A 112,579-nucleotide genomic window follows, 5' to 3' on the forward strand; every position below is an offset into this window, starting at 1 on the left:
TCTGTCGCAGCACGCCGACGGTGGCGCGCAGTTCCAGTAGGGCGGAGGAGGTGGTGCCGACGAGGTCGGTGAGGATCTTGCGGGCCTGTTCGGGGTGGGTGGCGGCGAGGTGGGCGGCGGTGCCGGCCTGGGCGTGGGCGACGGCCATGTGGTGGGCGACGGCGTCGTGGAGTTCACGGGCGATGCGCATGCGCTCCTCGGTCACTCTGAGGCGGGCCTCCTCCTCGCGGGTGCGCTCGGCGTGTGCGGCACGGGCTTGGGCCGAGGCGAGGTAGGCGCGGCGGAAGCGGCTCAGGGTGCCCAGCGACAGGGGGAGCAGGAGCCACAGGATCGTGCCGAGGGAGCGCAGCATGAAGTTGTCGCCGAGCGGTGCGCCGGACAGGGAGGTGGCCACCAGCACGGCGGCGGTGGGGTAGGAGTAGAGCGCGGTGGTGCGGGAGTCGGTGAGGGTGCCGAGCCAGTACAGGGCGGCCATGACGGGGGCCAGGAGCAGGGGGCTGGGCAGGTAGCCCAGGGCGGTCAGGACCGCCGCGGCCGCTGTGGTGGCCGCCAGCGCCGTGCGCGGGTGCCTGCGGGCTTGGAGCAGGGTCGCACCGCAGAACAGGGCGAGGATCCGGGCGAGCCAGGGGTTGCTCGGCAGTGAGGCGTTTCCCGTGTTGATGTCGGCGCCCAGCAGCATGCAGGCGCACAGCGCCACCGCCAGCACCACCTCCGCCGTCCGGGGGTGGTGCTGCGCATAGCGTTCGAGGTGGCTCGTCATAGTGGTTCTTCCGGGTGCGGGTGCCTTGCTCCATGGTCGCTGATCGCCAGGAGGCGGCGCGAGGCTGGTCGAGCGCGTGTCACGACTGGCCCCGCGGGCGGTCATGGCGTGCGGAACGTTCCTTGAACCTGCTCGCACCGATGTGTCCGAGGTCTGCTCTGTGCCGTGACCTGCTCGGAATTCCGTGCTCATCCGACCTCATTGGCGAATGTGCCGGTGTTGAGGGCTGGTTGTGCGAGTGGGCGGCTTGTTTTTTCTGATCATTTCCGTAGAGCTTCGAGTGCGGCCGTTGCCATTCCGGATTCGCCTCGTGCGTTGGGGTGAACGGAGGCGGCGGCGTTTTGCGTGATGGGGGGTTCGATCCACCGGGTGTCACGGTTGTCACAGGCCGTGTAGTTCTTCGAGGGGGTGGCGGTGTCGATGTAGCGGACGTTTGCTGCTTTGGCCTGCTGGCGCAGCATGGTGTTGAGGCTGTCTTCCACGTGGTGGAGGTAGGCGGTGTCGTCGGGCGAGAGTCCGAAGGAGCGGGTGCAGGCGTTCGTGGTGCCCGAAGGCAAGATGGTGGGGTACCCGATGACGAGAATCCGGGCCCGGGGGGCCTTGCGGTGGATGTCCTTCAAGGCGTGTGCGATGTCCGGCGCGATGGCATTGATGCGCTGTTGGAGCTGGTCGGTTCCGCCGAGGTTGTATCGGCGTTTACAGGCGTCGGGCAGGGCGAAATGGCCGATTCCGATGGCGTAGTCGGCGGCGTCCATGGTGATGCATTCCTTGAGGATCGAGGTGAATTCGATGTCGTTGCCGCCGATTCCCAAGGTGACCAGGCGGGTCCGGGACGAGAGGGGGAGTTCCTGCGGCGGGTTGGTTCCGTGGGAGGTGTGCTGGGAACTGGTGAGGTCGTCGACGGTGGCGCCGCTGCAGCTCATGTCGACGAAGCGGGTGCCGGTCAGGCCGAGTCCTCCGGCTATGTCGGAGGGGTAGTTTGCGTCGGAGCGCTGGCATCCGGGCGGCTGTGCCGTCTGGCCGGGCACGTCGGGTGCCGCGGTGTAGGAGTCGCCGAGCGCGACGTAGGGCCCTTTCGAGGATGCGGCGTCTGCGGGCTTCGCGGAGGCCCCGGCATGGTCCTGATCTGTGCAGGCGACGCCTGCCCCCACCAGGGCAGCGGTCAGGGCGAGGGCGTACGCGATGACGGTGGTACGGCACATGGCTGCTCCGGGGCTGGCTGACAGGAACGTGCGTGCCTGCGGCAGGTACGGGTGACCGCCGGACCTTCGAAGAGGTGGCGTGCGTCGGGGTGGGACGAAAGGCCGCCGGTGCGGATCCGGGCTTACGACGGTGGAGGCCACGACATCACCGCGAGCACGGATGTCCGGCGAGTGCAGGCGGCCCGGGAACGTGTCCCGGGCCGCCTGCGTGCGGGGGCGAGGCCGCTCACGCGCGGGTTCGCACGAGCGCGGGGGGGCTTGCTTACACGCGGGCCCGCACCTGCCCGTCCGGGGCGGGGGCGCCGTCGTGGTCCTGGTCACCGCTCGCGTGCGGGGTGAGGGCTTCGCCTTCGATGTCGACGTGGGGCAGGAAGCGGTCCAGCCACTTCGGCAGCCACCATGCCTTCTCGCCGATCAGGGCGAGGACGGCGGGCACGATGGCCATGCGGACGACGAAGGCGTCCAGGAGTACCGCGGCGGCCAGGCCGAACCCGATCATCTTGATCATCGAGCCCTTCTCCTCGATGAACCCGGAGAAGACCGCGATCATGATCAGTGCGGCGGCGACCACCACGCGGGCGCTGTGGCGGAATCCGGAGACCACCGCGTGGCGGGCGTCCTCGCCGTGGGCGTACGCCTCCCGCATCCGGGAGAGCAGAAACACCTCGTAGTCCATGGCCAGGCCGAAGACGATGCCCACCATGAAGATCGGCATGAGGCTCATGATCGGTCCGGTCTGCTGGACGCCGAACAGGGACGCGGCGTGTCCTTGCTGGAAGACGAGGACGACCAGGCCGATCGCGGCCAGCACGGACAAGACGAAGCCGAGGGCCGCCTTGATCGGCACGAGCACGGACCGGAAGACCACCAGCAGCAGGACGAACGCCAGGCCGACGACGACGGCGAGGTAGGGCACCAGCGCGGACTGGACCTTGGCCGCGACGTCGATGTTCAGCGCGGTGGTGCCGGTGACGTAGAAGGCCGCGGAGGTGCCCGACTCGATCGCCGGGCGGTGGTCGCGGATGGTCTTCACCAGGGTCTTGGTCTTGGCGTCGGTGGGGCTGGTGGAGGGGGTGGCGGAGAAGATCGCCGTGTCGCTGGTCTTGTCGAAGCTGGGCGGGGAGACCGAGACGATGCCCTTGGAGTCGCCGATGCGCTGGCTGATCTGGTTGACGGCGGTCTTGGCGTCGGGCGCCTTCTTGGCGTCCACGACGATGGTCAGGGGGCCGTTGAAGCCGGGGCCGAAGCCCTGGGCGAGGTCGTCGTAGGCGCGGCGCTGGGTGGTGCTCTTGGACAGGGCCTCGTCACCGGGCATGCCCAGGTGTAGTGAGGAGACCGGCAGGGCGAGCGCGCCGAGGCCCACGACGCTGGCGACCAGCACCGTCACCGGGCGGCGCAGGACGAAGCGTGCCCAGCGGGTGCCCAGGTTGTCCCGCCCGGCCGCCTTTGCCTCCTCGCGCTGCGGGCCGGTGGCGTCGGGGCCGGCCTTGGGGCGGGACCGGGGCCGCCTGCCGGGCATCAGCGTGCTGGTGCGCCGGTTGTCTGGTGTGTGGTCCTGCTGCTTGGCGGCCTTGCGGACCTTGCGGGCCAGGACCGCGTTCGGCCAGAATCCCAGCAGCATCGGGACGACGGTGAGGGCGACCAGGACGGCGACGGCGACCGCGCCCGCGGCGGCCAGTCCCATCTTCGTCAGTGTCGGGATGCCCACGACCGACAGGCCCGCCAGGGCGATCACCACGGTGAGCCCGGCGAAGACGACGGCCGATCCGGCGGTCCCCACAGCCATGCCGGCCGCCTCCTGCGGGGCGCGGCCGCGGGCCCGCTCCTCCCGGTAGCGGGAGATGACGAAGAGGGCGTAGTCGATGCCGACCGCCAGGCCCAGCATCATGCCCAGGGTGAGGGTGTCGGAGGTCAGCCCCAGCGGGTGGCCCAGCAGCAGGATCGCGAACAGGCTCGCCGCCGCGCCGATGATCGCGGTCAGCAGCGGCATGCCAGCAGCGGTGAGTGACCCGAAGGTGACCAGCAGGACCACGGCCGCCACCGCGATCCCGATCACCTCGGAGACACCGCTGGGCCCGTCGCCGCCATCGGTCGCGGAGCCGCCCATCTCGACGGTCAGACCGTCGTGGCGCCCCTGGTCGGCGGCCTTGTCCAGCGCCTGGCGGCTGGCGTCCGTGACATCGGAGTCCGCCACCTTGTAGGTGACCACCGCGTACGCCGTGGAACCGTCCTTGCTGACCGCCTGCGACGCGAACGGGTCCGCGACGCCAACCACCTGCGGGCCGCCGGCCAGTGCGTGCACGGTGTCCTCCACCGCCGCCCGGTTGGCGGCCGCGGTCACTTTCTGCCCGTGCGGGGCGACGAAGACCACCTGGGCCGACGCCCCGTCCGCCGCCGCACCGGGGAAGCGCTGTTGGATGAGGTCGTACGCCTTCTGGGACTCGATCCCCGGCATCGACAGGTCGCCGTCGGACGTCCCCTGCGCGTTGAGGCCGCCGATCGCCACGGCGGCCAGCACCGCCACCCAGATGAGGGCGAACCAGCCTCGCCGCCGGAAGGCCAACCTGCCTAGTCGATACAGAAACGACGCCATCGGGACACTCCAGATCCACTCGTGATTACTTCACCAGCGTGGCCCGGAGGCCCCCTCCGCGTCGTCCTGCCGCTACGGGCATTGCCGGGTACCGAAACGGCAGTACAGGTACTGCCGCAGCAGTAGATGAGGACGCCGCCGACCGGCCGCAGGAACCCGCCGATTACACGCCTTCTCGCACCCGCCATGCCGCGGGATTACCGCAGGGCCCTGGAAACGGCCACGGCCGCCGCCGGCTCGGCGGAGCGACTTCCACCACAGCTTCTTGTCGTCGATCCCGGGTCCCCTTCAAGAAGGCGTGACTGATCATGTGCTCGTCGCAGGCGACTTTCCCGAGAGGTTCTACAGCCTCGCCGTCCCAGCCCGGCTGGCCTTCCCGCTACTGCACTAAGCATCGAGCGGAAAACTCCCTGGTTTGTCCGCCGCTCGATCCGTCGCTGAGGACGACTCCGTGCAGCCCCGCGGGGTTAGGCTCCCGTCCGATTTCATGGTCGACTCCCCGTCGGGCACTACCGCTGAGCGAGGTTCCCCCGGATTCCAGCCGTCCATTCGGTCCCGCCACTCGACGCGTCGCAGGGTGAACGCTAAACGGCCACAGAACAGTGCCGTGGCACCAATGACTGCGCCGGTGACGTACTCCTGGCGAGCCCTTCCGTGCGCTGCCTTCGCCAGCACGGGACTCATCACCGCCGTGAAGCCGGCAACTGCGAGCAGGGCACCCGCCACCACGGCACGCACCATCTCCCTTGTGGTTGCGCCCCGCTCGGTCGGCTTACGTCCTGTCCGCACCGCTGGATCTCCTCCCGTCCCGGCGCATCCCCGCCATTTCGCGCGGTTCGGGGCGAGAGTCGCGGTAGCGACGACCTTGCATCAGTCGCAGGTGACCGCCCATTGACCGCGTGGTCTGCCTCAAGCCCGGCAGCACGAATCGAGGCATAGCACCGATCGCGGGGCCAGCCCTTGCGGAGGGAGCCCACATAGACCCGATCACGCCGTACCCGACCAGGGTCACTGAGCGCGCCATCACTCGTCGTCGTGCGGTTACGGGCACTTCTCCGTACTGAATCCGCAGTAGAAGGAGCTGGAGATGCCGCGGCGTAGTACCCACGCGGCGTGCGGGCCCGGCCCCCAGCCCGGCATCACTGTCAACCCCGCCGCCGTAGGCAATGGCCGAGGTCGGCATCGACATCTCCGCACCAGCAGCGGCGGGCCCGGACCAGCGGGGTGGCCGACGAGCTGGTTCCGGTGGCCGGCCGGGGGCCTGCGTGGCCGTTCGTGCGTGCGGCCGAGGAGGCCGGTGCGGGGTTGCGGGAGCCGACGGAACGGACCCGACGCCGACTGGTCGACGCGCTGGAGGACGCGGCCGAGCACGACGAGAATTCGCCGCCGCACTGGCAGCGGGCCCGGTGAACACTGCGGCCGACACTCCGTATTCGTCTTCGACGGTGAGTGTCAGCAACCGCTGACCTGATCGGGCCAACGGCAAGGCCGCCCCGTGCCGGTGGGCACGGGGCGGCCTTCTGCGGTCGCAGTTGGGGAGTCAGGTGTTGGCCAACTGGTTGGACAGGTCCAGGGCGGACGTGGCGTAGGCGAGGGCTTGGCACAGGCCGGTGACCTCGTAGAGGGTGGGGCGGATGAGGTCGGGCCAGTCGTCGGGGGCGGCGGGCCAGCGGGCGAGCAGCACTTCGGTGGTGGCGAGGCCGAGGTGGGCGTGGACGGTCCAGCCTGCGGGGGAGGCGGGTTCCCAGCTCAGGCGGATGCGGCCGAGGGGGAGGGTGGTGGCGGGTGTGGGGAGCCAGGCGACGTCGAGGGGGCCGTCGGGGAGGCCGGAGACGCGGCGGACGAGTGCGCCGCCGGTGCCGGTCGGCATCGGCTGCAGGGCGAGGGTGCGCAGCGGCTGGACATCGGAAGGGTGGGGTGGGGCGGGGATGTGTTCCTCCGGGTGGTTGGGGGTCAGGCCCAGGACAGGCGGTCGCTGACCGCGGTCGGGAGGTAGCCCTCCTGTCCGTCCTCGACGAGGTACACCAGTCCGTCGTTGATGACGAGGTTTGTGCCGAGGAAGTGGGCGAAGGGGAAGTCGGGGTTGACGGCGATGCGGACCCGCAGGTTGGGGTCGAGGTTCTGGAGGTGCTGGAGCAGGTAGCCGACGGTCAGGTCTTGGGGCACGGGAACCTCCGCGAAGCTGGATACGGGGCGGGGACGAAGTGGTGCGGTGGAGCGTCAGCGCATGTTGAAGCCGAGCGTGTCGCGCAGCAGCGGGCTTGCCGGTATCTGGTGGGTGGCGAGGTGGCGGTGGCGGGATTCGTTGACGTAGCACTTGCCGGGTTGCTGCATCTGCCAGTTCCCGCAGGAGCAGATGGCCTGGGTGTCGGCGCGGCCGGGCAGTCGGGGTGGAGCGGCTTGCCGGAGCTGGTGTGCTTGTGCTCGGGTGGGCACGGCGTGCGGTCGGCGTGGTGGTTGGTCAGCGGGGCGCGGAAGGCCACGGAAGTCCCCGGTCGGGAGAGCGCCGGTCGGCTCGGTGCGCGGATCGACCGGGTAGCGAACGATGGTCAGGCGGCCAGCAGGAACAGGCGCTCGGTGATCGGCGTGCTCTCGTCGGCCACCGTGACCAGGCCCTTGTGGAGCAGGCGGAGCAGGGACCGGGCGGTGTCGACGTGGCGGGTGCCCATGGCGTGGCTGATCTCGGGGAGGCAGGCTCCGTCGGGCAGGGCGGCGAGGAGGGCGACGATGTCGCTGTCGCGGGCGAGGGACTGCTCGTAGGAGTAATCCCAGGTGTGCACCAGGCCGTTGACGGTGACGACCAGGCTGAGCACGAACCCGGTGCTGTGCACCGGGCTGGTGGCCGCCAGGGCGAGGCCGAAGACGGTGACAGCGGGACCGCAGAACCGGTGTGTGGCGTGTGAGAGCAAGGGCGACTCCTTTGTGCGAGCAGCAGTTGGTAGGAGGCGGTCCCGCCGGGGCCGGGCCGCCGATGATTCAGCGGTCCACGTGGCTGATCAGCGCTTCGAGGAAGGCGGCGACGGCACGGCTCGGGACATCCGGGCCGAACTCCTGCACCCAGGGCTCCGCGTCGTCCTCGGCGGGGGTGGCACGGACGGTCCAGACGATGCCGCGCATCCAGGCGGCGGTGTCCTCCGGCAGCCAGCCGACGTAGATCCGCCCGTCCGGGCTGGTGCAGTGGACGTTGGCCTGCGGGGTGTCGACGATCGCCCAGCCGCGCTCGCTGAGCAGGCTGAGCACCGGTTCCGCGCTGCCGTCGCCGGCCAAGGACGGGTGTTGCGCGACGACGGGGCTCAACAGGGCGGGCAGGTTGCTTGCGGTGGTGTCCAAAACGGGGTGGTCCCTTCGTTGACCTGTGGTTTTCGCGACATCCATACGTTGGCATGGGGTGTGCCGACGTACGTAGTCCTTTCCGGAGGGGGCGCGTCTGCCGTGGGCGAACTGCACCCGGAGACGGGAGAACAGGCCGCCCGGGAATGGATCGGCGCTGCCGGTTGTCGTAACTGGGTTGCGGCGCACGGCCGTACGAGTCCGGAGGGGGAAGCGCATGGTGGAGCGGGGCGGCAGACACTGGGACGGGGCCGGGCTGGAGCGCAAGATCCGCAGCGGTGGGCGGCCGTGGACGGTCGGCGACATCGTGATGGTCGACGACGGCCAGTGGGCCGTGGACCTCGCCGAACCGGCAGACCCCGAAGCGGACGCGGTGGTGGAGCGCCGGGCCGCCGACGGGCGGCGCGTGGAGATGACGGTGGAGGAGCTGGCCCGCGCGATCGACGCCCGGTTCGAGGACACCCGCCGCGACGGCACGACCGACTGAGCCTCAACCCTCCTTCGTGGATGCGGCGGCGGCGCGCGCCGCCGCGTTCTGGTCGGCGATGTCCGCGGCGAGCCGCAGCACGGTGCCGGCGGCGGGGTGTCCGAGCGGAGCTGCGCTGATGACCTGGCGGATGAGCCGGAAGGCGGCGTGCGGGCTCCATTCGAGCTGGCTGTCGGGGTAGGGCTGGTGCCCGTTGTCCATCCCGGTGAGGCCGTTGCGGACCCGACGGAGCGTGGTGACGTTCACCGTGGGCCGCCGGGTGGTGCGGGCGGCCTCGATGGTGTCGTCGAGGAGTTGGCACAGCGCTGGGTATGCGGGAGTCCACGAGGCGGGGCGTTCGGTGGGCATGGTGAGGTCCTCTTGGTGGTTGTGGTGTCGTCGGACAGTGCACAGGACACGGTGGTGTGGCGGGGAGGTGGACCGCCGGGGGGATCGTCGGGCTGTGTTTCTTCGCGGGCGTCAAGGCGGTGGACCGGCGCCGACAGGGCCCGGCTCTGCGCCTGGTCTGTAGGAGACCGCAGCGCAGCGGCCGTGTGCGTGACCGAGATGCCGGTCGTCTGCTCTGAACCGTGCTGGCGATGTCTTTGAGCCGTTCAGGGGTTACCGGCGGGGCCTGTTGGCGGCCGCTACCGGTCCGACGGGGGCCGAAGCCGAGGGCTGGCCGGGCGGCGGGCCCGGCGTCCGGGGGGCCTGTACGGAGCGGGCGACCGCGGCTTGGGCCAGGCGGATCGCCGGGGCACGGTCGGGGGGCCGGGTGGCTTCGCGGGCGTCGATGATGGAGCCGATGGCTTGCAGGCGGGCTTGGCTTTCGGCCTGGGCGATCCGCAGGTCCACGGCCGCCCGGGTGATCCGTTCCGTGTCGTAGGAGGCCGGCATCCGGCCGGGGCTGGTCATGGCGTGCAGGCGGTCCTGATGTACGACGGCCGCGTTGGACGAGACGACGAGGGTGGAGCGGATATGCATCGCTGAGCGGAGCAGCGGGTCCTGGACCGGGCGTTGGAGGGCGAGAGTCTCCAGCGCGTCGATGGGGCGGTCCCAGGCTTTCTCGATCATCGCGGTGGCCTGGTCGAAGACCGTGGCGTCGGACACGGGTGAACTCCTCTTCTTCGCAGAAGACTTGGGTCAGCGGCGCGGCCCTGGCGCTTGTGGGCGTTGCGGGGCGGAGGGCTGGCGGGGTGTCGGTATGACGGGTTGGGAGGGCCCGGTGGGCAATGCGAGGGTGGAGCGGGTGCGGGCGGCCTGGGTGCGGCGGACGTCCGGCGGTGTCGGGGCGAGCGGCTTGACCGCTGTTGCGGTGGCCTGGGGTGGGAGATGCCGTAGGTCGTCGCCGGTGCGGATGACGGGGGTCGGGTCGGTCAGGGCGGTGTTCATCGCTGCTACCAGCCCTTGGGGGGTGAAGGAGGAGGCGGTGGCGTACCAGCGATTGCCCGGTGGCCCGGTGGCCCGGCCAGCATGAGCCAGCGCCGTTGGTGTCCGGTCATCTCGGCGGTGTGGTCGTGATGGGGGCGGCGCAGGTGGACTTCGGCCAGGCCGTCCGGGGAGTGGAAGGAGACGTCGGTGCTGTCGTGGCGGTTCCATCCTGCTGCTGTCAGGGGGGTGCCGAGGTCGAGTGCTGAGAGGTTGCTGCTGCCGTAGTGGAGGTAGGAGTTGGGGCCGCCGGTGTAGGCGGCGGCGAGCGCAGTGGTGAAGTCCGCGACGATCTCGGTGGGGGCGTTGTTCTGGAAGGTGACAGCCAGCGCGGCATCGTGTAGGGGTCGGAGCATGCCGTGATCCTCCAGCGGGCGTCGTCCTCGTCTTCGGACGGATACCTGAGACGCACAGTCCGGTCCGGCGCATGAACGCGGACATTGCCCCGCTCGTCGTGGGTCAGGTTCCAGCCCTGGTCGAGCAGGGGCTGCAGGGCCAGGTCGCGGGAGGGGGTGGATCCGGCGAGGTAGCGGGGGGGGTGACGAGGTACTCGGCCCACGGATCGATCGGGGGGTAGGACACGGGGTGCTCCTCAAGCGGTCAGCGGCGCCGGAAGGGCACGGGCGGGGTGGGGCCGGGCAGGGGTGTGTCGGCGGCTGGCGCGGGGATGGCCGGAGGGGTGTGCGGGGTGCGGGCGAGTGCGGCGGACTTGAGTCGGTCGGAGTCCGGTTCGGGGATAGGCGTGGTGGTGAGGTAGGGGAGCTTCCGCTGGGGGATGCTGGAGCGGATGCGCTGGACGGGTTCGGTGCTGCTGAACGCCCGGGCGGTCTGGGTGAGGAGATACAGGGGGGTGCAGCTGGTGAAGTCGGCGTGCCACCGCTCGCCGTTGACTCCGTCGACGCGGGCGTACATCGTCCACATCGCCCTGCGTTCGCCCGCGAGTTCGGCGTGGTCGGGGACGTCATAGTCGCGCCGGCTGAAGTAGGCGTGGCCGTCGGGGGAATACCGGGAGATGTCCATCTCGGTGTGGTCGGTGCGCCAGCCGTGCTCGGCCAGAACGTCGTCGGGGAGGGCGATCTCCTGGTCGGGCCCGAAGTCCCACGGGTGGGCGTGGTCGGCAGCCAGGCACGTCGCGAGCGCGTCGGTGAAGGCGGCGGTGATCTCGGTGGGGGTGTAGCGGCTGAAGGTCGCGGTCCAGGCGGGTAGGCCGAGTGGCTCGTGGTAGCGGGTGATCTTCCACCCGCCGTCGCGGCTGTGGGGCAGGTAGGCGACGTGGACGTCGTGGCGGGGGCTGGTGAAGCACAGCCCGCCGTCGGTGATGGCTTTGCCCCAGCCGCGGGTGTCGTCCAGGGGGTCGTGGATGGCGGCGGTGTCGCCGATCCCGGCCAGGTACACGGGTCCGACGAGAACCAGCTGGTCGGGGCGCTGGTCGTCGGGCTGCGGGGTGCTCATGAAGACGTGCTCCCAGGTGAGGAGGGGCCCGCGCGCCGGCGTGCGCGGCGCGCAGGGGCTGGATCGATGGGACGGTGGTTCTGGTTCTGGTTCTGGTTCTGGGCATGGCGGTCACCTGTTGCGGGCGGGGGCGGACTGGGCGGTGATGGTGGCCGGCACTCGCGGTTGCGGTGCGGGGGCGTGGCTGAACAGGCCGCTCGGCGCGGTGGGGCTGCGGCGCAGGGCCGCCGCGGTGCGTATGCCGTCCGGGCGGGCCGGGAGGGCGCTGCGGGTGCGGATCACGGCCGGAGTGGGAGTGGCGGCGGGCAGGGCGGCGGCGGTGGGAGCGGTCCAGTGTTCGACGGCGGCGTAGACCGGGCCGAGGGCGCGGCCGGCGGCGGTGAGGGTGTAGGGGTCGCCGTGCCGGGGGCCGGTGCGGGTGACCAGTCCGTCGGCGGTAAGGCGGACCAGGCGCTGGTGGGTGTAGGGGTCGTCCAGCCCGACCACCTCGCCGATGCGGACGACGCGCAGGGGGCCGGCGTCCAGTGCCTGGATCACGGCGGTGGTGTGGCGCAGGTTCAGCCGGCGCACGGCGTCCTCGACGCGCTCGGCAACGGCCACACCGCCCGGCAAAAGCTGGAGATGGTCGTGGGACCAGTTGGCCAGCGCCTGGTGGACCGGGGCCAGCGACGTGCTGAACTCGCTGAGCTGGTACGGGGCTCGGAAGTCTGCGCCGCGGGTTACGAGCCGGTTGGCGTGCATCTGGGCCAGTCGCTTGCCGACGAGCTGCTCGCTGACGAAGGGCAGTTGGCGGGCGATCTCCCGTACCTGCATCGGCTGGCGTGCCTGGGCCAGGGTCTGCACGACCCAGGTGGTCCACTTCGGTGCGATCAGGGACAGCGCGTCCTCGATGCGCTGGGCGCGGTCGACGCCGGTCTGCGAGGAACTGGGCTGGGTGAGGGTGGACATGACGGACTCCAAGGGGATGAAGAAGCCTGGGGGAAGGGGGATGGTTCAGCGGGCGCGTTCGGCGCGGAGCTGTTGGAGGATGGTGCCGAGGCGGCGGTTGCTGATGTGGACGCCGCGGTCGCGCAGGGCCAGGCGCAGCGCGTCGCGGGTCAGGCGCGGCAGGCAGGCGGCGGCCTGCCGGGCGGTCTCCATCACGTCCTGGTCTTCGACACCACCGCTGGGCGGCCGGGACAGCGGGAGGCGGGCGGCAGCGGGCTGGTCCAGCAGCAGCCGGACGTCCAGCGGGTCCCACAGCGCTTCGGCCTGCGTCTGCTCCTGCTGCTCCACGTGCATGAGTTCCGCGATGTAGGGGCGCAGACGGTCGTCCCGAGGGCTTCCATCGGCGACGGCTTTCTGAACGGTGGTGCGCAGGGCGCGGCGCGTTGCGCGGCCCTGCTCGGCGGTCTGCTCCAGATCGGTCAGGCGGCGCAGCACGATCGGCAGGACGGGATCCGTCGAGCGGTGGTGGGCGACCTGCTCCTGTAGGTGCTCCAGCGGGCGGCCGTACCGGTGCTCGATCAGGCGGCGGGCGTGGAGAGCCGTGGTGGGCATGGGTGTTTCCTTCGTTCTGGTCAGCGGGAGCGGATCGGGTTCGTGTGACCGGCGGAGCCGGCAGGAGGTGGTTGTGCCGGGGGCGAGGGGAGGGCTTTCGGGGTGCTGCGGCGGAGGGCGGCGGTGGTGCGCGGGTCCTGGCCGCGCTTGATCTCCTCCAGCGCGAGCAGCTCCTCGCGCGTGGGGAGCGGATCGACAGCCAGGTCCGAATCGGCCGCCGTCTGAGCCGGGTGGGCGGCATCACGGGAGTCGGCCTCGGGGCCGGCAACGGTTGTTGGTGCTGCGTCATGGGCGGACCGCAGGGCTTCCTGGCCCAGCGCGGTCAGCGAGAGGAGCTGCCCTTGCGTGCGCGTCGTGGTGGTGTCGATGTCGAGCAGGCCGTCGACGAGCATCCGCTCGACGGTCTGCACCCAGATCGGGACCAGGACGCCGGTGCCGTCGGAGAGATACCGGTCCTGCTCGGACAGCGCGCTCTGCTTCAATCGCAGCCCGCCGCGCTCGACCGCCCGCAGGGCCTGAATCTGCCGGTTACCGGCAACGGCCCAGTCGTCGTCCCTCCCCAGTGCCCCTTCTGCCGTTCGCTCCAGGGCGGGACCGAGCCCCTCGGCCGCCCTGTGAGCGGCTTCGGGAAGCAGCCGCCGGTAGCCGGCCACGGCTCGGCCGAGTTGCTGGTAGGCCGCATCCCGGCGGGCCACGAGGAGTTCGAGCTGCGGTCCGGCGGCGCCCAGGAGCCCGTACGAGCCGCGCATCTGCGGGGCCCTGCCCTGCGCGATCGGTTCAAGAGCCTCGATCGCTGCCTTCGCTGCGCGGGTGAGGTCGGCGTGCAGGTCGTCGGTCTCGTGCGCGGCGGTGGCGACGAGCCTGCCCACGATGTCCAAGGGGCTGAGCAGCGGGTGGCGGTCGCTGAGTTCCCACGGGTCTTCGACACCGAATTCCGCGGCGACCAGGTGCGCGCCGGGCCGTACGGAGGGATCGTGGGGGTTCACCGCGCCGCCTCCATCCGGGTCAGCAGGGTGCGCACCAGCGTCGGCAGACTGTCCGGGCCTTCGCCGATCCGCAGGTCGCCGCCTGCTTCACCCAGCACGTACGCCGCGTCCTCGGCCAGTCCGCTGGCGATCTCCATGCAGGCGTCGGTGATCCGGGCCGCGGCCAGCAGTGACTGCGACAGCACCTGCACGTACTCGCTGGACGTCAGCCCGGCGGTTTCGGCGGCGGCGCGGATGGCCGCCAGCTCCAGCACGCTGAACCCGAATCCCGTTTCCGCCGTGCCGTCCTCCTGGGGCAGCGGGGCGGGTTCGGTCGGCGCGTCGGGGATGCCGACCTGGGTGCAGATCCGGTCGACGGTGTCGGTCAGCTCGCCGAGGGATTCGGTCAGCCAGCCTAGGGCGGCGGCGTAGGAGGCGAGCGCGAACAGCCCGGCCGGGGTGTCGGGCAACGGCTCGTCGAGAAACCCCTCCAGCCGGTCGGTCAGTTCGCCGACGACGGCGGGTCCGGCGGACAGCGCGCCCAGGACGGGGTGAAGGTAGGAGCGGGCGGCGGGGGTGGGGTACTCGGCGGTCAGGACGCCGGAGATGCTGTTCGCCGCGCCGGTGAGCAGATCGGCCAGCTCGGTGCGGGACAACGGGGTGCGGTCGGTGCTCATCGGGCGGCCTTCCGGGCGGTGTTGGGCGTGCTGGTGCTGTAGGCGACCGAGGCGGTCGGCGAGTCGGGGGTGAGGGGCGCAGCATGGGGGGAGCGGGAGTTGGCGGCGCGGATGCGGGCCGCGGTCGCCGGGTCCGGGGGCGGGGTCTGGGTGCGGCCGGTGCGGTGCTGGGCGGTGCGGTAGACCGCGTAGTCCGCGCGGGGGCCGGCGGCGACCAGGTAGACCTCGCGGTCGTGCTTGGAGGTGGCGGGTGCGGGGCGGAACTGGACGACCAGCCGGTGGCTGGCCCAGTCGGTGCCGACACCGGGGATGACCTTGTGGAACCCCTCCAGGCGTCCCTCCAGGCGCTTGGCGACGCGTTCGCCGTTGACGAGGTCCTGCAGGTGCAGCAGTGCCTGGTCGCGGATGGGTTCGGGTAGGGCGCGCAGGTCGGGGGCGTCGGGATGGGCGGCGAAGGCGCGGCGGGGCAGACTCACCGTGACCTCCGCGGACCCGGCTGCTGCGTCGTGTCGGCGGACGCGGCGGGGAGCGTGTCGAGACCGCATGCCGCAGCGCGCGGGGTACCGCTCGACCGGGCGAGCGCCACGCGCTCACGACGGGCGTGAGCGGCTGGACTGGCTTGTGGTGCCTGCGGCAGCGGAGTGCTGCGGTCCTCCAGCCAGTGCCTGGCCGTGTCCTCGTCGAGGAACGCGCCCTCGCGCAGGGTGTAGGTGCGGGTGTCGGGGTCGATGACTTCGAGGAAGACCCGGACCGGTGCGGCGGTGGCGAGGGTGTCGTTGGCCAGGGTCCAGATCTCGCAGGGGCCGTCATCCGAGGTGCAGGTGTCGATGACGTCGTAGCGTTGCCCGCCGTCGCGGATCATCTGCTGGATGCGGAGGGTCTGTTCGTCGGCTGCTTCCACGAAGTCGCTGTCGGGCACGGCGATTTTCTCGGGCGGGCAGCCGCGCTCGATCAGCCAGGCTTGTGCGAACGGCAGGCTGGCGTGGCATTCGCTCTCCAGCGTGAAGGTGCGCAGGTTGAGGTTGCGGGCGACCTTGATGGCCACGAGTTGCGGTGCGCCCGGTATGCCCCAGGTGACAGAGGCGTCGTGGGCGACGACGTAGCTGTGCGATCCGTGGGGAGCGGTGTGGTGCTCGGCCAGGACGGTCAGGTCGCCGACCCACAGCACGCTTGCGGCCTGCGCGGAGTCGATGTCGGCGGGGTCGAGGTCGTCCTGGGCGAGGTCGAGTGCGGCGGTCACCGGGCACCGTCCTCGGTCGCGGGTGCCGGGGTGGCGAGCACGCGGTGGGTCGGGCGGGCCGGGCTGGTCGTGCACGCGGCGAACGGGCCGTCGGGAGAGCGGAGTTGGGCGAGGGTGTGGTCGAGGTGGTCGCGGTGCCACGTCGAGGGACCGGACAGGCCCGCTTCGGCGTCGGTGAGCTGCTGCCAGGCCAGCCACAGCGCATGTAGGCGTGCGACGGCCTCGGGGTGCTCGTACCACGTGGCGCACCACGGGCGGGTGGTGCTGATCTCCCGGCCGTAGACCGGCAGGAACAGGTAGTGCACCCAGTCGGCGAGCGCGGCCAGCTCGGTGGCGTACGCCTCGCCGCCCAGCGCCAGGATGAACACACTTGCCGGGCCGCTGTCCGGTACGGCGTCGGCAGCCACGGCGTCGGGGCCGGCGTTATCGGCCGGTGCGACAGGGGTAGGGGGTTCGGATTCGGAGCCGAGGCGGTCGAGGATCACGCCGTGCTGGCGGACCTCGGCCATGGTCGCGGCCAGCGTGCTGGCCAGGTCGCCGAGGTTCTCGTCGGCTATGCGGTACGGCTCGGGTTCGGGGGCGGCCGTGGTGGGATCGGACATGGCGCTTCCAGGGGGTGGGTGAGCAGGTCGGAGGCGGTGCGCGTGGGGGCCGGGTTCGTCTGGAAGCCATGGCGGTGCTCCTCGGGCAGGAAGCGGGCGTGGGTAGGAGGATGCGGAGGATCGGCGATTTGGCCGGTCCGGGAAAAGGCGGTAGTGCGCATAGGGCAGGGCGACGGGGCGCTGAGTTTCGCTGCACGAGTGCGCGGCGGATGGGGACGCTGGTCGACGGGTTCTCGACGACAGCCACCTCGACGCGTCATCACCGCCCTCCGTGCAGGTGCCGCCGACCGGAGAGTCGCCGTCCGCATCCGAACGTTCGCCATCAGTAAGTAAATTCCAACTGACTAACCATCAGAAATGCTGTCACAGCAGTCATTTGGTCTCTTGATGGTTGGGTATGGGCCTCGCGAGACTGGTCGCTCCGACACGGCGTGCCTGCGCTGGGGAGCGTGTTCTGTGGTGCGCCTTGACCTGTGGGGGGTGGCGGGCATGCTTCGTGCTGTCCTGGTCCGGGTTCGGCTTCTGTCCGTGCTGGTGGTGCTGTCTGTTCTGGCGGGCGGTGGATGGCTGGCGGTGCTGCCGACTACTTCCGCGGCGGCGGCTTCCGTGTCGCAGGTCGACGCGGCCCATGTCCCGAAGCCGGCGGCTCCTGAGAAGCCGTTGTCGCTCGCGCAGCGGCGTGACGCGTTCGGCGGCCAGCCCGCGGCGGTCAAGGCCCACGGCCTTCCCGCGGGCAAGGGAGAAGCGCCGACGCCGAAGCAGACCGCCAAGGTGGAGCAGCGCTTGGCGAAGCAGAAGCAGCATCCCGCGGCGGCCGAGCGGGTCGAGTCGCCGGCCGATTCGGGCCCGTACACGGGTCTGGTGAGCGAGCAGATCTCGACCGATCCGCTCGGGAACCAGGCCGCCTACACCGACAACCCGATATGCCTGTGCGACCGGATGGGCGCGGCGGTGCCGGGCGAGCCTCTGGTGGAGACGGCATCGATCTACCAGTACGGCGACAACACCACCACGCAGGAGTCGCAGCCGGTGAAGGTGACCTGGGAGGTCACCGACTACTGCACCGGCGGGCCCAACCTGAACTTCGACTTCGACCAGACGGTGTCGGCCCCGAACTGGATGACCCACGACCAGCCCGGTGCGCCGGACCCGCCGACGGTCAGCGCGGTCATCCCGCTACCGGCACAGGTGTGTACTGCGAACAGCCAGTGGACTTACATAGTCAACGCCTGCGCGCAGGTGATGACGGACCCGCCCGGTGCTGTCACCTGCGGCTCGTCGAACGACTTCCTGGTACTGCCCTTCCTTCCGGCCGACGGGACGAACGGCTGCACCTGCGGCGACGCGAGCGGTGCGCCGCGCAGCGATGTCCAGCGTGCGGACCCGGTGGACACGGCAACTGGCGCGTACAGCGAGCAGTTCACCGACGCGTCTGTCACGGGCGTGGGAGTGCCGTTCACCGCGGCGCGAAGTTATGGCTCGAACGTGGCGGCGGTCGGTGCGCTCGGCAAGGGCTGGTCGCTGCCGTGGGAGACCAGCCTCCAGGTCGACAGCGCCGGCAACGTCCTCGTGCGTGGCGAGGGCGGAGCCCTGCACGGTTACACCAAGCAGAGCAACGGCAGCTTCACACCGGCCGACGGTGGAACCTCCGTCCTGGCGACCGCCTCCGGAGGCGGATACACGCTGACCTCCCTCGACCACATCACGTACACCTTCGCCGCGGACGGCCACCTGAGCAGTGAGAAGGACGCTTCCGGGCAGGGACTGACGCTGACGTACACCGGCGGCGTACCCACCACGATCACCGACGCGGCCGGCCGTGACGTGTCCTTGTCCTACACCGGCGCACTCCTGACGAAGATCACCCTGGCCGACGGCCGCCATGTCGACTACGGCTACACCGGCAGCCAGTTGACCTCCGTGACCGCGCTCGACGGAGCGACGACGACCTACGGCTACGACAGCGCCGGCCGACTGAACACCGTCACGGACGCACTCCAGCACCGGCAGGTCTTCAACGTCTACGACACCCAGGGCCGGGTGACCTCGCAGACGGACGCCGACGACCGGCAGACCACCTTCGCCTACACGACCACGAGCGTCTTCGACGAGACCGACACCACCGCCCCCGACGGCGGGGTGTGGAGCGACTTCTACGCCGGGAACATGCGCTACGCCCAGGAGGACCCCCTGGGCAACGTGACGCTCTACGAGTACGACGCGCACTACAACCTCACGGATCTCCTCGACGCCGACGGCCACGACACATCGTGGAAGTACAACGACAACGGACTGCTGAAGAGCACGAAGACCGACGGCCTGCAGCAGTGGACCTACGACTCCTCGGGCAACCCCGCCACGTACGAGGACGCCGACTACCACACGACGAAGTTCACCTACGGCGCGAACCACCTGCTCACCCAGGTCGCGGACCCGCTGCAGAACTCCACCGACTACACCTACTGGCCCAACGGCGAGCTGAAGACGGCCACCACGCCGCGAGGGAAGACCACCCAGTACGCCTACTTCCCCGACGGGAGCCTGCAGCAGGTCACCTCGCCCGAAGGCCGCGTGACCAGCTACACCTACGACACGTCGGGCCGCCTGCGCACAGAAACGGACCCGCGCGGCAACGTCACCGGTGCGGACCCGGCGAAGTTCACCACCACATACACCTACGACGACGCCGACCGGCTCCTTTCGGTCACCGACGCGAACAACCACACCACGACAACGAAGTACGACGCCGCGGGGAACATCCACACGGTCACCGACCCGGCCGAGCGGGTCACCACCTACGGCTACGACGACGCCGACCACGTCACGTCGATCACCGACCCCGCGCAGCACACCACCCACTACGGCTACGACCTCGCCGGGCGCCCCGACTCGGTGACCGACCGAACCGGCGCGACCACCTCGACGACGTACGACGCGGCCGGGAACATCGCCTCCACCGTCACCGCCCGCGGCAACGCGACCGGCGCGGACAAGTCCGCGTACACCTGGACGTACGGCTACGACCACGTCGGCAACCGCACCTCCACCACGGACCCCCTCGGCCACACGACCGCCTTCGCCTACGACACCGTCAACCGCCCACTGGGCACCACCGACCCCAACGGGCACACCCGTAAGGTCACCTACGACCTCGACGGCAACGTCACGTTCCAGTACGACGCCCTCGGCCACACCGTCACCAGGTTCGACTACGACGCGGACAACCGCCTGGAGGACACCAGGACCGGCGCGGGCAACAAAACCACGTACGAGTACGACGACGACAGCAACCTCACCGGTGTCCTCACCCCGGCCGGAGAACACACCACCTACGGCTACGACGACGACGGCCTGCGCACCACCACCGTCGACCCCCGCGGCAACACCACCGGGGCCACTGCGGCCAACTACACCTGGACCACCGGATACGACCCGGCCGGCAACCCGACCAGCCTCACCGACCCGGACGGGAACACAACCAGGACCGGCTACGACGGTGTCGACAACGTCACCTCCACCACCGACGCCCTGTCCAAGACGACCAGCTACACCTACGACGCACTCGACCGACTCACGACGACCGCCGCACCCGCGAGCGGCACCACGACGTACGCATACGACCCTGCGACCGGGTTCCTCGACACGATCACCGATCCGAACACGCATGTCACGACGTACGGCCACGACAACGAAGGCCGCGTCACCTCGATCACCGACCCGCTCAGCCACACCGAGTCGTTCGCCTACGACCCGGAGGGCAACCTCTGGCAGACCAAGAACGCCCGCGGCCAGACCATCACCGCCACCCTCGACGCCCGGGACTTGACGCAGAAGGTCACCTACTCCGACAGCACTCCCGCGGTCACCTACACCTATGACGATGCCGGCCGGATGCAAACGGTCGCCGACGCGACCGGCACCCGCACGCTGACGTATTACGCCAACGACCAACTCGAGTCGATCGGCACCACCGGCCAGCTCTTCAGCTACACCTACAACAGCGACCAGACGCTGAACAAGCGCACCGACCCCGACGGCGCCTCCACCGCGTACACCTACGACACTGACGGCCGCGTCCACACCGAGACCGCCGCCGAACCCGGCAGCGCCGGAAAAACCACCACCTACGCCTACGACGCCGCCGGCAACCCGACCAGCACCGCCCTGCCCACCACCCCCGCGCTCACCCAGACCCGGGCCTACGACGCCGCCGGCCGGCTGGACAGCCTGCAGACCACAGGCCAAGAAGGCCACTTCTTCCAGTACGACGCGGACGGACACCTCACCACCGACTTCACCGGCAGCGGAGCCCACGGCGAGTCATACGACGCTGCCCGTCGCTACGCCTACGACGACGCCGGACGCGTCACCCGCGACTGCACCGACAACGCGGAAGCCGCGTCCTGCCTCGACGAGGGCACCGGCCACACCTACACCTACGACAACGCAGGAAACCTCGCCACCAGCGCCGACACCGACGTCCCCTGCGAGTCCGGCACCTGCACGACCCAGACCACCACCAACACCTACAACGCGGCGGACGAACTCACCAAGGCCACACCCAGCACCGCCACCGTCACCAACGGCACACCCTCCCAACCCAAGGCCGGCGCCGCCACCTCCTACACCTACGACAACGACGGCAACCAGACCCAAGCCGGCGCCACCACCAACACCTACGACCCCGCTGGTCACCTCACCACCGCCACCACCGGCGCCACCACCCACACCTACGGCTACGACGCCGACGGCAACCGCACCACCACCAAAACCAACGGCACCCTGACCGACACCACCACCTGGGACATCAACAACCCCCAGGCCCAGATCGCCACCGAGACCGGCACCGGCAACGCACTGGTCGGCGACTACTTCTACGACCCCCAGGGCGCACCCCAATCCGTCGCCACGAACGCCACCACCTCCTACTCCTACCTCCACGACCAGCGGGGCTCCGTCACCGCCGTCGTCAACGCCACCGGCGCCCTCACCTCCGAGTACACCTACGGCACCTTCGGCACCTCCACCGAGAACCCCAACGACCCCGCAGGAGGTGAGAAGAGCGCCTTCGGCTTCACCGGCGCCTACAACGACCCCACCCAAACCGGCGCCCTCGACCTCCGAGCCCGCACCCTCGACACCACCACCGGCCGCTTCACCACCCGAGACCCCGTCGCCACCACACCCGGCAACCCCAACCCCTCCGACTACGCCTACGCCGACAACGACCCCGTCAACGAATCCGACCCCTCCGGCGCCTGCCCCGTATGCATCAGCGCCCTCGTCGGAGCCGGCATCGGCGGACTCGTCAGCGGCGGCATCTACGCCTGGCAGCACCACGACGGCGACTGGAACTGGTCCGACTTCGCCGCCACCACCGCCAAGGGCGCCGTCATCGGCTTCGGCGCAGGGCTCCTCGCCCCCGTCGGCGGCACCAGCGCAGCCCTCCTCGGCTTCGAAGACGGCACCGCCGCCTACTACGCCACCGCCGCCACCGTCAACGGACTCACCCAAGCCGCCTACACCTGGGCCGTCAACGCCGTCCAATGCCAATCCACCACCCCCCAAGACCTCCTTTTCAGCTTCGCCGGCGGCTTCGGCGGCACCTACGCAGGCGCGGCATTCCCGTGGCTGCGAGGGCTATTTGGGGACGGAAGCGAGGAAGAAAGTAGCGCTCCTGGGTTGGAGCGCCGGACCTCCAATACGGGGCCGTTCTCAGACCTGCAAGTACCCATGCAGAAGCGAGTGGTTAATCAGGTTGCTCGTAAGGCGGGCGTCGACCTGGGCGGTGTGAAAGTCACGATAAATCGTGATTCAGATTTGATCGGACGGTCGCTCTACGGGCATACATCGCCGGACGGGAGGACAATTACCTTGTATCCTGATGCGTTCGGCTCCACTGAGGACCTCGTGAGAACTATCGGACATGAGCGGATGCATGTTATGCAGGTTGGACTCTATGGTCCTGCTTCGTCATGGGAGCAGGAGCGATCTTGGGAGCGTGCCGCCTTCGCCTCGGAGGACCAGTTCTGGAACTACTTCAACGGAGGCTCGCGCTGATGGCTGATAGAGAAGCCTGGCTTAAGGCGCTGGCTTTGGTCTCCAACGGCCAGCGTGTGACAACCAGTGTGCCGTGTCCGGCATGCGGAAATCACCAGCTTGAGGTCCGATACATTGTGGACCCCACCAGCCGCGTTGGCTACGCCTTGTTCTGGTGCGGAGCGTGCCTACATGGCATCACCGTATCCCGGGTGCGTGCTCCGGAACGCATGATGGCGCTATCGATCGACGATCCGGATTCGACCGCCGATGTACCGGATTTCGTTCGGGAGAACTGATGTGGTGCAGGGTGGCGGGCTCTTCCTGGACTGCGCTCGTGACTGTCCGCCCAGGCAAAGGATCGGGGATTTGGTCCGTCTTGGAAATGGCGACGGTGCGGCTACGACCCGGCGCAGGGTGGGCACCTCGGAAACGGAGGATGAAGCAACTGCATCGCGTGTACGGCTTGTTGGGGGATGACGCCGTTGCCGAGGGCGGTGAGCTGGGCGGGCCGGCCGAGTCCGGGTGTCGCGGTCACCCAGCCCGCGGGCAGGCCCTGCATCCACTCCACGAACTCCGCCCGCAGCCGCCCGGCCTCGTCGGTGGGCGGCGGCGCGGGGCGGGTGAGGGTCTCCCACCGGGTGATCGCGGCTGCGTACGGCCCCCAGCGCCCGTTGCTTCCTCCGTATCCGGACTCGGGTCCGTCCACAGCGGCAGGGCCTCCGCCGACAGGGGCGGTCGCCGGCCCCGGCGCGGACGGCGTCCAGGGGTGCCGGTGTTGCTCGCCCGTGGGGTGGGCAGCAGGGAGGCCGCCGCCGAGGGGAGCGTCAAGTCGCCGTTGCCGTGCCGCTGGTTGGGCGAGCCCTTGATCCCGTCCGACGCTTTCGGCGTCGGCAGCAGCCACTCCACCTCGTCGGCCAGGTTCGGCCCGTGGCCGCCGCTCTTCCTCTTCTCCGGGTGCTGGCTCCCGCCGTTCGATCCGATGTTGCTCGTCGGCGTCTTGAGAAGGAGGTCCGGCGGGCCAGGCGGTGAGGAAGGTCCGCTCGCGGCGGTGGGGTGCTCCGATGTCGCAGGCGCGTAGCACGAGCCAGCGTGCGTCGTACCGGAGGTCGGCCAGGGAGCCGAGTACGGCGCCAAGTGCCCGCAGAGGAGGCTGGGCTGGGTCGTCTCCCAGACACCACGGGCAGGATTCCACGTCGCCAGGGGTACCGGCGGGGGAGGTGAGGAGTCCGCGGACATTCTCGATCACCACCAGGCAGGGTCGGAGGGCTTCGACCGCGCGGGCGACGTGCAGCCACAGCCCTGAGCGGGTGTTCGCGTTGAGTCCGGCGCGGCGGCCGGCGACCGAGACGTCTTTGACAAGGGAAGCCCGCGGTCAACACGCACACCCGGGGCACATCGGCCCAGTTGATGGCGGTGATGTCGCCATAGTTGGGCACGTGCGGCCAGTGCCGGGCCAGGATGCGGGACGCGTCGGGGCTGGTCTCGGCGTGCCAGGCCACCGTGCCACCGAGTGCGGCCTGCACGCCCAGGTCCAGGCCCCCGTATCCGGAGCACAGGGAGCCGATCGCAGGCCCTGCGGATGACCCGGCGGACACGTCAGCGGCCCTTCACGGCGCTGGGTGCCAGGGGGGAGGCCGCCGGGGCCGGCGGGGCTGCAGGCGCCGGGGCGCTCTGTCCGACGAGGGAGGTGTGGGGTGAGCGGGCGGTGGCCTGTACGTGTGCGGTGGACGGTGCCAGGCGGCCTGCTGACGTGCGGAGGTCTGCGGCCACGGACTCGAGGATCTCGTCGGCCGCCTCGCAGCAGCCGGTGATGATCTCGTTGGCCTGCCGGCGGGCGGGATCGAGGCTCGACGGGTTGTTCCGGTGGGTCGGATGGGTGGTGAAGTTGAAGTACGCGATCTCGCTTTGCGCGCGTCCGAGTTCGGTCATGGCCTCGCCCAGTGGAGGGAGGACGTCGCTGTAAGCCTCGACGGCCTTCTTTCCGTCGCCGTTGAACCGCCCTTCGGCCAGACAACTGGAGTACGCGCGGGTTCGTAGTCGATCGCTGCGTGCGATCTCTTACATGTCGACAGGTCCGAGACCCGTGTTCGACATGTCCCTGAGTCGGTGGAGTTTCCGCAGAAACTCGCAGAATCTGCAAGTGTGGTTCGTAATCTGCGTGTTCGTGGATGAATACCGAACTCGTCGCACCGCGCTGGAGCCAAGGCCGGCGGAGGAGCTCGGCGGCGCTGGGTTGGCGGACGTCTTTCAGCTGCACCGCCGCCGCGGCGAGCGGGACGGCCTGTCGGAGCGTGACTACTTCTTCGACACCCTCGCTGAGTACCAGTGGGCACGCGACGCGGCGGGTCTGATGCCGGAAACGGTCGACAAGCTCGTGAAACCTGTGATCGAGATCTGTGAGTACCTGGATCTGGCTCCATGGCGCCTGCAACCACGAGACCTCGACCGCTACTTCGCCGGACCGGGCAAGCGTGCCCGCTCCACCGTTCGCACCAAGATCAACCTTATTGACGGGTACTTCGCGTTCCTTGAGCAACGGTACGCGGGTGAGATCAACCGTCGTTTCGGTGTAGTCGTGGAGTCGCCGATCGATCCGTTCAATCGGCCCCGCCACCGGGGTGACTTGGGTCTGCGGGTGCCGCCGTCGCAGCAGGCTATGCGGGAGTTCTTCGCTGCGTGGCGGCGTGCTCTGCCACAGGCACGCAAGGAGGCGGTCGCGTGCCGTGACTACGTCATGGCGAAGATCGCCTACTTGTCGGGCGTGCGAGCGGCTGAGCTGTGCGGTGTGTGTATGCGCGATGTTCACTGGGAGTCGGGCCAGTGGGGCCGCTTCCTCGTTCATGGCAAGGGGGCTCGGGGGTCGGGGCCGCGGCAGCGTGAGGCGTTCTTGTTCGAGCAGGGGCGGGAGCTGCTGTGGTGGTACGTGGAGGAGGTGCGCGGATTGTTCCGGGACGATCCTGAGCATCCATCGGCGCCGTTGTTTCCGTCCGAACGCTTGCCCGTGGCTGTCGCGGCGCTGAACATGCCAGTCGCGCCGAAGATGGTCCCCTCGACGTTCAGGCGGGCGCTGCGGGCAGCGTCGTTGGCGCATCTCCCGGGCCCGGTGGCGGAGCTGTTCCCTCATCTCCTGCGTCATGCGTGCGCGACTCACAACTACGAGCGGGGGATGTCCCTGTGGGAGGTGCAGCGATTGCTGGGGCACTGGTGGAGTACGACCACGGTCCGATACCTCCTGACCGCGCAGGGCGATCCGGAGCAGGCGGCGCGGCGGGCTTCAGCCGAACGGGCCGGGCAGCGGCTGGTGGCGGACACGGGGAGCCTTCGATGAAGTGGAATCTGCGCTGGGTGGCGGCGCGACAGGACATCTGGCGGCCGACCGACTTGCTGGCGGCGTTTCGGCGGGTGGGCTTCAATCCGTCGTTAAGCAAGGTGTCCGCACTGTGGGGCGGCACCCCAGTGACCGTGCGGCTCGAGGACCTGGACCTGATCTGCCAGGCGCTGGGATGTACCGTGGGCGATCTCCTGGAAGCCGAGCCGGCCGCGACCGCGGCGGATCAAGGTGAGAGCCGGGCGGTCGCAGGTGGTGAAAGGGCTCCGGACCCGGTACGGCCAGTGCGGCCGGTGCCGCGAGGCGATGGCCCACGGCGCCTGCAGCCCCCGAACTGAGCCGCGCGTTGGAGCGGATCAGGCAGTGCGAGGACTGCCTGGCGGTGGCGCCGGGACAACCCCGGCGCAGCTGGCGGTGCAGAGGGTGCCAGCAGTGGGATCACCAGTACTCCCAGCGCGGACTGTGCCCCCGGTGTCGGTACCAGCAGCACCTGGGCCAAGACGGGCTCTGCCGCGGGTGCCAGCTGGCGCTACACGCCGAACGGGCGGCAGGCAACGTGTCCTGCTTTCCGGCTGCGACGCAGCTTCGGCTGCTGATTCCCGGCGTGGCGGACGGAGCCTGGCGCCTTGGCAAGCCGCCCACAGCGCGGCCTGCGGAGCCCCGACGCCGTGTGCTGCCTGCGACGATGCCGGGCCAGCAAATCCTGTTCCCGGTGCATCGCCGGCTGGGGGCACCGGAACTGCTCGACCTTGCAGAGAGACACTGGCCAGAGGAGGAGGCGCTGAAGCAGTACACATTGGTCCTGGCCCGGCAGCGCGGCCTGGGCCGGGCATGGTGCAGCCAGGTAGGACGGCGGCTACGGCTGGCCCTGGCCGTGCGGGATGCCGAGGGCGAGAGACAGGTCTCCCGCGAGATCCTCGACCAAGGCCGCGGGATGCAGTTCGGCGCGGCTGCCGCACAGAAGGTCCTGGAGCAGGCAGGCCTGTGGCGGGGGCCGACGCAGATGACCGACCAGATGCGTCAGCAGAGGATTCGAGTGCCCGCCGGCACCGTGACAGGCTGCGCGCACTGCGGCAGCTGGGGCATCACCACTCGCCTGTGCACCGCGTGCGCGAATTACCGTGCGAAACGGCCGATAGGGCGGTGCACCCGATGCGGACGCGACGGCCTCCCCTTGCATGTGAAGACGAGCCTGTGCCGGGGCTGTCTGGCATTCGTGCGGAACGTGCCCCAGCCGGACGGGACGTTCACTCAACTCACCTTCGCCGGAGCACTTGCCCACCGGGTAGTCGGCAAAGGAACACAGCCGTACCCGGCACCCGCTCCGGAGCACGACCACGCCGCCTCGCTGTTCGCTTGCGTTCCGGTGGTCCCTGGGCAGACCGCCCTGCTGACGGCCCCGCGTGACTGGATGGCCGTTCACACTGTCCCCCACCGCCTGCTGCCCCCGCTCAGCAACGAAGCACAGGCACTGGTGGAACAGTTCTCTGCCTGCCTTCCCGTCACAGCCAGCCGTCAGCCGAACCACGTTTACTCCATCCAGATGCTGCACCGCCTCCTGGCGTACACGGGTGTGGAGGAGCCCGTCCCGGAGCGGGACGTGTGCGCGCTCGCGAGGCTGGAGCCGAACGCCTCTCTGCACCGGATCGTGTTCTTCCTGCATGAGCGTGGACTGCTCGAACCCGACCACGACCGCAATATGGCCACCAGCCCTTCACTCGCCCGCCTGGACGCCGCCCGCACAGACGCCGGGCACCGCCAGGCCATCGAAGTCAAGCTCCGACAACTTTCTGACGCCATGGCCGACCAAATGCGGACCTGGGTCGCCGTCCGCCGCGGGGAGGGTCGTCGCCCTCACCCGCCCGTCAACTACACGCGTATCCGACGCGACCTCAACGTCGTTCTCCCCGTCCTGAACCTCTGGAGCCAGGACGGGCTGGATCTCCGGGAGATCACCACCGCGCACGTGACCTCCGCCCTCGGCGACCGGCAGGGACACCAGGCACGCGGCGTCCATCACGTCCTGCTCAGCGTCTTCCGCGCCCTCAAACAGGAACGTGCCGTCTTTACCAACCCGCTCGCCGGGCTCTCCCTCACCACCCCCGTTCGACTTCCTGAACCACTGCCCAGCGACCGGCTACATGGCCTGCTGGATCGGGTGGACAGTGCGATGGGGCGACTGGCCGTCGGCCTGGTCGCTGTCCACGCCATCAAGGTCACCGACATTGCTCGACTGCGCATAAACGCGCCCGACCTTGCCCGCGCAAGCCTCAGAGTCGACTTGCGCGGCCAGGTGCACACGGTCTATCTCGACACGCTGACCCTCCGCCTCCTGGACGAGTGGCTCCAGGAACGTCACGACCAGTGGCCCGCATCACCCAACCCGCACTTGCTGGTGACAACGCACTCAGCGCACCACCCCGCCCTCCCGCCCGTCAGCTACTGCGCGCTGCGGCGCGCGTTCGACCAAGCCGGAATCACCCCGCGCCAGATGTGGAGCGACCGTGTACTGGACGAGGCCCGACAAACCGCCGACCCAGTACACCTGGTGCACCTGTTCGGCATCCATCCCGGCACCGCCGTCCGCTACGTCCACACCGCGCACCCTGACAAGGCGTTGCCCCGCATCCGCTGAGCCGGATGGTGCTGTCCAGGCATCTGCAACCCCGCCCTACTTGGGTGCGGATCTTGGTGAAGCTCGGCGCTTTGGGTCGACAGCACCCGCCGCAGAGCAGCCAAGTTGCGCCCACAGCGCCGGGGCTGACCTTGATGAGTTGGGGGATGCGCTGGTAAACACCACCGGCCCTCTTGGGCCTTCTCGTAGCGGCGCGTGGCAGACAAGCCGTCGGCCTTGTGCCGCGTTGCTTGAGGTGGCTGGAGCAGTGTCAGCGCGCGTCGATCGGCGCCGCCTGTGCACCGGCCGGGCCGGTTGCCCCCTGTGGCCTCGCCTGATCGCGGGCGCTTCGGGTCAGCCGCAGTCCAATCAGGGTGCAGACCAGGCCGAGGGCGGCGGCCAGCACCCAGGCCGCTTGGAAGTGCTGGCGCTGGGCCGGGCCCACCTGCGCGCCGAGGATGGCAACCAAGATGGCGATGCCCACGGTGGCGGACATCTGGCGTACGGAATTGACCAGGGCGGACCCGGTGGCGGAGCGGTGCGCAGGCAGGGAACTGACGCCCGCAGCCATCAGGGTGCCGAGCGTGAGTCCCACGCCCACACCGCTGAGGACTTGACTGGGCAGCAGATCAACCCAGTAGTTGGGGGTGAGGGACGCGAAGCAGGCCCGCCAGACCATCGCTGCGGCGAACAGCAGGCCACCGACGGCGATCAGCGGCCCGTGGCCGAGGCGCTGCGCGGCACGAGCGGTGAGCAGCGTGACGATTGGGACCAGGGCCGGCCCGGGCACCATGGCAACGCCGGTGCGCAGCGCGCTCCAGTGCCAGACCTCCTGGCACCACAGCACGTTGGACAGCAGCATGATGGCGAAGGCCACACCGAAGACGAAGGTGCCGATGTTCGCGGTGCCGAATCGGGGCAGCCTCAACAGGTGCAGCTCGAACAGCGGGTGGCTGTGACGCAGTGAGCGGATGGTGAAGGCGATCGCGGTGACCAGCGCAACCGCGAACAGCACGAGAGTCCTGGCGTTCAGCCATCCCCAGTCCGGGGCCTGCACGAGAGCTCCGGAGAGGGCTGCCACAGCGACGGTGACCAGCAGCGCGCCGAGCATGTCGGGCAGGCGGCCCTCTTCCCGGCGGGTCGTACGGGGCAGGACGCGAAGGCCGGCCACGACGGTGGCGATGCCGATGGGTACGTTGATCACGAAGACCCAGCGCCAGTCGACCTGGACCAGCAGGCCGCCGGCGACGGGACCTGCGGCGGCAGCCAGTCCGCCGACTGCCGCCCAGTTGCGGGTGGCGCGCGTGCGGCTCTCGGCGGGCACGGTCGCCAGCAGAAGGGCGAGCGAGGTGGGCAGTTGGGCTGCGGCTCCCACCGCTTGCAGGGCCCGTGCCGCCACGAGCGTCCACAGGTCGGGGGCCAGGGCGCAGGCGAGCGAGGCGAGGGTGAAGAGGGACACCCCGGCGAGGAACACCGGCCGCTGCCCTATCCGGTCGCCGGTACGGCCCGCGACCACCAGGAGGGCCGCCAAGGCGATGGCGTAGGCGTTGAGTACCCAGGACAGGGAGTTGAGCGTCGCGCCCTGCCCATGGGGCGACGCGAAGGCTGCGCCCATCGCGGGCAGCGCCACGTTGACGATCCACAGATCCAGGTTCGTCATGAAGACCGCGAGCAGGATCACCAGCGAGGCAACACGCTGCTTTGAAAACCAAACCTTCCATGTCATGGGACCAGAGAAGCACGATGTGATTTGATATTCAAACCACGCTCCCCCGGGGTGGCGGGAGCCGGGCGAGGCTCAAAGCTGTAGCTTTGAAATTCAAAGCGCGTGATGGATACTGGTCAGGGTGACGACACAACGCATTGATCCCGGAGAAGTACCCGGGCGGCCCTGTTCGATCGCCGCCGCCCTGCAGGTGGTGGGCGACCGGTGGGCCCTGCTCGCCATCCGCGAGGTCACGTTCGGTAACCACCGTTTCCGTCGGATCGCCAGGAACACCGGCGCTCCGACCGACCGCCTGTCCGCTCGCCTGAAGGGACTGGTCGCGGCCGGCGTCATGGAGCGACGCCCGCTGCCCGACGAACCTCGCCACGAGGGCTACTACCTCACGGAAGCCGGTCGCGACCTGGTCGGCACCTTGCGTGAACTGCTCCGCTGGGGAGATCGCTGGATTGCGACGTCTCCCCCTCTGCGGCTACGGCACCACGATCACCAGTACACCCAGCACGCCGTATGCGATCGCTGCGGCGAAACGGCCGAACCGGGAGAGCTCCACCTCGAAGTGGCCGCGGACGGCTGGACACTAGAAGGCCCGGTGGAGTAAGGCCTTACGGCCGCCCTCCCGTGAGCCGGACGCAGACATTTCCACAGGCCAGCGCGATGCGTAAGGGAAATTATGCGCTTCGCCAACTTATACTAAATGGATCTTTTGCCCGTAGGGTGTCACGTTGAAGGGGTGAGAACACGAGCTGCGTCCCCCCAGTTTCTTGCTTTGGTCGGCACTGTCGTGCTGTGGGCCTGCGCCTTCCCTGCCATCCGCGTGGGCGTGGACGGACTCGGCGTGGCCGCGTTGTCCTTCCTGCGGCTCGCGGTCGCTGCCATGGCGCTGCTTGCCATGTCCCCGTTCGCAGGCGTGCGCCTGCCCCGTCGGCGGGATCTCCCGCTGATCGCGTTGTGCGGCTTGACCGGTATGACCGCCTACCAGGTCCTTCTCAACTGGGGCGAGGTGCACGTCGCAGCCGGCACGGCCAGCCTCCTGATCGCGATCGCACCTGTCTTCAGTGTGCTTTTGGCCAGTGCGTTCCTGTCCGAGCCCCTGACCCGGAACGTCGTCGTCGGGAGTCTGATCGCCATCGCGGGCACCGCGGTCGTCACCTTGGCCAAGGGGTTCTCCGGCTTCAGCGCGGCCTCGCTTGTGGTGCTGGCCGCGGCCGTCGTCCAAGGCGTGTACCACTTCGCCAGCAAGCCGCTGCTGAAGCGTTACAGCGGGCTGGAGGTGGCCACCTATGCGATGGCCGCAGGCACCGTCTTCGCCCTGCCCCTCGCTCCCGAGGCCGCGAAGGCAACGGTTGGCGCCCCGGCAGGCGCCGTGTGGGCGGCGGTTTTCCTGGGCCTGCTTCCTTCCGCGCTCGGATTCGTCATCTGGGGGTACGCGGTTGCCCGGCTGCCCATGGCAGCCTCCACCGCGGCCCTGTATCTCGTACCGCCTGTGGCCTTGGTGGTCTCCTTCGTATGGCTGGGAGAGAAGCCTCTCCCCCTCGAACTGGCTGGAGGAGCGATCAGCGTGGCGGGCGTCGTCCTGATCAACCACCGCACGGCCAAAAAGCCCGGGCCGGCCGCGCCTGCATCAGGATCACTCGCGGCCGACCCCACCCGTGGCAACGCGATCAAGCCTGCGAGCCGTGAGCCGGTTGCACTCGACGCCCGCGCAACACGGCAACGCCACTGAAGAGGTCTCCATGCTTGATGTACGACGGCTGCGCATGCTGCAGCACCTGGCCGCATACGGGACGATCGCCGCCACGGCCGACGCGCTGCACCTGACCGGCCCGGCTGTGTCGCAGCAACTGGCTGTCCTGGAGCGCGAGGCCGGCGTGCCGGTGGTCGAAAAGCGTGGACGCAGGCTGTGCCTGACCCCTGCCGGTGAACTCCTGGTGGCGCACGCGGAGGTGATCCTCGGCGACCTCGCTGCCGCGGAGTCAGATCTGGCCGCCCTGCGGGGCGGGCATCACGGGGTGCTGCGCGTGACTGCCTTCGCTTCTGTCGCACGCACGCTCTTGCCCCGCGTGTACCAGTTGCTCGCCCGGCCCGTGGGCGAGACAGCGCCCAGGCTCACGCTCCGGCTCGACGAGCAGGAACCCGACCAGGCGCTGGAGGCGCTGCAAAAGCACCAGGCCGACGTGGTCGTGGCTCACAGCTATACGGTGCTGCCCCGCAACTTCCCGCAGAACAGTCGCCAGGACGTTCTCATGGAAGATCCTGTGCTGCTGTGCCTGCACCCGGACCGCGCCCGCAGTCTCGGGCTGTCCCCCGGGCAGCCGGCGGACCTGGCCCGACTCGCTGACGCCCCGTGGCTCACCCCCAGTCCCGAGGTTTCCTGTTACGAGATGATCCAGCGGACCTGCGGGACGGCGGGCTTCGTCCCCGACATCCGGGTCCGCAGCAGCGACTTCGCGGTACTGATGGCTCTTGTCGCCGCGGACGCCGGCGTCGCACTGGCTCCCCGTCTGGCCATCCCCGAATCTCACGACGGGGTCAGCCTGCATCCCCTGCTCGCGCCGGTCACCCGCACCATCTGCACCGTCGTCCGTTCCGGCAGTACCCGTAATCCTGACGTGCATCTGTTCCGTTCGCTTCTCGAACAGGCAGTTGCTCAGCACGAACCCACCCAGCGGGACCAGATCTGACAGCGTGCTCGAGAAGAGCGCGGTTGACGGCTCGGCCCAGTGGGCTCTGTGCCCTGAAACCTGCCTCCTGTGCAGCCGCAGGACTGCAGAGCATGCCGTTGCGGGCCGGCCGGACGGGCATCCAACGGGCACGCAACCGGAGTGCCCCGGCGCCGCTGCTGGTCGGTGCCAGCGCAGATCGGAAGGTCTGGCTCAGTCGGGCGCCGTGGTTCTCCCGCCTGCACGTCGAGGTGGGTTTGTGTTCCGTCGCGTGTGTTCCGCCTCCCCTCCGCTGCCAGAGCGGGGTGAGGGTTCAGCGCGGCTTGCGGGCCGTCAGCAGGTGGGAGACGAAGGGAACCTTGAATCCTTCGGGAGTCTGGTAGGCACTGAGGCTGTCGGTGATGGCCTGGGCAATCACCGGGATCGTGTCGGGGGCCCTGCGCGCGATCTCCGCGCCGAAGGGCAGGGCTGTGAGGTGTGCGGCGGCGAACGCCGGCAGGGCAGGCAGCACAACGTCGGCGGTGAGTTCCTCGGCCGCCAGGTGCACGAGGCCCGCGGCTGTCGCCGCCTGGAGAAACCGCTGCTTGGTCAGGGCGAACGCCGCAGGCGGCGCGGAGTCGTCGGTGTGTCCAGGATCGGCGGCCCGCGCCGCCTGGCCCTGCGCCTCATGGTAGGGAGACCGACCGCGCGGCGCCCACGACGTGGCGGCAAGGCGCCCGCCCGGGCGCAGCACGCGACCGATCTCGGTCAGTGCAGCGCACAGGTCGGGGAAGAACTGAAGACCCTGCTGGCACACCACCACATCGAACTCCGCGTCGGCGAACGGCATCGCGTCGGCGGGCGCGCGCACCAGCGTGGTCGGCGGGACAAGACGGCGTGCGGCGACATCGAGCATGGCCTGGTTGACGTCCACTCCGACCACCCGGCCGGATGCTCCGGCCCGCTCGGCCGCGGCAAAGGTCAAGTAGCCGGTCCCGCACGCCAGGTCGAGGGCCGCGTCGCCCTCGCCGACTTCGCTCGCCAGAGCCGCCACGAACGGTGCCATCAGAGCCAAGGAGTGGGCGTCGTACCTCTCCGCAGCATCCCCGTCCAACTGAAACTGCAGCCCCGGCTTCATTGAGGTTCCTCAGCTCTTCGGTGTGTGCGGTCGTCGATGCCGATCGCGAATGGTGAGGCCGGCCGGTGCCAGTCGGACGCCGCTGTATGTCGCGGCGGCGCGTCAGGCGAGTGCGGCCTCGTAGACACGCAGCCGTACGGCCGCCGCACGCAGCAGCGGTACGGACAAGCCATGCTGGGCCGCGACCCGGCACAGCCCACCGATGATCGGCTCGACCTCAGTGGCGTGGTTGTGGCGGAAGTCCCGGTACAGGGAGGTGGCGAACGCCGAGCCGGGAGACGTCAGCGTCGAGGTGACCTGGGCGACCGCGTCGCCCCGGGCGGGATGGCCGGCAGCCTCCAGTACCGAGGCCGTCTCCGCGATGACGTCCCGGATCACGTCGGTGCCGTCCTCGACGGGATTGATCTGGCCGACGTGACCGCCGAGCAGCACAGTTGCCGCTCCTCCAGCTGCCATGAACAGCCATTTTTCCCACATGTCCTGCTCGATCGTGGTCGAGGCAACTGTCTTGAACGGTGCCCGCTCGAAGGCCTCGGTGATCGCCTCCACGCGGGACGTGACCGGGCCGGACAGTTCCCCGAGGGTGATGCTCGCGGCGGGCGTGAGCTGCCTGATGGCCCCATCGGTGTCCAGCTGCGTGGCTACCAGGCAGACGCCGCCCAGCAGGTGCCGGGCACCGAAGCGGTCGCCGATGGCGTCGAGGTGGCCGATGCCGTTGAGCAGCGGCACGATACTCGTCTCGGGGCCCACTGCGGGGGCCACGTCTTCCAGGGCCGCCGCGACGGCGGTCGACTTCACGGCGAGGAGCACGACGTCGAACGGCGCGCGCAAGGTCTGCGCGGTGACCGTTGACACGGAGGTCGTCGTCCTTGTTCCGTCGGCGGCGACGAGGGTGATGCCGTCCGACCGCAGGCGATCGGCGCGCGCCCCGCGCACCAGGAACGTCACATCGACGCCTGCGCGGGCGAGCAGCGTTCCGAAATGGCCTCCGACCGCTCCGGCGCCAACGACGAGTACACGCATCATGGTCACTCCCGACGAGGATCTTCACGATTGCCGAAGCTGCCTGGCTCCCTCCAAGGAACCAGGCAGCATGCCTTCCTGCCACCTGAAACGCGAGCGTCCGCCGCGGCGCGACGAACGCCCGGTCGCCCTCCACGGCCGTCCTGCCGACGCAAAGCGATCGCCTGCAGAAGGAACCGGCACCAAGAGCCCACCGGCCCTGACCTTTCGGACGACGCCTGAAGACGCAGCGTTCCTCCCGCCGCTCTCCTTGGCTGACTCCTGGGGTTCGTCTCAAGCAAGCAGGGGGGCGAGTTCCGCAACCACGTCGTCGAGCGGCTGGAGGCTGCCTTGAAGACGACACAGAAGCACGGCGCCCTCGACCGCAGAGATTCCGAGCGTGGCCAGCGATGCCGCCTGCTCGGCTGAGCGCCCCGCACGCGTGAATGCTGCCGCGAGGAGATCGTGCCAGCGCGCGAAGACGTCCCTGACAGCCTCCTTCGCTTCGGGGACAAGATGCTCATCGTCCACGGCGGCAGCGATGATCGGGCAGCCCGCGCGGAAATCGGACGTCACAAGCCTGGTCTTCCAGGAGTCGGCGAACGCCGCCAGCGCCTCTTGCGGGCCGGCACCGTCACTCGCGCGTTCCATCCTCTCCCGCATACGCTCTCCGGCCACTTTCACGGCCGCTCTGATCAGCTCGTTGCGGCCGCCGGGGAAGTGGTAGTACACGGAACCACGCGGAGCTCCACTGTCGGCCAGGACCGCATCGAGGGTCACCGCTGCGGCGCTCTGCCGCTGGAGCAGCCCGATCGTACTGTCAAGCATCAGCTCCCGAGTCGACGGTTTCGCTTTCACCCTCATCGCATTCGCCTCCCACACTCTGACGTATGTAATATAGCATAATCCAGATTTCAGGATGCGGGTACGGAAGGGCCGATCATGGGCATGTCGACCGAAGGCGACCGCTCGGACGATGCAAGGCCGATCCTGGTGACCGGGGCGACCGGACGGCACGGCGGCACGGGCGGCCACGTCGTGAACGATCTCCTCGCTCGGAGCGTTCGCGTAAGGGCACTGGTGCGGGCGCAGGACGAGCGGGCCGAGCGGCTGGCCGCTCTCGGTGCGCACGTGGCAGTCGGCGACTTTGCCGACTACGACAGCCTGCTCGGCGCGCTCGACGGAGTGCGGGCTGCGTACTTCTGCTACCCGGTGGGCCCGGGCATCGCCGAGGCCGCGGGCTTGTTCGCGGCGGCGGCGCGCGAGATGGGGCTGCCGTGGCTGGTCGACCTCTCCCTTGCGGCGTCGGACCCACGCAGCCTCAGCCCACAGGGCAGGGCGCAGTGGGTCGCGGAGAAGGCCTTCGAGTGGGCCGGCATCGAGGGTGTCCACCTTCGGATCGAGGCCTTCTTCCTGGAGAACCTGCTGCAGGTGCACGGCCGGCAGATCCGCGAGAACAGCGTCATCAGGAACGCGTTCGGCGATTTTCCGGTGGGGTGGATCGCGGGAGCGGACGTCGGGGCCATGGCGGCTGCGCTACTCGCCGACCGGATGCTCGTCGACGACCGAACGTCCATTGCCGGCCCGACCTTCCGGATGACCTACGGACAGATCGCCGACACCATCACCGAAGTCACCGGACATCGGGTGATCTACCAAGAGATCACAGCGGACCAGTGGCGCGACGAGATGATCGCCGAAGCCGAGGCCCAGGGCCGGGCGAACCCGCGGGGTGCCGCCCATCTGGCCGCCCAAGCCGTGAGCCTGCGCGCGAAGCCGCAGGCCGCCGTCCGCGACGACGTCACACGCCTCGCCGGAAGGCCCCCGACGAGTCTCGCCCACTTCATCACGGGCAGCAGTCGGCAGCTGACCGGTCACGCCTGATCCGTCCGCCCAGCTGGGCCCAGACCCGGAACGTCAGCGCAGGAGTCGCCGAGGAAGGAATACCAAGAACGATGAACAGCGAATGGATGGTCACCATCCCCACCAAGCGCCTCGAGCAGGAGCGTGAAATTCACGGCGCCCAGTACCTCATCGTGACGGCACGCAACGAGCTGGAAGCACGCAAGCTGGCAGCCAAGCTCGCTCTGCGCAGCGAAATGCGGCAACGGCGCCGCCACGCCGAAGCGGACCTCGAACGAGCATCGGTCGAGCCGTATATTCAGCCGCGGCTGGCGTGGTGAAAATAGCGGCTCGCCAAACCGGTCGATGCAAGCTTCTCCGCCGCGTGTCCAAGGTGCCAAGCGGAAACGGGCCCTCCAGGGCACCGCACCCGCCGATCACTCCTCGGCGTGAGTCTGCGCCGCAGTGCACGACAGACGGCGGCCCTCTGGCCCGACCGCACAACACCGAAGGTCTGACAAGACCGCCCACCTGATGCACCGCAGCAAGGAACCGCATGAGCAGCGAAGAAGGAACGCCCGCCCAAAGTTCCCACGACAACAGCCGACTCGCCTCCGACCAATCGAAGGCCGACCGGCTGCGAAACGGACGCAGGGTCGTGGGTGCGCTGTTGCTGTTTTCGTCGTTCCAGTGGTTCCTGGTGCAGGCGGCCGTCGCCGCCGGATGGCGCACCCACTACTCGCTCACCAGGAACTTCATCAGCGACCTGGGAGCACTGCACTGCGGTCGCTTCCCGTCCGATACTGGCCTGTATGTCTGCTCCCCGGCGCACTCGGCGATGAACGTGTCCCTCATCCTGTGGGGCGCCGCGTGGGCCGTGGGGGCGCTGCTGATCGCGGAACGCAGCCACCGCACCGGCTACATGCTCCTTGCGCTCGGCGGCATCGGGACGATCCTCGTCGGGGTCCGCCCCGAGGACACCGTGTTCGCGGTCCACGCCCTCGGAGCCCTGCTTCAGACGATCGTCGGCGGTGCAGGCATGGCCGTCATCGGCGTGCGCCTTCTGCGTCGAGGCCACAGGATCGTGGGCGTGCTGAGCGTGTTGGTCTTCATCGCGGCCGTCGTCGGCATCATCGCCACGGGCCTGGCCACCGACAGCCGCGCCTTCCTGAGCGTCGGCCTGGGCGTATGGGAGCGCATCAGCATCTGGCCCCAGTGCGCCTGGCTGACCGCCGCGGGCATCGGCATCGCCTGGGACGCCGCCACTCGTCCATCCCGGACAGAACCAGGGGCCTGACGCGCAACACCGCCTGCAGGTGACAGGCCTGGCAGGCTGTCACTTCACCTGCCTGCACAGCCAGAGGCATGTGACCACGCGGAGCGGAACGTGTCGTGCCGGCGCAGTAGCTCCTTCGCGCGACGGGCAGTTCCTCAGCCGGCTGGGCACCCGACGCAGCAAGAGACTCAAGGCGATCCACGTGAGTTCGCCGTCGACGATCTCCTCCTCCGTACCGAAGCAGTGGACGAAGGAGGGACCGCAAGCAATGAGAGGGATAGCATGACCGCCGTCGACTATCAGGGACAGACCACACTCATCACCGGCGCCAGTGCGGGCCTGGGAGCGGAGTTCGCCCGCCGGCTCGCCGCCCGGGGCTCGGACCTGGTGTTGGTGGCCCGACGGAAGGACCGGCTGGAAAAGCTGGCGGAGACGCTCTCCACCGAGCACGGCGTCATGGTGACAGCGATCGCTGCCGATCTCAGCCTGCCGCATGCCGGGCGGATACTCCTCGAGGAGACCGACCGACTCGGTCTGCGCGTCACAAGCCTGATCAACAACGCCGGATTCGGAACCTACGGTGCGTTCCACATGGAAGACGCTGACCGGCTCGGCGACGAGATCACCGTGAACGTGGCCAGCGTTGTCAGCATCAGCCGGGCATACATCGAGCGCCTACGACAGGCTGGCAACGGCATCCTCATCAACGTGGCCAGCAACGCCGCTTACCAGCCCAACCCGCTCCTGGCCGTCTACGGCGCGACCAGGGCATTCGTGCTGAACTTCACCGAGGCTCTGTGGTTTGAGTCGGCCGGCACAGGTCTCAAGGTGCTCGCACTGTCTCCGGGCCCGACGCAAACCGAGTTCTTCGACGTCATCGGCACGACCAACGCCTCAGGCAACACCGTGCTCCAAACGCCCCGGCAAGTCGTTCACAAGGCCCTGCACACCCTCGACCGACGCAACCCGCCTCCAAGCATCATCAGCGGCCGGCGCAACCACCTGCAGGCGCTGTCGGTTCGCCTGCTCACCCGTCGGCGTGCCGCCCTCACTGTCGGGGCGATGATGAAGCCGACGACCTGAACACGCGGGCCGAGCCAGGGAAACGGGTCTCCGTCAGCGCAAAGCCCCGCCTAGGGCCTGTCTGATAATTGATCACGGTTCACGGAGCCAGAGGATGAGCGAAGCGAGCCTGAGCCCCGCTAGGTAGCGGGCGGCCAGTTTGTCGAAGCGGGTGGCCACAGCTCGGAACTGCTTGAGCCTGCTGAAGCATCGTTCGACCACGTTGCGGGCCTTGTACTGCTCTGGGTCGAAGGATGGCGGCCGACCGCCGGCCGCTCCTCGGCGTTGCCGGTTGGCGATCTGGTCGGATCGTTCGGGGATGACCGCCCGTATGGCCCGTGACGAGTACGCCCTGTCGGCGATGACCGTCTCTGGCTTGCGGCGGGGCCGTCCTGCAGACAGGCGAGGCACTCGCACTGCTTCCAGCACCGTGTCGAATACCGTGGAGTCGTTGACATTGCCTGGGGTCACGACGATGGCCAGAGGCAGGCCGCGGCCGTCGGCCGCGAGGTGCACCTTCGTGGTCAACCCGCCTCGTGACCTGCCGAGCGCCTGGCCAAGCATTGAATGCGATGCACCTCCCGGTTCGTCCGGTGCCGATACCCCCTTTTGCGGGCTCCGGCGGCATGCTGGTGGGCACGGTTGATGGTGGAGTCCACCGACACCGTCCACTCCAGCACTCCGGTCGAGTCGTCACGCGCCTGGACTGCTTCCAGCAGACGAGCCCATGTGCCGTCCGCTTCCCAGCGCGCGAACCGCTCGTACACCGTCTGCCACGGTCCGTAGCGTTCCGGCAGGTCGCGCCATGGAGCGCCGTCCGCAATCGCCACAGCACTCCGTTGATCACCTGTCGGTGATCACGCCATGGTCGGCCCCGCCCGTCGGCCTTCGGCAGCAGACACTCCAGCCGGTCCCAGGCCGCGTCTGGCAGCTCCCCGCGGCCCACCGCGCGATCTCTCATGGTCGAGTCCTCCCGGAATCGAGTCGCCGTCCGTCACCCCTCGGCAAGCCGCACGAACAACCATGAAGTGCCAGGTCAGCAGCGCGTTACGAAGAACACAGGCCCATAACTGTCGTCTTCGGGCAGCCCGACACCTGGGGCACCCCGGACACCGAAACGGTCGCCGACACACGTCGGCACTGCAGCGCCCGCGCGGCGATCTGCCTCTTGTCGGGGGAGACGGGGGTGAGCGTCGGCCGGCCGAACCGGCCGTCCTCGATGTCGTCGAGCCCGACGACCGCCAGGTCCTCCGGCACCCGCAGCCCCCGGACGTACGCCGTGTGCAGCGCGCCCAGCGCCAGTTCGTCGCTGAACGCGAACACCGCGTCGGGCGCGTCGCCGGAGTCGAGAAGTTCGAACATCGCCCGGGCGCCGTCGCCCCGGTGCAACGCCCTCACCGGACGCTCCCACGCGGGGCACGGGGTGATCCCGGCACGCCGCAGCGCCGTACGGTAACCCTCGGCGCGCAGCTCGGCCGTGCCGGTGCCCACGCGCAGATGCGGCAGCAGCTCATCCTCCTCGTCGCGGATGTCCTGCCGGGCGAGGGCGAACTCCTGCTGGAGCTACTCCGCGCGCCAGGGGTCGTCCAGGGACCGCTCGATCCTTGCGATCAGCTCGTTGATCTCCTGGTGCTCCTCCTCGACCTGACGCGTGAGCGCCTCCCCGGCCGGTGCCACGCGACGCAGCAGCGGCCACAGCACGGTCTCCTCGGCGAAGGCGTGGCTGAACACCAGCTGCACGATGTCGAGCCAGAGCGCGTCCAGCTCGTCGGCCGGGAGGTCCTCGGACTGGCAGCGGCTGATCATCGCGTCGAGCCGTGCGTGGTCCCGGCGCTGACGCATCAGGATGCTGTCGTCACCGCCGAGCGAGTCGGCGTCCTGGAGGGAGATCGAGGCGGCGCCCACGGTCATGGTCAAGAGCGGTTGCGTCGGGAGGCGATCGCGGACAGTGCAATCGCAATCGCCGACGTCGAGGGGCTGGAGGCGGTGACCATCCGCAGGCTGGCTAAGCAGCACAATGTCACCCCAACCGCCCTGTACTGGCATTTCAAGGAGAAGGACCAGCTACTCGACGGCATGGCGGAGCGCCTGTTCGCGAACGTGGAACTCCCCCCCGCCCGAGGACTCCTCGCCGTGGGCTCAACAACTGAGCGCGGTCCTGGCGGCGTTCCTGGCCTCCCTGCGCCCCCAACCCGCCGTCGCCCCTCTGCTGGTCGCCGCGGGTCCTCGCGTCCCCGGCGGGCCTCGCCCTTACCGAACGCACCCTTTCGCTGCGGCTCGGCAACCTGCCAGGGGACCGCACTGCAGAAGTGGGCGGGTATCTGCTCAGTGCCGTCATTGCCCTGGTCACCGCGGAGCCTGGACGCGAGCATCCGAGTGACGAAGTGGCGCGCGAAGATGCCGTTCGAGCAAAGAGAGCGTCGCTCACAGCCTTGTCCCCCGTCGGTACCCAACGGTGGTCTGGTGTGCGGACGCACTGGCCGATTGCGTGAGCCCTGATGAGTACTACGCCTTCAACCTCGACATGCTCGTCGGCGGTGTCACCTCCATGACACACCGGCCGGCGCCAAGTGAAGCGAGGACAGCCTCGACCCCCCACGCCGACTGAGGCTTGATCCTGGTTGGCTGATTTCCGCCCGCTCGTACGTGTGCTCCCACTCAGGCTTAAATCCGCGGAGCGGAATCAGTTACGTACCCGTTCGCGATACCGCCGGGAAAACAGGCCCACGCGCGAGTTTCTCCTTTTGCGGAAACGAGATTCTGCGAATCTGCGCGCTTCGGTGTTTGACCTGCTCGCTGACCGAAAGGGTGATCTCGGCCAGGGTATGGACATAGGAGGACACCTCGCTCAGTGACGGGATGGCGGGACCGCGGTTCAGGGCGCGCAGTTGGAAGTTGAGCCGGTCGACCTGATTGGCCGTGTCGTACAGGGCCAGAGCCTCGGTGATGCTGGACATGGCACGTTCCTCGGGAAGTTGGTGGTGCGGGGCGTGTTGGGCTGGGTGGTGGGTGTACGGCCGGGACTGTCTGGCGGATGGCCGGTGCGTCAGCGTCAGCGTCAGCGCCGGCGCGACGGGTTCGGTGGTACGTGCGTGCTGGAACTGGCGGCGGATGTGGCGGAGAGGCTGGCGCCGGTGGTGGCCCGGGGGCTGCGGGCGCGGGCGGCGTGCAGGAGTGGTGAGGCCGGGTTGGTGGCTGTCAGGTCTCGCAGATAGCTGTGGGCTTCGCTCAGGTTGTCGCGGGCGGTGGTGAGCGCGGTGGCGATGCGGGTGCGGGCGAAGGCGATGTTCACGTCGGCGTTGCCGTACAGGTCGGGGAAGTGGTCGATGAACAGGTGGGCGCTTTGGGCTTTGACCAGCTCGTTGACCGCCCGGCCGGCTGCGGCGACGGCGTGGCACAGCTGGTCCGCGGTGGCCGCGTGGAAGGACCGGTCGGCGGGGGCACAGGTGGTCAGCGCAGCGTGGGCGTCGTGGATTTTGGGGCCGAGGCGGGCTGTGAGGCCGACGACGGTGGTGAGGGCTTCGGACAGGTGCTGCGGGGCGGGGCCCGGTGTGCTGAGGGAGCGCAGTGCGGCATCGAACTCCGCTGCGAGCGCGTGGAGTTCGGTGTCCGGCTGGTGCGGCTGATTCATGCGTGGCTCCGGGAAGGCGGCCGTACCGGCGGCACGGCAGGGGGTTTGGCGGGTGCCCCGGGTGTGGGGGCGGGTGGGGTGCTGCGGGCGCGGGCGGCACGGACTTGCGCGGGCGGCGGGCCGGCGGCGGGGGGCTCATCGCGAGCCGGGGTCGGTGACAGCGACCCGGTGGCGGTGGTCCAGCGCTGGCGGATGTCGTCCAGGACGACGAGAGCGGCCAGGGCGTGGTTGATCAACGGGCCCGGGGCCAGGGCATCGGTCGAGGCGAGGTCGCGGAGCGTCTGGGCGGAGGCGGCGGCGGTCCGCAATAGCGCCGAGCGGACGACCTCCTCGCCGAGCCACTGCGCACTGCCGGGGCCGATGCCCTGGCAGATGGCGGTGATCTCCTCGCCGGTGACGGTGCCGTCGGCGAGCAGGCCGCGCCGCTGCGCCTCCCACAGCAGCGTGACCTGGTCGACGGGTTCGCCGCGGTGGTGGAGCGCGCCCAGGCACCTGTACAGCTCGCCGTGCGCGCGGTCGGCGAAGTCGCCGGGTCGCAGCCAGTCGACGACCTCGTCCATGCCGGACGGCTGCTCGGTGAGCGTGGCCAGTAGGAGCCGTTCGTTGTCCGCGACCTCCGGGGCCTCGGTGGGGGCCGGCCTCGCGTGAGCGAGCGCCGGTGGAGGGGCGGCGGGCCGGGGTTCGGTTCCCCAGCGCCGGGCGAGGTCTTCCAGTACGGCGGCCAGTACGTCCGCGTGGTGCAGGGTGGTGTCGACCTCGCCGCGGATCGCGTCGTCGCGGGCGGTCTGGTGCAGGCGTACGGCGTGTTCGGTGACCGTGCGGTGGATGGCGCCTTCCAGGACCATCCGCCCGTAGACGGGGGCGTGTGCGGGGCGGGGGCAGGCCGACACCAGCACGTGCGCGTACACCGAGGTCACGCCGGGCAGGTGCTTGCCGGCCTCCGTGACGGCGTCGTTCACCCACGCCAGCGGCACCGTGCCGTCGGCGGCCAGGACCGGCTGGCCCTGGGAGCGCAGGTGGCGCAGGGCGGCGAACAGTGCCTGGTGGGCCGGCCGGTGGAAGTGCTCTGGTTCCAGCCAGCCGAGGTGGTCGAGCTGGTCGGGGTCGAGCAGGACCGCACCGAGGACGGCCTGCTCGGCCTGCAGCAGGGGCCTCACCGCCGCCCCCCGGGCTGCGGGGGCGGGGCGGCGACGGCCCGGTCGGCAGCGGCCATTGCTACGGCGTAGCGGTCCAGCTCGACGGCGAGCGCCCGGTCGGCGGGAACGGCTCCGGCGCCGGCGGTCAGCAGCCAGCGCCCGCCGTGCCGCGCAACCGGCAGATCACCGAAGGGCCGGGTGAGGGAGGAGGTAGCGGAGAAGGACATGGGTGCTCCAGCAGGCAGGAAAGGGGGTGGTCATGCGGTGGTGTCGAAGTCGTCACGGCCCAACGTGGCCTTGGCAAGCGCCCGTTCGGTGATCGCCTTCGTGGCGGCGGCCGACGCGGGGCCGATCGTCTTGGCGGCAGGCTCCTTGTACCAGGGCTTGAGGTTGAGCATCGCGGCCCGGATACCGGTGGCGAACAGCAGTGCCTTGCCCTTGGGCAGGGCGCGGATCGCGTCGGCGGGCAGGATCCGCTCGGCGCGCATACTGACGGAGGTGGACTTGCCGGAGTCGCTGGTGGAGACCGAGGTGGTCTGCACGTCGTGATCGCCGATCATCCGGCTCAACTTGTCCGCGAAGTCCGCGTCATCGATGCCCGATCCGATGATCTTGACGGTGGCGGCGGACCACAGGGCGTCCATCCCCTGTTCGCCCCAGCACTTCTGGCCCTGCCGGTAGGACTGCAGGATGGTCATCGGGATGACGCCCCGGCTGCCCAGGTGCGAGTACAGGTCCGGGAGATCCGAGATCCGGCAGACGTTGGCGGCCTCGTCCAGGACGCACAGGGCGGGCGGGTCGAGCCGTCCGCCGGAGCGTTCGGCGACGACGACGGCCGCGCGCATCACGGCGTCGGCGGCAGCGGCGATGATCGCTGAGGCGGAGCCGCCGCCGTCCTTGCTGAGCAGGTACAGGGTGTCGCGGGAGGTGGCGAACGCGTGCGGCTTGAACTGCGGCAAACCCTTGGCGGGGGTGACCCAGGCGGCGATGTCGGGGTCGAGCAGGCAGCTGGCGTACTGGCGGGCGGTTTCGTAGATGCCGTCGCGGGTTTCGGTGGCGCCGGAGACGGTGCCCTGGAGTTGCGCGGCGACCGCGTCGTGGCGGGCGTCGGTGAGTAGATCGACCGGGGTGCGGTCGGCCGGTGAGGCGAGCCACGCCAGGACGTCGGTGATCGGCCGCCGGTGCGAGGCGGCTGCCAGGAACAGGGCACCCAGCGTGTTGGATGCGGCGGTGGACCAGAAGTCCGAGCCGTTCGACTCGTCGACCGATGCGGCGACGAAGTGCCCGGCCAGGCGCTTGGCCCCGGCGAGGTCGCGGGCGTCGGCGAGGATGTCCCACCACATCTGGCGGGGGTGGTGGGCGATCTGCTGGGGGTCCAGCGTCCACACCGTGCCCACCGCGGCGCGGGCGTCCACCGTGGTGGTGAAGGCGTCGTTCGCCGCCTTGTTGGAGGTGAGCAGGACCGGCCCGGGGGCGGCGAGGATCGCGGGGATGGCCAGCCCGGACGTCTTCCCGGAACGCGGGGCCATGATCGCGACGAGCACGTCCTCCCAGGACGCGCGCACCTCCGTCCGCCCGGGGGAGAGGGTGCCGAGGAGGATGCCGCGGTCAGCGGGGGAGACCTCTTTTACGCTCCCGGTCGGCCAGACTCGGCCGCAGGGCCTGCGCCTTCGCGGTGATCTCCTTGTCCAGCAGCGGGGCGAGTTCCGCCTTGCGCGCAAGGCCGGTCCTCGCGCCGCCGCGTATCCGCAGGTACAGGACGCAGCCGGTCACGGCGAGGACGAGGGTGAGCAGGCCGGGGATGATCCGGGCGCCGATCAGCACGGCGGTGGTGCTCAGGTGCGGCCACAGCACATCGGGGTGCAGGAGGGCGTCGGTTGCTCGGAACGGTGCCCAAGGTCCGCTGCCGACGACGGTGTTGGTGAGGTTGCCGGTGAGCCAGGCCAGGGAGCCGAAGGCGAGGGCGGCAGCCAGGGCGCCGAAGAGCAGGTAGAGGAGGGCGTCGGTGCCGGTGGTGGTCGAGGGTGCGCTGGTACGTGGAGAGGGCATGACAGGGTCCGGGTGTGAGAGGTGAGCGGACGGATGGCTGATGTGCGGTGGGTTCTTCTGCTGGTCATGGCGGTTTCCTAGCGGGTGCGACGGATGGCGGTCGAGGTGGTCGGCGGCAGGGGTAGCGAGGGGGCTGCCGCTCCGGGTGAGCGGATGCCGGCAGTTGGAGAGGTGCGCGTCGCGGCTTGCTGCCGGCGCAGGTGGTGAGTGTGGTCGGCGGCCAGGGCGTCTCGGGAGAGCAGTATCGGGTCCACGTTCGTGGTGAACCCGGCGCGGGTCAGTGCCTGTGCTGCCCGGGTGGCGCAGGCTTTGTCCTCGCTCCAGTCGTCGTCGCGGGCCAGGACACGGCTGTCGGGGCCGGGCCGCGCGTGGTCGAGGGTGAAGCCGTGCTCCCACAGGATCTGGTGGGCGGTCGGGGATATGCCCGTGCGGACGTCGGCGAAGACCCTGTGCTCGTACCAGATCTCGACGTCGGTGCCGTACTGGTCAGCGCGGTTCGGCGTGGCTGGGAAGTCCTTTGCCGCGGCGGCGGGCCCGGCGGGGGGTTGGGCCGACGCCGCCCGGGTGTTCGCCGGCGCAGTCGTGGCCGGACGGGATTGCAAGGAGGCATTGTGGATGGCCTGGTCGACGGCCGCGTCGATGTCGTGGTGCGCCTGTTCGACGGCTTGGTGGATCATCCACAGTGCGGGGATCAGGTGATGTGCGGGCAGTTGGCCCCACGTCGGTGCGGAGCCGTCGAGGGTGAACCGTGAGGCGATCGGCTCGTCGAGGATTCCGCCGAAGATCGGACCGTCGCTCAGGTCGTCGGCGATGAGGTCGTGGGCGAGGGTGATCGCTGCGTGCCGGATGTCCCCGCCGGTCGCCCAGCGGCCGACGTCCGGCGGCAGGAGGAAATCCAGCGACTCCGGGGCGCCGCCGGGGCGGCGAGGTCCGGTGCCGAGGGTGGCGAGCGAGGTGTGGTCGGCCGCGTCGAGGATGAGCAGGTGCAGGCGGCGGGTCACGGCGGTGAAGTCCTCTGCCTGCAGAACGGACCAGGTTGTCGACAGGCCGGCTGCGCGGGCGCTGGCGATGGCCTGATCCTGAAGGAAGTCGCCGGTACCGGAGGGGTGGTCGAGGCGGCTCAAGCTCTGTGCGCAGACGTGGGCAGCGGCGCGTTGGACGTCCTCGGCGGTGAAACCGAGGCCGGTACTCGGGTAGGACTCGGACACGGGTGCTCCATGGGTGGCGCCCGGGCGGGGAGCACACGGTGGTGTGCGCTGCCCGCCGGGCTGAACGTGACGTGGACGTGGGGATCGGCTCTGCCACCAGGTCCGGCCGACTCGCGTGTCGCGGTCACGGGGCGACCGCCAGGGTCAGGCCCTCGACGAGAACAGCCAGCCGCTCGCGGGCGGTGGCGGGGCTGTCGGCGGTGACGATGAGGAACCCGATCCGCCCGTTGGCGTTGCCCTTCGGCGGCAGGGCGACGCGGTCGCCGACGTCGTGCAGCCAGGCCACCTGGTGCAGCCACGGGAACTGCCGGCCGGGTTCGGCTGCCAGGCGACGGGCGGTGAGGATGCCGTCGGCCGGGGGATAGAGGATCTTGATCGCGGCCGTCTGGTGGGCGCTGGGTGTCAGCGAGGGATCGTTTCCGCAGGCGATGTCGGCGGCGATGCGGGGCAGGTCGAGGCCGGTGGCCAGGCTCACGAGTTCGCCGATGAGGTCGCCGCCGATGCGGGAGTTGACCTCGATGATGCGGGGGCCGGCGGCGGTCAGGCGCATCTCGACGTGCTGGACGCCGTCGGTGATTCCCAACGCCCGCACGGCCTGGGCGGCTGTGGGGGCGACGTGCGGCAGGAGCGGGTCGCCGGCGGTGACGGTGTGGCCGGTCTCCTCGAAGTACGGGGCGAAGCCGACCTCCTTGCGCGTCACCGCGACCGCGGTCGTCGTGCCGCCGATGGTCACGCATTCGACGCTGATCTCCGGTCCGACGAGGTACTCCTCGACCAGCACGCCCTGGCCTTCCGGGCCCTGCTCGCCTGCGCCGGCGGCGGCGAACTCCCAAGCGGCGGGCAGCTCTTCGGGGGTGTCGACGCGGATGACGCCGATGCTGGCCGCGTGCGACGCGGGCTTGAGGACGACCGGGAAACCGGTACGGGACGCCGCCGTCGTCGCCTCTTCCAGCGTGTCGACGCGGGTGGACGTCGCGGAGGGCACGTGGTGCTCGGCGAACTTCGCGCGGCTGGCGGACTTGTTGCGGCCGGCGTTCATCGATTCGACGCTGTTGCCGGGCAGGCCGAGGCGGGCGACGAGCTGCGCGGTCGGGACGAGGCAGTATTCGTCCCAGGTGACGACCCCGGCGATGGCGTGGCGCTGGGCTAGGGCGAGGCCGGCGGCGACGACGGCGGCCGGATCGTGGGTGTCGGCGACCTCGTGGTCGACGACCAGGTGCTGCTGCCAGCTCGGCGGCTTGGTGTCGATCAGCGCGATCGGGTACGCGGCGGCGACCTGCTCGGTGCAGTAGCCCCGGTACACGGGGTCGGTTCCGCCGACGACGATGAGCAGCGGGCTGGTGGATCGGGACATGGGAAACCCTCCATGGGGCGGGGTACGGACGGGAAGAAGACAGAGCGGAAGAGGCGTCGGAGTCGGAACGACGGTGGTCATGGCGCGTCCACCGGCTGGACCGACTCGCTGCGGTGGGCCGCGAGAACCCGCTCGGGCCGGGGTTCGCAGTCGGCGCGGTGGCGGCGCAGGCCGTGGAAGCAGGCGGCGAGAACCACTCCCTGCAGGACGGCGCAGACCAGCAGCAGGTGCGGAAGGCTAGTGGCGGGCACGGCCGCGACCAGGGCTCCGGCCACCGGCAGCGGCAGCAGCACCACGATGATCGTCACGGCCAGGGTCGAGCCGAACGCCGTAGCCGGGATGAGGCGGGCCCGCAGCGTGCGCAGAACCACGGTCAGCGCGCCTTCCGCCGCCATCAGAACCGCGACGGCGGCAGCGTAAGCGGCGAAGCCGGGGGCCAGGGCGACACCGAGGCAGGCGACGGTGGACACAGCGGCGGCCACAGCGCCGACCGGCCACACCGACCAGCGGTCGATGGCCCGCCGGGCGGCGATCACGGTGAGCAGGGAGGCGACGGCCGCCGCGCTCCACACCGCGCCCACGGAGGCGGTCGAGTGGTGGAAGCGGTGGATGACGGTGATCGGGGCGGCGGCCTGCAGCACCCCGCTGGCCAGGTTGGACGCGGCCAGCCCGCCGATCAGCCAGGCCAGAGCCGGAGTTCGGCGCAAGGTCCGCCACCCGGTCAGCAGACTGCTCGGCGCACGGCGGTGGCCCGCCGCGACAGCGGCGGCGATGGGGGTGGCGACCGCTGCGGTCATCGCCAGCAGCGCGACCACGGCCAGCAGGACGCCGGGCCCGGCCAGCAGCAGCACACCGCCCAGCAGCGGCCCGACGAGAACGGCGCCCTGGTCGATGCCGGTCTGCGCCGCCTGCAGACGGTGCGCCTGGTCGCCCAAGTCGCGGGCGGCTTCGGCGGCGAGGGTCTCCACCGCGACGAAGGAGACCTCCGCCAGCAGCCCGGACACCGAACCGAACGCCAGGACAACGGCGGTTGTCGCGGTCCCCGTGCTGGGCAGGGCCGTCAACAGCCCGGCGGCCAGGGCGACCACGGTGGCGCGGACGACGTTCGTGGCGCGGAAGACGTGAGCGGCGCCGAAGCGGTCGGTCATGGTTCCGGCGAAGGTGAAGGCTGCCAGGCGCGGGGTCCACTCCAGCAGGAAGGCGATGCCGGTCAGGGCGGTGGAGCCGGTGGTGATCAGCACCAGCAGCGGGATGGCGTACGTCGCCGTGGTGCTGGCCAGGGCATCGGCTACCCGCATGAGATAGAGGGGCGCTTGGCCGTCGGAACGGAGGGCGGGCATCACGCGCATCGCCGGTCACCGGTTCCGGGGGGCGCAGTCGCGCGCCGGGCCGGCGGGCGGCGCCGCGGCCGGAGTCGGGGAGGCGGGGCTTTTGGCGGCGGATCCCTGGGTCGCGGCGGGCGAGGTGGCCAGCGCGGCGCTTCGGGCGTCGTGCACCGCAGCCGACCGTGCCGCTGCCTGCTCCTGTGCCGGGACGGCGACCCGGCGCAACTCCTCATCCGCACCGACGAGTTCGCCCTGCGCTGCGGTGAGGAACTCGGAGGCGAAGCCGAACCGGTCGGCGAGCTGGTACGCCTCGTCGTCCAGGTCGGTGATCTGCTCTCCGGCCGCCTCCAGCGCCTCCCTCACTCGTTCCAGGACGCCGTGCTCGGCGTGCAGCAGGGGGGCGACGGCCTCGGCCAGCTCGCCACCGCTCTGGGCGCCCCGGATCCGGTCGGCCACCGCCAGGAGCTGCCCGCCGAGGGATTGCGGGTCGGAGGGGGCGGTGTCGAGGACGGGGTCGAGTTCGACGGCGTAGCGGGCGGCGCGGAGCATCTCGGCGGCGTGGGAGGCGACAGCCGCCTGTTCTTCGCGTCCCATCGAGGTCGGAAGGCGGTGGCGGGGACCGTGCCAGTCGCTCGCGTAGGCGAATCCGGCGTGGTTGAGCAAGGACTTGGCGAGGCTGTCGCCACCGCGGGCGACGACGCTGCCGCTCGGCTCGGCGGCGATGGTGACGGTGATGGGCATCAAGTTCTCCAGGGCTGGAGTCGTGGTGGTCGGCAGGTGGCCGATTTCGCTGGCGATGCGGCGGCATTCGGTCTGCAGGTGGAAGGCGTCGCGGTAGGCGTTGTGGAGACGGCCGTCCTCCCGGGCGAGGGTCGCCACGACGTGCACCTGGCGGGGCTGGTTGCGCAGGGCGATCCAGCGGCAGGCGTCCGGATCACCGCCGGACGCGACGGTGACCCCCGCGACCCGGCGGGCGACATCCGCCCACTGGGCGTCGCTCAGATCGCGATGGCGGGGATCGGAGCGGACCGAGCAGATCCACACCGGCCGCTCCGGCGCGCGGGTGCCAAGGCGTTCGACGGGCGCGTCCAGGGCGTGAGTCAGGTAGGGCAGGGTGTCGGCGTGGGTGAGCAGGTCGAGCGGGGCGCCGTGGCAGTCACCGCCCACCAGGCGGGGATTGCGCTGGTCGCCGCGCTCGCCCGGCCCGTAGAGGTAGGCGAGCAGACCGGCGGTGTTGCTGGCGCGCTGCAGGTAGGCGATCACGGCATGGACCTCGAAGGAGAGCGAAGGCGCGGAGCCCGTGGTCGGGCTTCCGGGTGATGAGGATCCGCACGATCCGCGATTTGGCCCGTCCGGAAACCGGTGGTAGAAGCCGGGCACCTTCGTCACGCCGGCGCGTGGAGCCCGTGGTCGTGGGCGAAGTACGCGCAGGCCGAGCGGGCGAAGTCGGCGTCGCCGTGCAGCCGGGCCCAGCGGCCGTCCTGGCGGATGACGGTGGCGACGATGTCGAGCCCGCCGGCCTGGTTGCGCAGAGCCACCCCTTTTCTGCCTTCTGCGTCGTCTCAGCGTGTCCTGCGAATGGCGTTGGTGGCCGCCGTGGCGATGGCGGCGGGAGCGCTGGAGGGCTGGGGCAGGTGCAGCAAGGTGGTCCCCGGCAAGTGCTGGGACCTGGCGGTGAGGGTGAGTTGGAGTACGGCGCAGCCGGCGGTCGTGAGCTGCTTGACGCGGGTGACGGCTTGAGCGGTTTCGTCAGGGGTGTAGATGGCGTCGGTGACGATCATGAGGAGGCGGCCGGCGCCGGGGCGGCTGAGTTCGAGGCCGTGGTCGAGCGCGTCCAGGGCCTTGGCGAGGTTGTGACTGCGGCCGTTGGCGCCGAACGTTGTCACGCGCTCCGGTGCCCGGTGGGTGGGTCGGGTCACGGCGGTCAAGTGCGTGTCATAGGCGATGGTGGCGGTGCGGGAATCTGGGTCGGTCAGGGCTGCTGCGCGTGCCACGATCCAGGCAGCGGAGGCGACGGGCGCGCAGGCGGCACGCATGGACGCGGAGACGTCGACGGCGATCCCCACACGCAGGGGTGGGGTGGGGGAGCTGCGCCGCCGCGTGCGGGTGAACGGTTCCGCGGTGGGGACCGACCCGGCCGCGCGCTGAGCGTCGCGGGCGAGGGCGGCGCGCATGTTGAGGCGGCCGGGCGGGGTGGGGCTGGTGGTCCGCTCCTCGGTCCGCTCGCGGTAGGCGGCGGCACGCAGGGCGCGGCTCAGGCGCGCGGCGGCGCTCTTCTCGGCGGCGGTGGGCTTGCGGGTGCCGGTGACCGGTGTGCCGTAGGGCGCCGGTGTGCCGTCGGGACTGACGGTGGTGCCACGGGTGTTGAAGACCGACTTGGCGGTGGCAGCGGCCTTGCGTCGCTGGTCAGCTTGCTGGGCGCGGGTGGTGGCCTTTGCCCGGGACTGCGCGGCCACGGCGTTGTCCGCGGCAGCCCGTGCCGCGAGGTCGGCGGCGTCGTTGGCGTCCATGCTGTCCAGGACGACCGCGGCGGCGGCGGACAGCAGATCGCTGAGGTCCTCCGGCACGGGCAGGGCGGGGGCAGCGGCGTCCAGGGCGTCGCACCAGTCCTGGGCGTGCGCGAGCATGCTCTGGGCGTCGTGGTCTGCGCACTGGTGGGCTGCGGTCCAGATGCGGGTGAGGTTGGCCAGCAGGTCTGCGCCCAGCACTTGTTCGCACAGATCGGCGACGGCCTGGGTCTCGCCGGCGTCCAGGATGCCGACGTCCCGGCGGCTGAGGATCAGGGCCGCCACGCTGGCGGCGTGCTCGATGCCCTGGAGGGTGGGGTGGGCGATGTCGGGCATGACCAGGGTTCGGGCACTGGTGCGGAGGTACGTGCGGTCGGTGGGCCGCGTGATCAGGTGAGCACCTTCGATGCGGCTCTCCTCCAGTAGGAGCGCGGCCTCGACGACACGGGGGTCTGCTCCGGCAGGCGGTGTCCAGACGGAGTGGGCCGCGTGGGCGGCCTCGTGGACGACCACGCCCCAGGCGGCGGGATACCGCTCCTCGTCGCCCACGATCCGCGGATGGATCTCATGGGGCTTCAGCGGGGCGAACAGCCGGGCGTCGAACTCGACCTCGCCCAGCGTGGGGAAGAACGCGGCCGGTGCGCCGCTGCGCGTGCCGGGGCGGCAGGTGACGAGCAGGTCCTCGCGGCCGGACAGGGCGACCAGCCGATCGCCGAGCTCGGCTCCCACCCGCAGCCACGCGGCCGGGGAGGAACGGGGCTGTGCGGGCGGGGCGCCGTCGTCGTCCCAGCGCGCGAGATCGGCGTCGACGTCCGGCGTGATGGCGGGGGTCTGGACGTGGTGGTGGGCGCTCATCGCGAGCGGCCCCGCTGTGCGGAGCCGGTGCTGCCCGGGGGCTGCCGGACGGCCGAGGCGGGAAGCTGCTTGCCTAGGGTGAGGGGTGCGACCTCCTTGACGCCGGCGATCTTGCCGACGGCGGCGACGACTTCGCGGTCCTCCACAGGGGCGATGCCGATCAAGTTCGCGAGCGCGGCCCTGGCGCCGAGGACGGCCTCGGCCTTCTGGTAGCTGAGCAGCTCCCGCAGCTGCGGGGCCCATCCCAGCTCACCCAGTTCGACCTGGCGGGCGAGATGTCGGGCGATCCGCACCACCCGGGCATCGATCTTCAGGGCCAGGGCGAGGTCGTAGTCCGTGCCGACCTGGATCTGCACGCTGAACCGGCTCGCGAGCGCTTCCGTCAACACCGCCCCGTGGACGCCGGGATTGTGGCCCGCCACCACGTAGAAGCCCGGTTCGGCCTTGATGGTCTCGCCCTTGTGGGCCTTGACCTGGATCTGCCTGCGCCCGTCCATCGCGGGATACAGCGCCGCCAGAACCTTCGGTGAGATCAGGGTGGCGTCGTCGATCAGCAGGGCGCGGCCTTCGGTCATCGCGGTGACCAGCGGACCGTACTGGAAGACGTAGGCTCCCGCGTCGTCCTGCGTGTACTCGCCGATCAGGTCTCCGACCGTGGTGTCGCCGTCCCCGGCGACGGTGAGCAGGTCCGGGAAGGCAGCCTCGACCAGACTCGTCTTGCCGGTGCCCGGGGGGCCGTAGAGCAGCACCGGCACGTCGGCGTCGCGCAGGCGGTTCAGAGCTTCGACGTCGGGCAGATCGGCCAGCTCCCGGGGGTGGTAGAGCTGGCCCCCGGTGCGACGGATCGGGCCGGTCTGCTTCGGCCTAGCTGCTGCGGGAATGGTCGTACGGGCCGTGGCCGCCTGGACGCGGGGAGCGTGGGTGCCCGGCGGGCTGATCACAGCGGTCTGCGCGGCTGCGGCGGTCTTCGCATTCGCACGGAACTCCGGCTGTCCGCTTCCGCTTTGGTCGGCCTCGCCGCGTCGCACCAGGGTGAGGGCGGCGTTGCGGACGGCGCTGTGCGAGTGGCCCAGCTGCCTGGCCATGCCCCCGATGGTGAGCGTGTCCGCCGGCCGGTCGGCCAGCAGTCGGGCCACCTTGGCCCGCAGTTCGCCGCCCTTGGTGCGCGCTGGACGGGTAGGCGGTCCGGGTGCGGTCACAACGACGCTCCTTCAACAGGTAGGAGAGCGGGCGGGGTTGGCGTGGGCGGCTGGAGGGGCTGGCCGGTCTCGGAGCGGTTCACGGCCTGTGCCGACATCGGCGACCGGGCCAACCGGTGCGTACCGTCGGCGCTCACCGGCCGACCGAGGGCTCGGCCCAGGGGCAGGGGGTGGCCGGCGACGAGCAGCCCGTCGGCTGGCGAGCAGGCCCGTGCGTCCGCGTACCGGGTTCCGTCGCTCCGCAGGCGCAGCCGGGCGTCTCTTCGAAGCCGTCCTGGAGCAGGATGCGCCGGGCGGCGGCGTTGTAGCCGGTGGTGGTGATCTCGCCGGTGATGGTGTGCCGGATCGGAATGAACGGCTCTGCTGGTGCTTCGGGCACGGCGGATCTCCTATCGGTGGTGGCCAGAAAGCCGGTGGAGTGTTGGGCGAAGGCGAGGCGGGCCCGGAGCTTTTAGCGCGTGGCTGGACCACGAACGATGGGCAATGACGGCCGACGTGCTCGGGGCCTTACCGCCCCGCAGCTACCTGACTCGCCTTTCCGCACGTTCTGATGGCCGGGAGTACCGACAACGGCCATGAGCTGTTCCTTCGCAGGGATTGGGGTGTCAGTGGGGGTGGGAGAACGCCACGCGCGGGTCCACCGGCCGGGGGCCCGGGGCGGGGGCTGCGGGTGCGGGGACCGGGGGCGTGGCGGGCAGGCCGGCGCGGGCGGGACTGGCGGCCAGCGCGGCAGCACTCAGGGAGGGAAACTGGCGCGCGGCGGCGTCCGGGCTGCGTTCCCGGGGCGCCGGCCTGGCCGGTGCGGGTCGGCGTCGTGCGGTGACGTCCCGGGCGAGGGAGGGCTGGACGGCCACCTGGAGGTCGGCGCGGTGCATCGCTGCGGTGGCCTGGGCGACCTGGCCGAGAGCCTGGTCGCGGCCGGTGGCCGGCGGCAGCGTGTAGATGTCCAGGCTGGGGTGGGGCTGCCAGCCGTGTTCTTCCAGGAGCTGCTCGCCGGCGAGTGCGCCGTCGGTGGTGGCGGCGATGATGCCGAGCCGGGGGTGGTCGGCGAACGCGACGTCGGGCTGGACGCGTTGCGGTGTGGCGGCGTGGACCGGCGAGGGGGCTTTGGGGAAGGTGTCGAACTCGGCGTCGACCTGGATCTGGTAGTTGGCCCGGCGCAGGAGGTCGACGGCGCGGGTGGCGCGGCCTGGTCCGTCGCGGTGTTGATCGGCCAGTGCGTACAGGTCGGGGTGGCCGGGGACGGGGTGGAAGTCGAAGCCGCGGAGCATCCAGGCGCTCGCGGCGAGGTGTTTGGGGTTGGTGGCGACGATGCCGAAGTCGGGGTGGCGGCCGACCGCGATATCGGGGAGCGGGTTTTCGGAAAGAGGCATGGCGAATCCGTTCGGAGCGAGCAGCGACAGCGGGGTCAGAGAGGGCGGAAGGTCTGCGGGTGCGGATCATGAGCGGTGGTCCTCCAGGTCGGAGACGGTGGCAACGGGTTGGTGAGGTGGTTCAGCGAGTGCGCTCGGGCCGGGCCGCAGGCTGAACGGCCGGGGCGGCAGGATGGGCGGGGGTTGGTGCTGGACGGCTTTGCTGGGCGCTCGGCGAGAAGGCCAGCGCGGCAGCGACGCGGGGCTCCTGCGTGGAGACAGTGTCGGGCTGGGCGTGCCGGGGATGGACGGTGTGGCGGTCGGCCAGGGTGCTGCGCAACTGCTTGATCTCCAGGAAGGAGACGCCCATCTGCTGGTTGATGCGGCGCAGCCGGTCGGCGTAGAGGGGATCGGCCGCCTCGCCGAGCCCCTCCCACCAGTCAGCCGTGGCGTCAAGGATGTTGGCGACCTGGTCGAGGACGCCGTCGCCAGGCGCGGTCAGCTCACTGAGCACGGCGACGGCCTGGCTGGTGTGACCGGCCTGGGACAGGGAGTGGGCGAGGTGAGCGAGACGGTCGCCGAGGTTCACCTCGTTGTCGGTGGGGACCGGGGTGCTGTTGTCGAGCAGGTCGGCCTCGACGGCGTAGGCGAAGCCCTCGGAGCCCAGCATGTCCACGGCCCGGGTCACCGCGCGGCGCTGCTCGACCGGGTCGGTCATCCCGAAGGGCAGGTGGTGGACACGCCCGTGGTGGGTCACTTCGGCCACGAAGCCGGCGCGGTGGAGGACGGCGTCTGCCGCGTTGAACGGTTCGAGCGCGATGGACGGCGCCGGTGAGGTCAGGCCGAGCTGGTCCAGGCGGGCAGACCCGTGCTCCCGGTCGGGGGCTTCGGTGGTGTCTTCCGGGCCGGGTGGGCTGCTGGTGCGGGCGGTGACCCGGGTGCCCTGCCGGGTGATGGTGACCGCGATCTGATCGGGCTGCATGTCGGCACCTCCTTTCTGGGTCGGTCGTGTCCGGCGGTACGGCGCGAGGCCCGTGCCGGGTGGAGTGCCTGCGGGGATGGTGCGAAGTCGAGGATCCGTGGGATCTGCGGCTTGGCCTGTCCGGGATCCGGTGATAGGGCCGTCAGCGGACGCGGCGTTCGGCGGCCGGGCTGTTCGGCGGAGGGGCAGGTAGGGGAGCGGGTGTTGCGCTGGCCCAGTGGAGTTCCGCCACAGTTGTGTGGTGGACGTCCGCGGTGAGATCGTGCATCTCGGCGTTCCAGCCGGGCTGCCACCGCTTCGGCGAACTCCTGGAGACCAACGCCTGCCGGCTCGCCCGGATCGGGCTGTTGGCCGAGACGTTCAGGGGTGGGGCGCACGGCGTTCGGCTTTCGCGGTGGAAGGGGGCGGACGCAAAGGGAAGTCACCGGCCAGGGTTGTGCGGTGGTGAAGGGGGCCCGGGAGGCGGCATGGGTGCCTCGGGCGGCGGCAGCCGGTGGCCGGGCCTGGGCACCGTGGTGGTGGAGCGTGCCCGTGCGGCGGCGACGCGGGCAGCAGCGAGTTCGGCGCGTTCCGGTTCGGCGTCGGCGATGGCGTCCAGCACCGAGGCGTGGTCGATGAAGACGGTCATCGCGTACCAGCCCTCGGCGTTGCGCTCGTGGAGGGTGTCGTTGAAGGCGATCCAGCGGTCGGGGCCGGTCTGCTGGTCGAGTACCGCGGTCAGACGGGATTCCCAGTCGTCATGGATGCGGATGCCCTCGTCCAAGGCGTCGGCCAGTTCCCGCAGTCGGTAGCTCCACCGCTCGGCGGTGGAGGCGGGCAGCGGAAGTGTGGGCAGAGCGGCTGTCGCGTGGTCGATTGCGGCGGCGCCGTGGAAGAGGAACGTCTCGAAGGGCTCCCAGGCTTCGGCGTCGCGCTGGACCTGCCGGCTGCCGTAGGCGTCTTCGTCCCACGGCACGCCCCGCTCGTCGCAGAGGGAGTCCGAGACCGCATCCCAGTCCTGCAGGGCCTTCCGGGCGAGGCGGTGTGCTTCGCGCAGCGCGGGGACGCGTGCCGCTTCGACGGCGTTTCGGTAGCGGGGCAGTAGCCGGCGTTCGACGTCAGCCACGGCACGGAGCGGGTCGCCGGGGACGGCGATGCCGTGGGGCGTGTGGTTGGTGCGTAGCGCGCCGTCGATGCCGGGCGGTGCGAGGGCGGCCACGAGGAACTGCCCGCGGTGCTGGGGGCGGGCGAGGACGACGAAGCGTTCACCGTCGGGACCGTCGAGCAGAGCGGCCTGCTCGTGGACGAAGTCCTGAAGGGCCCACTCGGTATGGCCGTTGTCCCACAGCCTGTCCATCACGTGGACGTGGGTGGGGCTGTTGGGGAAGAAGTCGCCGGTTGCCGCGGACCATGAGCCGGGGAGCCGGTGGGCGAGGGCGTCGCTGAAGGCCCGCAGCCGGTCAGGCGTTTGGTCATCACGGGGAGGTGCGGAGTGGAGGGGCGCGTTCGGATCGGATGCGGGCATGGCGGGTCCAATGCGGGTGAGCGGGAGGGGGTGAGCGGGCCAGGGCGGGGAAGCGTCTGCGGGTCTGGGGCATGGGCGGGTTCCTTTTGATCTGTGGTTCAGAGGCTGCGGGGGTTGTCCGGGCGGGGTTGATCCGGGGGCGTCGCAAGCGGAAGGTCCGAGGCCGGTGGGACAGGTGCTGTGGCCGAGCCGGCGGCGGTGCCGTGGTGTTGCACGGCGGGGGAAACCGCTTCGGCGGCGGTGCGGCGACTGGCGGATGCAGCCGCGGCTGCTGCTGCGGACGGGGTGGAGACCGCAGGGGCGGCGGAGCCGTGGGTGTTCGCCTCCATCCGGGCGAGTTGCTGTTCCAAGACGCGGGCGCGGTCCTCCCGTGTGGCGATGGATGTCTCGAGCTCGGTGAGGGCATCGTCGATGCTGCTCACCAGCGGCTTGTCGACGTACCAGCGGCCGTCGGCCAGCATGTTGATGCGCGCGCGGTAGAAGAGGCAGGTCGTCTCGGCGTCGGTCACCGCGAGGTGGTTGCTGTTCAGCTCGCGCAGGTCGGGATCGGCTCCGGGCTCCTGCGCGAGGATGCGAACCTGGTCGAGGGGGCCGACGAGCGCTTCGACACGGTCGTCGAAGGCGGTGAGCGTCCTCCTCCAGTGCGGACTGAGTGTGTCGGCGCCGGGACCGTCACCCGTCGGCGTCGAGGCTTTCTCCACGGTTCGTGCGGTCCCGGGGGCCGGCGTCAGGCGCCAATGGGGGTCGAACATCGTGGGGGGTTCGGTCGCCGGTTCGGTGAGGCCGAGCATCGACTGGAGTGTGCTGGCGTCCTGGTCACGCCGCTTGATCAGTCCGTCCATGGCGTTGAGTACCCAGTCGAGTCGGATGACCAGGCCGGTGTCGGCGTAGCTGCCGGTGGCGGTGAGAGTGGACACGCTGGAGCACAACCGCCTCAGCTCGTCCTCGGTCTCCGCGAGCTTCGTGTGGAGAAACGCGGCAAGGGAGAGGGCCGGGAGGCGGTGGAAGGCGTCGATGCTGCCGTAGCGCTCAACGAGCTGGGTGTCGTACCGGGTGGTGGGAAGCGGGTGTTCGGGCGTGGTCATGGAAGCTCCGTTCGGAACAGGGTGCGAGGGCAGGGGACCGGGGACGATGGTTTCCGCGGACGTCGGCTTTGGCCGATCCGGGATCGGGTGATAGGGCGTCGGCCCTGCGGTGGTCGGCAGCTGGACTCGCGTAAGACCTGGTGGGGGTCGATGCGTGGGTGCGTGCCTTCAGCGCATCCGGGAGTCGGTGTCGAACAGCGCCCGCTCGGCTGGGTGGAGCAGGTGTTGCGTGATGAAGCTCCGGCCGGCGACTTTCCACAGGCCACGGCCTTTGGTGAGGGCGGCCACGGCTTGGGTTTCGACGCCGGTCAGTCCGAGCAGGGAGGCTGCGGCGGCGAGTTGGTCGGGTTCCTGGCGGTAGATGATGCGGGTGGAGCAGTCGGCGAGCAGGCCCTCGGCCAGGACCCGGCCGCGGGAGCCGGCGTCACCTGCGGACAGCAGGTCGGACAGCCGGTGGATGACCATGAGGTTGGCGATGCCGAGTCCCCGGGAGAGTTTCCACTGGGACTGCATCCGCTCCAGCAGGCCGACGTGCCGCATCACGCGCCATGCCTCGTCGTAGATGACCCATCGCCTGCCGCCGTCGGGGTCGGCGAGGGCGGCCTCCATCCACGCTGAGGCACAGGTCATGGCCAGGACCAGCGCGGTGTCGTCGCCGGAGCCGCCGAGCCGGGACAGGTCGATGGACAGCATCGGCGTGGCCGGGTCGAACGTGACGGTCGAGGGCGCGTCGAACATCCCCGACAGGTCGCCGTGCACGAGGCGGCGCAGTGCGTGGGCGAGGTCCTGGGCCGCGGTGCCCAGGTGTCCGGCCTGGTCGCCGAGCGCGTGGTCGAGGCGGTCCGGGGAGCCGAGGGCGTGGGCGATGTCGCCGAGCAGCGGCACTGTGCCGGATGCCTCGGCTGCCGTGACGACCAGGTCGAGCGCGAGGTCGAGGGCGGTGTGCTCCATCGGCTGCAGATCCCGCTTGAGGACGGTGCGGGCCAGGCCCGCCAGCAGCAGCAAGCGGCGCTTGCGGGTCTCGGTGGCCCAGTCCGTCTCGCTGACCGCGTCGGGCTTGGCGGGCGCGTCCAGCGGGTTCAGCCGGCCGGGCAGTCCCGGGCCGAGCGCGATGGTGTAGCCGCCGAGCGCTTCGGCGACGGGGCTCCATTCGCCCTTGGGGTCGCAGGGGACGTAGACCTTGTAGCCGTGGGCGATGGATCGGGTGGCGATGGACTTGGCCAGCGCGGACTTGCCCATGCCGATGATCCCGGCGAGCACCGCGTTGGGGTTGGTGAAGCCCTCGATCCGGCCGGAGCTGTACAGCGAGAACGGGTCGTAGCAGAAGGCCGCTTCGGCGTGGACGTCGCGGCCGATGAAGATGCCTTCCGCGCCGAGGCCGCCCTCGGCGAGGAAGGGGTAGGCGCCGGAGACGGTGGCGGTGGTCATGCGGTGGACCGGCAGGCGCAGTTTCCCGCCGCGGGCGGAGGCAGGACCGGGGCGCCCTGCGGGCGGGTAGGTCGGTCGCAGCTCCGGGTCAAGGCCCTCTTCCTGCCGCTTGGGTGGGGTGTGGGCGCGGCGGGCCTTGTGGCGGGCTTCGGCGAATCCGGCGCGGGCGGCGCGCTGCTGGGCGCGGGAGGACTTGCGGGGCGCGAAGACCTGGGTCGCGCTGGCGCGGGTGCGGGGCATGAATGTGTCTCCAGACGAACGTGGGGATCAGTGGCGGATCAAGCCGGTGAACGGGGCGTGCAGGTCCGCGGGTGTGCTGCGGCGGCGCACCAGCCGGGCGGCGATCTGGTGGCGGTGGCAGATCGTCAGGTCGGGAGCGCCTTCGGGCAGCCCGGCACGGCACGCCTCACCGTCGGGAACTTCCCCGGAGTCCGGCCGGGGGGCTGAGTGGTAGGCGGCGTGGAGGTGGTCGGCGGCCTGCCAGATCCGGGTGCGCGCGGCACCCAGGCAGTCGCCCTCGATCGGTACGAGCGGGCCGGTGCGCAGGGCGTGGGCGTCGAGCAGTTCGTAGAGGGCGACCAGGTGCTCGTGCAGCGCGTCCAGTTCCGCCCGGGAGGCGACGAGCGGACCGGTGGGGAGGTTGAGGGCGCGGTGGAAGTCGAGGGCGGCGGTGGCGAAGGGCACGAAGTCCTGCGCGGTCGGCGTGCTGGCGGTGCGGGACATGGGGGTGCTCTTTCGGCGGGAAGGGAACAGGCCGGCATCAGGCGGCAAGGGCGAGGGGCAGGGCGGCGGCGGTGAACGCCTCGGCCTGCTGCCAGCGCAAGGCCCGCAGGTCGAGCTGCGCGCCGACCGCCGCGGTCTCCACGACCGCGCACGCAGCCCGCAGCTCCTCCTCGGAGTCGGCCGAGACGGTCAGCAGGCCGGTCAGCGCGACATCGGCGTGCCCGGCGATGAGCTGGCGCTCGCGGGCCTTGATGTCCTGGTACTCGATGGAGTCGGCCTCGGAGTCGACCTGGCCGCGCCGGGCCCGCTCAGCGGCGTCCGCGATCACCGACGCTTTCTTGCGCTGGACATCGCGCAGGGCTGCGTCCAGGCCCTTCGGCTCGTACGACAGGCTGAGCGTGCGGCGAACCCCGGCGGTGAACAGGAGCTGGTGCAAGAAGCCCGCGGACGTTTCGATCCTCGGCCAGTTCTCGATCCAGTAGGTGGTGTGGAAGGCCGTGTCGGTGGCGATGTGGTCGGCGGACTCCACCACCACGACCGGGCCGGCGGCAGCCGGGTCGGCAGCGGGGCGGCCGGAGTCCGACCAACGGTCCAGCGCGGCCAGGGACGTGGGGTCGTAGGCGGTCCGCACCACGGCCGCGATCTCCGTGGCCGTGAGCCAGCCCGACGGGTTGAGGCCGGCGGTGCGTGCGGCCTGGTCGAAGGTGGAGGTGAGCTGCGCCAGCACGGAGAAGGCTCCGGTCAGGCCGCCCCCGGCCTGGTTGATCAGCCGCCGGGTGCCCTTGGTGTCGAGCGAGACCGCGACGTATGCCTCGTGTGGGGCGGCGGCCGGACCGGCGCTTTGGATCAGCTCGCTGTAGACCTGCCCGGCGATGGGGGCGTTGGGGTTGCCGTGTTCTTCCCAGTAGCGGCGCAGCGCGTCGCCGGAGTCGGGGACGGTGCGCTCGAGTACCTGGATGCGGGCGACCTGCCCGGTGCGGGCCAGCGCCGCCAGGGCCCGTCCCCAGCCGGAGACGTTCGCGTGCTGGGTTCCGGGGTCGAGCAGCGCGTAGGCGCGGCTGCTCACCTTGATCACGGCGGTCAGGGCGCCGGTGCCGGGGTGGTGGACGGCGCCGTACCGGCGGTCGGGTGCGGTGACCACCCGCAGCGAGGCGGCGGTGCCGGGCAGGTGCAGAAGTCCTTCGCGGACCGGGCGCCGGGAGGGGCGGGCCAACCAGACGAGCTGGCCGCGGGCGCGGCGCAGGGCGTAGCGGGCGACGATCGGTGTCCAGTCGGCGAGAGAGCGGCCCCGGGAGCGGACGAAGACCAGCAGCAGGATCGCGGCCCATAGCGGGATGAGTTCGAGGGCGCCGACTACGCCGCGGGTGAGGATGACGGCCAGGAGCAACAGGCCGGTGAGGGTGACGACGATCAGTTGCGGTGCGGTCAGGCCGAGCAGGATTCCGCGCTTTGAGCGGTGCGGGAACTTCACGGTGGCCGGGGCGCCTTCGGTGGCGCGGTTGTCAGTCATGGCGGTTCCAGAAGGTAGAAACGGAGGGGCGGGAGCGTGGCCGGACTCATGGGCGGGGTGCGGGAGGAAAAGGGGGCGGACAGCGGACCGGGAATTGCTGCCCGCCCCCTTGAACGGATGGCCGGGTCAGGACTCGGTGGACGGCCCTATCGCTCCTGGGTCGGAGCGGCTGGCAGGCTGAGCTCCTGCGCCGGAGGCTTCCGTCTCGGAGCTGTCTGTGCCTCCGGAGGATGGCCGGGTGATCAGCGGGGGGATACCGGGGCGCTGGATGAGCGCGCGGCCCTTGTCGCCGGTGGCGGTTTCGTTCTCGCCGTAGCGGAAGGTGGTCTTCGGCTGGGGCGGGCCGGGGTTGATGCCTTCCTTGCTGAGGTTGCTGCCGGCGGGGTTGATGCCCGAGGCGACGCCGTCCGGGCCGGCGCCGGGTACCTGGCTGGGGCCTTGCGGCGCGGGTGCGCCGGTGCCCATGCCGCTCTGCAGGGCGAGGCTGCCCGCGGTCTTCGCCGCACCGGCCGCGACCGCGAACCCCGCCACACCGGTGCGGTGCAAGTCGTCGTGGCCGCCGCCGTCGGAGGCCCAGTGCACGAAACGGTAGGTCGCGTAGGGGCAGAGCAGCACGAGGATCATCACGACGAGGCCGGCCATCGCGTCGGACAGCGCGGACAGCCCGTCGTGGGAGTCGGACTTGCCCATCGCGGACACGCCGATCAGGAACACCACGGTCATCAGCAGCTTGGACACGACGAGGGTCGCGGTGGCCTCGATCCACCCGCGCCTCCAGCGCTTGGCGACCTCCCAGCCGCCGCCGGCCCCGGCGAACACCGCCAGCGCGACGAGGATCAGCACGCCGACCTTCCGGGCGACCATCACACCCCAGTACATGAACGCCCCCAGCGCCATGGCGACCGCGACCAGCGCGGGCACGCCCCAGCCGAGGCCGAACATCACCCCGAGTTCGTCGACTTGGATGACGCGGCGGACCGCGTCGGCGGTGGAGGTGTGCGCGGCCTGGAACAACCCGTCGGACAGGGCGTCGACCACGGTGATGGCCACGGAGGTGAACGCGACGGCGCAGAAGGAGAACAGGACGCCGGTCATCGTGCCGACCACGGCCTGGGCGAGGGCCCGTTCGTCCCGGCGCCAGGCCGCCATCATCAACTGCAGGCAGAACGTGCCGACGATCAGCGCGAGTCCGATGGGCAGGAGCAGCTCGTAGTTGTCGCGGAACCAGGGCGCGTTCAAGTCGATGGCGGTGGTCTCGTCGACGGCCTTGGCCGCCAGATCGGCCGCGGACGCGGCGAGGTCGCCGGCGGACTGCGCCAGCCAGGCCCCGATGCCGTCAGTGACGGCCTTGCCGGTGGTGGACACCACCCCGCCGACGGCGTCGCAGACCTTGTCCATCAAGGGGAGATCGCAAGCGGACATGATCAGGTACCTCCTTACACGGGTGGCGGGGTCAGGGGGCGACGTTCGGCAGCACGCCGGCCAGGGCACAGGGCCGGTCGGGGCGGCACTGGACGGCGAGGGTGATCGCGCGAGCCTCCGCTCCGGCGTGGGGAGAGCCCTTCCACGCGATCGACTGGTGGCCGGTGACGGTCACGGCGTAGACGTAGGCGGTGGTGAGCGCCCCGGGATCGTCCTGCAACGCCTGCGTGAAAGCGGAGGGGACGTGCGCGTCGTCCGCGGTGGCGGTGGCGTGCTGGCCTTGGTCGGCCATCCGCTCCCACAGCACCGGCGCGGGCACCAGCTGCTCGACCGAGGCCCGATCGGCGTACTTGCTCTCGCCGGTCATCCACCGGTCAACGGCAGCGAGGAACTCCGGCTGGGAGTAGGCGCGGGTGTCGTACGACCACAACGCGACCGCCGCAGCCTTCCCGAACACGATCGGGTCGTGCGTAGACGGCGGAACCGGCAAACCCCGTGGGCTGCCACTCGCAGACGGCACCGGGGAGCCGGTGGCCGACGGAGACGGCGTAGCCGAAGCGGCAGGAGCAGAGGCGTGGTTGGGGGAGGTGCGGTTGTCACGGGTGAAGTAGGCGGCCAGGCCCGCGAGGCCGACGAGCACCACCAGGACAGCAGCTCCGACCAGTGACCGGCGGCGCAAGGCGGACGAGCGGACCGGGTGCGTAGGCGTCGTGGACATCAGTGAACCTGCGTCCCGAGCGTGGAGAAGAAATCCACGATCCCGTTCGCCGCGCCCAGCAGCAGGGCCGCGCCTGCCGAGACCAGTACGCCCTTCTTGCCGTTGGCCTCGGCCTGGTGGCCGCCGGAGTGGTGGCCCCAGGCCCACACACCGGCGCTGACCGCCAGGGCCCCCACCACGGCGATGATCCCGAACAGGTTGACGCTGCCCATCACCTCCTTGAGTACGGGCAGGCCCGGCAGCCCGCCCTCGTTCGGCTTGATTCCCGGGTCGTAGGCGAGGTGAACGACCTTCTCGGCGAGCAGCATAGGGAACTCCAGTTCGATTAATGGCGCGTCAAAGCGCGCAGGGGCGCAGCTATGGCGCAGAGGGGAAGAGAAAGGAGGGGAGGGGAGGGGAGAAGCGCCGGTCAGGCGACGCGGCGGGCCGCGAGGATCTGCGGCTTCCAGTCGGCGAGGGTGTTGATGTCCACCACGGCGCCGGTGTGCGGGGCGTTGACGATCAGGCCGGAGCCGATGTACATCCCGACATGCTCCGGAGCGGCGGCAGTGCCCTCGGTGAAGACGAGGTCACCGGGCTGGAGAGCATCGACCGAGACCGGCTTGCCCTCTTTGACCTGCGTGTACGTCGTCCGTGACAGGGTGACCCCGGCGGCCTCGTAGGACTGCTGCATGAGACTGGAGCAGTCGCAGCGGCCCATCGGATCCGGCCCGTGCGCATCGGTACACGACCCGCCCCACTGGTAGTCCGTACCGAGCTGCCCCAGCGCCCACCTGATCGCGGTCTGCACCGCCGCCGGAGCGTCGGCCGGGATCGTGTAACCGGCCGGCACCGAGCCCGGCGGGATCACCCCGAAGTCGGTACCGTCCTCGCCCGGAGCGCAGCCGCCTCCGATACCGCCGCGCACGGTGCTCGTGGTGGCGCCTGACGGGGTGGGAGTTGGCGTGGCGCCGCCGGTCGGGGCGAGCAGCGGTTCCAGCGCCTTCTGCAGGGCGGTCGCCAGCGGCTCCCACTTCGCGTAGGCATCGGGGAAACCTGACTTCTGCACCGCCTGGGCGGCCTGGGCGACCGATAGCGACTGCCACCCGGAGACCTGCTGCAGCGCCTCGTAGAACTTCGTCGAGGCGTGGACCGGGTCGAGGATCTCGGTCGCGGTGCCCCAGCCCTGCGACGGCCGCTGCTGGAACAAGCCCAGACTGTCGCGGTCGCCGTAGGTGAGGTTGCGCAGACCGCTCTCCTGCAGCGCGGTCGCCAGCGCCACGATCTGCCCCCGGGCCGGCACCCCCATGGCCAGGCCCGTGGCCTGGATCGTCTTGGCGTTGGGCACCTGATCGGCGGGGTTTTCCAGCCCCGCAACCGTGATGGTGCCGGTGCCCCCGCCGTCCAGGATGGTCTTCACTTCTGCGGCTACCGCCGCGGTATCCACAGCCTGTGTACCGCTGGTGGAACACGAGGCCGCGGCGCTCCCGGCAGTGATACCGAGCAGGGGAATGGCCAGCAGCAGCGGACCGGCAGTGGCCAGGCCGACGACGGCTCCGGCGGTCTTCTTCATCGTCGCCACCGCCCACCATGGCCAACGGCGCCAGCAGACAGCGGGGTTGGGGCGGGGCGTGAGTGGATCAGGGCGTGCTGCATCGCAGCGGCTCCTCGGTACTCGTAGGAGGCGCGGTGCCGGCTTCTCGTGCAAAGCCGCCGGCACCGCGCCGGTGTGAATCCGCCGTGAGGCGGGCCCGGATCAAAGAAGTTGGTAGCTCCTGGACGCCGGTATCAGGTCATGCGCGGCAGCCAGCCGCGCTCGTAATCTCAGGTGGTACACACAAATCCCTCTGGCAGATGTGGAGTTCGAGGCGAACGCGCTGTTCCGGCGGCCTTATTGGATAAGACAACACGGAACAGCACAGGTCAACATGGGTGGAGCGGCGCTCCGCCGTGGTGACGTGGCGAGACAGTAGACCGGAAATCCGGACGCACCAAATGACCCCGTCGTAGGCCGCGGAGAGCACCCGTCCTCGTTAGGCCGGTCCGGAATTCTCGGCTACCCTCCGGCGCAACCTGTCTTCCGAATGCCGCCGTTCGGCATTCCCCGGAGCGTCCAGTTCTCTCGCGCCAGAAAGGCCCCGCGCATGACCTACACGCTGCACCGAGACGACGCCCTCACCGTGCTCAAGACCATCCCCGACGAGTCCGTCCACGCCGTCATCACCGACCCGCCCTACAACTCCGGCGGGCGCACCAGCTCCGATCGCACCGGCCGCACCGCCCGCGCCAAGTACGTCACCAGCAACAGTGCCCACGACCTGCAGACATTCCCCGGCGAGAACCGAGACCAGCGCTCGTACCGCTCCTGGCTGACCGAACTGCTCACCGAGGCGTACCGGGCCGCGGTCGAGCACGCGGTGGCCGTGGTGTTCTCCGACTGGCGCCAGGAACCCACCACGAGCGACGCCCTGCAGATGGCGGGCTGGACGTGGTCGGGCACGATCCCGTGGATCAAGCCCGCGAGCCGGCCGAGGAAGGGCGGCTTCAAGCAGGCGTCGGAGTTCATCACCTGGGGTGTAAAGGGCAGCCTCGACCGCAGCCGGGACCTGTACCTGCCCGGCTACTTCATCGCCTCCCAGCCCCGCAAGGACCGGGTCCACATCACCCAGAAACCGGTCGAGGTCATGCAGCAGCTCGTCCGCATCTGCCCCGAAGACGGCACCGTCCTCGACCCCTTCACCGGCAGCGGCTCAACCGGAGTCGCCGCCCTGCGCGAAGGCCGCCACTTCATCGGCATCGAACTGTCCGACCACTACGCCACCGTCGCCGAACGCAGGCTCCATGCCCAACTGACCCAGGACGACTTCGTCCTGGCCGGACCGGAGGAGTAGGCATGAGAACCCCCAGACCGGGCCGGGTGACGGTAGACGCAAAAAAGGGCGGTTGGTCCACCGGAGAACCGGCGCACCAACCGCCCTTCCTCTTGTTGTCAGGCCGCCTCGAACGACCGCCGGATCAGCGGTCCGGCCTTCTCCAGATCGGCCGCCGACGAGATCCGCACCTCCAGGTCACCCGTCCCGAGATGCCCGATCCCGCGCATATCGCGCGTGAAGCCCTCCTCCAGCACGACCGTGTCCGGGTCGAGGGCGAAGACCAGGATGACCCCGTACGACGGACGGAAGACGACCGACGCACGGTTCACCATCCGCCGGTAGGCGATGTAGTGACGAAGGCGCGCCACCTCCACCTCGCCCCATGACGGTCATGTCGGACCGCAGGTCAACTCCTGCGTAGAGTTTGCGCCTGGTCTCTTCCGCATCTGGGAGCGGTAGTTTGTCGGAGGCGACCTTGGCCAACAGATCGCTGATGCGCCGTTGGCCGTCACGATCCTCCACGTCCGGAATGGAGAGGAGGGCGCGAACCTTGTCCAGATCCTCCTGCGCCTTCGTGGTGGACTCGTACCCGCCGCGCCGGAAGGTGCGCCGCACCTCCTTACCGTCCACGATCGTTGGTGGCAGCTCCTGACGCAGATTCCACACGCCGTGCCGCTTCTGCTTGAACTTCGGGCAGGACTGCCCGTATTGCTTGCCGGATTCCGGGTTCCGGCAGGCGCACCGTCGGAACGTCGAGCCCTTCACGTGCCGTCCTTTCTCAATGAGCACGGCATGCGCTCGTGTCGTCGGGAGTAGGTCTGAGCGCCCTTCATGACGAGGCTGGTGCTTGTCTTGGCCCTTCGGCTTCGTCAACGAAGGCCAACTCATCGGGGAGGGTCGGCGGTGCGAGGCCCCTCTGGCGCATCTGGCGACGGAAGGCGCCCAGATCGGCGCAGTCTTCGAAGGCGTGCTCCTCGTAGCCAGCTGCGCGTTCCAGGAGGGCGGCTCTGCGGTCGCGGTCCAGGGTGGTGGTGGCCTCGCGGCGCCGTTCCTTGGCCAGAGCGGTGGCGGCGGTGGCGGCGGTGACTAGGTCGCCGTGACTGCGGAAGAGGTCGAGCAGGTCACGGGAGGTGCCCGGAGCGGCTGGGTGGACGAGGGCGGTCTCGCCGGTGAACCAGGCAAGGGCGTCCCAGGTCGAGACCTCATGGCCCGGCAATACCTCGACGGTGGGTTCGGTGCCGAGGGGGAAGAGGAGGGCGATTGGTGGGATGCCAAGGACGTCGGCTAGGACGACGAGGTCGACGATCGAGATGCTGGCTCGGCGGCCGGCTTCCAGGTTCTTGATCGTCTGTTCTTTGATCTCGGGGTGCCCGCAGTCGGCGCAGCCCTGGGCGAGGCCGCCCATAGTGAGGCCGGCGGCCTGCCGAGCCTCGCGCATCGCCTGGACCACGCGTGAGGCGAACTCTGTCGGCCAGTGATCTGGTGTCACAGATGCACTCTACGTCTCAAAGAAGTGCATCAGCAATCGTGTGATACACCTTCTGCGTGCACTGGGTACCGGGAAGTGCTGGGAGGGGCATCGTGAAGGCACTCAAACCGTCCTCGGAAGTGCGGGGGCTGACGGGTCAAGAACTTCTCGCCCTGCCGGCGGCCATCGACCTCGACACCGCTAACCGGGCACTCATGATCGGACGCTCGACCGGCTACGCGCTTGCCAGGCAAGGGCGCTACCCGGTCACGGTGCTGCGCCTGGGAAACGCCTACCGAGTCGTGACGGCCGACCTTCTGAAGCTGCTCGGACTGGAGCGTCTGTCGGCGGGGGCCAGTCGAGCTGAGGACGAAGCCGTGCAACGCGGCCTCTGCGCGTGACATGCAGGTGTGTTGCCGCCGAAGGTCAGCGGGCCGGGCCGGGCCGTGCCGTGCCGGGAGGCCGAGGTGCTGCGGTAACAGCTCCGGCTTGCCGGCGGTGAGATCGTGCCGCAGGGGAAGGCTGGTTGCGACCACTTGCGGGAGAGCCGTCGCGGCTGCCGAAGGATAGCGCCACGCCCGACACCCGGACGTCTCTACGCTGGAGCACCATGAGGAAGGTCGCCATCGTCGGCTGCGGAGGCAGCGGCAAATCCCACGTGGCCCGCGAGCTGGGCATGAGCCTCGACGCCCCGGTCACGCACCTGGACGCCGCGTTCTACGACGACGAGTGGAACACGCTGCCCATGAATCTGGGGGCCGGTCAGCTCGTCGCCGACGAGCTCGACGGCTCCGCCGGGCGCCTCCGCGGTGTCGAGCAGGAGCGCGGCGACCTGCGGGAACTGCGCGTCGGCACCGTCCCCCGGCAGCTCGAAACTCGTACGCGGTAGGCGAACCCCCTGCAAGATCGTTCTCACCGGGATTTCCTGCACCTCAACCACTCACACCCGTTGGCCCACAAGGCCGTTTCTGCGGCTGCGGCGACTGCTCCGAAGCGTCGGACACCGCGACCTCCGCCAGGCTGCCCCTCAGTCCCAGGGCCAGGTGCACACGCCTGGGCTCGCGGGTGAGGCCCTGTGGCGAGCGGCGTAACGTGAAAGGGGAATGTTGCTGTCGAGCCGCGAATGGACCTGCGATGGACACTGCTGCCTTTCCGACCGGCTGGTCCCTCCACCCCATTCCGCAACCGGGGGCTGCTCGGCACGCACTGCTACGGCTGGTGACGCTGATGCTCCACGGCGATGATGAGCGCGAGGTGCTATGGGGTGCGATGGCGGCGATCGCCGCCACCGGCCCTTTCATCGCCGAAGCGGCGTATGTCGTGCACGACGGTCTGGCGCGGCGATGCCCACCGTGCCGGGTGGCTGCCCCGGCCTCCGCCCGGCCGGGGAGCGCTCCGGCACCGGAGTCGCCGGTGGTAGATCCCAGTGGCCAAGCTGCGGCTGAAGAGCCTGCTGCCGAAGCTGTGGCGGCCGGCAGGCTCGACCGGCGGATTGGCGCTCTGGACGGCTACAGCCGTCGTCTGCACGGGCCTGGCGGGCTGTGGGTACAGGCCATCGCCTTGCGGTACCGGGACAACTGCCTTGGCTATCTCGTCGTCCGGTCCCCGACCGCACCCTCAGATGAGGAGACCGCCCTGGCCGACCTGCTCGCGCAGCAGACCGGGATCGCGCTCGCGCGCCTCACCGGGAGCGGAGGAGAGCTGGCCCGCGCCGGCCCGGGGAACTCGCCAGGCATCGGGGAGTGGCCGGGAACCGCGGGTGGCCCACCTACCGCGGGCGTCAGCGCGTCCGTGTCCGCCCTGACCTCGCGACTCGCCCTCCACGACGCGCTTTCCCGTGCCGCCGCCTCCGGCAGGGGAGAGCAGGGAATCCTGCAGGAGCTCCACGATCACACGGGATTCGCGGCCCTCACCGAGGACCGCTTCGGCAACCCGCGGGCCTGGGCGGGTCGCGACAGGGGCGAACCCAGCAGAGGGCTCAGGAGTGGACCGCGCCCAGGCCTGGGACACCGGGACCGGGACACCGTGGTCCGGGGCGCTCGTCACCACCCCGGCGGCTTCCGCGACCGGGACCGGCTGGTCGTCCCCATCTATATGGCCGGAGCTCCACTCGGCGTGGTCGCGCTGGTCGATCCGGACCGGCAAGCGGCGGAAACGGACACCTCGGCGCTCGAACAGGCCGCTCTGGTGCTGGCCCCCCTGCTCTCCCACGAACGCAGACTGGCCGAGCTGGAGCCCCACCTGCGCCGCGACCTCGTCGACCGGCTGATCTCGGGTGAGACGACTGACGACGAGTTCACCCAGGCAGCAGTCCTCGGCCACGACCTGCACCGGCCGCACAAGGTCGCCGTACTGGAGTGGCCCGGGACGGACGAGAGGGCCGGCCTCGGCGACGCGGTGGCGCGGGCGGCCCGGCGGCTGCACCTGGACGTTCTCGTCGGCTCCCGTGGCCCGACCACGGTCGTACTTCTTGCCGGCGGGGACCGGCGTGACCCGGCAAGCGAGTTGCATCGGGCCCTCTCGGACGAACTCGGCACCGGGGCCGGCACGATCGGGGTCGGCGGCCACTGCGACGTCCTCACCGATCTGCCGCACTCCTACGATGAGGCTGTCCGTGCCCTCACCGTCCGCCGCCGATCCCAGGATCCCTACGGCAGCACCCACTTCGAGGAGCTGGGTCTGTGCCGCATGATGGGCACGGGCGACGGCGAACGCGAAGCCGACCGCTTCGTCCGTGAGTGGCTGGGCCGACTGCTGGACTACGACGCCCGCCACCACACCGAGCTGGTGACGACGCTCTCGCGCTATCTGGAGAGCGGCGGTAGCTACGACACGACCTCGGAGATGCTCCTCATCCACCGCAGCACCGTCCGCTACCGCCTCCAGCGCATCCGTGAGATCACCGGGCACGACCTCAGTGACGTCGAGACCCGCCTCAACCTGCACGTCGCCACCCGCATCCGCAACGTGCTCGACGCACCCTGCTGAACGGATACGCCCGCGTTCGTACGTACGGGCCGTGGCACGCGACCGGCCCGACTCGTGAGGAGGCATGGATGGATCCCAGCGCGTCTTCCGGAGAGCGTGTTCTGGTACTCGACGCCGGCTCCTCAAGCCTGCACATCACCCTGTTCGGCGGGGATGACACGCAGATCGCCAGTCGCGACGCCGAGAGACCGCCAGGGCCCGAAACGACCGAGGAGTTGCGCGGGTTCCTTGCCACGGTGCCCACGCCATCGGCCGTAGGGCATCGCCTCGTTCACGGTGGGCCGAGTCTGACGGAGCACACTCTGATCGACGGAGCGGTGCGCGCGTTGCTGGAGGAGTCCGCGCCTTTGGCACCCCTGCATATGCCGTCTGCCCTCGCCGTAGTGGACGCCGCCGGTGAGCTACTGCCCGAGGTTCCCCACGTCGCCTGTTTCGATACGGCCTTCCACACGGAGCTACCTGCCGCCGCCTATCAGTACGCGGTCCCTGAGCAGTGGCGCGTTCAGTACGGGTTGCGACGCTATGGCTTTCACGGTCTTTCCTACAGCTGGTCCCTGGCGCGTACGGCCGAGGTGCTGGGCCGCCCCGCCGGCACCCTCCACCTCGTCATCGCTCACCTGGGCGGTGGCTGCTCGGCCTGCGCCGTGCGCAACGGCCGCAGCGTGGACACGACCATGGGACTGACCCCGTTGGAGGGGCTGGTGATGAGCCGCCGTAGCGGCAGCATCGATCCGGGGGCGCTTGTGTGGCTCCAACGTCAACACGGACTGAGCGCAAGGGAGATCGAGGAGACACTCCACCGGCACTCGGGTCTTCTCGGCCTCTCGGGTACCTCGGGGGACACACGCGACCTGGTGCGTGCGCGTGCGAAGGGAGACGCGTCCGCCCAGAGCGCTCTGGCCGCCTTCGTGCACAGCTGCTGCCGCGGCATCGGTGCCATGGCTGCCTCGTTGGACCGTCTCGACGCTCTGGTCTTCACCGGCGAGATCGGCGAGGACCAGCCCGAGGTACGCGAGGAAATCTGCATGCGCCTACCCGTCCTGGGAGTACATGGCGGACTCTCCATTCCCTCGGAGAGGGAACTGCGCGAAGACAGAGCACGCAGGATCGACGCACCCGGTACGGACGTCCCGGTTCTCGTCGTCGCTACCGGGGAGACTCAGCAGATCGCCGAGGAGACGCGTCGCGCCCTCATCCGCCGTTAGGGCTGCGGGAAGATGGCCGCCAGGGAACCGGGAAAAACGGCCTTCACGTCATCCCACTCCCCGCTGCTGACGTACTGCTGCAGCACCTTGAGAACAGTGCGTGCCAGCTGCTCGGTGTCGCTGTCGATCGCATAGGGGAAGTTCTCTCGGACGCGCGTGAAGAATTCTTCCTTGCTCATCTTCATCGGTGCTTCCGAAGGCTTCCACCCGTCGTAGTAGATGCCCCGCAGCAACGTCGGCAGCTGCGCACCGAATTGGACGCACTCGTCGACGGTCAAGCGATCCCGAGCCGTGTGCAGCACCGCTCGCAGTGCTGCGTATGACTGCTTCCGGCGGTCCTTGGGCCACCCGTAGGCCTGCTCGATTTCCTTGAGGACGTGATTCGCCTTGTCCACCATGACGTCGAACGAGGAGAAACCTGTGTCCACCATCTTGTGATCCTTCCGCTGCCTTGGGTGGGTCGGGCTTGTGGGCCGGGTCTGGGGTGAGAAGGCACCGAAACAGGCCTCGGCAACGTAGATCGCGGCCGCCGTCCTCCCCGCAGCACCCCAGAACATTGGACCAACGGATGAGTCGTATGTCCGCACCGATGAGGCGAACGGGTGTATTCGTCTCGATCCACCCGTTCCCAAGCGGCCCGAGCCTTCCGCCTTCGCGGGAGCCGCTGTTCGGGCGAGCACGCTCGCGACGGTGGGCCCAAGATGAGGGGCCCCGTAACTGCCGGCGAGCCGTCCGTCAGTGGAGAATGCTCACCGCGCGGGCGATAACGAGGAGTGACGTCAGCAGGGCGGCGATGGCCTGCACGCCCATCATGACCTTGGCGCGAGTGGACAGCGGCATGGTGTCCGTAGGACTGAAGGCTGTCGAGTTCGTCACGGAGACGTACAGGTAATCGATCAGGACGGGCATCCAGTCCGATGTGGCGCTAGCGCCGTCCGCGACTTCCTGAACCGCGTCGTCGTCCTCGTCCTGGGGGAACCGGAAGTCCGCCAACGGCAGGTCGGCGCGCCGGGCCTGGGTGCGGGTGACGGGGCCTCCCCGGTCCAGTTCCCAGTACGCCAGGCCGAAGACGATGATGTTGGTGAGCCAGACCTGCAACGCGGCCACCAACAAGGAACGCCCGTCCTTCACTCCGGCGTAGACCAGCTCGTGGATCAAGATGCCGAGGGCGACCAGATTGCTCGCGGCGATGACCAGCACGAGTGTCAGCGACAGGACACGGAATACCTTGGTCTGCCGTGTCAACCGTTTGGGGTTGACCGCGATGAGCGGTAAAAGCAGCAACATTTCCAGTGCGGGCAGCACATAGCGCGGTGCGACCAGCAGCCGTTGCGGCAGGCCCACGTAGAGAGCGATGGCAGAGAGGATCGCGATCACGCCGGGCAAGCGGGCCTCTCCACGGCGCCCGTGTCGGGGATGCCTGGTCCGGGCATAAGCGAGCCTACGCGTCATTGCCTGGTCCCTTTCGTCGGCATTGCCCGCTGTGGCCCGACTTCCCTGGAGTCTAATCACCGGTGTACTCAAAGGCTCCGACGGAACCGGTGGGATCACCCCCGAATCGGCAGGAAGCCCGGCTGGCTACCCCGGTCATGCACCGCCGTCCGGCCGCAGACTGTGTCGGCGGCATGGTGCCCCGCCCCGCCCCGTCGGCTCGCGGCCCTCGGCCCCGTTTCGGATACCCCCTTGGACTGCTCCGCGTCCTCCTTCTGGCATTCCGGATCGCCCATACGGACGACATCGAGCCGCGGCCGCTCGGCCTGAACAAGCAGCTCGGAGGCTGTGGCCATGGGCGCAGTCGAGGGTCTCGCGCCCGCCGAACGCGACGCCGCGAGGAGGCGGCGGCGCGGCCGACGCGACCCCGCAGGACGTTCCGGTTAGGCTCCCACCCGTGACGTGGCTGCGGGCCTTCGGGGCGGTCGTGCGATCCGGGCTCACGATCGAGGAGACACGGCTGGAGCCCCTGCTCGCACTGCGCACGGCGGCTGGTGTGGCGATCGTCATCGGGCCGGCGCTGTGGCTGGTCTCCCCTGCGTATGCCGCGTCCGCCGCCCTGGGTGCCTATTCCGCGGGTGGCGCCACCTTCCAGCGCACCTGCCGTCCGCGCAAGGTGATCGCGCTCGGTGCGGGCGCGGGTCTGGCGCTGAGCACCTTCGTGGGCTACCTGGCGGCGGGACGGCTCGTGACGTTCCTCCCGCTGCTGGCCGTATGGGCTTTTGTCGCGGGGATGGCGTGGGCGGTCGGATCGACCGCTGGGATCGTCGCAGCGACGACCGTCGGCAGCATGCTGGTGACCATCACGCTGCCCACGAGTGTCGGGCGAGCCCTGGAGCACGCCGGGGTCATCGCGCTCGGGGGCGTGGTGCAGGCCGTGCTGATCTTGTTGTTCCCGATCCGCCGTTGGGGTGCGCATCGTGACGCGCTCGCCGACGCGCTGGCCGCCGTGGCGGACTACGCCCGCCGGCTGCGGCACGACCCGAGCGCCCCGTTCGACCCTGGGCCGTTGATGTCGGCCCGGGACGCGGCGGCCGTGACGCCCTCACAGGCCCGCAGCCGTCCTCCCGTTCTCCACGGCCCCCGGGGACTCGCCGAGCGGATTCGGCCGGTCGTCGCCGCGCTCGCCGACCCGGACGTCGGCGCGCCGGAGGAGGGACCCGGGCGGGACCGCGCTCGGGAGTTGCTCGCCGCGGCCGCGGACGTTCTGGATACGGCCGCCCGTTCGATCCGCCTCGGCACGCCGGCGGAGGTCCCGCCCGAGAGCATGGGCGTCCTGCGCGTCGACAAAGACCACGAGGTGCTGGAGGGGCCCGCGCGGCAGGCCGCAGAGCAGCTCGTGGAACTGCTCGGCGAGGCGATGGAGATTGCCCGGACTGGAGACGAGCGCGGGAAGACGCCCACACCGCCCGGACCCGCGGGCGCTGAGTTCCTGGTGCGCCCGACCATGCTCCGGCTGGTCCCGGTCGTCCTCCGGGCGGTCCACCGTGAACTCCGGGGGGACTCGCCCGTGTTACGGCACGCCATCCGCTTGGCGGCGGTGGCCCCGCTCGGCTACCTGCTCGCCGCCCGGCTATCCCTGGGCCACGGCTACTGGGCGCCCATCACCTCGGTGATGGTGATGCGACCCGACTTTCACCGGACATACGCGCGCGCGGTCGCCCGTCTCGCCGGAACCCTGGCGGGAGTCGCGCTCGCCACCGGGATGGTGCAGGCCCTGGGCTCGGGCACCCACGTGTGCGCCGTGTTGGCGGTGGTCTCGGCGGGCCTGTCATACACGCTGGTCCGTACCGGCTACGCCTACTCCCAGTGCTTCACTGCCGCGTACGCCGTCTTCCTGCTCGGCATGGGCGGTCAGGCGTGGGAGCAGACGGTCCCGCAGCGGGTGGTGCTCACCCTGCTCGGCGGGGCCCTGGCCATGCTGGCGTACGTCGCGCTCCCCGCATGGGAGACACCCCGGCTGCCGAGCCGGCTTGCGGACTGGCTCGCCGCCAACGGACGCTATGCGGCCGCAGTACTCCGCAACTACGCCGAACCGACTCGGGAACATCACGCCGACATGCGAAGGGCGCTCCTGGCGAGCAGGGAGGCAGGTGCCGCCTGGCAGAAGTCATACGGCAGGGCAAGACAGGAACCCCTCCGCCCGAGGGGTCTGACGTCGCGAGAGGCGGAGGAGGCGCAGGAAGCGCTCGAGGGAATCGGCCGGGCAGCGATACTCATGGAGAGCCAACCCCCTCCGGCCGACAGCCGTTCCGGCCCCGAGTCGAAGCGGTTTGCTGAAGCCCTGGAGGCGGACACCGCGCAGGCGGCAGCGAACGTGCGCGAGCACAGGAATCCGGAATGGCGGCGCGTGAAGGAGGCGCTCCACGCATGGGATGGCGCCGCCGGGGATCGGAGCCCGGTGGCACGGCGGGGGACTGAACTGCAAAAACGGGCTCTGGACGACTTTGCAACTGCCGTAAGCCGCACACCCCTGGAACGGGACGTCAGCTCTGCTCGCGAGGAGCAGCGAGTGCGGGAGGCAGGGGAAGCGGGAGGGGACGGATCAGGGCTCGCACACCGGGGCGGGTGACAGGTGTGGTTGCGTCATGCTCGTATCGCCGAACGGCAAGTACCGCACCGGCCTATCGCCGGGTCGCAGGCGGCAGCCGCGATGTGCGAACAGAGGAACCGGCTGGAGCGTCCTCCAGGCGTTCGCAACGCGTGTCTTCGGGGGCGAATGGCGGAGCGCCCGCTGGTTTCTGCCCAGGCACCGAGAAACCGGTCCCGCTGGTGACGGTGTCCTCCATCAGCGCGGATGTGAAGGTGGGGGACACCGGGGTCGAGCGCAGGGGGGCGGACCACGTGTCAGTCGTCGTTCCCGCGCTCCGGTGGGGCGTACGAATGGGCGGATGTTCGCCGTGCCCGGGACTCGAAAACCGCTTCGCCCAGGGCCCTGCGGAAACGGCCGGGGCCCCAGCCCTTCCCCTTCACCAGCTTTTCGAGGGTGGCCCGGTCCATCGTCCCGTTCTCGCGGAGCGCGTCCGACACCTCTTCGATCTCACGGTCCTCGGCCTCGTCCGCCATCGCGGCCGTACGGCTGTTCTGCCCGCCGGTGCCGGCCAGTCCCGGGGAGTAGAAGGAACTGCCGACGCCGGGGGCGTAGCGGCGGCCACCGGTGCGCTCCCGCTGGCTCTGCCTGACCTTGCGTTCTGCGATCCGGGGGCCGCGCGATCCGAGGTCCGGCTGCGGGGCGGGTTCGCGTCCTTCGAATTCGGCCTCGGCCTCTTCGGCGGTGAGCGGGCGGGCGATGTTCTCCAGCGACTGCTGCTCCGCCTGTACGCCGAAGAACATCTCCGCAACACCGCCGAGCAGCATGACGCCTGCGCCTACCAGGAAGCCGACAGCGACGAGGTTCCTGCTTCCGCTGTTGATGAACTGGCCGAAGAGCAGCGGACCGGTGATACCGCCGACGGCCGTTCCCACCGCGAAGAACAGGGCGATGCACAGCGCCCGGCTTTCCATTGGGAAGACCTCGCTGACCGTCAGATATGCGGAGCTGGCTCCCGCCGAGGCGATGAAGAAGGTCACCAGGACCAGGGCGAAGAAGGACCAGTCGGTCAGGTTGTTGTTCATCAGCAGCGCCGCCAGGATGGCGGTGACGATCGCCGACCCGAAGTATGTCGCCATGATCATGGGCTTCCGCCCGACCGTGTCGAAGAGCCGGCCGAGCAGCAACGGCCCGAGGAAGTTGCTGACCGCGAAGATCACCATGAAGTAGGGCATCTGGCCCGAAGCCACGCCGAAGAAGCCGCTCAGGAGCGTGCCGAGGTTGAAGGTCACCGCGTTGTACAGGAAGGCTTGGCCCACGAAGAGGGCCAGGCCCAGCAGTGCCCGCCGCGGGTAGCGCTGCGCGGCCCCCCGGGCGATCTCCCGGAACGGGATGACGCGCCGCTGCCGCACGGCGATGGACCCCTGCGGCTGCGGCAGCTCCCGCTGCGTCTCGGCCCGCACCTCGTTCTCGATCCGGTCCACGATCATCTCGGCTTCCTGTTCCCGGCCGTGGATAAAGAGCCATCGGGGGCTCTCGGGGACATGGCGGCGGACGACCATGATGCCCAGTCCGAGGATCCCGCCGATCCCGAAAGCGATCCGCCAGCCGATGTGCAGACTGACCCAGGAGGTGTTGAGCAGGATGAGTGACCCCAGGCTCCCCAGCGCGGCCCCCACCCAGTAGCTTCCGTTGATGGTCAGGTCGATCTGGCCCCGGTTGCGCGCGGGGATGAGTTCGTCGATGGCCGAGTTGATCGCCGCGTATTCGCCGCCGATACCGGCACCGGTGAAGAACCGGATCAGGAAGAAATACCAGGGCGCGAAAGCGAAGGCGGTGGCGAGTGTGGCCACGATGTAGAGCCCCAGTGTGACGATGAACAGTTTCTTGCGGCCGAACCGGTCGGTGAGTTGCCCGAAGAACAACGCGCCCACGCACGCACCGGCGACATAGATACCGGCCGCGGTACCGATGTCGCCGGAGGACATATGGATCCCGCTGCCCTTTTGGGTCATCCGGGAAGCCACCGATCCGACGATGGTCACCTCCAGGCCGTCGAGATCCAGACGGCGCCAAGGCCGATGACGATTCGCCAATGGAAGCGCGACCATGGCAGCCGGTCCAGGCGGGCCGGGATGTCCGTGCGAATGGTGCGCAACGTGCCGGACTCGCTCATAGGTGCCTCAGTTCTTTTTTGAATAGTCCATTCGGGCGATCCGGCAGGTGCCCAGGAGTCCGTCGCGCGCAATTCCGCGTATGGTCGGCAGAATGCTGCGCTGCCGCCTGCTCGGCCACCGTTTCCACTTTTCCCATGAGGGCTGCACCCTGCTCTGGATTTGCCTGCGTGAGTGTGGTGCGTCCGGGCGCAAGCGTTATCTGACCGCCGAGGAGGCGGAGCGGTATGCCCGGGCGTTCGACCGCCGGGACATCGATTCCCTCGGTCGACACGCTCCGCTGTTCGGACTGTACCCGCTGCGACTGTGGCGGGCCTGGCGTGACCGGCGGCATGCCCGCTCGGTGGCCGGCTAACCGTCCCGCCCGCCCGGGACACGGGATGATCGCGTCCCACAGAGGAACTTGGGCACCCTGCTGACCGCGCTGTACCCGTCCCGACAGCTCGGCCGTTCAGGCGTCGAAGGGGGGTTTCGCGGGGACGGGTCGAATCGCCACGCGTCAGCCGCCTGGCATCGCCACGCCGGCCTTCCGGGCCTCCAGGTGCCATGGCCGCGTCGGCTCACTGACCGGGCGGCTGCCACTCGATCATTAGAATGGTGGCGTCGTCGCTGAGCTCTTCGTGCTGATGAGCGAGGATCGCGTGAATGAGCAGGCGGAGCACTTCCGGGGCGTTCTGCCCGGCGGCGGTCGACCGGATGATGTAGTCGGTGAAACGCTCCAGGCCGAATTGCTCTCCGCTCTCATCGCGCGACTCCACGACGCCGTCCGTGTAGAGCAGAATCCGGTCACCGGGTTCGAGGCTGGCCTCGTGTATCTGCCGGGAACCACCGGCCAGGCTGGAGGGCAGGCCCAGTGGAGGCTCCGAAGCTCGCTCCAGGGCCCCGTCGAGCAGGCGCTGGCCACGGATGAGCAACGGCGACGGGTGGCCGCAGTTGGACCACTGCAGCACGCCGGTCGGCATGTGCAACTGCGTGAAGATGCCCGTGCAGAACTGGTCCGGAAGCCACTTCGTCAGTGCCTGGTCGACCGCATCGACGAGTTCGGCCAGGTCCGCGCCCGTGCGACGGGCATTGCGGCAGCCCGCCATGGCCACGGAGGTGGCAAGTCCGGACGACAGGTCGTGGCCCATGCCATCAAGGATCGTGGCATGCAGAAAGTCCTCGGTGAACGAATGGTCGAAGGCATCGCCGCCCAGCTCGTACGCAGGTTCCAGGACCGCGGTCGACATCACCTGGCCGGTGCCGATCGAGCGCGGGGGGAGAAAGGCCCTCAGCATCTCCGTGTGCAGTTGCATCGGCCGCGTCCGCATGCGCTGCGCGAAGGTGTCGGTGTATGTGCCCTTTGAGTTGATGATCATGGCCAGGAGCGACGCCATCGCCCGGCAGCGCCAGAGTGTGAGCCCGTCCAGTGTCTCCATGCGGAATTCCAGAACGCCCAGCCGCTCCGCTCCGTCGACCAGCGGCAACCATATGGTCAGCCCGTCCGGCGTGTCTTCCTCCACCCGCAGAGAGTTTGTCCGATAAGCTCATCCGGCCAGGGAGGCGTCGACCTCCAGGTCCGGCTCACCCTCGACCAGCGGCAGCAGCAGTCTTTGCTGAAGATCGGCCAGATAGACCACTGCACGGCCCATGCTCATGGCCTCGGCATATCGCTCCAGGACTGTCGGCAGTTCCGCCGGTGACGCCTGCCGGGCGGTCCGGAGCAGCTCCTCCAGCAGCAGTTCGGCAGCTCCGGCCGAAACGCTCGCGCCTGCCATACGATCACCTGCCATGGTGAGTCGCCACCGTTCAAAACATCATTTGGGACATTATGTATCAAATGCTCCCTTTCGTGTAAGGGCAGACCTGCGGGTGATCCGTGAGAGGAAGCCACAGTTCATGGGCGAGGTAATCCACGATCCTGGCGACTCGGCCGGGCCCGCCCATGAGGCGGCGGCTGTCTCCACCGGCAGCCTGCCCAGTGCGGAAGCGGTGGATGACGCGCTGTCCGCGGCGCACGCACGGTTTCGGGACGACGTCTCGGGACGAGTGGCGGACTACATTCCCGCTCTGGCCGAGGCCGAGCCGAGCCTGTTTGGACTCAGCGTCGCCGACGTGCATGGAAGCGTTCGCCAGGCCGGTGACGCCGGCTATCCGTTCTCCATCCAGTCCATCTCGAAGGCGTTCGTGTTCGCCCTGGTGGACCAGGCCCTCGGGCGCGAGTCGGTCCGGCGGCGGGTGGGGGTCAACAACACCGGCCTGCCGTTCAACTCCATCCTGGCCATCGAGCTCAATCACGGCAGCCCGATGAATCCGATGGTCAATGCTGGCGCACTGGCCACCACGAGCCTGGTTCCGGGAGCGGACGCCGCCGAGCGTTGGGACTTCGTCCAGCAGGGACTGTCCCGGTTTGCCGGCCGTGAACTCAACCTGGACATGCGGGTGTACACGTCGGAGGCTGCCTCCAACCAGCGCAACGAGTCGATCGCCCGGCTGCTGGACAGTTACGAACGCCTCGGCTGGGATCCGATCCAGACCACGGACGTCTACACCAAGCAGTGCTCCCTCTCGGTGACCACCCGCGACCTGGCCATCATGGGGTCCACCCTCGCCGCCGGCGGGGTCAATCCCCTTACCGGTGACCAGGTCGTCGACGCATCGGTATGCCGTGACACTCTGGCCGCCCTGGCCACCTCCGGCCTGTACGAGCGAAGCGGCGACTGGCTCTACGAGATCGGCATGCCGGGCAAGAGCGGGGTATCCGGCGGCATCCTGACCATCGCTCCCGGCAAGGGCGGGCTGGCCGTGTACTCCCCCGGTCTTGACCCGGCCGGCAACAGCGTCCGCGGACAACGAGCGACCCACTACCTGTCCGGCGCGCTGGGCCTCAATCTCTTCGCTTCCGCCCCGCACCTGAGATCCGAAGTCGGCACCTACTAGCTAGGCCGTGTATCGAAAATGGATCCGGGATACTCCGGACGCTGGTGAGAGCGAGACCCGGTGACGACGCCTGCCGCGCGGTTCTCGGCGCGATCAGGTAATCAGGAACGGTGAACAAGGACGCGACCGACCGCTTCGTGCATGTCCGGGGCGCCAGTGAGAACAATCTGCGGAACGTCGATGTCGATGTTCCGCGGGACGCGTTGGTCGCCTTCACCGGCGTCTCCGGTTCGGGCAAGTCTTCGCTCGCCTTCGGGACGCTCTACGCGGAGGCCCAGCGGCGCTACTTCGAGTCGGTGGCACCGTATGCCCGAAGGCTGTTGCAACAGGTCGGTGCACCGCACGTGGAGGAAATCACCGGACTGCCACCGGCCGTGGCACTGCAGCAGCGACGCGGGTCGCCCAGCTCGCGCTCGACGGTCGGCACCATCACCACGCTGTCCAATCTGCTGCGCGTGCTGTACTCCCGCGCCGGCACCTATCCGCCCCGGGCTGCACGGCTGGAGGCCGAGTCGTTCTCACCCAACACTGCGGCCGGCGCCTGCCCGGAGTGCCACGGGCTGGGCGTCGTGCACGACGTCGCCGAGGACCTGCTGGTCCCGGACCCCTCGCTGAGCATCCGCGAGGGGGCGATCGCCGCCTGGCCGGGCGCCTGGCAGGGCGCCAACCTGCGCAGCGTCGTGAGCGGCCTGGGGATCGACGTAGACCGACCGTGGCGCCGGCTCAGAAAGAAGGACCGGGACTGGCTGCTGTACACGGACGAGCAGCCCTCCGTGTACATCGAGCCGGAGGAGGACCGCGTCGACTACGGCTACCAGGGCAAGTTCTGGAGCGCGCGCAAGCACGTCATGCACGTCCTCGCCGACTCCAAGAGCGACAAGATGCGCGAACGGGCGCTCCGCTTCGTCAGGAGTGTGCCCTGCCCCGAATGTCACGGCAGTGGACTGCGGCCCGAGGCGCTCGCCGTGACCTTCGCCGGACGTTCCATCGCCGAGATCAACGCGATGTCGCTCACCGAGGTCGTGGCGCTGCTGCGGCCCGTCGCGGAGCGGTCCGAGGCCGACGCCACCACATCGACCGCCCGATCCGGGGAGACGACCGAGGTCGCGGTCCGGATCTGCGGCGATCTCGTCGCGCGGGTCGACGTACTGCTCGACCTGGGCCTTGGATATCTCAGCCTCGGGCGCCGCTCGACGACCCTGTCGCCCGGCGAGGCGCAGCGCCTGCGGATCGCCACCCAGCTCCGCTCCGGGCTCTTCGGCGTCGTCTACGTCCTCGACGAACCCTCCGCGGGCCTGCACCCGGCTGACGCGGAACCGCTGCTGGACGTGCTGGACCGCCTCAAAGGAGCGGGCAACACGCTGTTCGTCGTGGAGCACGACATGGACGTCGTAAGGCGGGCGGACTGGGTGGTCGACATCGGCCCCGGCGCGGGCGAGGGCGGCGGACGCGTGCTCTACAGCGGCCCGGTCGCCGGTCTTGAGCGGGTCGAGGAGTCGGCTACGTGCCAGTACCTGTTCGGGCGCGCCCAGCCGCTCGATCACCGCCCGCGCACATCGCACGGCTGGCTGCACCTGAGCGGCGTCTCGCGCCACAATCTGCACCATGTGTCCGTCGACGTACCGCTCTGCGTCCTGACGGCGGTGACGGGCGTGTCCGGTTCCGGAAAGTCGACGCTGGTGACGCAGGTGCTCGCCGAGGTCGTCCGCGGTCACCTCGGGCTCGTACCCGAGGAGCCCGACGAGGCGGATCTGGAGATCGACGTCCAGGACGCGTCCGGGGTCGAGTCGTTCGACCGGCTGGTCCGGGTCGACCAGCGACCCATCGGCCGAACTCCCCGGTCCAACCTGGCGACGTACACGGGGATGTTCGACGCGGTCCGCAAGCTGTACGCCGGGACGGACGAGGCCAGGGCGCGCGGCTACTCAGCCGGGCGGTTCTCCTTCAACGTGCCCGAAGGGCGGTGCGAGACCTGCCAGGGCGAAGGATTCGTCGCGGTGGAACTACTGTTCCTGCCCGGCACCTACGCCCCGTGCCCGACCTGCCAGGGCGCCCGGTACAACGCCGAAACGCTGGAAGTCACCTACCGCGGCAAGAACATCGCGGAAGTGCTGGCAATGTCCGTCGACGCCGCCGCCACGTTCCTCTCCGCCGTCCCGGCCGCCTCCCGCAGTCTGGAGACATTGCGCGAGGTAGGGCTGGGGTACCTGCGTCTGGGCCAGCCCGCCACGGAACTCAGCGGCGGTGAGGCGCAACGCATCAAACTCGCCACCGAACTGCAGCGAGCCCGCCGCGGGCACGCCCTCTACCTGCTCGACGAGCCCACGGCGGGGCTGCACCCCTCGGACATCGCTATGCTACTGCGCCAGCTGCACCGGCTCGTCGACGCCGGCAACACGGTCGTCGTCGTCGAGCACGACCTGGACACGATCGCCACCGCCGACTGGGTCATCGACCTCGGCCCGGGCGGCGGCGACGCGGGCGGGAGGGTAGTCGCGACAGGCCCGCCGGCCAAGGTCGCGAGGGCCCGCCGTAGCGCCACCGCGCCCTACCTCGCGGCCCGCCTCGCCCGCTCCTGACGACGACGCGAAGGGCTGAGCACCGCTTGGGATCAGTGACGCCGAGACGGGCCCGACTGAGGAGGACGAGAACAGACCAGCCCGGACCGTTTGCCGGGGCTGTGCTTCGCGGTGGTACATGTCCCGACTTGGCGAGGACAGCGGTCACGTTCGCTTGACATCCGCCTACGCGGACAGGGCGCCGGAGCGGCCGGTCCCGCTGGGGCCTCGGCGCCTGCCAGCGCTCACATCGGTCAGGGTGCGACGTGAGCGTGGTTGCTGGCGGCAGCACCGGGGCAACGAGTGCTGCGGGCTGGGCTCGCCCGCCGCCTGATCGGCTCTGACCGAACCGGCAAACCCGCAGGATGCCCCGCTCAGATCAACAGGTCGAAGAGTTCGAAGGCTTCGTCCCACTGGTCCGTGGAGGGGCGGCGGGTGTCGCGGGCGATGGTTTTGAGGGCGCGGGCGAGGGCGACGCTCAGGCCGCCCGCCAGGTCGGGCAGCCGCTGCTGGGTGTCATCGGCGGCGTCCATGCCGAGGGCTGGGCGGGCGGCGAGTTGGTCGAGCAGCGGGCGTAGTTCGATGCCCTCCTCCAGCTTCTGGAAGGCGTGGATGCTCTCCTGCAGGCCTTTGGTGACCGGCAGGTCCTGCGGCTCGATGATGTCCCGGTTGTTGGCCTTGGCATCGGCGGTTGCGATGAGGAAGAGGTCGTAGAGCTTGGCGTCCACGAAGTCGTTGTAGCGCTTGAGGTCGTTCTTGCTGACATCGAGGCCGGCGGCTGCGCGGAAGAAGCGCTCGAACTTGGGGACTCCCATGACGGGCATGTCGTGTCACCTTCTCGTGGCGGTGATGGGCTGAGGCCAGTGGGCTGAGGTCATCGGATGGTGGGCAGTCCCACCTCCCGGAGGTGCTCGTGTGCCAGGCGGACAGCCATGGCGCCCTCGCCGACTGCGGAGGCCACCCGCTTGACCGAGCCACTGCGGACGTCGCCGACGGCGAAGACTCCCGGCAGACCGGTCTCCAGGGCGAGCGGGGTGCGGGCGAGGGGATTCCAGAGGTCTGCTGTTACCCGGGCCACGTCCTGCCCGGTCGGAATGAAGCCGCGCCGGTCCAGGGTGACGGCGTCGGCGATCCAGGAGGTGGCGGGGCGCGCGCCGATGAAGACGAACAGGGCGCGGGCTGCCAGCACCTCCTGCTCGCGGGTGCGGTTGTTCTCGACGACGACTGATTCGATCCGGTCCTCGCCGGTGACCTCCCGGACCTCGGTATGCAGCCGGACGTGGATCCGGGGGTGCTGCTCGATCCGGTCGATCAGATAGCGGGACATGCTGTGTTCCAGGTCTCCTCCGCGGACCAGAAGATGGACGGCGGGCGACTCGCGAGCCAGGAACAGGGCTGCTTGGCCGGCGGAGTTGCCGCCGCCGACGACGGCGACCGTGTCAAGGCGGCAGGTCTGTGCCTCCCAGACGGTGGCGGCGTAGTGGATCCCGAGTCCTTCGAACCGCTGGACGCCGGGGGCGGTCAGTCGCCGGTAGCGCGCGCCGGTGGCCACGACGACGTTGGTGGCGGTGGTCGTGCCGCCGTCGGCGAGCCGCACCACGTTGGTCCCGTCGCGCTGTTCGAGGCCGGCGGCCTCGGCGGGGATGTCGATCCGGGCGCCGAACCGGTTGGCCTGTATGACCGCGCGTTCGGCGAGCTCCGTGCCGGAGATACCGGCGGGGAAACCGAGGTAGTTCTCGATCCGGGAGGAGGTGCCGGCCTGGCCACCGGTCGCCACGCCGTCCAGGACGATGGTGGACAGCCCTTCGGAGGCGCCGTACACCGCGGCGGCCAGGCCCCCGGGTCCTGCGCCGACCACCACCAGGTCACAGACGGCCTTCGCGGCGGTCTCGGTCCGTAGCCCGATGACCTGGGCGAGCTCAACGTTGGAGGGGTTGCGCAGTACTCGGTAGTCGTTCCAGACGACGATCGGGGTCTCCTCCGGAGCGATCCCGAGACGCGTGAGCAGCGCTTCGGCTTCGGTGTCCTTCTCCAGATCGGCCCAGCGGTGCGGGAGGCGGTTGCGGGCGGCGAACTCCAGCAGCCGCCGGGTGTCGGGGGAGAAGGCGGAGCCGATGATGCGGAAGCCCGTCCCCGCGCCGGCCAGCATCGTACGGCGCAGCAGGTAGGCACGTAGGATTACGTCGCCGAGCGCGGGTTCGCGGCTGAGCAGGTCACGCAGGGCGGCCGCACCCACCGCGAGCACCTCGCCGGGTGTGTTCACCACCGCGCTGACGAAGGCGGTCTGGCCCTCCAGTACGCCCAGTTCACCGAGGAAGCTGCACGGACCGTGCAATCGGACGACGTGCTCTTGGTCGTCGTGGCCTTCGACCACGGCCACCATGCCGCTGAGGACGACGAAGAACTCCTCACTGCGTTCGCCGGCCCGGAAGAGCTGTTCCCCCTCGCGGACCTGCCGCACCTGTCCGCAAGATCTCAGGATCGCGATCTGGTCGTCCGTCAGTCGCGGGTACGCACGGTGGCAGTCGTCGGTCGGGGCCGGGGTCGGCACGGTTCGCTCCCTTCGTCGGTAACACACGCGGAGGCGGAGAGCAGAGTTCGGAGGACAGCCAGAGCTGCGGCGCTGAAGGAGCCGCCAGGTCGGCGCTCCGGTCTCAGACCATCGCCTCGTGCACGAAACACCACCGCCAGTCCTCACCGGGCTCGAACGACTGGACGATCGGGTGGCCGTCGGTCGCCGCGTGGGCACGGGCGTGCCGCATGGGCGAGGAGTCGCAGCAACCGACGTGGCCGCAGGTGAGGCACAGGCGCAGGTGCACCCACGGAGTCCCCATGCGCAGGCAGTCCTCGCAGCCTTGGCTTGTTCTGGGAGTCACGGGCCGGACCATGGACAGGTGCGGGTCGGGAAAAGTGGTCATCACGGCCTCCGGGAGGCGGGATCTGCGGGTCCGTGCGACGTCGACAGCGACTCGTCCACCCACTGGCGTAGCGCGTTGGCGGGCGCGGCGCCGGTCTGGCGGGCGACTTGCCTGCCGTGGTCGAGGATCAGCAGGGTGGGTACGGCTTGGACCTCGAACCGCCGTGCCAGGGCGGGGGACTTGTCGATGTCGACCTTCACGAGCTTGATCCGGCCGGCCAGGTCCCTGGCGACCTGTTCGAGGGCCGGGCTCACCATGCGGCAGGGGCCGCACCAGGTGGCCCAGAGGTCGACCAGGACGGGCAGGCTCGCCTGCTCGGCGACCTCCCCGAAGTCGGCGTCGCCCGCTTCGGCGATCCACGGCAGTGGGGCCCGGCAGTTTCCGCAGCGTGGGCTACCCTGCCCCGCGGCGGGTACGCGGTTGGTCCGGCCGCAGTTGGCGCAGGCGACCGCCCGCACCGGGGGCGCGGCGCCCGCGGTACTGCCGTCACGGCCGCCGGGGTCGGCGCGGCCTTCCGGAGAAGCACTCATCACGGCTCCTGCTGCTCGTCCTGGAGGGTGACGGTCAGTTCGCCGCCCTGGGCGTCGACGAGGATGATCACGCCTTCGCGTGCCTCACCGCCGAGCAGCGCGCGGCCGATCTTGGTCTCGACTTCGTGCGAGATGAAGCGGCGCAGCGGCCGGGCTCCGTATACGGGGTCGTAGCCCTCGGCTGCGATCAGGTGGCGGGCCGGCTCGGTGAGGACGAGCGTGATGCGCTGCTCGGAGAGGCGGTCGCGCAGTTCGTCGAGGAGCAGATCGACGATGCGTTCGATCTGCGCGATGCCGAGCGGGTGGAAGAGGACGATGTCGTCGACGCGGTTGAGGAACTCGGGGCGGAAATGGCCGTTGAGCTCGGTCATCACCAGTGCTCGCGCTTCGGGTTTGATCTCGCCGGCCTGGGTGGCGTCCTGGAGCAGGTACTGCGACCCGAGGTTGGAGGTCATGATGATCACGGTGTTGCGGAAGTCGACGGTTCGTCCCTGGGCGTCGGTGATCCTGCCGTCGTCCAGCACCTGGAGCAGGGTGTTGAAGACGTCGGCGTGGGCCTTCTCGATCTCGTCGAACAGGACGACGGAGTACGGCTTGCGGCGTACCGCCTCGGTGAGCTGGCCGCCCTCCTCGTAGCCGACGTAGCCGGGGGGCGCGCCGACCAGGCGGCTGACGGTGTGCCGCTCCTGGTATTCGCTCATGTCAAGGCGGATCATGTTGGTCTCGCTGTCGAACAGCGCGGCGGCCAGGGTCTTGGCCAGTTCGGTCTTCCCCACGCCGGTGGGGCCGAGGAAGATGAAAGAGCCGATCGGCCGGCGCGGGTCGCGTACCCCGGAGCGGGCCCTGATGACCGCGTCGGCGACGAGCTGGACGGCCTCGTCCTGGCCCACGACCCGTTCGCGCAGGATCTCGTCCAGCTTCAGCAGCTTCTGCCGCTCGCCCTCCTGAAGGCGGGTGACGGGGATGCCGGTCCACGCGGAGACGATCTCGGCGATCTCGTCGGCGGTGACCACCTCGTGCAGCAGTCGGGTCTCGCCCTGTTTGGCGGCGAGTTGTTCCTCCTCCGCGGCCAGGCGGCGCTCCAGTTCGCTGACGGTTCCGTAGCGCAGCTGAGCGGCCCGGTTGAGGTCGTAGGCGCGTTCGGCCTGCTCGGCGTCCTGCCGGGCGCGTTCCAGTTCCTGGCGCAGTTCCTGCACCTTGCGGATGGCTTGGCGCTCGGCCTCCCACTGTGCGTGCTTGGCGTCGACCTCGCCCCGCAGATCAGCCAGTTCACGCCGCAGATCCTCCAGGCGGGCGCGGCTGGCCGGGTCGGTCTCCTGGTCCAGCGCGGCCTCTTCGATCTCCAGGCGGGTGGCCCGGCGGGTGAGTTCGTCGAGTTCGGCGGGCATGGAGTCGATCTCGGTCCGCAGCCGTGCGCATGCCTCGTCGACGAGGTCGATGGCCTTGTCCGGGAGGAAGCGGTCGCTGATGTAGCGGTGGCTGAGGGTGGCGGCGGCGACCAGCGCGTTGTCCTGGATCTTGACCCCGTGGAAGATCTCCAGTCGTTCGCGGATGCCGCGCAGGATGGAGATGGCGTCCTCAACGGTCGGCTCATCCACCAGCACGGTCTGGAAGCGGCGTTCGAGGGCGGCGTCGGACTCGATGTGCTTGCGGTACTCGTCCAGCGTGGTGGCGCCGATCATGTGCAGCTCGCCTCGGGCCAGCATGGGCTTGAGCATGTTGCCCGCGTCCATGGCGCCTTCGGCGGCGCCGGCTCCGACGACGGTGTGCAGTTCGTCGACGAAGAGCAGGATTCGGCCCTCGGCGCTCTTGACCTCCGAAAGAACGGCCTTGAGGCGCTCTTCGAACTCGCCGCGGTACTTGGCTCCGGCCACCAGCGAGCCCATGTCGAGCGAGAACACCGTCTTGTCCCGCAGCCCTTCCGGCACGTCGCCGCGCACGATCCGCTGGGCCAGGCCCTCCACGATGGCGGTCTTGCCGACGCCGGGTTCGCCGATCAGCACCGGGTTGTTCTTGCTCTTGCGGCTGAGGATCTGAACCACTCGGCGGATCTCGGCGTCCCGGCCGATCACCGGGTCGAGGCGGCCGGTGCGGGCCTCGGCGACGAGGTCGCGCCCGTACTTGTCCAGGGCCTCGTAGGCTTCCTCGGGGTTGGCGGAGGTGACCCGCTGGTTACCGCGCACCGTGGTGAGGGCGGCGAGGAAGGAGTCCTTGCTGACGCCTTGTTCTCCGAGCCGCCTGCCGGCCGCGGTGGTCGAACCCTCGTCCACCAGGGCGAGCACCAGGTGCTCGGTGGAGACGTACTCGTCCTTGAGCCGCTTGGCCTCCTGCTCCGCGGTGTCCAGCAGCCGGGCCAGCCGCTGGGTGACCATGACCTGGTCGGGGGCGGCTCCCGGACCGGTGGTGCGGGGGCGCTTGGCGAGATCGGCTTCGACGGCGGCCCGCAGGGCGGCCGGGTCGGCGCCGGCGTCGGCCAGCAGACGGGTGGTCAGGCCGTCCTGCTGGTCGAGCAACGCCAGGAGCAGGTGCTCGCCGTCGACCTCGCTCTGGCCCATCCGTACCGCGACGCTCTGCGCTTCCTGCAGCGCTTCCTGGGACTTTTGGGTGAGGCGGTTCATGTCCATGTCGTCGGCTCCTTGGCGGCTTCTTCGCTGCGCCGCAGTGCGGTTTCCAGACGTTCGATGCGGTCGAGCAGGTCCAGGACGACGCCAACGGCTGCGTAGTTGAGGCACAGCCCGTTCCGCAGTCGCTGGACCCGGGCGATGGCCGACGGCGCGCTCGGTCGGAACCACAGCCGGCCCCGGGCGTCACGCTCGGCGTCCACCAGCCCGAGGGCGACGAAGCGGCTGACGAGTTCGGGCGGTAGACCGCTGCGGCTCGCGACTCCGGCCATCGTGAGCTGATAGGGGCTGGCGCTGGTTCGGTAGACCCGCACCAGGGGATAGCCGGCCCTCGTGCCGGTGTGTCCGGAGCCTTCGGCGGGAGTACGGCGTTCAGCTCTCATGTCTGCTTCCTCGGGTCGAAGGAGGAGACGGCGGCCAGTTCCTCGAACAACTCGCGTTCACGCGGGCTGGGCGAGGGCGGCACCATCACCTGGATTTCGGCGTAGAGGTGACCAGGGGAACCCTTGGGATGAGGCATCCCCTCACCGCGCAGCCGCAGCCGGCGGCCGGTGGAGGTTCCGGGCGGCACATGAACCTTGACCGTCCCACCCGGACCGGCGACCGGCACCGTCGCCCCCAGTGCGGCCTCCCAGGCCGTAACCGGCAGATCGACGTGGATGTCGCGCCCGGCGAGCCGGTAGCGGGGATGGGGGGCGATGCGGACCACCAGATAGAGGTCCCCGGCGGAACTGGGCCCGCGGCCCCGACCGCCCTCCCCCGCGAGCCGAATGCGCTGCCCGTCGACGACTCCGGCCGGGATGGTGACGTCGTAGCTGCGTTCGCCCCCGGGACCACCCAGGGTGACCTTCCGCCGGCCGCCGCGGTACGCCTCCTCCACACTGAGCGTGAGCTCGGCCTCCTGGTCCGCGCCGGGTATCGGACTGCCCCGCCCGGCGCGGCCGGCCCGGCCGCCGAACATGCCTCCGAAGAGGTCCTCGAAGTCCACGCCGGAGGCGTCGAAGTCGGTCTCGGTCCAGGTCCGGGAGCCTGCCCGGTCGGCGCCTCGGGTGCCTCCGAAGGGACTGCCGCGGTACGCGCCGGCCCCGCCGCCGAAGCCCTGACCGGCCGCGACACGCTCGTCGTAGTCCTCCGGAATCTGCCGGAAGTCCGGGCCGAAGCGGTCGTAGCGGGATCGGGTATCCGGATCGGACAGCACGCTGTACGCCTCGTTGATCTGCTTGAAGCGTTCCTCGGCGGCCGGATCGCGGTTGACGTCCGGGTGGTAGCGGCGGGCCAGGGTACGGAAGGCCTGCTGGATCTCGGCGCCGTCGGCAGTGCGGGGAACGCCGAGCACCTCGTAGTAGTCCTCTGCCATGGCGGCCTCACTCCTGCTTGCCGCTGACCGCTACCGCGGCCGGCCGCAGCTGGCGGCCGGGCTCGCCGTAGCCGGGCCGCAGAACCTGGACCACGGTGCCCGGAGCGGTGCCCGGTTCATCCACCACGGACACCACCTCGTGCTGCTCGGGGTGGAAGGGGACACCGGTCTCCTCATGCCGGGGATAGCCGAGGCTCCGCAGCACATCGACAGCCTGATCGCGTACCGCCCGGACTCCGCTGACAATCGCGCCAGGGTCGTCGGCGCCCGCGTGGGCGAGGGCCAGTTCGAGGTTGTCGACGACCGGGAGGAACGCCGCTGCCACCTTGGCCCGCTCGGCCTCCCGTTCCCGGGGAAGCTCACGGGCGTAGCGCTTGCGAAGGTTGTCGAGGTCAGCCAGGGCTCGCCGCCATCGGTCCTCCAACTCCTCCACTTCGGGGCCAGAGGGTGCCGACGTCCGCTCCCCGGTTGTGGGCTCCGGCGGGGACGGCTGCGGTGAGGGCGTCTGCCCGGGCTCGGGCGGGGAGCGGTCCTCTGCGGGACGTGCCTGTTCCTGGTCCGACATGTGGCGGCCTCAGCTCTTGTCGAAATCGGCGTCGATGACGTCGTCGTCGCTCGGGGATCCGGCCTCAGGACCCTGGCCGGGCGCCGCGCCGGGCTGGGCACCAGCCGCGCCTCCACCCGCTCCGGCGGCGTGGGAGGCCAGCGCCGCATGGATCTGCTGGAGCTCGGAGCTCAGGCTCCGGGACCGTTCTGCCGGCGCCTCCTCCTTGACGGCGGAACGCGCCTCGTCGATCAGCAGTTGGGCGCGGGCTCGCTCGTGCTCCGGTGCGGCGTCGCCGAGGTCCTCCAGCCGACGCTCCACCTGGTACGCGGCGGCGTCGAGCTCGTTACGGGCGTCGATGGCCTCGCGCAGAGCCAGGTCGCTGGTGCGGTTGCTCTCGGCCTCGTCGATCATCCGCTCGACCTCGGACGGATCGAGGTTGGAGCCCTCGCTGATGGTGATCGACTGCTCGGCTCCGGTGTCCCGGTCCTTGGCACTGACCTTGAGGATGCCATTGGCGTCGATGTCGAAGGTGACCTCGATCTGGGTCTCCCCGCGCCGGGCCGGCCGCAGGTTCTCCAGTCGGAAGCGGCCCAGCACACGGTTGTCGGCCGCCAGTTCCCGTTCGCCCTGGAGCACCACGATGTCCACGGCCGGCTGGTTGTCCTCAGCGGTGGAGAAGGTCTCGGACCGGCGAGCAGGAATGGTGGTGTTCCGCTCGATGATCTTGGTCATTACGCCGCCGGCCGTCTCGACGCCCAGCGACAGGGGGGTCACGTCCAGCAGCAGGACGTCCTTGACCTCGCCCTTGAGCACACCGGCCTGAACGGCGGCGCCCAGCGCCACCACCTCGTCGGGGTTGACGCTCATGTTCGGGTCCTTGCCGCCGGTCATCCGGCGGACCAGGCTCTGCACGGCCGGGATGCGGGTCGAGCCTCCGACGAGGATGACCTCGTCGATGTCGTTGTCGGTGACCTTGGCGTCGCTCATCGCCGTCCTGACCGGTTCCAGGCAGCGTTCCACCAGGTCCGAGGTGATCTGCTCGAAGGTGGAGCGACGGACCGTCTCGGTGAGATGTTTCGGCCCGGAGGCGTCTGCCGTGATGAACGGCAGGCTCACCTGAGTCTGGCTGACCGAACTCAGTTCGGTCTTCGCCTTCTCGGCCGCCTCGAACAGGCGCTGCAGAGCCTGCGGGTCCTTGCGCAGGTCGATGCCCTCGGCCTTCTGGAAACCGTCCGCCAAGTGGTCCACCAACCGGCGGTCGAAGTCGTCGCCGCCCAGATGGGAGTCGCCTGCAGTGGCTCGCACCTCCACCACACCGTCGCCGACATCCAGCAGGCTGACGTCGAAGGTGCCGCCGCCGAGGTCGAAGACCATGACCGTCTCGTGGCCCTTCTTGTCCAGCCCGTAGGCCAGCGCTGCGGCGGTCGGTTCGTTGATGATGCGCAGGACTTCGAGGCCGGCGATCTTCCCGGCGTCCTTGGTGGCCTGGCGCTGGGCGTCGTTGAAGTACGCCGGTACGGTGATGACCGCCTCGGTCACCTTCTCGCCGAGCGACTTCCCCGCGTCGTCGGCCAGCTTGCGCAGCACCTGCGCGCTGATCTCCTCCGGCGCGTACTGCTTACCCTTCACCTCGAAGCGGGCCACCCCGCCGGGCCCCTCGACCACGTCGAAGGAGACCGCCTTGGCCTCGTCGGAGATCTCGCCGTAGCGACGTCCGATGAAGCGCTTCGCCGAGGTGATCGTGCCCTTGGGGTTGAGGATCGACTGCCGTCGCGCGAGCTGTCCGACCAGCCGCTCGCCGTCATCGGAGAAGGCGACCACCGACGGGGTCGTCCTGGCTCCCTCCGCATTCGGGACGACGGTGGGCTCACCACTCTCCCAGGCCGCGATCACCGAGTTGGTGGTACCGAGATCGATGCCTACTGCCTTCGCCATGAAAATCTCCTCCGTCGCGACGCGGGACCGATCAGCGGGCTGCCAGGCATACGGAGCCGGGGCATACCGCACCTAGTGGCAGCCTCGCGCGGTATGCGGCGCGCTTCCTCGCCCCGGCAGGACCAATCCGCGCAGCCATTCCGGTCCGCGAGGACGGGGGCGCGGCGCCGGCTCGCAGGTGAGACCCCCTGCCGAGCGGCGTAGCGTAAAAAAGGGGAGGCGCAGTCGGACGCGATGGACCTGCGACCGACGCGGCTCCCTTTTCGACCGCCGGGCCCTCCACCCCATTCCGCAGCCGAGGACCGCACGTCACACACTGCTAGAGCTCGTGACGGTCATGCTCGACGGAGAGGATGAGCGCGGAGTGCTGTGGAGTGCCATGGCGGTGATCGCCGCCACCGGCCTGGGGCTTCGCACCCCGCCGTCACTCGGCGCGCTCGTTCTCCAGGAGCAGTACTCGGCTCTTGCTGCGGAAGACGACGGCCTTGACGGACACCGGCCACAGAGGGGGCTTGTAGGACGGCATGGCGATCCTCATGGTGCGAAGCGTCCTCAGACCGTAGCACGTGATCCGCTTTCCCTATCCGCTACGCTGCGAGTTGGACGGTTGACAGTCTGTCGCTTTGCCCGGGAGTCGGAGCACGCCGACAGTGAGGTCCTGTTCCCGCGGGGTCAGAGGAGATCGGTCATGCGTCGTGCGACCGCCAGGTGCCGCGACCGGGAGTGTCTACTAAACGGCCCTGTCTCACTTTCGGTGGTAACCGTGCGTCACGTTCGTTCAGGCTGCGATTGCGCGGTTCGCGGCCGGTCGCTGTCGCCGTGTCCGAGGACGGAGACCAGCCCTGACAACCCCGTATACCCAGCTGGCCTGCACACCTTGCAGTCAGTAGTCATCGCCACAATGCGTTACCACCGAAAGTGAGACAGGGCCGTTAAATTGACACACCCGCGGCTGGTGTATTCCGGCGACGTTCGCAGGTGGAAGGATAGGGAGGGAGACGAATGGTCCGCACTTGTGGAAAGGCTATAATTTGCATGGTGGGCGTTGAACCGGGCGCATCCCTCGGGTTCGACTCCGGACGCTGGCTCTCTGAGCTGTGCTCCAAGAGCGTTGGTCCCTCCGGGCAGGACAGTTGCCCCTTGGCCAGGACCATCCTTCTGACAGTCGCGGGGAGAGGGCATGGGAGCGCAAGGGGAGCGCGGACGCCTTTGGACGCCCTGGCATGAGCCAACATGACTGAGACTCACGCATGTCTCCTGATCAGGCAAAACGAGATTCAGTGGCACTGCCGGACGTGGCGCGTCATGATCGCTGGCGTACTCGTAATGCGTAGGTCTCGGGTTCGAATCCCGAAGGCGGCTCCACGAAACCCCAGGTCAGACACCCGATGACCTGGGGTTTTTGCTTTTCCCCCGTGCCTGGCCGGTTCTCCCGTGCGGCAACTGATGCCCGCAGAGGCCAAGGGGAGCGCATTCGGACAGGCGAAGGACATCGAACTGCTTCCGGGGAGCGCGCGGTGCGCGCCGTAGAAGCTCGGCCTAGGGCTGCCGGCGCGGTGGTCCGGCGGCGACGCCAGACGCTCTCGACCGGTCGTCGGGCTGAGCCCGGAGCGAGGACGGCTTTCTTGCGGAGCGGTGTCTCGTCTCTGCCGACTTGTGGCATCCCGACAACAGGCAGCCCGTACGCTGATGAGGTGCCGGATATTCAGCAGAGTGTGGACTTCAAGGCGATCGTCGCCCAGACGAGCGCGGTGCTGCTGACCCGCGGAGTCGAGGTCGAGCCGGTGGCGGTACGCGATGTCGTGGCGCTGATGGTCCGCTCGGTCGCCGAGCGCATGAACATGGACCTGGAAGAGGCGGTCCACATGGTCGTGCCGGAGACGGTGGCCGACGCCATCGTCGCCGCAGCAGACCCTGAGGCCGAGGGCGCTGAAGACGTGCACTCGGTGAGGCCCGTACGTGTCGACGCCCGCACCATCCTGCTGCCGGTACGGGTGGCCGGCCGCTTGGTGATGACGGCCGCGCAGGTGGCCAAGTACGCGCGGTTGAACGGCCACGGCCGGATCGCAGACCAAGCGCTGGACCTGGCCACTGAAGTCGGAGCTGCGCTGTCCTCGGTCGCTTCGGCTGACGAGCCTGAACTACCGCTCGGCGTTCTCACTGAACTCGCCGACATCGCTGAGCTGGTGGCCGTGCACGTCGAATGCGATAGCTGGAGTATCTGCCCCTGCGGCAGGGCTTCGGCGTAGTCGGCTGACGTCCGCTTTGTGATCATCCGAGGCCGAGGAGGGTGAGGGGTCGGCGGGCGTCGCGTGCGTTGCGGCGGAGGCCGGCCGCGATGTTCTTGGTGCCGCTCAGCCGTAGGGCCCCGACGGCGAGGTTGCGCCAGGTCGCCATCACGCGGGGTGCGTTGCCGGTCCGCAGTTGGGAGGAGTCCTCGGCGAAGGTGGTGTCGCGGACGTGGTGCAGGGCCTCGATCTTCCAGTGGTCCCGGATCAGCTGCTCGAGCTGGGCGGGTGTGGCCTGCTCGGCGGTCAGGCTGGTGACCGCGTAGACGGTGGTGATGGTGGTCTTCCCGGTCTTGCGGCAGGTGCGACGCCGCTTGATCTGGACGGCCTGCCGGGCTCCGGGGAAGAGCAGGTTGTTGACCGTGGCGGCCTTGATCCGGCGGATCTCGGAGCGGCCGTGGCCGGTGCCGCGGGTGCGGCCCTGGAGCGGGATCTCCTTCCAGGGAAGAGACTTGAGCTGCCTGCGCAGGTTCTTCTGATTGCCCTTGACGATGGCGATGTAGTGGGCCCGGCGGCCGAGGAGGTAGTCGGCGTGCTCGCGCTGGGTGTGCAGGGCATCGCTGGTGACCACGGTTCCGGCGAGGTCGGCGACGGTGTCCAGCAGCGGCTGGAAGCAGGTGGTCTCGCCCACGTCGAGCTGAGCCAGGGCCAGCCCGGTGGTGCGCTCCGCCGCAGCGAGCAGGTGGATCTTCCGGCCCCGGGCCTTCGCCGCACCGCGCAATGTCTTGCCGTCCACGGCCAGACCGCGCTGCCCAGGGCGGGCAGGTTGACGCTCGGCGAGCCAGCCTCCCACCGCCCGGTCCAAAGCGTCGCCATCGACGCGGGCGAGCAGCCGGCGGACCGTCGTCTCAGCCGGGACCCGCCGTCGTGGAAGCAACGGATCGGGGCGCACGCCGAGCCGGTCCAACACCTGGGGCGGTGCGTCGGCGATCCACTCGCTCACTGCCAGCAACGAGGTCGCCCCGGCCAGCACCGCGCACGCCGTCAGGACCACGACGACGGCCAACGCATGCCGCACACCGCGTGGATCGCGCGGGTCGGGCACCTGGGCCAGCCGCTCCAGCAGACCGGGCACCTCCCCGGGCGTGGCCACGGGCTGATCCCGGAGTTGGTCAAGGACGGGCGGGATCGGGGATGATGCGTCGGCAGGCACGGTCTTCCAAGCAAGTCACGGGGCGTAGAGAACTCCATGGTCTTGGAAGCCGTGCCTGTCCTGGCTCCTCGGCATCCGCCGGCCAACGCATCGCTACAAACCGGGCGTCAACCGACTACGCCGAAGCCCTGGGTGCGGCACCCGGTACGGCGGCAGGACGGAGACTTGGGCGCCCAGCTCCTCTCCGGCTGCGGCCAGTTCCCGGGTGAGGGCGTCGGTCTGTGCGGCCAGCAGGGACAGGCGGGCGGCGCTCTTGTGGCCTTGGTGGGTGTCGAGGGCGTCGGCGAACTCCGCGCACACGCGGAGGAAGTCGGCGAGTTGCGGGAGCGGTCCGCGCTGGTGGTCGCCGTCGTCCACGGCTGCGGCGATGGAGCGGGAGACGTCCCCGGTATGCGCGGAGGTGATGACGTCCTGGATGAGGGTGCCGAGTTCGCTGTCGGGCTGGGGCTGCTCGGTGCGCCAGGGGGCTTCGGGTCGCAGCACTCCAGCAGGAACGGCGGGTGGGCTGGCCCGGACTGCTTCGTACTCGGTGCCGTATCGGCCCAGCGCCGTGATGTGGCCGTCGGGGTCTTCGGCCAGGACCAGGACGGTGGAGTCGTCGTGCTCGATGAGGTAGGCCAGGGTGATCCGGCGGCCGGCCGCGTCGTACCAGGACTCGAACGGCTCCAGCTCCCCGCGGTCGCGAACATCCAGCGCCAACGCGGTCAGGCGCTCCTTCTCGACCGTCGGCAGCACCGGAGCGGCAGCGGCGCCGTGCTGGCCGGCGAGGCCGCGGACGATCAGCGAGTGCTCGGCCCAGGTCGTCAGATACGGCCAGAGCCGCGCATCGGCGCGGCTGGCGGGGCTGGCGTCGAGGAGGTGGTGGATACGGTCGGTGGCGTGGTCCAGGTCGTCCAGCAGCAGCCGCCACCCAGCGTGGTGCCGGGCGGGCGGCATCGCGTCGAGGCTGCTACGGGCGAGGCGGATCAGTTCGGCGGTGTGCGGAAGCAGGCAGGCGGTGAAGGCGTCGGCGACCTTGCGGTTGCGGTGCTCGACGGCCTGCCGGGCGGCCGACGGCTCGGTGATCTCCCCGTAGGCCCGGGGCAGTTGCCGCAGCATGGTGGCACAGGCCAGGTGTTCGACGTGATACCGCACGGCGAAGTCGGCGAGGTGGTCCAGCAGCTCGGGTGGCGGGGTCGGATCTGCGGGAATTCGGGCTCCTTTCATCGGTGGGTGGGCTGCTCAGGAAGTTGTGCCGCGGCGTTTGCCGGGCGGGTCGGCCGGAGGGGCCGGAGGAAGCGCGCGCGGTGCCGCCGGCCTTGCGCCGGCGGGTGGGTGCAGGCGGGCGAGGTCGACCAGGGCCGGGCCGTGTTCGAGCCAGGCGGCCAGCGCCGGCCGGGCGTCGGCGGTGCGCTGCGCGGCTGCCTGGGCGTAGGCCGTCCCGGCCAGGGTGCTGTCGGCGTCCCGCATGCGGCGCACAGTGTCCAGCCACTGGCTGTTGACGCGGCGGCCGTGCCGGAGTGCTTTCCGCAGAGCGGGCAGCACGGTCTGCACGGCTGGGCGAATGGGCTCGGCGACCATTTCCAGATGGTCCAGCAACGCCGGTCCGTGCTGGAGGAAGGATCGGAAGTCGTCCCACAGTACCTCGTGGTGGGCGTGGTCGAGCTGGCCGAGGATGACCGCGCCGATCCCGGTCCCGTCGTCGGCGGGCCATGATCTGCGGACCAGGACGCGGGCGATCTGGGCAGACAGCGCATGGGCCAGGCGGTTCCCGACTTCCTGTACCTGGCGATCGTAGACGGCGTGCTGGTAGGCGGGCAGCAGAGATGCGGTGATCGCCTGCGCTGCCAGGACGGGATCGGCGGGCACGGTCAGGGAGGGCGGGGCGGTCGGGTCGTCGGCGAACGGCCCGTTCAGACCCTTGGGGGCGAGCACGCCGATCAGGAGTTCGTCCGCGGCGCCTGGCTTGTCCGCCACGAGAAGCTCCGTGCCGCGTTCGTCGGTGAGCACCGATCCGAAGGGGACGCGCTTGCTTCTCACCGCGTCGATGAGGTCGCTGGCGTCCACACGCACTCGGCGAGGTCCTGCTGCCAGACGGGCATGGCGTAGACCTCGATCCGCGACCGCCAGGACCCCGGCAGCAAACCGGCGGTCCGGTCGGCGGTGTCGCCCAGCCAGCCCCGGCTGCGGGCGGTCAGCGTCATGTCCTGGTCGGCGGCCAGCCGGGTCAAAGCCGTCAATGCCCGCCGGGCTGCCGCCGCATCCGCGTTGGCCAGCGTACTGGTGCCGTCCTCACCGGGGAGGGGCTGCGCACAGTCGTGGAGGTCGCGCCGCGCCATGTCCGTACCGTTCGTCACCTGGTCGTGGACGTGCTCACCCCCGGGCAGCTGGCCCACCTGGGCGCCGCTGCACGAGGCGATCCTGCGGCGGCTGGACCCCGGCGCGCGGACCGACCGCGCTGTCTGGACCGCCCGGGTCCCCGACCGCGCCCGGCGCGGTTCTGGCGAGCGCGGCGACCGGGCGCGGCGGGGGACGTTGCGCACGCCGGCGAAGGCGCCGGCGCTGGTGTGGGTCCCGCGGGGCGGGGTCCGGTGGCCGCTCACGTCCCCGGCGGCCCACCGCTCGCCACCCGTCACTGGGGTTACGGGCGGCACCGGCCGGCACGCGCCGGGGCTGGTGGTTCGCGTGGGTCGGGTCTTGGGCTTGCGGGCCTGCGGGGGTCGCGGGTCCGCGTGGCTCGGGGGCGCGTAGGTTCGGGGGTATGGCCACAACAGTGCGGCTCAGTCCGCTGATTGAGGAGCATTCGAGGGCGCTCGGCGTGGACCTCGGGTATTTCGTCGTCGTGTATGCGGCGGTGGTGTTCCCCACGGGTACGGACGTGCGCGGCTGGTGGGCGTTCGCGGTGCTGGGGTCGGTGGTGGTGTTCCACTGGCTCCAAATGCGGTTCCTGGTGAAGCTCGTCTTCGACGAGCGGGGCGTCACCATCCAGCGGGTCCTGCGCCGCCGACGCTTCGCCTGGACGGACATCGCGGGCCTGGTCTACTCCGAGCGCGGATCAGGAATGCCCAACGCCCCTTCCACGTACCGCCTGCGCCTGGTTCTGCGCGGGCAGGAGCCCCCGCTGGGCCGGTTCCTGACCCAGGTGCAGCGCCAGGACTACTGCAGCGGACCGGTGCTGATGGCACTGGCGACCCTCGACGACGACGGCGAGAGCAAGGGCGGCCACCGGCGGCGCCGGGTGCTCGAGGAGTTGGCCAGGCACGGCTTTCCCGCTCCGGCGCCGAGGCCGTGGGAGTTCCGCACACCGCGGTTCAGTGCGCGGGCTGTGACCGCGGCGGTCGCGATGGACCTGCGCGGCACCCAGGCGGTGGCCGTACGGCACGGCGCGGAGGTCTCCGCGGAGGAAGAGCCGCTGCTGGCCCGTACGTTGCCGGAGTTGGCCGGGGCGAACGGCGGCGCGGACACCGTGTTGCGCGAAGCGGACTTCGTCAGCTTCTTCTTCGAGGGCCCGGCGGCGGCCGATCACGCGGCGGCGTTCCTGGCCGCGGCGCGCGAGGTGGTGCCCCCGCACTGGGGGGTGACGCCGGGGACGCTGCCGGCGGAGGACGGCCCGCCGCCGGGGCCGCCGGGGTCGGTGGTGCCCGGTGCGGTGGGGCCCGCCGGGGCCGCGCCCGCGGTTGAGCCGCCCGCGCGTGAGCCCGACGCGCGGTGAACCGTCGCCTGCCGCGGGCCAGCGGTCCGGGGCCGGCGTCGGCCGGTCGGGGCCCGGACGGGCGGGCGTGGCAGATGCAGGGGGGTGCGGCAGCTGTGGGGGGTGCGGGGGAGTGGTAGCTCGAGGCTGCGTACCTGACGCCGGCCGGACCGCTGATCCCCGGCGCCGTGGTGCTGCTCGCCACGGGCCGGTTCGCGTTCGTGGAGCTGGACCGCGGCACGCCACGGCACGATGTCTGCGCCTGCACCTGTGTCCGCGCCTGCCTGCTGGCGAAGCTGGACCGCTGCGCCGCCTCCCGACCCGGCCCGCCCCGGACCGCGCCGCCGTCCGGGCGCGGCAACGCAGTCCGGGCGCTGCGCCCGGACGGGCAGGTATGGACCGTGTCCTGATCGCCTGCCGTGACTTTCAGGGCCTGCTGGGTGCGGGAGTGCCGATGCTGGCTTTCCTTGACCACTCGCAGTGGCGGCGCTTCGACCTGCCCACAGGTCACTGGCCGATGCTGTTGGCACCCGCCGGCCTTGCCGACGTTCTCCACGCGGCCGTCTCCTGACAAACACAGAAGCAGCTCAGTGTTCGACCACGAGAGCGCTCGCAAGGTGCGGGCCCGCGCGCCGGGTCCGGTCGAAAGCTGCTGAGAGGGCGGAGGAAGCCCGGGCCATGGCCCGGGGCAAGGTGCTGCGGGCCCAGCGGGACCCCAAGGCCGTCTTCGGCACGTGCGGAGCGCTATCCGCTGACGTCCGGATCACCGCGCAACGTGTGGCCCTGCGCCTTCTGGTCCACCCCGAGCCCGACCGCGCCTCGGCCCTGGACCCGCACGGTCCGGTGAACATCCTGCTGGTGCAGAACACCGCGGACCCCTCGACGGCCGCCTCCGGCGCCGAGCGGACCCGCGCCGCCTTCGGGCACCGCGCGGGCCTGGTCACCGTGGACGCCGCGCCACGGCGTCGGCACCTCCCAAGGCTGCGTCGGGGACGCCGTCCCCCGCTTCCTGCTGGGACGCGGGACACCGACCTCGGGTGCCTGCCCGGGCAGGACCCCGGGCAGGACCCCGGGCCGGCCCCCGGTGCCGGCCGGTCCTGACGGGAGCGGTGGTCACCGGCGGGGCCCGTAGACGGTGGCCCGTTCGGGCCGGGCGGGGTCGTAGTAGACGGTCACCACGTCGCCCTCGGCCGTCTCGGGGCGCCCGATCTCCTCGAAGCGGACGACGCGGCCGTCGGGCGCGGTGAACTCGTAGGTCTGGTAGCGGGTCGTGCGCCGGACCTCGAACCCCTCGGGCTCCCGCACCACCTTCACCCGCACGCACCGCGCCTGGGCCGTCACTCCGCTGCCGCGCGCGGCCTCCAACTGCCGTCGGCGCCGCGCCATGCTCACCACCGCCGCGACGGCGGCGACCCCGACGACCACCCACAGCACCCCGAACGCCCCGCCCATTCCTTGCTCCCTTCCTCCGACGTACACCTGTGGAGACGCCGTCGCGGACGATACGGATGCGCCGCGGGCCCTGCTGTTAAAGCGCTGCACGCCGGTGACTTCACTCCACTGGGGGTGCCGGGGCCGCAAGGGCCATGGAGGCCGCCGGGATCCTTGGGGCCGCCGGTGGGAAGGCGGTGATCGCGTCGGCGAGGGCGGCCGGCGCCTCCAGGGGGATCAGGTGACCGGTGCTGGGCAGCACGGTCAGCCGGGCGTCGCCGAGGTGCGGCAGCAGGTGGGAGCGGAGCACGTCGGCCGGCTCGATGACGATGGGATCCCCTCCGTGGGCCTCACCCCCAGGCGGCTCCCGCCGTCGGCAAACACACCGTGCTGCCCGGCCAGCCACCGGCCCAGGCGATACCCGTGGTGCACGTGGGCGCGCTGCACCGCCAGGTGGCCCGCGGCGAGGGCGAAGGAGCGAGCGCTGGACATTTCCGGCCGCTCCGCCAGGCTCAGCGGCCGCTTTCCACCCTCTCTCCATTCCCGGGGGATCGCTGCGGAGCGCGTCGATCAGCATGGCGAGCTGCCGGGGAGGATTGCCGAGCACGCGCGGCTCGACGTGATTGTCTTTCAGGCGGCTCCCGGGCCCGTGCCGGGCTTGGGGGCCAGGGCGGAGGCCAGGTCGTTTCCTGATCTCCAGGCGAAGATCCGGGCCGCGTCTTCCAGCTCGTCGTAGTGCGGCTGGCTCGTGAGCTGGTGCGGGTGCTTGCGGTAGTGGTAGACGACTTGCGGGAGCAGTTCGCCTGCGGCGAGGCTGGTGATCTTCAGGGCGAGGTAGTCCTCGCCCTGGACGAGGCCGCCCATGCCGCCGATCACGGACCACAGGCTGGTGCGGGCCAGGATGGTGGTCGGGCCGATCGGGATGGTGTGGTGCGGGCTGGGCCAGCAAGTCCACACCTGTCCGGGCTCGTGCCGTCCCGGTGGCGTCGGACACCGCCACACCTGCAGGGATCCGTCAGGGCTCAGGTCGGCGCTGTATCCGGCGACCCAGCCCAGTGCGGTGTTGCGCAGATGGTGCAATCGGCTACTCAGGCTGAACCGCGGGAGTACATCGTCGTCATCGGCCCACGTCATGAACTCGGTACGGACTTCGTTGACGGCGAAGTTTCGGGCGCAGGCCGCACCCACCGGGCGGGGCAGGACCAGCACGCGGACGCGGGGGTCGGCGGCCAGCGGTTCGGGCAGCTGCGCCGGGTCGGCGCCGTCGAGGGCGAGGACGGCTTCCCAGTCGGCGTCCTGCGCTTCCAGGCTGGCGTGGAGTTCGGTGAGATAGTCCAGGCGTTCGGGGCGCAGCCGGGTGGCGGTGACCACGGTGACGTCGGGAATGCGGGAAACCTCCGTGCTGGCGGTAGCGGGTTCGTTCAGCGGCGCGGCCTCGGCGGTGGGGGCGGGAGGGGCGGTGCTATGGGCCGGGTGGGCGTGGAAAGCTGCTCGCGGGCGGCCTTGGTGCCTGGCTGCCGGGCGGTGATGAGGCTGTCCTCGGTGAGTATTTCGAGGTTGCCGGCCAGGGCGTCCAGGTCGTCGGCCAGAGCGCGGTAGCTGCGGCAGGCGGGGTCATCGCCGCGTTCGTCGTGCCAGTTGGCGGTGGCTTCGATGAACTGGTGCAGTCTGGCCAGCGCCCCGTGGTCATTGGTGAGGACCGCGGTGATGACGCCGTAGAGTTCGTGCACGCTGCGGGCGCGGCCCAGAAGGTCCGTCCACGCGGTGATGCCGTCTCCCGAGGGCGGCAGTGCGGCAGCGTCCAGGAACGGTCCGGCTTCCCGGTTGGCCCATCGGCGGAGGTTGTCTCGGGTGGGGCTGCCGGTGTTGTAGGCGTGGATCTGGCCGGTGGTGCGGCCGGCGTTGTCGTGCAGCTCGACGTCGGGGTTGGGGAACAGCGGAGGGACCTTCGGATCGTTCGCGCGGGTCACATGGGGGGGTGTGCGGTCGACGGGCGTGCCGTCGGCTCCGGTGAGTTCGCAGGTGTAGCCCAGGAGTTGCGCCTTGGCGGCTGGCGCGGGGATGAGGGCGGCGTCGTTGCAGGTGAACGTGTCGGTGATGGACTGCCGGGGTGCCGCGTTGAGCCAGGTCCGGGCGTCCGGGCCGGGGGTGATCTGCCAGCCGGGGCGGACGGTGTCGGTCTGGGTGTGGGTGTCGGTGAACAGCAGGAGCGCTCCGCCGCCGGTGGTCTTCAGGCCGTAGGCGGTGTTCCAGGCGTTGTTCGCTGCGGCGAAGGTGGTGATGCCCTTGGTGCCGAGCCGGTGGGTGTCCTTGTCGTGGATGCCGGTCTGCTGCTTGCTGGCGGGGGTGGGGGTGAAGAACTGGCTGCCGCTGTTCTTGCCGCCGGTGGCGAAGTTGTCGGTGATCCCTACCCGGAGCCGTCCGGCGTCGAATCCGGGCTGGCCGGTGCCGTCGGCTGCGACCGCGGTGGCGTATCCGTCGGCGTCCAGCGAGATCCGGGGCAGGGGCATCCGGTCCAGATCGGCGGCCAGGACCATCTGCCAGCTGTGGTCCGGCTGCTGCGCGACGACGATCAGCGTCTGGTACGCGGTGACGGTGACGGTGACTGCGGCGGCGAACCACTTCGGGGTGCCGGGCAGGAAGGTGGGGATGTACAGGTGGGCGGTGGCCGCGTCGTAGGACCAGGGCTTGTAGGGCTTGCGGTTCTTGGCCGCAATGGCGGAGTCCTGCTGGTACCCGCCGAGTGACATCGCGTAGAGGGGGCCGTCCTCCACGGTGTCGAGCAGGGGTGCGTTGTCGTGGGCGTTGGCGCGGTTGTTGACCTGTGAGTAGTGCCGGATGGGGTCTCGGGCGCTGGTGGCGCTGAGTGCGGGGGCCGGCGTGGGTGCCGTGCTGGTGGTGGGGGCCTTCGTGGCGGCGTGAGTGGCGTCGCCGGTGTTGGTGCAGGCGGTCGCGGCCAGGGTGAGGCAGGCGGCGGAGACGATCAGCGGCAGGGCGTGTCGGGTGATGCGGATGGAGCGCTCCAGAGGTGTTGCGGACGGGTCAGCGGATCCGCGGGGCGGGGGAGGTGGCCGCGGCCGATGACTGGGGAATCGGGGCACCGGCCGGCGCCGGCGGTGATGGCGGGGTGGGATCGGGCGGCGGTGCGGGGAACCGGTTTGCGCAGTGGTGCAGATAGCGGCCGGCTTCGTTGAGGTCCCGGCGGGTGCGGTCGACCTGCTCGTTGACGGTGGTGTGCGTGGACCGCTGGGCTGCGCGCCGTTCCGCGGAGCTGGGTTGGGCATCGACCTGGTGCAGGTGGCCGGCCGAGGCGACGGCGTCGCCGAGGTGGGCCAGGGCCTGGGTCAAGGTGCCCACCGCGTGCGTGAGCACCGCGACTTTGTGGCGGGTGGTCCGGGCCGAGGGCGCCCGGTTGCCGTTCGCTGACCGGTCTGCGTCGGCGGCGGCGCTCGTCATGTAGGTGACCAGCGCGGCGATGTCGCGGACACGGTCGTCGAGTTCGTCGAGGTCGTCGCTGCGCGTGTCCGGGGACGTGGTGAGGGGCAGTTCGTCGGCCACGCGGTGCGCCCGCTCGGCCAGCCAGTGGAGCTGGCCGGTGTCGTCGTAGGCGGCGGTCAGGGATCCTCCGGGGGACGGGTGTCTGGGAGGACGGTCGGTCAGCGGGGGTGCGCGCGCCCGCTGCCGCTGCTGGTGGTGTGGGCTGCGGCCATGGTGGTGCGGCCGGCAGGCGCGGGGGTGGTGGCGCTGTGAGCGGGGCGTCCTTCGGGGCGTGGTGCTGGAGGTGGGGCGGTCGGCCGATACGGGGGCTGAGGTGGTCGGCGACGCGGGCCGGTGCGGCGGCGCTCCCGGCGAGGTGTGCGGCTTCGGGCCGGAGTTCCTCGGCACAGGTGGTCGGCCCGCTGCTTGTCGGCGTCGTGCTCGGCTGGCGTGGCGTCGGTGATGTCGGACGGAACTGACCAGCGGGTCACCGGCGGCGGGGTGAGGGCTGCTCAGGCGGCGCCGGCGCTGTCCCGGGCGCGGGCGGGGGTGCGGGCAGTGTCCTGGGTGCGGGTGGGCTTCGGTGTTCGCGATCGGGACCGGCGCTGGGCGCGGCGGGGGAGCGGGAGTTGGCCGCGGCTGTGCGCGGGGTGGCTCCGAGGGCGCGTGCTTGCGTGACGCGTTCGATGGCGGCCAGGGCCGGGTAGTAGTCGGAGAACCCGATGGCGGGCGGCCAGCCTGCTGCGTGGCGCAGGCGCAGGCCGGCGGCGAAGCGGTGTTGCCGCGCGGGGTCGCGGTCGGCGTCGGCGAGGTGGGCGAGGCCGGTGAGGTCGTGTTCCCAGGTGTCGCGGACGTGGGTGCCCTCGGCGATGGCGCCGGCGAGTTTCCACAGCCCGTGGCTGAGCCGGCCGGCGGCGGCGGGCGGCAGGGCGAGGTCGGTTCGGGCCTGGCGGAGCGCGGCGGGGCCGTGGAAGAGCACGGCTTCGAGAGCGGGCCAGGCGTCGGCGTCGCGTTGGGCCCGGCGCGCGTCGAGCGCGTTCTGGTCGAGGAGTACGCCGCCTTCGTCGAAGAGATCGTCCACCGCCGCCTCCCCAGTCGGTGAGCGCGGTCCGGGCGGTGATGTATGCCTGGTGCAGCGCGGGCCCGCGGACCAGCACGACCGCTTCAAGGTAGCGGGGCAGCAGACGCGCGGTGATCTGGTAGGCGGCGCGTGCGGGGTCAGCGGGGACGGCGATGCCGCGCGGTGCGAAGGCACGGCCCTCCGAGGCGGGCGTCCCGGGCGGCGCCAGGGGAGCGATCAGGAACTGGCGCGGACGCAGGGGACGTTCGATCGCGATCAGGATGGTTTCGCCGGGGCCGGCCAAGAGCGCGGCGTGGTCGTGGACGAATTCCTCCATCGCCCAGGCGGTGTGGTGGGAGTCCCATAGCCGCTCCAGGACCTCTGTGCGCAGCAGGCTGTCGTGGAAGTCCTCCTCGATCGCGGTGCTCCACTGGCCGGGCAGGCGTGCGGCGATGCCGTCGCTGAACTCCCGCAGGCTCGGCCGCGGCGCCGGGCGGGCCCGGGCGGCAGGGCTGGGTGCGGAGGTTTGAGGTGAGGACGCTGCAGGTCTCCTTCAACGCTTGCGTTCGTGGGTGAGCGATGTGGGGGGTGTCTGTAGGGCTGTCAGTTCGTTTGCGGCCGTTCGGAGGCAGACGATACTGAACCGGAACTCCGGCCCTAACTCGGACTCATCGCTGCACGTGGCGGCACCGATGCGGCAAGTGGCTTTCAGCTTTCGTGAACTCGGCGGTTTTTCAGTGCATTCGGGCGTCCGTCCCGCTACGCCGCCCCGCCTGACCAGGCACAAGTCCTGGGCGCCTCCAGGATCACCAGCATCGACATCACCGTGCACTCGGCAATCGGGCTGGGCGCCGACGGACGTCGTGACCGCACGCTGCAGCTCCTGCGCGCAGACCCGGTCCGCACCTGGCGCGCATGTGAAATCGCCCGAGGCATCGGACTGGAGGATGCCCGCGGCCTGCGCGCTGAACTGGGACGCTGGGTCCGTGAGGGCATCCTCCGCCGCACAGGACGGGGGATCTATGCCCTCGAACACGACTGGATTGCCCGGTCCCTCAACGGACCTTTGGAACCAGCCCACTTGACAGTTGCGGTTAGGCCTTAACTCCGTGGTCTTGGGGTACTTCCGTGGTGCAGGCATCGGACCTGTGTTCTCCCATCTGCCGAGGCGATCATGCCTGGCTTCAGGGCCGCTACAAAATCCGGGTCAGCTCATGTCTCGGCGGAACCCCTGGCCTGCCCCGATGGGTGGCGGAAGCCGGCGAAAATTGAACGCGGCTACCACTTTTTCGGTGATGCTCATGGGAACTGAATACAGAGGATCGGGATTTTCAAGGTGGCGTCGCAGTTCGCGTGCGCCCTCTTCGATATTCTTGGCGAGCGGGAGCACCTCAGCCGCGCATGGCGCATCTACACCGACGGGGGCAGTCGGAAGGCCGACGAGATCCGAGCGCGGCTGGATGAACTGGGCGGCCCGCTGGCGGAGTAGCGGGCGGGCCGGGTCAGGACGGGGTATGGTGCGCATGGACACGTCCTGCCCGGGCCCGGCGCCGACACTCCCGCCTCGGACACCGAAGCCGGATCGCCTACGAAGCAGCCACCACGACATCACCGACTACGCTGGCAACAGCTGCATAACCCGTGTCCAGGATTCCGGGTCGAGGCCCTTCCGAGGCTCCCCGTGCTGCCGGTCTCCCCGCCTACGCCGGGTCTTCGCGGACTACCGCGACGCCTCCGGGCGGCACGGTCAGTTCGCCCTCCACTGGTTGCCCCGCCAGCAGTTCGTAGCCGGTGGCGGGCAGGAGGGCCGGCGTGACGGTGTGGTTGACGGCGAACAGCCACGAGCCGGTGGGGCCCGTGCGCCGGGTGACCTCCACGCCGTCGCCGGAACCCGGCAGTGCCGGGGCGCATCCGGCCGCCGTAGCCCATCGGGGCAGTAGGCAGCGCAGTGAGGCGTCGTTGAGGCGTGTGGCGGCGTAGCGGACGGTGCCGAGGCCGAGGCTGCGGCTGAGCAGTGCGGGTCCGCCCGCCGCCGGGCCGTCGGTGAACCGCGCGTCTACCGCGGTGTCGGCTGCGGGAACCACCCGTTCGGCCCACGTACGGCCGGTCGAGCCGTCGTCCAGGCTGGTCCGCTCGTCGGCGGCCAGCGGCAGGAACTCGTCGACGGTCAGCCCCAGCACCTCGCGTAGAGCGCCCGGGTAGGGGCCGGGGAAGATCCGGTCGTCCAGGTCGGTGACGCCGCTGAAGGGTCCCACCACCACGTGTCCGCCGGCGGCGGCGAACGCGGCCAGTGCTTCGGCCGTACCGGGAGCCACCGCGTAGAGCGATGGCACGAGCAGCAAGCGGTACGGGGCTTCGGCGTCCTTCGGTCGGTCGTCCGCCTCGCTGTTGTCCGTGTCAGCGGCCTCCCGCGGCAGCACGCTCGGTTCGAGGCCGCGCCCTGGGGCGGGGACGATGTCGCACCGCAGGCCCGCCGTCCACAGCGCGCGGTGCCAGCCGCGCAGTTCCTCCCGGTAGACCATGTCACGACTGGGGCGGTCGGGCAGTTCCAGCGCCCACCAGGCGTCGTAGTCCCAGGCCAGGGCGATTTGGGCCGGCTCGCACACACTGCCGGCGACTTCGGCGACGCGGGCCACCGACGCACCGAGGGCGGCGGCCTCGCGCCAGATCCGGGTCTTGGTCCCGCCGTGCGGGAGCATCGCCGAGTGCCACTGCTCGGCGCCGAACGCGGACTGGCGCCACTGGAAGAACAGCACGCCGTCGGCGCCCCTGGCCACGTGGGTGAGGCTGTTGCGGGCCATCTCACCGGCTGCCTTGGCGAGGTTGCGCGGCTGCCACTGGACGGCCGAGGTGGAGTGCTCCATCAGCAGCCAGGGGCGGCCACCGGCCAGGCCGCGCGTGAGGTCCGCGGCGAAGGCGAGTTCGGCGGTGCGGTGTTCGTCCTCGGCGTTGAGGTAGTGGTCGTTGGCGACGATGTCGACCTCGCGTGACCAGCGCCAGTAGTCGGCCTCGGCGAAGTTGCCGGTCATCAGGTTCGTGGTGATCGGGCGGCCGGGGGAGTGCGGGCGGATGGCGTCGCGTTCGGCGCGGTAGCAGGACAGGTGCTCGGCGTCGCTGAAGCGGCGGAAGTCCAGCCACTGGGCGGGCGGCAGGCTTCCGGTGGAGGTGCGCGGTGGGCCCACCTGGTCCCAGGCGGAGTAGCGCATGCCCCAGAAGGAGGTGCCCCAGCGGTCGTTGAGGGCGGTCAGGTCGCGCCCGTACTCGGTGTGCAGCCAGGTGCGGAAGGCGGCGGCCGAAGTGTCGCAGAAGCAGTGCGCGTTGGCGTTGCCGTACTCGTTGCCGACGTGCCACATCACCACCGCCGGATGGTCTCCGTAGCGTTCGGCCAGGGCGCTCGTGATGCGCACGGCGTGCTCCCGGTACGCGGGCGAGGACGGGCAGTAGGTTTGCCGGGAGCCGGGCGCCAGCCGGACGTTCTCGGCGGTGACCGGGAGGGAGTCCGGGTGTGCGTGGGAGAACCACCGCGGCGGCGCCGCCGTCGGGGTGGCCAGATCCACGGAGATGCCGCTGTCGTGGAGCAGGCCGATCACGGCATCCATGCCGGTGAAGTCCAGGCGGCCGGGTTCTGGTTCGAGCCAGGACCAGGCGAAGATGCCCAGCGATACGAGGTTGACGCCGGCCTCGCGCATCAGCGCTGTGTCCTCGCGCCAGGTCGCGGGGTCCCACTGCTCGGGGTTGTAGTCAGCCCCGTAGGCGAGCCGGGGAACGCGTCCCCAGACGCGATCGAAGCGGGTGGTCGACGGGTGCGGCATGGGAGGTCCTCGTAGGAAGTCGCGGATGAGCGGGGCCGGGGGAGGCACCTCCCGGCCCCGCTCGGTCGGCGGCGTGTCAGCAGGTGGTGCTGCTCGTGCTGGTGCAGGTGGACTGCGGGTCCTGTCCGGTCGCGGACTGGTAGGTGGAGAAGGGTGTGTACGGGTCGGACGCGCTGCCGGTGCCGGTGGACTGGTAGGGGGCGACGACGAAGGTCACTGCTCCGGTGCCGGTCACCTTGTAGGTGTTGAGGTTGAGCTTCGGCTGCGTCGCGTCGCAGCCCCAGCCGGCACTCGCGCTCTGGCACTGCTCGATGTACACCAGCCGGTCGGGCACGGCGTGGGTCACGGTGTTGTCCCAGAAGGAGACCTCGCCCGGCAGGTAGTTCGACTGCGACATCAGCCATGGCCCCGGCGTGGTGCGGGTGATGGTGTTGTGGTTGACCGTGAGGTCCTGGATGGAGGACGGGTCGGTGGTGTTGCGGCCCGCGGTCCAGGTGAAGATGTCACCCTGCGACTGCGACGAGGTGTTCTGCCCGTTGTCCGTGCAGGTGTTGTCGGTGACCGTGACGTCGGAGGTGATCAGGTCGCGGCCGCCGAAGACCGCCACGCAGTAGGCGTCGTTGTCCTCGATGGTGTTGTGGTCGATGAGGCTCTTGGTGGAGTAGGTGTCGGCGTCGATGCCGC

At 70.2% G+C, this 112,579-nt stretch carries 103 protein-coding genes and 10 pseudogenes (2 of these 113 cut by a window edge); 31 read left to right on the forward strand and 82 right to left on the reverse strand.

The features are described from left to right. The 4 genes from AC3EVP_RS06740 to AC3EVP_RS06755 form a co-directional block, all read right to left on the reverse strand. Positions 1-760, reverse strand: the 5' portion of a protein-coding gene (locus AC3EVP_RS06740; RefSeq protein ID WP_435127154.1) for a sensor histidine kinase. It extends 461 nt beyond the left edge of the window; the window shows 760 of its 1,221 coding nt (coding positions 1-760); it begins with the start codon at positions 758-760; the stop codon falls past the left edge of the window. A gap of 260 nt (positions 761-1,020) precedes the next feature. Further along, positions 1,021-1,962, reverse strand: coding sequence for an SGNH/GDSL hydrolase family protein (locus AC3EVP_RS06745; RefSeq protein ID WP_435127156.1), 942 nt, complete (start codon positions 1,960-1,962; stop codon positions 1,021-1,023). A gap of 262 nt (positions 1,963-2,224) precedes the next feature. Next, the gene (locus AC3EVP_RS06750) at positions 2,225-4,555 is read right to left on the reverse strand and encodes an MMPL family transporter (protein ID WP_435127158.1); all 2,331 of its coding nucleotides are present in this window, start codon (positions 4,553-4,555) and stop codon (positions 2,225-2,227) included. Positions 4,556-4,942: 387 nt separating this feature from the next. Continuing rightward, complete coding sequence (locus tag AC3EVP_RS06755; RefSeq protein ID WP_435127160.1) at positions 4,943-5,344, reverse strand: DUF6332 family protein; 402 nt, start codon at positions 5,342-5,344, stop codon at positions 4,943-4,945. Positions 5,345-5,779: 435 nt separating this feature from the next. On the opposite strand from AC3EVP_RS06755, the gene AC3EVP_RS06760 reads away from it, so the two are divergent. Then, the gene (locus tag AC3EVP_RS06760; RefSeq protein WP_435127162.1) at positions 5,780-5,965 is read left to right on the forward strand and encodes a hypothetical protein; all 186 of its coding nucleotides are present in this window, start codon (positions 5,780-5,782) and stop codon (positions 5,963-5,965) included. 130 nt (positions 5,966-6,095) lie between these two features. On the opposite strand, the gene AC3EVP_RS06765 is transcribed toward AC3EVP_RS06760, so the two are convergent. From AC3EVP_RS06765 to AC3EVP_RS06780, 4 genes are all read right to left on the reverse strand, one after another. After that, positions 6,096-6,425: an esterase gene (locus AC3EVP_RS06765; RefSeq protein WP_435127164.1), complete on the reverse strand. Its 330-nt coding sequence runs from the start codon at positions 6,423-6,425 to the stop codon at positions 6,096-6,098. Between the two features lie 83 nt (positions 6,426-6,508). Next, on the reverse strand, positions 6,509-6,721 hold the full coding sequence (locus AC3EVP_RS06770) for a hypothetical protein (RefSeq protein WP_435127166.1): 213 nt from the start codon (positions 6,719-6,721) through the stop codon (positions 6,509-6,511). Between the two features lie 383 nt (positions 6,722-7,104). After that, a complete protein-coding gene (locus AC3EVP_RS06775; RefSeq protein ID WP_435127168.1) occupies positions 7,105-7,464 on the reverse strand; it encodes a hypothetical protein in 360 nt (119 codons plus the stop codon). A 67-nt stretch (positions 7,465-7,531) separates the two neighbouring features. Then, positions 7,532-7,885, reverse strand: coding sequence for an SPDY domain-containing protein (locus AC3EVP_RS06780; RefSeq protein WP_435127170.1), 354 nt, complete (start codon positions 7,883-7,885; stop codon positions 7,532-7,534). A gap of 217 nt (positions 7,886-8,102) precedes the next feature. Between AC3EVP_RS06780 and AC3EVP_RS06785 the strand changes: the two genes are divergently transcribed. After that, positions 8,103-8,372 carry a hypothetical protein gene (locus tag AC3EVP_RS06785; protein WP_435127172.1) on the forward strand — a complete coding sequence of 90 codons (270 nt, stop codon included), beginning with the start codon at positions 8,103-8,105 and terminating at the stop codon, positions 8,370-8,372. A 3-nt stretch (positions 8,373-8,375) separates the two neighbouring features. On the opposite strand, the gene AC3EVP_RS06790 is transcribed toward AC3EVP_RS06785, so the two are convergent. The 12 genes from AC3EVP_RS06790 to AC3EVP_RS06845 all read right to left on the reverse strand — a co-directional run bounded on the left by AC3EVP_RS06790 (position 8,376) and on the right by AC3EVP_RS06845 (position 16,254). Next, positions 8,376-8,720: a hypothetical protein gene (locus AC3EVP_RS06790; RefSeq protein ID WP_435127174.1), complete on the reverse strand. Its 345-nt coding sequence runs from the start codon at positions 8,718-8,720 to the stop codon at positions 8,376-8,378. A 252-nt stretch (positions 8,721-8,972) separates the two neighbouring features. Beyond that, positions 8,973-9,461, reverse strand: a complete 489-nt coding sequence (locus AC3EVP_RS06795) for a hypothetical protein (RefSeq protein WP_435127176.1) — start codon at positions 9,459-9,461, stop codon at positions 8,973-8,975. Positions 9,462-9,494: 33 nt separating this feature from the next. Next, positions 9,495-9,833: a DUF317 domain-containing protein gene (locus AC3EVP_RS06800; protein ID WP_435127384.1), complete on the reverse strand. Its 339-nt coding sequence runs from the start codon at positions 9,831-9,833 to the stop codon at positions 9,495-9,497. Further along, positions 9,749-10,135, reverse strand: a complete 387-nt coding sequence (locus tag AC3EVP_RS06805) for a hypothetical protein (RefSeq protein ID WP_435127392.1) — start codon at positions 10,133-10,135, stop codon at positions 9,749-9,751. The genes AC3EVP_RS06800 and AC3EVP_RS06805 overlap by 85 nt, the downstream gene beginning before the upstream one ends. A gap of 244 nt (positions 10,136-10,379) precedes the next feature. Continuing rightward, positions 10,380-11,231 (reverse strand): SPDY domain-containing protein, encoded by an 852-nt coding sequence (locus AC3EVP_RS06810; RefSeq protein ID WP_435127178.1) that lies wholly within the window; start codon positions 11,229-11,231, stop codon positions 10,380-10,382. 111 nt (positions 11,232-11,342) lie between these two features. After that, on the reverse strand, positions 11,343-12,179 hold the full coding sequence (locus AC3EVP_RS06815; protein ID WP_435127180.1) for a winged helix-turn-helix transcriptional regulator: 837 nt from the start codon (positions 12,177-12,179) through the stop codon (positions 11,343-11,345). 45 nt (positions 12,180-12,224) lie between these two features. Next, positions 12,225-12,770 (reverse strand): hypothetical protein, encoded by a 546-nt coding sequence (locus tag AC3EVP_RS06820; protein WP_435127182.1) that lies wholly within the window; start codon positions 12,768-12,770, stop codon positions 12,225-12,227. Positions 12,771-12,790: 20 nt separating this feature from the next. Then, positions 12,791-13,756 carry a hypothetical protein gene (locus AC3EVP_RS06825; protein ID WP_435127184.1) on the reverse strand — a complete coding sequence of 322 codons (966 nt, stop codon included), beginning with the start codon at positions 13,754-13,756 and terminating at the stop codon, positions 12,791-12,793. After that, the gene (locus AC3EVP_RS06830; protein WP_435127186.1) at positions 13,753-14,412 is read right to left on the reverse strand and encodes a hypothetical protein; all 660 of its coding nucleotides are present in this window, start codon (positions 14,410-14,412) and stop codon (positions 13,753-13,755) included. Before AC3EVP_RS06830 ends, AC3EVP_RS06825 begins: the two co-directional genes overlap by 4 nt. Beyond that, complete coding sequence (locus AC3EVP_RS06835; RefSeq protein WP_435127188.1) at positions 14,409-14,888, reverse strand: hypothetical protein; 480 nt, start codon at positions 14,886-14,888, stop codon at positions 14,409-14,411. The genes AC3EVP_RS06830 and AC3EVP_RS06835 overlap by 4 nt, the downstream gene beginning before the upstream one ends. After that, complete coding sequence (locus tag AC3EVP_RS06840) at positions 14,885-15,652, reverse strand: glycosyl hydrolase (RefSeq protein WP_435127190.1); 768 nt, start codon at positions 15,650-15,652, stop codon at positions 14,885-14,887. Before AC3EVP_RS06840 ends, AC3EVP_RS06835 begins: the two co-directional genes overlap by 4 nt. Continuing rightward, positions 15,649-16,254, reverse strand: a complete 606-nt coding sequence (locus tag AC3EVP_RS06845; RefSeq protein ID WP_435127192.1) for a DUF4913 domain-containing protein — start codon at positions 16,252-16,254, stop codon at positions 15,649-15,651. The genes AC3EVP_RS06840 and AC3EVP_RS06845 overlap by 4 nt, the downstream gene beginning before the upstream one ends. Before the next feature lie 489 nt (positions 16,255-16,743). Here AC3EVP_RS06845 and AC3EVP_RS06850 point away from each other — a divergent pair, with 489 nt between their 5' ends. Beyond that, positions 16,744-22,314 (forward strand): DUF6531 domain-containing protein, encoded by a 5,571-nt coding sequence (locus AC3EVP_RS06850; protein ID WP_435127194.1) that lies wholly within the window; start codon positions 16,744-16,746, stop codon positions 22,312-22,314. Continuing rightward, entirely contained in the window at positions 22,314-22,592 is a 279-nt protein-coding gene (locus tag AC3EVP_RS06855) for a zinc ribbon domain-containing protein (protein ID WP_435127196.1), read from the forward strand. Before AC3EVP_RS06850 ends, AC3EVP_RS06855 begins: the two co-directional genes overlap by 1 nt. A gap of 101 nt (positions 22,593-22,693) precedes the next feature. Here the strand turns inward: AC3EVP_RS06855 and AC3EVP_RS06860 are convergent, their stop codons facing one another. From AC3EVP_RS06860 to AC3EVP_RS06875, 4 genes and pseudogenes are all read right to left on the reverse strand, one after another. Beyond that, complete coding sequence (locus AC3EVP_RS06860; RefSeq protein WP_435127198.1) at positions 22,694-23,002, reverse strand: hypothetical protein; 309 nt, start codon at positions 23,000-23,002, stop codon at positions 22,694-22,696. Between the two features lie 372 nt (positions 23,003-23,374). After that, positions 23,375-23,593: pseudogene (locus AC3EVP_RS06865) on the reverse strand (DNA cytosine methyltransferase); the annotation flags it as partial. 115 nt (positions 23,594-23,708) lie between these two features. After that, a pseudogene (locus AC3EVP_RS06870) lies at positions 23,709-23,891 on the reverse strand (DNA cytosine methyltransferase); the annotation flags it as partial. Between the two features lies 1 nt (position 23,892). After that, a complete protein-coding gene (locus AC3EVP_RS06875; protein WP_435127200.1) occupies positions 23,893-24,225 on the reverse strand; it encodes a hypothetical protein in 333 nt (110 codons plus the stop codon). 211 nt (positions 24,226-24,436) lie between these two features. On the opposite strand from AC3EVP_RS06875, the gene AC3EVP_RS06880 reads away from it, so the two are divergent. From AC3EVP_RS06880 to AC3EVP_RS06890, 3 genes are all read left to right on the forward strand, one after another. Next, complete coding sequence (locus AC3EVP_RS06880; protein ID WP_435127202.1) at positions 24,437-25,624, forward strand: tyrosine-type recombinase/integrase; 1,188 nt, start codon at positions 24,437-24,439, stop codon at positions 25,622-25,624. Further along, the gene (locus tag AC3EVP_RS06885; protein ID WP_435127204.1) at positions 25,621-25,962 is read left to right on the forward strand and encodes a helix-turn-helix domain-containing protein; all 342 of its coding nucleotides are present in this window, start codon (positions 25,621-25,623) and stop codon (positions 25,960-25,962) included. Before AC3EVP_RS06880 ends, AC3EVP_RS06885 begins: the two co-directional genes overlap by 4 nt. Positions 25,963-26,294: 332 nt before the next feature. Continuing rightward, complete coding sequence (locus tag AC3EVP_RS06890) at positions 26,295-28,259, forward strand: hypothetical protein (protein ID WP_435127206.1); 1,965 nt, start codon at positions 26,295-26,297, stop codon at positions 28,257-28,259. A gap of 250 nt (positions 28,260-28,509) precedes the next feature. Here AC3EVP_RS06890 and AC3EVP_RS06895 read toward each other — a convergent pair whose 3' ends face one another. After that, complete coding sequence (locus tag AC3EVP_RS06895; protein ID WP_435127209.1) at positions 28,510-29,964, reverse strand: DHA2 family efflux MFS transporter permease subunit; 1,455 nt, start codon at positions 29,962-29,964, stop codon at positions 28,510-28,512. Between the two features lie 121 nt (positions 29,965-30,085). On the opposite strand from AC3EVP_RS06895, the gene AC3EVP_RS06900 reads away from it, so the two are divergent. The 3 genes from AC3EVP_RS06900 to AC3EVP_RS06910 all read left to right on the forward strand — a co-directional run bounded on the left by AC3EVP_RS06900 (position 30,086) and on the right by AC3EVP_RS06910 (position 32,645). Next, positions 30,086-30,562, forward strand: a complete 477-nt coding sequence (locus tag AC3EVP_RS06900; protein WP_435127211.1) for a winged helix-turn-helix transcriptional regulator — start codon at positions 30,086-30,088, stop codon at positions 30,560-30,562. Between the two features lie 168 nt (positions 30,563-30,730). Further along, the gene (locus AC3EVP_RS06905; RefSeq protein WP_435127213.1) at positions 30,731-31,687 is read left to right on the forward strand and encodes a DMT family transporter; all 957 of its coding nucleotides are present in this window, start codon (positions 30,731-30,733) and stop codon (positions 31,685-31,687) included. Further along, a complete protein-coding gene (locus AC3EVP_RS06910; RefSeq protein ID WP_435127215.1) occupies positions 31,641-32,645 on the forward strand; it encodes a LysR family transcriptional regulator in 1,005 nt (334 codons plus the stop codon). The genes AC3EVP_RS06905 and AC3EVP_RS06910 overlap by 47 nt, the downstream gene beginning before the upstream one ends. A gap of 292 nt (positions 32,646-32,937) precedes the next feature. On the opposite strand, the gene AC3EVP_RS06915 is transcribed toward AC3EVP_RS06910, so the two are convergent. From AC3EVP_RS06915 to AC3EVP_RS06925, 3 genes are all read right to left on the reverse strand, one after another. After that, positions 32,938-33,741: a methyltransferase domain-containing protein gene (locus AC3EVP_RS06915; RefSeq protein WP_435127217.1), complete on the reverse strand. Its 804-nt coding sequence runs from the start codon at positions 33,739-33,741 to the stop codon at positions 32,938-32,940. A gap of 102 nt (positions 33,742-33,843) precedes the next feature. After that, a complete protein-coding gene (locus AC3EVP_RS06920; protein WP_435127219.1) occupies positions 33,844-34,767 on the reverse strand; it encodes a ketopantoate reductase family protein in 924 nt (307 codons plus the stop codon). Positions 34,768-35,037: 270 nt separating this feature from the next. Beyond that, positions 35,038-35,571, reverse strand: a complete 534-nt coding sequence (locus AC3EVP_RS06925) for a TetR/AcrR family transcriptional regulator (RefSeq protein WP_435127222.1) — start codon at positions 35,569-35,571, stop codon at positions 35,038-35,040. A gap of 114 nt (positions 35,572-35,685) precedes the next feature. Between AC3EVP_RS06925 and AC3EVP_RS06930 the strand changes: the two genes are divergently transcribed. From AC3EVP_RS06930 to AC3EVP_RS06945, 4 genes are all read left to right on the forward strand, one after another. Then, positions 35,686-36,627: an NmrA family NAD(P)-binding protein gene (locus tag AC3EVP_RS06930; RefSeq protein ID WP_435127224.1), complete on the forward strand. Its 942-nt coding sequence runs from the start codon at positions 35,686-35,688 to the stop codon at positions 36,625-36,627. 71 nt (positions 36,628-36,698) lie between these two features. Next, complete coding sequence (locus tag AC3EVP_RS06935; protein ID WP_352177221.1) at positions 36,699-36,926, forward strand: hypothetical protein; 228 nt, start codon at positions 36,699-36,701, stop codon at positions 36,924-36,926. 215 nt (positions 36,927-37,141) lie between these two features. Beyond that, positions 37,142-37,882, forward strand: coding sequence for a DUF998 domain-containing protein (locus AC3EVP_RS06940; protein ID WP_435127226.1), 741 nt, complete (start codon positions 37,142-37,144; stop codon positions 37,880-37,882). 261 nt (positions 37,883-38,143) lie between these two features. Then, positions 38,144-38,944, forward strand: a complete 801-nt coding sequence (locus tag AC3EVP_RS06945) for an SDR family NAD(P)-dependent oxidoreductase (protein WP_435127228.1) — start codon at positions 38,144-38,146, stop codon at positions 38,942-38,944. Between the two features lie 72 nt (positions 38,945-39,016). Here AC3EVP_RS06945 and AC3EVP_RS06950 read toward each other — a convergent pair. The 3 genes and pseudogenes from AC3EVP_RS06950 to AC3EVP_RS06960 all read right to left on the reverse strand — a co-directional run bounded on the left by AC3EVP_RS06950 (position 39,017) and on the right by AC3EVP_RS06960 (position 40,834). After that, positions 39,017-39,884: pseudogene (locus AC3EVP_RS06950) on the reverse strand (IS5 family transposase). Positions 39,885-40,060: 176 nt separating this feature from the next. Then, positions 40,061-40,432: pseudogene (locus AC3EVP_RS06955) on the reverse strand (substrate-binding domain-containing protein); the annotation flags it as partial. A gap of 54 nt (positions 40,433-40,486) precedes the next feature. Continuing rightward, positions 40,487-40,834, reverse strand: a complete 348-nt coding sequence (locus tag AC3EVP_RS06960; RefSeq protein WP_435127230.1) for a hemerythrin domain-containing protein — start codon at positions 40,832-40,834, stop codon at positions 40,487-40,489. Here AC3EVP_RS06960 and AC3EVP_RS06965 point away from each other — a divergent pair. Further along, complete coding sequence (locus AC3EVP_RS06965; RefSeq protein ID WP_435127232.1) at positions 40,745-41,422, forward strand: TetR/AcrR family transcriptional regulator; 678 nt, start codon at positions 40,745-40,747, stop codon at positions 41,420-41,422. The two genes, AC3EVP_RS06960 and AC3EVP_RS06965, sit on opposite strands and share 90 nt — an antisense overlap. A gap of 188 nt (positions 41,423-41,610) precedes the next feature. On the opposite strand, the gene AC3EVP_RS06970 is transcribed toward AC3EVP_RS06965, so the two are convergent. From AC3EVP_RS06970 to AC3EVP_RS07085, 24 genes and pseudogenes are all read right to left on the reverse strand, one after another. After that, positions 41,611-41,880: a hypothetical protein gene (locus AC3EVP_RS06970; RefSeq protein WP_435127234.1), complete on the reverse strand. Its 270-nt coding sequence runs from the start codon at positions 41,878-41,880 to the stop codon at positions 41,611-41,613. Positions 41,881-41,981: 101 nt separating this feature from the next. After that, a complete protein-coding gene (locus AC3EVP_RS06975) occupies positions 41,982-42,554 on the reverse strand; it encodes a hypothetical protein (protein WP_435127236.1) in 573 nt (190 codons plus the stop codon). Further along, complete coding sequence (locus AC3EVP_RS06980; RefSeq protein ID WP_435127238.1) at positions 42,551-43,711, reverse strand: DnaB-like helicase N-terminal domain-containing protein; 1,161 nt, start codon at positions 43,709-43,711, stop codon at positions 42,551-42,553. The genes AC3EVP_RS06975 and AC3EVP_RS06980 overlap by 4 nt, the downstream gene beginning before the upstream one ends. Next, complete coding sequence (locus AC3EVP_RS06985; RefSeq protein ID WP_435127240.1) at positions 43,708-43,917, reverse strand: hypothetical protein; 210 nt, start codon at positions 43,915-43,917, stop codon at positions 43,708-43,710. The genes AC3EVP_RS06980 and AC3EVP_RS06985 overlap by 4 nt, the downstream gene beginning before the upstream one ends. A 30-nt stretch (positions 43,918-43,947) precedes the next feature. Beyond that, a pseudogene (locus AC3EVP_RS06990) lies at positions 43,948-45,739 on the reverse strand (type IV secretory system conjugative DNA transfer family protein). A 77-nt stretch (positions 45,740-45,816) separates the two neighbouring features. After that, positions 45,817-46,947: a hypothetical protein gene (locus tag AC3EVP_RS06995; protein ID WP_435127242.1), complete on the reverse strand. Its 1,131-nt coding sequence runs from the start codon at positions 46,945-46,947 to the stop codon at positions 45,817-45,819. A 124-nt stretch (positions 46,948-47,071) separates the two neighbouring features. Further along, the gene (locus tag AC3EVP_RS07000; protein ID WP_435127244.1) at positions 47,072-48,301 is read right to left on the reverse strand and encodes an ATP-grasp domain-containing protein; all 1,230 of its coding nucleotides are present in this window, start codon (positions 48,299-48,301) and stop codon (positions 47,072-47,074) included. A gap of 77 nt (positions 48,302-48,378) precedes the next feature. After that, on the reverse strand, positions 48,379-49,599 hold the full coding sequence (locus AC3EVP_RS07005) for an MFS transporter (protein WP_435127246.1): 1,221 nt from the start codon (positions 49,597-49,599) through the stop codon (positions 48,379-48,381). 57 nt (positions 49,600-49,656) lie between these two features. Further along, positions 49,657-50,889, reverse strand: a complete 1,233-nt coding sequence (locus tag AC3EVP_RS07010; RefSeq protein ID WP_435127248.1) for a hypothetical protein — start codon at positions 50,887-50,889, stop codon at positions 49,657-49,659. 122 nt (positions 50,890-51,011) lie between these two features. After that, positions 51,012-51,164 (reverse strand): hypothetical protein, encoded by a 153-nt coding sequence (locus AC3EVP_RS07015; protein ID WP_435127250.1) that lies wholly within the window; start codon positions 51,162-51,164, stop codon positions 51,012-51,014. Between the two features lie 24 nt (positions 51,165-51,188). Further along, positions 51,189-52,988: a hypothetical protein gene (locus AC3EVP_RS07020; protein WP_435127252.1), complete on the reverse strand. Its 1,800-nt coding sequence runs from the start codon at positions 52,986-52,988 to the stop codon at positions 51,189-51,191. After that, positions 52,985-54,124: an AAA family ATPase gene (locus AC3EVP_RS07025; protein ID WP_435127386.1), complete on the reverse strand. Its 1,140-nt coding sequence runs from the start codon at positions 54,122-54,124 to the stop codon at positions 52,985-52,987. The genes AC3EVP_RS07020 and AC3EVP_RS07025 overlap by 4 nt, the downstream gene beginning before the upstream one ends. 196 nt (positions 54,125-54,320) lie before the next feature. Next, on the reverse strand, positions 54,321-54,539 hold the full coding sequence (locus AC3EVP_RS07030; RefSeq protein WP_435127388.1) for a hypothetical protein: 219 nt from the start codon (positions 54,537-54,539) through the stop codon (positions 54,321-54,323). Between the two features lie 253 nt (positions 54,540-54,792). Next, complete coding sequence (locus tag AC3EVP_RS07035; protein ID WP_435127254.1) at positions 54,793-55,560, reverse strand: hypothetical protein; 768 nt, start codon at positions 55,558-55,560, stop codon at positions 54,793-54,795. A gap of 121 nt (positions 55,561-55,681) precedes the next feature. Further along, complete coding sequence (locus AC3EVP_RS07040) at positions 55,682-56,521, reverse strand: hypothetical protein (RefSeq protein WP_435127256.1); 840 nt, start codon at positions 56,519-56,521, stop codon at positions 55,682-55,684. A gap of 421 nt (positions 56,522-56,942) precedes the next feature. After that, positions 56,943-58,025, reverse strand: coding sequence for a hypothetical protein (locus AC3EVP_RS07045; protein WP_435127258.1), 1,083 nt, complete (start codon positions 58,023-58,025; stop codon positions 56,943-56,945). 98 nt (positions 58,026-58,123) lie between these two features. After that, the gene (locus tag AC3EVP_RS07050; protein WP_435127260.1) at positions 58,124-59,110 is read right to left on the reverse strand and encodes a hypothetical protein; all 987 of its coding nucleotides are present in this window, start codon (positions 59,108-59,110) and stop codon (positions 58,124-58,126) included. Positions 59,111-59,278: 168 nt separating this feature from the next. Beyond that, positions 59,279-60,778: an ATP-binding protein gene (locus AC3EVP_RS07055; RefSeq protein WP_435127262.1), complete on the reverse strand. Its 1,500-nt coding sequence runs from the start codon at positions 60,776-60,778 to the stop codon at positions 59,279-59,281. 27 nt (positions 60,779-60,805) lie between these two features. Then, positions 60,806-61,261, reverse strand: a complete 456-nt coding sequence (locus AC3EVP_RS07060) for a DUF6238 family protein (protein WP_435127264.1) — start codon at positions 61,259-61,261, stop codon at positions 60,806-60,808. A 37-nt stretch (positions 61,262-61,298) separates the two neighbouring features. After that, the gene (locus AC3EVP_RS07065; RefSeq protein ID WP_435127266.1) at positions 61,299-62,771 is read right to left on the reverse strand and encodes an SCO6880 family protein; all 1,473 of its coding nucleotides are present in this window, start codon (positions 62,769-62,771) and stop codon (positions 61,299-61,301) included. 126 nt (positions 62,772-62,897) lie between these two features. Beyond that, positions 62,898-64,193, reverse strand: coding sequence for an SCO6881 family protein (locus AC3EVP_RS07070; RefSeq protein WP_435127268.1), 1,296 nt, complete (start codon positions 64,191-64,193; stop codon positions 62,898-62,900). A gap of 31 nt (positions 64,194-64,224) precedes the next feature. Next, on the reverse strand, positions 64,225-64,911 hold the full coding sequence (locus AC3EVP_RS07075; RefSeq protein WP_435127270.1) for a hypothetical protein: 687 nt from the start codon (positions 64,909-64,911) through the stop codon (positions 64,225-64,227). Next, on the reverse strand, positions 64,911-65,219 hold the full coding sequence (locus tag AC3EVP_RS07080) for a DUF6112 family protein (protein ID WP_435127272.1): 309 nt from the start codon (positions 65,217-65,219) through the stop codon (positions 64,911-64,913). Before AC3EVP_RS07080 ends, AC3EVP_RS07075 begins: the two co-directional genes overlap by 1 nt. Before the next feature lie 101 nt (positions 65,220-65,320). Further along, on the reverse strand, positions 65,321-66,463 hold the full coding sequence (locus tag AC3EVP_RS07085) for a C40 family peptidase (RefSeq protein ID WP_435127274.1): 1,143 nt from the start codon (positions 66,461-66,463) through the stop codon (positions 65,321-65,323). Between the two features lie 571 nt (positions 66,464-67,034). On the opposite strand from AC3EVP_RS07085, the gene AC3EVP_RS07090 reads away from it, so the two are divergent. Next, positions 67,035-67,781 (forward strand): DNA-methyltransferase, encoded by a 747-nt coding sequence (locus AC3EVP_RS07090; RefSeq protein WP_435127276.1) that lies wholly within the window; start codon positions 67,035-67,037, stop codon positions 67,779-67,781. Positions 67,782-67,879: 98 nt separating this feature from the next. Here AC3EVP_RS07090 and AC3EVP_RS07095 read toward each other — a convergent pair. Together AC3EVP_RS07095 and AC3EVP_RS07100 are read right to left on the reverse strand one after the other, a co-directional pair. Further along, positions 67,880-68,149 (reverse strand): annotated as a pseudogene (locus AC3EVP_RS07095) (DUF5655 domain-containing protein); the annotation flags it as partial. A gap of 443 nt (positions 68,150-68,592) precedes the next feature. Next, entirely contained in the window at positions 68,593-69,252 is a 660-nt protein-coding gene (locus AC3EVP_RS07100; protein ID WP_435127278.1) for a helix-turn-helix domain-containing protein, read from the reverse strand. Positions 69,253-69,344: 92 nt separating this feature from the next. Between AC3EVP_RS07100 and AC3EVP_RS07105 the strand changes: the two genes are divergently transcribed. The 4 genes from AC3EVP_RS07105 to AC3EVP_RS07120 all read left to right on the forward strand — a co-directional run bounded on the left by AC3EVP_RS07105 (position 69,345) and on the right by AC3EVP_RS07120 (position 73,424). After that, entirely contained in the window at positions 69,345-69,632 is a 288-nt protein-coding gene (locus AC3EVP_RS07105; protein ID WP_435127280.1) for a hypothetical protein, read from the forward strand. Positions 69,633-69,841: 209 nt separating this feature from the next. After that, on the forward strand, positions 69,842-70,120 hold the full coding sequence (locus AC3EVP_RS07110) for a P-loop NTPase family protein (RefSeq protein ID WP_435127394.1): 279 nt from the start codon (positions 69,842-69,844) through the stop codon (positions 70,118-70,120). Between the two features lie 1,205 nt (positions 70,121-71,325). After that, positions 71,326-72,219 (forward strand): PucR family transcriptional regulator, encoded by an 894-nt coding sequence (locus AC3EVP_RS07115; protein ID WP_435127282.1) that lies wholly within the window; start codon positions 71,326-71,328, stop codon positions 72,217-72,219. A gap of 68 nt (positions 72,220-72,287) precedes the next feature. Then, the gene (locus AC3EVP_RS07120; protein WP_435127284.1) at positions 72,288-73,424 is read left to right on the forward strand and encodes an acetate/propionate family kinase; all 1,137 of its coding nucleotides are present in this window, start codon (positions 72,288-72,290) and stop codon (positions 73,422-73,424) included. Here the strand turns inward: AC3EVP_RS07120 and AC3EVP_RS07125 are convergent. Further along, positions 73,421-73,855, reverse strand: a complete 435-nt coding sequence (locus tag AC3EVP_RS07125; protein ID WP_435127286.1) for a DUF2267 domain-containing protein — start codon at positions 73,853-73,855, stop codon at positions 73,421-73,423. The genes AC3EVP_RS07120 and AC3EVP_RS07125 overlap by 4 nt on opposite strands. Positions 73,856-74,159: 304 nt before the next feature. Then, positions 74,160-74,801, reverse strand: coding sequence for a hypothetical protein (locus AC3EVP_RS07130; protein WP_435127390.1), 642 nt, complete (start codon positions 74,799-74,801; stop codon positions 74,160-74,162). 511 nt (positions 74,802-75,312) lie between these two features. Here AC3EVP_RS07130 and AC3EVP_RS07135 point away from each other — a divergent pair. Further along, positions 75,313-77,487: an FUSC family protein gene (locus tag AC3EVP_RS07135; RefSeq protein WP_435127288.1), complete on the forward strand. Its 2,175-nt coding sequence runs from the start codon at positions 75,313-75,315 to the stop codon at positions 77,485-77,487. 683 nt (positions 77,488-78,170) lie between these two features. On the opposite strand, the pseudogene AC3EVP_RS07140 reads toward AC3EVP_RS07135, so the two are convergent. After that, positions 78,171-79,621, reverse strand: a pseudogene (locus AC3EVP_RS07140) (MFS transporter); the annotation flags it as partial. 92 nt (positions 79,622-79,713) lie between these two features. Here AC3EVP_RS07140 and AC3EVP_RS07145 point away from each other — a divergent pair. After that, on the forward strand, positions 79,714-79,974 hold the full coding sequence (locus tag AC3EVP_RS07145; RefSeq protein ID WP_435127290.1) for a hypothetical protein: 261 nt from the start codon (positions 79,714-79,716) through the stop codon (positions 79,972-79,974). A 205-nt stretch (positions 79,975-80,179) separates the two neighbouring features. Here AC3EVP_RS07145 and AC3EVP_RS07150 read toward each other — a convergent pair. Continuing rightward, positions 80,180-81,391, reverse strand: a pseudogene (locus AC3EVP_RS07150) (PP2C family protein-serine/threonine phosphatase). A 106-nt stretch (positions 81,392-81,497) separates the two neighbouring features. Between AC3EVP_RS07150 and glsA the strand changes: the two are divergent. Both glsA and uvrA read left to right on the forward strand, forming a co-directional pair. Continuing rightward, the gene (gene glsA / locus AC3EVP_RS07155; protein ID WP_435127292.1) at positions 81,498-82,538 is read left to right on the forward strand and encodes a glutaminase A; all 1,041 of its coding nucleotides are present in this window, start codon (positions 81,498-81,500) and stop codon (positions 82,536-82,538) included. Between the two features lie 110 nt (positions 82,539-82,648). Beyond that, entirely contained in the window at positions 82,649-85,117 is a 2,469-nt protein-coding gene (uvrA, locus tag AC3EVP_RS07160; RefSeq protein WP_435127294.1) for an excinuclease ABC subunit UvrA, read from the forward strand. Between the two features lie 353 nt (positions 85,118-85,470). Here the strand turns inward: uvrA and AC3EVP_RS07165 are convergent, their stop codons facing one another. The 9 genes from AC3EVP_RS07165 to dnaK form a co-directional block, all read right to left on the reverse strand. Continuing rightward, positions 85,471-85,920, reverse strand: coding sequence for a DUF1931 family protein (locus AC3EVP_RS07165; protein WP_435127296.1), 450 nt, complete (start codon positions 85,918-85,920; stop codon positions 85,471-85,473). 50 nt (positions 85,921-85,970) lie between these two features. Next, positions 85,971-87,647 (reverse strand): FAD-dependent oxidoreductase, encoded by a 1,677-nt coding sequence (locus AC3EVP_RS07170; RefSeq protein WP_435127298.1) that lies wholly within the window; start codon positions 87,645-87,647, stop codon positions 85,971-85,973. Positions 87,648-87,750: 103 nt separating this feature from the next. After that, on the reverse strand, positions 87,751-88,014 hold the full coding sequence (locus AC3EVP_RS07175; protein WP_435127300.1) for a UBP-type zinc finger domain-containing protein: 264 nt from the start codon (positions 88,012-88,014) through the stop codon (positions 87,751-87,753). Next, complete coding sequence (gene trxA, locus AC3EVP_RS07180) at positions 88,014-88,544, reverse strand: thioredoxin (RefSeq protein ID WP_435127302.1); 531 nt, start codon at positions 88,542-88,544, stop codon at positions 88,014-88,016. The genes AC3EVP_RS07175 and trxA overlap by 1 nt, the downstream gene beginning before the upstream one ends. Continuing rightward, positions 88,544-91,168, reverse strand: a complete 2,625-nt coding sequence (gene clpB, locus AC3EVP_RS07185; RefSeq protein ID WP_435127304.1) for an ATP-dependent chaperone ClpB — start codon at positions 91,166-91,168, stop codon at positions 88,544-88,546. Before clpB ends, trxA begins: the two co-directional genes overlap by 1 nt. After that, positions 91,159-91,548 carry a chaperone modulator CbpM gene (locus AC3EVP_RS07190; RefSeq protein ID WP_435127306.1) on the reverse strand — a complete coding sequence of 130 codons (390 nt, stop codon included), beginning with the start codon at positions 91,546-91,548 and terminating at the stop codon, positions 91,159-91,161. Before AC3EVP_RS07190 ends, clpB begins: the two co-directional genes overlap by 10 nt. Further along, positions 91,545-92,522, reverse strand: a complete 978-nt coding sequence (locus AC3EVP_RS07195; protein WP_435127308.1) for a DnaJ C-terminal domain-containing protein — start codon at positions 92,520-92,522, stop codon at positions 91,545-91,547. The genes AC3EVP_RS07190 and AC3EVP_RS07195 overlap by 4 nt, the downstream gene beginning before the upstream one ends. Before the next feature lie 7 nt (positions 92,523-92,529). Next, positions 92,530-93,087 (reverse strand): nucleotide exchange factor GrpE, encoded by a 558-nt coding sequence (locus tag AC3EVP_RS07200; RefSeq protein WP_435127310.1) that lies wholly within the window; start codon positions 93,085-93,087, stop codon positions 92,530-92,532. Between the two features lie 9 nt (positions 93,088-93,096). Then, on the reverse strand, positions 93,097-95,004 hold the full coding sequence (gene dnaK, locus AC3EVP_RS07205) for a molecular chaperone DnaK (RefSeq protein WP_435127312.1): 1,908 nt from the start codon (positions 95,002-95,004) through the stop codon (positions 93,097-93,099). Between the two features lie 1,694 nt (positions 95,005-96,698). Between dnaK and AC3EVP_RS07210 the strand changes: the two genes are divergently transcribed. Further along, positions 96,699-97,253, forward strand: coding sequence for a hypothetical protein (locus AC3EVP_RS07210; protein ID WP_435127314.1), 555 nt, complete (start codon positions 96,699-96,701; stop codon positions 97,251-97,253). 181 nt (positions 97,254-97,434) lie between these two features. On the opposite strand, the pseudogene AC3EVP_RS07215 reads toward AC3EVP_RS07210, so the two are convergent. The 4 genes and pseudogenes from AC3EVP_RS07215 to AC3EVP_RS07230 form a co-directional block, all read right to left on the reverse strand. Next, positions 97,435-98,445: pseudogene (locus AC3EVP_RS07215) on the reverse strand (ISAs1 family transposase); the annotation flags it as partial. Positions 98,446-98,538: 93 nt separating this feature from the next. Continuing rightward, the gene (locus tag AC3EVP_RS07220; protein WP_435127316.1) at positions 98,539-99,651 is read right to left on the reverse strand and encodes a hypothetical protein; all 1,113 of its coding nucleotides are present in this window, start codon (positions 99,649-99,651) and stop codon (positions 98,539-98,541) included. Positions 99,652-99,666: 15 nt separating this feature from the next. Then, the gene (locus AC3EVP_RS07225) at positions 99,667-100,491 is read right to left on the reverse strand and encodes a hypothetical protein (RefSeq protein WP_435127318.1); all 825 of its coding nucleotides are present in this window, start codon (positions 100,489-100,491) and stop codon (positions 99,667-99,669) included. After that, entirely contained in the window at positions 100,461-100,820 is a 360-nt protein-coding gene (locus AC3EVP_RS07230) for a hypothetical protein (RefSeq protein WP_435127320.1), read from the reverse strand. Before AC3EVP_RS07230 ends, AC3EVP_RS07225 begins: the two co-directional genes overlap by 31 nt. 365 nt (positions 100,821-101,185) lie before the next feature. On the opposite strand from AC3EVP_RS07230, the gene AC3EVP_RS07235 reads away from it, so the two are divergent. From AC3EVP_RS07235 to AC3EVP_RS07245, 3 genes are all read left to right on the forward strand, one after another. Then, positions 101,186-102,136, forward strand: coding sequence for a hypothetical protein (locus AC3EVP_RS07235; protein ID WP_435127322.1), 951 nt, complete (start codon positions 101,186-101,188; stop codon positions 102,134-102,136). A gap of 373 nt (positions 102,137-102,509) precedes the next feature. Beyond that, entirely contained in the window at positions 102,510-102,686 is a 177-nt protein-coding gene (locus AC3EVP_RS07240; RefSeq protein ID WP_435127324.1) for a hypothetical protein, read from the forward strand. 107 nt (positions 102,687-102,793) lie between these two features. Next, on the forward strand, positions 102,794-103,216 hold the full coding sequence (locus AC3EVP_RS07245) for an alpha/beta hydrolase (RefSeq protein WP_435127326.1): 423 nt from the start codon (positions 102,794-102,796) through the stop codon (positions 103,214-103,216). 12 nt (positions 103,217-103,228) lie between these two features. Here the strand turns inward: AC3EVP_RS07245 and AC3EVP_RS07250 are convergent, their stop codons facing one another. The 6 genes from AC3EVP_RS07250 to AC3EVP_RS07275 all read right to left on the reverse strand — a co-directional run bounded on the left by AC3EVP_RS07250 (position 103,229) and on the right by AC3EVP_RS07275 (position 108,104). Beyond that, a complete protein-coding gene (locus AC3EVP_RS07250; protein ID WP_435127328.1) occupies positions 103,229-103,567 on the reverse strand; it encodes a DUF3592 domain-containing protein in 339 nt (112 codons plus the stop codon). Between the two features lie 100 nt (positions 103,568-103,667). Continuing rightward, positions 103,668-103,856 (reverse strand): hypothetical protein, encoded by a 189-nt coding sequence (locus tag AC3EVP_RS07255; protein WP_435127330.1) that lies wholly within the window; start codon positions 103,854-103,856, stop codon positions 103,668-103,670. 320 nt (positions 103,857-104,176) lie between these two features. Further along, positions 104,177-104,917, reverse strand: a complete 741-nt coding sequence (locus AC3EVP_RS07260) for a glycosyltransferase family 2 protein (RefSeq protein ID WP_435127332.1) — start codon at positions 104,915-104,917, stop codon at positions 104,177-104,179. Between the two features lie 50 nt (positions 104,918-104,967). After that, complete coding sequence (locus AC3EVP_RS07265) at positions 104,968-106,647, reverse strand: DUF8094 domain-containing protein (RefSeq protein WP_435127334.1); 1,680 nt, start codon at positions 106,645-106,647, stop codon at positions 104,968-104,970. After that, on the reverse strand, positions 106,589-107,104 hold the full coding sequence (locus AC3EVP_RS07270) for a hypothetical protein (RefSeq protein WP_435127336.1): 516 nt from the start codon (positions 107,102-107,104) through the stop codon (positions 106,589-106,591). The genes AC3EVP_RS07265 and AC3EVP_RS07270 overlap by 59 nt, the downstream gene beginning before the upstream one ends. Before the next feature lie 406 nt (positions 107,105-107,510). Then, complete coding sequence (locus AC3EVP_RS07275) at positions 107,511-108,104, reverse strand: hypothetical protein (RefSeq protein WP_435127338.1); 594 nt, start codon at positions 108,102-108,104, stop codon at positions 107,511-107,513. 362 nt (positions 108,105-108,466) lie between these two features. On the opposite strand from AC3EVP_RS07275, the gene AC3EVP_RS07280 reads away from it, so the two are divergent. The 3 genes and pseudogenes from AC3EVP_RS07280 to AC3EVP_RS07290 all read left to right on the forward strand — a co-directional run bounded on the left by AC3EVP_RS07280 (position 108,467) and on the right by AC3EVP_RS07290 (position 109,572). After that, a complete protein-coding gene (locus tag AC3EVP_RS07280) occupies positions 108,467-108,613 on the forward strand; it encodes a hypothetical protein (protein ID WP_435127340.1) in 147 nt (48 codons plus the stop codon). A 224-nt stretch (positions 108,614-108,837) separates the two neighbouring features. Continuing rightward, a pseudogene (locus AC3EVP_RS07285) lies at positions 108,838-109,188 on the forward strand (IS4-like element ISSav1 family transposase); the annotation flags it as partial. Between the two features lie 231 nt (positions 109,189-109,419). Further along, a complete protein-coding gene (locus tag AC3EVP_RS07290; protein ID WP_435127342.1) occupies positions 109,420-109,572 on the forward strand; it encodes a hypothetical protein in 153 nt (50 codons plus the stop codon). Positions 109,573-109,783: 211 nt separating this feature from the next. Here AC3EVP_RS07290 and AC3EVP_RS07295 read toward each other — a convergent pair whose 3' ends face one another. Both AC3EVP_RS07295 and AC3EVP_RS07300 read right to left on the reverse strand, forming a co-directional pair. Next, positions 109,784-111,895, reverse strand: a complete 2,112-nt coding sequence (locus AC3EVP_RS07295; RefSeq protein ID WP_435127344.1) for a beta-galactosidase — start codon at positions 111,893-111,895, stop codon at positions 109,784-109,786. Positions 111,896-111,971: 76 nt separating this feature from the next. After that, on the reverse strand, positions 111,972-112,579 hold the end of the coding sequence (locus AC3EVP_RS07300) for a right-handed parallel beta-helix repeat-containing protein (protein WP_435127346.1). Its footprint extends 1,066 nt past the window's final position; 608 of the gene's 1,674 nt are visible here — the last part of the coding sequence; its start codon lies beyond the right edge, outside the window; its stop codon occupies positions 111,972-111,974.

Source organism: Actinacidiphila sp. bgisy144 (assembly GCF_057708105.1).

Coding starts and splice junctions, on each gene's coding strand:
- AC3EVP_RS06745 (WP_435127156.1), bottom strand. CDS start 1,962: ATGTGCCGTACCACCGTCATCGCGTACGCCCTCGCCCTGACCGCTGCC.
- AC3EVP_RS06750 (WP_435127158.1), bottom strand. CDS start 4,555: ATGGCGTCGTTTCTGTATCGACTAGGCAGGTTGGCCTTCCGGCGGCGA.
- AC3EVP_RS06765 (WP_435127164.1), bottom strand. CDS start 6,425: ATGCCGACCGGCACCGGCGGCGCACTCGTCCGCCGCGTCTCCGGCCTC.
- AC3EVP_RS06785 (WP_435127172.1), top strand. CDS start 8,103: ATGGTGGAGCGGGGCGGCAGACACTGGGACGGGGCCGGGCTGGAGCGC.
- AC3EVP_RS06790 (WP_435127174.1), bottom strand. CDS start 8,720: ATGCCCACCGAACGCCCCGCCTCGTGGACTCCCGCATACCCAGCGCTG.
- AC3EVP_RS06805 (WP_435127392.1), bottom strand. CDS start 10,135: ATGCTCCGACCCCTACACGATGCCGCGCTGGCTGTCACCTTCCAGAAC.
- AC3EVP_RS06810 (WP_435127178.1), bottom strand. CDS start 11,231: ATGAGCACCCCGCAGCCCGACGACCAGCGCCCCGACCAGCTGGTTCTC.
- AC3EVP_RS06815 (WP_435127180.1), bottom strand. CDS start 12,179: ATGTCCACCCTCACCCAGCCCAGTTCCTCGCAGACCGGCGTCGACCGC.
- AC3EVP_RS06820 (WP_435127182.1), bottom strand. CDS start 12,770: ATGCCCACCACGGCTCTCCACGCCCGCCGCCTGATCGAGCACCGGTAC.
- AC3EVP_RS06830 (WP_435127186.1), bottom strand. CDS start 14,412: ATGAGCACCGACCGCACCCCGTTGTCCCGCACCGAGCTGGCCGATCTG.
- AC3EVP_RS06845 (WP_435127192.1), bottom strand. CDS start 16,254: ATGTCCGATCCCACCACGGCCGCCCCCGAACCCGAGCCGTACCGCATA.
- AC3EVP_RS06850 (WP_435127194.1), top strand. CDS start 16,744: ATGCTTCGTGCTGTCCTGGTCCGGGTTCGGCTTCTGTCCGTGCTGGTG.
- AC3EVP_RS06855 (WP_435127196.1), top strand. CDS start 22,314: ATGGCTGATAGAGAAGCCTGGCTTAAGGCGCTGGCTTTGGTCTCCAAC.
- AC3EVP_RS06875 (WP_435127200.1), bottom strand. CDS start 24,225: ATGACCGAACTCGGACGCGCGCAAAGCGAGATCGCGTACTTCAACTTC.
- AC3EVP_RS06885 (WP_435127204.1), top strand. CDS start 25,621: ATGAAGTGGAATCTGCGCTGGGTGGCGGCGCGACAGGACATCTGGCGG.
- AC3EVP_RS06895 (WP_435127209.1), bottom strand. CDS start 29,964: ATGACATGGAAGGTTTGGTTTTCAAAGCAGCGTGTTGCCTCGCTGGTG.
- AC3EVP_RS06915 (WP_435127217.1), bottom strand. CDS start 33,741: ATGAAGCCGGGGCTGCAGTTTCAGTTGGACGGGGATGCTGCGGAGAGG.
- AC3EVP_RS06920 (WP_435127219.1), bottom strand. CDS start 34,767: ATGATGCGTGTACTCGTCGTTGGCGCCGGAGCGGTCGGAGGCCATTTC.
- AC3EVP_RS06925 (WP_435127222.1), bottom strand. CDS start 35,571: ATGCTTGACAGTACGATCGGGCTGCTCCAGCGGCAGAGCGCCGCAGCG.
- AC3EVP_RS06930 (WP_435127224.1), top strand. CDS start 35,686: ATGGGCATGTCGACCGAAGGCGACCGCTCGGACGATGCAAGGCCGATC.
- AC3EVP_RS06935 (WP_352177221.1), top strand. CDS start 36,699: ATGAACAGCGAATGGATGGTCACCATCCCCACCAAGCGCCTCGAGCAG.
- AC3EVP_RS06940 (WP_435127226.1), top strand. CDS start 37,142: ATGAGCAGCGAAGAAGGAACGCCCGCCCAAAGTTCCCACGACAACAGC.
- AC3EVP_RS06945 (WP_435127228.1), top strand. CDS start 38,144: ATGACCGCCGTCGACTATCAGGGACAGACCACACTCATCACCGGCGCC.
- AC3EVP_RS06960 (WP_435127230.1), bottom strand. CDS start 40,834: ATGACCGTGGGCGCCGCCTCGATCTCCCTCCAGGACGCCGACTCGCTC.
- AC3EVP_RS06970 (WP_435127234.1), bottom strand. CDS start 41,880: ATGTCCAGCATCACCGAGGCTCTGGCCCTGTACGACACGGCCAATCAG.
- AC3EVP_RS06975 (WP_435127236.1), bottom strand. CDS start 42,554: ATGAATCAGCCGCACCAGCCGGACACCGAACTCCACGCGCTCGCAGCG.
- AC3EVP_RS06985 (WP_435127240.1), bottom strand. CDS start 43,917: ATGTCCTTCTCCGCTACCTCCTCCCTCACCCGGCCCTTCGGTGATCTG.
- AC3EVP_RS07000 (WP_435127244.1), bottom strand. CDS start 48,301: ATGTCCCGATCCACCAGCCCGCTGCTCATCGTCGTCGGCGGAACCGAC.
- AC3EVP_RS07005 (WP_435127246.1), bottom strand. CDS start 49,599: ATGCGGGTAGCCGATGCCCTGGCCAGCACCACGGCGACGTACGCCATC.
- AC3EVP_RS07020 (WP_435127252.1), bottom strand. CDS start 52,988: ATGAGCGCCCACCACCACGTCCAGACCCCCGCCATCACGCCGGACGTC.
- AC3EVP_RS07035 (WP_435127254.1), bottom strand. CDS start 55,560: ATGCCTCTTTCCGAAAACCCGCTCCCCGATATCGCGGTCGGCCGCCAC.
- AC3EVP_RS07040 (WP_435127256.1), bottom strand. CDS start 56,521: ATGCAGCCCGATCAGATCGCGGTCACCATCACCCGGCAGGGCACCCGG.
- AC3EVP_RS07045 (WP_435127258.1), bottom strand. CDS start 58,025: ATGCCCGCATCCGATCCGAACGCGCCCCTCCACTCCGCACCTCCCCGT.
- AC3EVP_RS07050 (WP_435127260.1), bottom strand. CDS start 59,110: ATGACCACGCCCGAACACCCGCTTCCCACCACCCGGTACGACACCCAG.
- AC3EVP_RS07055 (WP_435127262.1), bottom strand. CDS start 60,778: ATGCCCCGCACCCGCGCCAGCGCGACCCAGGTCTTCGCGCCCCGCAAG.
- AC3EVP_RS07060 (WP_435127264.1), bottom strand. CDS start 61,261: ATGTCCCGCACCGCCAGCACGCCGACCGCGCAGGACTTCGTGCCCTTC.
- AC3EVP_RS07065 (WP_435127266.1), bottom strand. CDS start 62,771: ATGACTGACAACCGCGCCACCGAAGGCGCCCCGGCCACCGTGAAGTTC.
- AC3EVP_RS07070 (WP_435127268.1), bottom strand. CDS start 64,193: ATGTCCGCTTGCGATCTCCCCTTGATGGACAAGGTCTGCGACGCCGTC.
- AC3EVP_RS07075 (WP_435127270.1), bottom strand. CDS start 64,911: ATGTCCACGACGCCTACGCACCCGGTCCGCTCGTCCGCCTTGCGCCGC.
- AC3EVP_RS07080 (WP_435127272.1), bottom strand. CDS start 65,219: ATGCTGCTCGCCGAGAAGGTCGTTCACCTCGCCTACGACCCGGGAATC.
- AC3EVP_RS07085 (WP_435127274.1), bottom strand. CDS start 66,463: ATGAAGAAGACCGCCGGAGCCGTCGTCGGCCTGGCCACTGCCGGTCCG.
- AC3EVP_RS07090 (WP_435127276.1), top strand. CDS start 67,035: ATGACCTACACGCTGCACCGAGACGACGCCCTCACCGTGCTCAAGACC.
- AC3EVP_RS07110 (WP_435127394.1), top strand. CDS start 69,842: ATGAGGAAGGTCGCCATCGTCGGCTGCGGAGGCAGCGGCAAATCCCAC.
- AC3EVP_RS07115 (WP_435127282.1), top strand. CDS start 71,326: ATGGCCGGAGCTCCACTCGGCGTGGTCGCGCTGGTCGATCCGGACCGG.
- AC3EVP_RS07120 (WP_435127284.1), top strand. CDS start 72,288: ATGGATCCCAGCGCGTCTTCCGGAGAGCGTGTTCTGGTACTCGACGCC.
- AC3EVP_RS07125 (WP_435127286.1), bottom strand. CDS start 73,855: ATGGTGGACACAGGTTTCTCCTCGTTCGACGTCATGGTGGACAAGGCG.
- AC3EVP_RS07145 (WP_435127290.1), top strand. CDS start 79,714: ATGCTGCGCTGCCGCCTGCTCGGCCACCGTTTCCACTTTTCCCATGAG.
- glsA (WP_435127292.1), top strand. CDS start 81,498: ATGGGCGAGGTAATCCACGATCCTGGCGACTCGGCCGGGCCCGCCCAT.
- AC3EVP_RS07165 (WP_435127296.1), bottom strand. CDS start 85,920: ATGCCCGTCATGGGAGTCCCCAAGTTCGAGCGCTTCTTCCGCGCAGCC.
- AC3EVP_RS07175 (WP_435127300.1), bottom strand. CDS start 88,014: ATGACCACTTTTCCCGACCCGCACCTGTCCATGGTCCGGCCCGTGACT.
- trxA (WP_435127302.1), bottom strand. CDS start 88,544: ATGAGTGCTTCTCCGGAAGGCCGCGCCGACCCCGGCGGCCGTGACGGC.
- clpB (WP_435127304.1), bottom strand. CDS start 91,168: ATGGACATGAACCGCCTCACCCAAAAGTCCCAGGAAGCGCTGCAGGAA.
- AC3EVP_RS07190 (WP_435127306.1), bottom strand. CDS start 91,548: ATGAGAGCTGAACGCCGTACTCCCGCCGAAGGCTCCGGACACACCGGC.
- AC3EVP_RS07195 (WP_435127308.1), bottom strand. CDS start 92,522: ATGGCAGAGGACTACTACGAGGTGCTCGGCGTTCCCCGCACTGCCGAC.
- AC3EVP_RS07200 (WP_435127310.1), bottom strand. CDS start 93,087: ATGTCGGACCAGGAACAGGCACGTCCCGCAGAGGACCGCTCCCCGCCC.
- dnaK (WP_435127312.1), bottom strand. CDS start 95,004: ATGGCGAAGGCAGTAGGCATCGATCTCGGTACCACCAACTCGGTGATC.
- AC3EVP_RS07220 (WP_435127316.1), bottom strand. CDS start 99,651: ATGAAAGGAGCCCGAATTCCCGCAGATCCGACCCCGCCACCCGAGCTG.
- AC3EVP_RS07235 (WP_435127322.1), top strand. CDS start 101,186: ATGGCCACAACAGTGCGGCTCAGTCCGCTGATTGAGGAGCATTCGAGG.
- AC3EVP_RS07240 (WP_435127324.1), top strand. CDS start 102,510: ATGGACCGTGTCCTGATCGCCTGCCGTGACTTTCAGGGCCTGCTGGGT.
- AC3EVP_RS07245 (WP_435127326.1), top strand. CDS start 102,794: ATGGCCCGGGGCAAGGTGCTGCGGGCCCAGCGGGACCCCAAGGCCGTC.
- AC3EVP_RS07250 (WP_435127328.1), bottom strand. CDS start 103,567: ATGGGCGGGGCGTTCGGGGTGCTGTGGGTGGTCGTCGGGGTCGCCGCC.
- AC3EVP_RS07295 (WP_435127344.1), bottom strand. CDS start 111,895: ATGCCGCACCCGTCGACCACCCGCTTCGATCGCGTCTGGGGACGCGTT.